The organism is Burkholderia sp. B21-005, from assembly GCF_020843965.1.
GTDB lineage: Bacteria > Pseudomonadota > Gammaproteobacteria > Burkholderiales > Burkholderiaceae > Burkholderia > Burkholderia ambifaria.
Map to the genome: position 1 here is coordinate 1,080,317 of NZ_CP086301.1, position 113,992 is coordinate 1,194,308.

Consider the following 113,992-nt stretch of genomic DNA (forward strand, 5'->3'; position numbering starts at 1 on the left):
CGACACCTATGCATCGGCCGGGCTGCTGCCGGAGACGCACATCGCGATCGTGCCGGCGTCGCGGATCGTCGCGGGCCATGAAGACGCCTTCGCGCTGATTCGCGCGGAGCGCGGCGAATTGCCGCGCGCGGTCAATTTCGTATCGGGCCCGTCGCGCACGGGCGATATCGAGCAGACCATCGTGCTGGGCGCACACGGCCCGTACCGCGTTCACGCGATCGTCGTGCGCGGCGCATGACGCGCGCGCCGGCTTCATCCTCACTCGACTCACTCGCACAAGGAAGTTCTGCATGAAACGACATGCCGCCTGGGCGGGCATGGCGTCGGGAGCCGCGCTTGGCGCCGTTCCCGCGCTCGCATCGGCCGCCACGCTCGACGGTGCCACGCTGTCCGCACTCTGGGGTATCCCGTTCGCCGGGATCCTGCTGTCCATCGCGGTGTTCCCGCTCGTCGCCCCGGTGTTCTGGCATCACCATTTCGGCAAGATCGCCGCGGCGTGGGCGATCGCGTTCCTGGCGCCGTTCGCGGTCGCATTCGGCGCGGGCACGGCGTTCGGTACGCTCGTGCACGCGCTGCTCGAGGAATACATCCCGTTCATCGTGCTGCTGACCGCGCTCTATACGGTCGCCGGCGGCATTTGCGTCAACGGCAACCTGCACGGCACGCCGAAACTGAACACCGCGATCCTCGCGCTCGGCACGCTGCTCGCGAGCGTGATGGGCACGACCGGCGCAGCGATGCTGCTGATCCGCCCGCTGCTGCGCGCGAACGACAACCGCAAGCATGTCGTGCACGTCGTGATCTTCTTCATCTTTCTCGTCGCGAACGCGGGCGGCTCGCTGTCGCCGCTCGGCGATCCGCCGCTGTTCCTCGGCTTCCTGAACGGCGTGAGCTTCTTCTGGACGACCACGCATCTTGCGCTGCCGATGCTGTTCGTCTGCGCGGTGCTGCTGACGCTGTTCTTCGTGCTCGATACGTACTTCTACCGGAAGGGCGGGGAGGAGCGGCCGGCCGCGCTCGACCCGACGCCCGACGGCGCCGCGCTGTCGATCGACGGCAAGGTCAACTTCGTGCTGCTCGCGGCCGTGATCGGCCTCGTGCTGATGAGCGGCATCTGGAAGCCGGGCATCACGTTCGACGTGTGGGGCACGCACGTCGCGCTGCAGAATCTCGTGCGCGACGTCGCGCTCGTCGTCGTGGCGCTCGCGTCGCTTGCGCTGACGCCGCGCTCGGCGCGTGAAGGCAACGCATTCAACTGGGCGCCGATCGAGGAGGTCGCGAAGCTGTTCGCCGGGATTTTCGTGACGATCGCACCGGTGATCGTGATCCTGCGCGCGGGTGCGCAGGGCGCGTTCGCGCAGATCGTCCATCTCGTCACGGGCCCCGACGGCAAGCCGATCGACGCGATGTACTTCTGGGCGACCGGCCTGCTGTCGTCGTTCCTCGACAACGCGCCGACCTATCTCGTGTTCTTCAACCTCGCGGGCGGCGACGCGCAAGCGCTGATGACGACGGGCGCGACGACGCTCGCCGCGATTTCCGCGGGGGCGGTGTTCATGGGCGCGAACAGCTACATCGGCAATGCGCCGAACTTCATGGTGAAGGCGATCGCGGAGTCGCGCGGCGTGAGGATGCCGAGCTTCTTCGCGTATCTCGGCTGGGCGCTCGTGATACTGGTACCGGTATTCCTGCTGACGTCGTGGCTCTTCTTCCCGGCGTAGGCTGACGATTTTCAACCAAGCGCGGACGGTTCCGACGGCGCACGATGCGCCGCGTTCCGGCCGCCGCATGCGGAGATGGCGATGCAGAAGATCCTGGTCGCACGTCCGATCTTTCCGGACGTGATCGAACGGCTCGAGCAGTATTTCGAAGTCGACTGGAACAACGGCGACGCGCTCGCCCCCGATGCGCTTGCCGCGCGTCTCGCCGACAAGGATGGCGCGCTGACGGCGGGCGACCCGGTCGGCGCGGCCGCGCTTGCGGCGGCGCCGCGCCTGCGCGTCGTGTCGAACATGGCGGTCGGCTACAACAACTTCGACATGGCCGCGTTCAACGCGGCGAACGTGCTCGGCACCAACACGCCGGACGTGCTGAACGAGTCCACCGCGGATTTCGGCTGGGCGTTGATGATGGCGGCCGCGCGCCGGATCGCCGAATCCGAGCACTGGCTGCGCGCCGGGCACTGGCAGAAGTGGGCGTACGACGGTTTCCTCGGCAGCGACATTTACGGCTCGACGCTCGGCGTCATCGGCATGGGGCGCATCGGCCAGGCACTCGCACGCCGCGCGCGCGGCTTCGGGATGCAGGTGATCTATCACAACCGGTCGCGGGTCGCACCCGAGATCGAGGCCGAACTGAACGCCGAATACGTGGCGAAGGACGCGCTGCTGGCGCGCGCCGATCACGTCGTGCTCGTGCTGCCGTACACGAAGGAGAACCATCATACGATCGGCGCGGCCGAGCTCGCGAAGATGAAGCCGACCGCGACGCTGACCAACATCGCGCGCGGTGGCATCGTCGACGACGCGGCACTGGCTGCCGCGCTGCGTGACAGGACGATCGCCGCGGCCGGCCTCGACGTGTACGAAGGCGAGCCGAGCGTCCATCCGGCGCTGCTCGAGGTGCCGAACGTCGTGCTGACGCCGCACATCGCGAGCGCGACCGAGAAGACGCGCCGCGCGATGGCGAACCTCGCGGCCGACAACCTGATCGCCGCACTGGGCGTTGGGCCGCGTGCGGGGCAGCCGCCGAATCCGATCAACCCTGACGTGATCGGGAAGCCGCGCGCATGACGACGATGTTGTTGCTGGCGGCGGTCGTCGTGCTGGCCGTCGCGCTCGCGGTGGCGATCGTCGCGCTCGTGCGCGGTGGCGGCCGCCACGACGATGCGGCCGTGCTCGGCGACCAGATCGAGGACGCCGCGCACGCGCAGGCGCTCGCGGTCGAACGGCTCGAACGCGAGCTGCGCGGCGAGATCGTCGAGAACGCGCGCGGTTCGCGCACCGAGCTGGCCGGCAGTTTCTCGCAGCTTCAGCAGACGCTCGCGACCCAGCTGACGAGCATCGCGACCGTGCAGAACAATCAGATCGATGGGTTCGCGCAACAGCTCGGCAAGCTCGTCGCCGGTAACGCGCAGCAGTTCGACGCGATGCGCGAAAGCGTGCAGCGCCAGGCGCAGCAGGCGCGCGAAGAGCAGACGGTCGCGCTGCGGCTGTTCGGCGACACGCTGAACCGGCAGCTCACGCAACTGACCGAGGCCAACGATCGCCGGATCGGCGAAGTGCGCGCGACGCTCGAGCAGCGGCTGAAGGAAATCGAGACCAACAACGCGGCGAAGCTCGAGGAGATGCGCCGCACCGTCGACGAGAAGCTGCATGCGACGCTCGAACAGCGGCTCGGCGAATCGTTCAAGCTCGTGTCGGACCGGCTCGAGCAGGTGCACCGCGGGCTCGGCGAGATGCAGACGCTCGCGGCCGGCGTTGGCGACCTGAAGAAGGTGCTGACCAACGTGAAGACACGCGGCACCTGGGGCGAGGTGCAGCTCGAGGCATTGCTCGAGCAGATGCTCACGCCCGACCAGTACGCGAAGAACGTCGCGACGGTGCCGAAGAGCAGCGAACGCGTCGAGTTCGCGATCCGGCTGCCGGGCCGCGCCGCCGGTACGGGCGACGCGCCGCCGGTGTGGCTGCCGATCGACGCGAAGTTTCCGCGCGAGGACTACGAGCGGCTGATCGATGCGCAGGAACGTGCCGATTCGGTGGCGGTCGAGGAAGCGGCCCGTGCGCTCGAGGCGCGCGTGCGGATGGAGGCGAGGACGATCGCCGAGAAGTACGTCGCACCGCCGCATACGACCGATTTCGCGCTGCTGTTCCTGCCGACCGAGGGGCTCTTTGCGGAGATCCTGCGCCGCCCGGGGCTGACCGACCTGCTGCAGCGCGACTATCGCGTGACGGTGGCCGGGCCGACCACGCTGACCGCATTGCTGAACAGCTTGCAGATGGGCTTTCGCACGCTCGCGATCGAGCAGCGCTCGAGCGAAGTGTGGCAGGTGCTCGGCGCGGTGAAGACCGAGTTCGGCAAGTTTGGCGATGTGCTTGCGCGCACGAAGGCGCAGCTCGAAACGGTCACGCGCTCGATCGAGGCGGCCGAGCAGCGCACGCGCGTGATGAACCGCAAGCTGAAGCAGGTCGAGGCGTTACCGGGCGATACGGCGGCCGGGCTGCTGGGCGCGGAAGTCGCGGACGGCGCAGATGGCGCCGATGCGGACGAGGCATGACGCATGACGTGTGCGGCCGCAACCGGCTGAAACGGAAAACGGGCGCCGCGGCGCCCGTTTTTTTGCAGCGGCGACCGGCATGGCCGACCCGCGTTCAGCGTGCGGCGAGCGCGCCCAGTGCGTCGCCGGTTACGCGCACGATGCGCCACTCCGGCAGCACGCTCGCACCCATCTTCTCGTAGAAATCGATCGCCGGCTGGTTCCAGTCGAGCACCGACCATTCGAAGCGCGCGCAGCGGCGTTCGACGGCGAGTGCCGCGAGGTGCTGCAGCATCGCGGTGCCGAGACCCGTGCCGCGCTGCGACGGCTGCACGTACAGATCCTCGAGATACAGCCCGCGACGGCCGAGGAACGTCGAATAGTTGTGGAAGAACAGTGCATACGCGACGATCGCGCCGTCGCGCTCGGCTACGAGCGCTTCGGCGGCGGGGCGCGCACCGAACAGTGCGTCGGCCAGATCGGCGTCGCTCGCGACGAACAGGTGCGTGAGTTTCTCGAACTCGGCCAGCTCGCGCATCAGCGCGAGGATCGCGCCGACGTCGCGCGTTTCGGCCGCGCGAATCAGCGGCGTGCCGCTCACGCTTCCTCCGGCGGATCGGACAGCACGATCTCGATGCCGCCGAAGCGCGAGGCGACCCAGTTGTAGGCGTGGCAGGCGATCCACAGCAGCACGAAACCGAGGATCGCGTTCAGCAGCAGCGCGCTCAGGATCGTGCTCAGCTCCACCATCCCGTAGCGGATGTACGCGACCAGGATGCCGAGCAGCACGATCGGCACGCTGAACGTCAGGTAGACGAGGATCAGCGCCTTTGCGGTCTGCCCCGCGGCGATCGACGAGATTTGTTTCTTCATGTGCGGATTGCCCCCGTAGAGATATATCGATTGGAATTCAGATCAGGCCGTCGAGCGGCAGGATGTCGACCGGGGCGCCCGCGTCGACTGCCGCGGAATCGTGGCCCAGGACGATGAAACAGTTGGCGGCCGCGAGACCGCTCAACGATGCGGAACTCTGCGAACCGGCCGGCGCGACGTGCCACTGGCCGTCGGCGGCACGCGTCGCCACGGCGCGCAGGTATTCGGTGCGGCCCGGACGCTTTTTTAACGCCAGTGTGCTGAGCGCCGTGTACGTCGCCGGCGGCGGCGTGTGCGCGCCGGCCAGCGTCAGCAGCGCGGGGCGCACGATCGCGTAGAACGTCACGGCGGATGCGACCGGGTTGCCGGGCAGCCCGAAGAACAGCACGTGGCCGGCGCCGTCGCCATCGCGCGCGAGCGTGCCGCACGCGAGCGGCCGGCCGGGCCGCAGCGCGAGGCTGGCGAAGGTCACGTCGCCGAGCCGCGCCATCACGTCGCGCGTGAAATCGGCTTCGCCGGCCGATACGCCGCCCGACGTGATCACCGCGTCGGCCCGTGCGTCGGCGGCATCGCGCAGCGCGCGTTCGAGTGCGACCGGATCGTCGCGGACGATGCCGAGATCGAGCGCGTCGATGTGCAGCCTTTCGAGCATCGCGACCAGCATCGCGCGATTGCTGTCGTACAGCGAGCCGCTGCCGAGCAGCTCGCCCGGTTCGCGCAGTTCGTCGCCGGTCGAGAACACGGCGACGCGCACGCGGCGGCGCACCGTGACTTCGCGCAACCCGAACGAGGCGAGCAGGCCGAGATCGGACGGGCGCAGGATGCGGCCGGCGGCGAGCGCGCAGGCGCCGCGTGCGAGATCCTCGCCGGCCCGGCGGCAGTTTGCGCCGCATGCGACGTCGTGTGCGGCGAAGCGGATCACATCGCCGTCGACGCGCACGCGTTCCTGCGGAATGACCGTGTCGCACCCGGCCGGCATCGGTGCGCCGGTCATGATGCGAACGCACGCGCCGGCCGTCACGGATCCGTCGAAGGGATGGCCGGCGAACGCCGTACCGGCGACCGTCAGCGTGATATCGGCGGCCGATGCCAGCGCGCCTGCGCTGCCGTCGAACGCGTAGCCGTCCATCGCCGAGTTGTCGTATGCGGGAATGTCGAACGGCGCGTTCACGTCGACCGCGAGCACGCGGTCGAGTGCGTCATGCAGCGACACCGTGTCGCACGCGTCGACCGGCACCGCGAACCGGCACGCGAGCGCCTGCGCGTCGGCGAGCGACAGCGGGGCAGCGGAATCGGGTGCGGTTCGGGAGGCGGGCGAGGATTGCGTGATCATCAGTCGGACGGCGCCGCAAGGCGTATCGGGTTCGTGGCCGGTGGCGCGCGGAGGGCGCCTGAGCGCGAAGGCGCATGCGGCGGGCGGGAACGGATGCCGGTGCCGTCAGCGGTGGGCAAGCGCGGCGAGTTCATGCCAGGAGTTGGCATTGTAAAACGCACGCTCGTCGCGAAACTCGACTTCGACCGTCTTGTGGCGTGCGTACCACGCACGGACCTTCCGCTCGCCGGCCGCGAGTCCGGCGGCGAGATCGTCCGCAAGCGACGTGCGCAGCAGCGCGAGGGTCGGCTGCGGCGAACGCGCGTGCTGCGCGTCGACGGTCACGGCCATCGCGATGTCGGCCTGCTGCGCGTCGAGCGCCGCGTGCAGCCGCGCGACGAGGTCGGCCGGCAAATAGGGCGTATCGCACGGCGCGCACGCGACGAGCGGTGCGCGCGCCGCCCGCATGCCGGCGAGCAGGCCCGCGAGCGGGCCGGGGAAATCGGGTGTTTCGTCCGCCACGATGCGCGCGTCGAAAGGCCCACCGAGCTCGGCGTAGCGATCGGCGTTGCGATTCGCGCTGATCAGCGTCTCGTCGACCTGCGGCGAGAGCCGGCGCAGCACGTGCAGTGCGAGCGGCGTACCGTCGAGCAGCTGCAAGCCCTTGTCCGCACCGTCCATGCGCGTGGCACGGCCGCCTGCGAGCAGCAGGCCGGCGATGGAGGGCGAGGTGGAAGCGGACATCGCGGGAAGTCGGCTGGGGCGGCGCGCGTCAGCCGCCGATGTACGACATTTCGACGCGCTTGCCGGCGCCGTCGGGCGCGGCGTCGGCGGCCGCGCTGCCGCGCAGCTGCGAATAGCGGTCGGTGCGGGCCTGCCAGATCCGGGCGATCGCGGTCGCGATCTCGGCGTCGCTGGCGCCGCCGCGCACCAGTGCGCGCAGGTCATGGCCCGTCGATGCGAACAGGCACAGGTACAGCTTGCCTTCGGTCGACAACCGGGCGCGCGTGCAGTCGCCGCAGAATGCCTGCGTGACGCTCGAGATCACGCCGATCTCGCCGCCGCCGTCCGCATAGCCCCAGCGCTGCGCGGTTTCCGCCGCCGTGTGCGCGTCGAGCGGCACGAGCGGGAACCGCTCGGCGATCCGCGCGACGACGTCCGCGGACGGCAGCACCTCGGTCATGTTCCAGCCGTTCGACGTGCCGACGTCCATGTATTCGATGAAGCGCAGGATCACGCCGGTGCCGCGGAAGCGCTCGGCCATCGGCAGGATCTCGCTGTCGTTGGTGCCGCGCTTCACGACCATGTTGACCTTGACGGGCGCGAGGCCCGCGGCCTGCGCGGCGAAGATGCCGTCGAGCACGTCGGCGCTCGCGAAGTCGGCGTCGTTCATGCGCTTGAACAGCGTGTCGTCGAGCGCGTCGAGACTGACCGTCACGCGCGTGAGCCCGGCGTCCTTCAGCGCGCGCGCCTTGCGCGCGAGCAGCGAGCCGTTGGTGGTCAGCGTCAGGTCGAGCGGGCGGCCTTCATGAGTCGTCAGGCGCGCGAGACGCTCGATCAGGAATTCGAGGTTCTTGCGCAGCAGCGGCTCCCCGCCTGTGATCCGGATCTTTTCGACCCCGTGGGCGACGAACAGCCGCGCCACACGCTCGATCTCTTCGTGCGTGAGCAGGGCGCTGTGGGGCAGGAACGGGTAGTCCTTGTCGAACACGTCTCGCGGCATGCAGTACACGCAGCGGAAGTTGCAGCGGTCCGTCACCGAGATGCGCAAGTCGCGCAGCGGCCTGGCGAACGTGTCGGCCAGGGCGCCGTCGGGGGTATGCGCGACGCCGGAAATATCTGGCATCCCGCTGACGTCGGCGAGGGGAATGATGCGTCGGGACATGTTGAAAGAAGTGCGAGTCAGGTCTCTATTTTAGCTGCAAGCGGCCGGCCGGGCCGGTGGGCGGAAACCCGCAGCGCGGAAATGAAAAAGCCCGCCGGAGGCGGGCTTTTTCTGGTCGGGCGATACGTCGCTTAACGGTGCGACGTTTCGACCTGCTGCATCGGGGTCGAGTCGACCGGCGGCTGCGCCTTGCGCTCGCGCGGCACGCGGGCCGGACGCGGCAGGCGCGACGCGGCTTCCTGGGCAGCGCGGAACTTGTCGGCGTCCGTGCTCACCCACACGAGACCGGCCTGTTCCAGCACGACATCGAGGCTCGCCGAAGCAGGCGCGGCGGCCGGCTGGACGGGCACCGGAGCCGGTGCGGCAACGGGTTCGGCCGGTGCGGCTTCGACGTAACCCGGTTCGACGTATCCCGGTTCGACGTAAGCCGGTTCGACGGCTGCCGGAGCGACTTCAGCTGCGACGACCGGTGCCGGTGCGGCTTGCTCGACGGGCGCGGACTGCGGCGCTTCGACGGCAGCCGGTGCGGCCGGCACTTCGAACGCATCGGTCGGCGAAACCGCGACCGGAGCCGGGCCGGCTTCCGATTCAGCGGCCGGCGCGACCGGTGCCGGTTCGGCTGCCAGTGCGACCGGGGCGGGCTCGATCGGTGCGACCGGCGTCGCTTCGACACGAACCGGTGCCGTTTGCGACTCGACCGCGGCCGGTGCGACCGCTTCGGCACGCTGCTCGACTTCGACTTCGGCTTCGGCAACCACGGCGCCTGCTGCCGAAACGGCTGCCACGGCCGCCACGGCGACCGGTGCGGCCGCACGGGCCGGCTCGACCGCGTCCGGGGCTTCCGTCGTCACGGCGTGCACGGCTTCGCCGTCCGCGCCTTGCTCGGCGTGCTCGACCACCGAGCCATCGTCCTCGCGCTCACGACGACCACCACGGCGGCCGCGGCGGCGACGGCGACGTTCCTCGCCGTCACGTGCACCGGCTTCCGCGTCGGCAGCGACATCGGCGCCCGGCAGGGCTGCGACGGCCTGGTCGGCTTCCGCTTCCGGATGGTTCTCGCCACGGTTGACGGTCTCGAGCGTTGCCGCGTGCTGCGTCGGCTTGCGGCGCTCACCGCGCTCGCGACGTTCGCCGCGTTCCTGGCGCTCGCCGCGGCCGGCTGCCTCGACGGCTTCCAGCTGCTCGGCGCGCTCGCGCGGTTCGCGGTTCTCGCGCGGCTCACGGCTCTCACGGCTTTCACGCGGCTCGCGCGGTTCGCGGCCTTCGCGCGGGCCACGGCCCTCGCGACCTTCGCGACCCTCACGGCTTTCGCGCGGCTCGCGGCTTTCACGCGGTTCACGACCCTCGCGCGGTTCACGCGGTTCACGCGGCTCGCGAATTTCCTTGCCTTCGCGTTCCTGGCGTTGCGACTGGCCACGGCCCGTCGCTGCCTGGTCGCGGCCACCCTGGGCCTGCTGGGCACCGCCGCGGCGGTTGCGGTTGCGATCGCCGCCGCGCTGCTCGGTCTTCTCGGTCCGCTCGCGGGCCGGGCGGGCAGCCTGTTCCTTCGCCGGTGCCGGTGCAACCGGCGCGGGCGCCGGAGCCTGCGACATGCCGAACAGACCCTTCAGCCAGCCGATGAAGCCGCCGCTTGCCACGGCGACCGGGGCGGGCGCCGGCGCAACCGGCTCGGCCGGGCGCTGCGGTGCCGCGCTCGGAGCCGGACGCTCGGGCGTGATGCCCTTGACCGCCGCTTCCTGCTTCGGCTTCACGTCGGCCGTGCGCTTGCTGTAGCCGGTTTCCGACTCCAGTTCGCGGGCGGCTTCCTCGGCCATCTTCCAGGACGCACGCGGATCGTCGAGGCGCGCGTCGTCGTGGCGCAGGCGCTCGAGCTTGTAGTGCGGCGTATCGAGGTGCTTGTTCGGGATCAGCACGATGCCGACCTTGAAGCGCGACTCGATCTTGTTGATTTCCTGACGCTTTTCGTTGAGCAGGAAGGCGGTCACCTCGACCGGCACCTGGCAGTGGATCGCCGCGGTGTTTTCCTTCATCGCTTCTTCCTGAATGATCCGCAGGACCTGCAGCGCGGACGATTCGGTATCGCGGATGTGGCCGGTGCCGTTACAGCGCGGGCACGTCACGTGGCTGCCTTCCGACAGCGCCGGACGCAGGCGCTGGCGCGACAGCTCCATCAGGCCGAAGCGGGAGATCTTGCCCATCTGCACGCGCGCACGGTCGTGCTTGAGCGCGTCCTTCAGGCGCTGCTCCACTTCGCGCTGGCTCTTGGCCGACTCCATGTCGATGAAGTCGATCACGATCAGGCCGCCGAGGTCGCGCAGGCGCAGCTGGCGGGCCACTTCGTCCGCCGCTTCGAGGTTCGTGCGGGTCGCCGTTTCCTCGATGTCCGCGCCCTTGGTCGCACGCGCCGAGTTCACGTCGATCGCGACAAGTGCTTCGGTGTGGTCGATCACGATCGCGCCGCCGGACGGCAGCGGCACCGTGCGCGAGTACGCGGTCTCGATCTGGTGCTCGATCTGGAAGCGGGAGAAGAGCGGCACGTCGTCGTGGTAGCGCTTCACCTTCGACACGTTGTCCGGCATCACGATGTCCATGAACGCACGGGCCTGATCGTGGATCTCGGTCGTGTCGATCAGGATTTCGCCGATATCGGGCTGGAAATAGTCCCGGATCGCGCGGATCACGAGGCTCGATTCCAGATAGATCAGCATCGGCTGGCCGGCATTGCCGCTTTGCGACGCCGCTTCGATCGCGCGCCACAGCTGCAGCAGGTAGTTCAGGTCCCACTGCAGTTCCTCGGCGCTGCGGCCGATGCCCGCGGTGCGGGCGATCATGCTCATGCCGTCCGGAATCTGCAGCTGCGCCATCGTTTCGCGCAGTTCCTGGCGCTCGTCGCCCTCGATCCGGCGCGACACGCCGCCGCCGCGCGGATTGTTCGGCATCAGCACGAGGTAGCGGCCGGCGAGCGAGATGAAGGTCGTGAGGGCGGCGCCCTTGTTGCCGCGCTCTTCCTTCTCGACCTGAACGATCAGTTCCTGGCCTTCGCGCAGGGCATCCTGGATGCGCGCGGAGCGCATGTCGATGCCGTCCTTGAAGTACTGTCGGGCGACTTCCTTGAACGGCAGGAAGCCATGGCGGTCTTCGCCGTAGTTGACGAAGCACGCTTCGAGCGACGGCTCGATACGGGTGATGACACCTTTGTAGATATTGCCTTTGCGCTGTTCGCGCCCGGCTGTCTCGATGTCGATGTCGATGAGCTTTTGCCCATCAACGATGGCGACGCGCAGCTCCTCCTGCTGCGTCGCATTGAACAGCATGCGTTTCATGAACGACTCCAGGCGGCTCCGCTGCCGGCGCCTCGCGGTTGTCAGTCGCGAAGGCGGGAACGACGGCAGGCCGCACCTTGTTGTGTTGTCACAAGCACGCTGGAGCGGGAAGGATGGCGGGGAGAATTGCCTGAAGAGGCGCTTGGGCCCGAAAAACGGGGCCGGCGGCCGTTGGGCACCTGCGAATACGGTTTCAAAGCACGGCGTTCACACACCGCACGCTGCACAAGCGCGCTAAGCCTGAGTCCGGGCATCGCCACGGGCGCGCGCAATGGGTCGCGCGCGCCGACGGGCGGCAGATGCTGCGGCTTGGGCCGCAGCGGGGAGTATCGAATCCAACCCGACTTTCCCGCTTGGGGTGTACTTCCCTGGTTTGACGTCGCCAAGCCCCGCACCTTCGCGGGGCCAAATCAGGCGCAACGCCGTAATTTTCGCAACCGGCAGCCTGCGGACGCACTTCGCGCCGTCGGGCTACCGATCAAATTCTTTTCAACCAACTTTCCGTTACCGCGGCGCCTTGCCGACCGAATCCGCCTGTGGGCGCGATCCTTGCCGACGGGCGGCGCCGTGCGTGCAACTTGCTGCATCTCTTTGATTAGGGGCGAGCAGCAGACCCCCGGCGCAAGTAAAATAGCGGTTTGCGCTTGCGCCTTGCCCGATTCAGCCGGGGCCGGCCTGTCAGGCCACCCTCAACGTCAGGCTGGGCAAAATTATATTCAGTATGAATGAGTTAGGCAAAATATCCCAGAATTCAGTCGCAAGCGGCCAGGTATCGATGATCGAGATCGACGAAAACTCGGCCGGTCAGCGGATCGACAACTTCCTGTTGCGCGTCTGTAAAGGCGTGCCCAAAAGCCATATTTACCGGATCCTGCGCAGCGGCGAAGTGCGCGTAAACAAGGGTCGGGTCGACGCCCAGTACCGCCTCGCGTTCGGCGACATCGTCCGCGTGCCGCCCGTGCGGGTGGCGGCGGCCGATCTCGCGCGCGCCGACACGCCAATCGTGCCGCCCGCGCATTTCGAGGTGCTGTACGAAGACGATGCGATGCTCGTCATCAACAAGCCGGCCGGCGTCGCGGTGCACGGCGGCAGCGGCGTCGCGTTCGGCGTGATCGAGCAGATGCGCCAGGCGCGTCCGCGCGCGAAATTCCTCGAACTCGTGCACCGGCTCGACCGCGAGACGTCCGGGATCCTGATGCTCGCGAAGAAGCGCACGGCGCTCGTCGGCCTGCACGAGCAGATCCGCGAAAACCGGATGGACAAGCGTTACTTCGCGTGCGGACACGGTGAGTGGCAGTCCGACTGGGGCCGCCGCCGCGCGGTGAAGGCGCCGCTGTTCAAGTATTCGACCGCGGAAGGGGAGCGGCGCGTGCGCGTGCAGGACGACGGCCTGCCGTCGCACACGGTGTTCAACCTGCTCGAGCGCTGGCCGGATTACGCGCTGGTCGAAGCGGAACTCAAAACGGGCCGGACCCATCAGATCCGTGTGCACCTCGCGCATCTCGGCCTGCCGATCGCCGGCGACGCTAAGTATGGCGATTTCGCACTGAACAAGGCGCTGGCGCGCGCGAACGCGCAGCCGTCGCTGAAACGGATGTTCCTGCATGCGCACCGGCTGAAGCTCGCACACCCGCTGACCGGCGAGCCGCTGCAGTTCGACGCGCCGCTGCCGGACGAATGCCGGCGCTTCCTCGATCAACTCAGCGCTTTGCGCGATAACGCATGACTCGCATGGCCCGACAGCAATTTGACCTGATCGTCTTCGACTGGGACGGCACGCTGATGGATTCGACTGCGCACATCGCGCACAGCATCCAGGCCGCTTGCCGCGATCTCGGCCTGCCCACGCCGTCGGACGAGGCGTCCCGCTACGTGATCGGCCTCGGCCTGCGCGATGCGCTGCGCATTACTGCTCCGACCCTCGATCCGTCCGACTATCCGCGGCTGGCCGAGCGTTACCGCTATCACTACCTGCTGGACGACCAGCGCATCGAGCTGTTCGCCGGCGTGCGCGAACTGCTCGCGGAGTTGCGCGATACGGGTTACCTGCTCGCGGTCGCGACTGGCAAGGGCCGGGTCGGGCTGAATCGCGTGCTCGACCAGTCGAAGCTGACGAGCCTGTTCGATGCGACGCGCTGCGCGGACGAAACGTTCTCGAAGCCGCACCCGGCGATGCTGCATGAACTGTCCCGCGAACTGGGGCAGGATCTGGCGCGTACCGTGATGATCGGCGACACCACGCACGACCTGCAGATGGCGGCGAGCGCGGGGGCGGCCGGCGTCGGCGTCTCGTACGGCGCGCATACGGCCGATGCGCTGGCCGCGCTGACGCCGCGCTTCGTCGCGCCGGACGTCGTCGCGCTGGCGGCGTGGCTGCGGGAGAACGCATGAGCGCGGCGCCGGAAGCCGTGCGCGTGTGCGCATCGGACGCCTTGACCGACGGCGGCGCCGGCGTGCGCGTCGACGCGACGCTGCGCGGCGAGCAGGCGGTCGTGTTCTTCGTGCGCTACGACGGCCGTGCGTACGGCTACCTGAACCGCTGCGCGCACGTGCCGATGGAGCTCGACTGGGCCGAAGGGCAGTTCTTCGAGTCGTCGGGCCTCTACCTGATGTGCGCGACGCACGGTGCGATCTACGCGCCGGATACCGGCAAGTGCGTCGGCGGCCCATGCCGCGGCGGCCGCCTGCGGCCGGTGGAGGTCGACGAGCGCGACATGCCGGACGGCCGTGCGGTATTCTGGGTGCCCGATGCCGACCTGCGTCCCGCCGCTTCGACCCCTCCCGCCACGACCGACTGACGACACCACTGCATGGCCGACCAACCGAATATCCCTGATTCCTCGTCCCGTCCCGACAGCCGCGAGCCGAACTGGGAGCGCGCGGCGCTCGAGCGGATCGCGCTCGCGGCCGTCAAGGAACAGCGCGCGGCGCGGCGCTGGAAGATCTTCTTCCGCTTTGCGTTCCTCGGCGTGTTCCTGCTGCTCGCATTCGCGCTGATCGATTTCTCGAGCGACGCGAAGTTCTCGGCGGGCGGGCATCACACGGCGCTCGTGACGATCGACGGCGAGATCGCGGCGGGCACCAACGCGAACGCCGAGGACATCAATACGGCGCTCGATTCCGCGTTCGACGACGACGGCGCGGCCGGCGTCGTGCTGCGGATCAACAGCCCGGGCGGCAGCCCGGTGCAGGCCGGGATGGTCTACGACGAGATCCGTCGGCTGCGCACGAAATATCCGCACAAGCCGCTGTACGTCGTCGTGACCGACATGTGCGCATCGGGCGGTTATTACATTGCGTCCGCCGCTGACAAGATCTTCGTCGACAAGGCGAGCATCGTCGGCTCGATCGGCGTGCTGATGGACGGGTTCGGCTTCACGGGCCTGATGGGCAAGCTCGGCGTCGATCGCCGCCTGCACACGTCGGGCGAAAACAAGGGCTTCTACGACCCGTTCTCGCCCGAGACGTCGAAGATGGACGCCCATGCGCAGGAGTTGCTCGACCAGGTCCATGCGCAGTTCATCAAGGCCGTGAAGGAGGGGCGCGGCAAGCGGCTGCACGAAACGCCCGACATGTTCTCGGGTCTGTTCTGGACGGGCGAGAAGAGCGTCGAGCTCGGGCTTGCCGACGGCTACGGCACGACCGACACGGTCGCGCGCGACGTGCTGAAGGCGCCGGATCTCGTCGACTACACGGTGAAGGAAAGCCTGACGAACCGCGTCGCGCGCAAGTTCGGCGCGGCGGTCGGCGGTGCCGCGATGAAGGCGCTCGCCGCGGGCGGCACGTCGTTCAGCCTGCGCTGAGCGACGGCTGGCGCAGCGGCGAACGGAGCCGGGCGCCCCGTGCCGCGAAGCGGCTGCGGGTGCCGGCGCGTCAGTTCGCGAGCAGCAGGAAGATGGCGGGGCGCTTGTGCAGATTCGGCGCAGGCGCCTTTTTCCAGTCCGCCACCGAACGGCTGGCGATCGTCTCGGTTTCGAGGGTGAGGTCGGCCGCGACGCAGATCTGCGTCGACGGCGCGCAGGTCGCGACGAGCGTATCGAGCATCGCTTGGTTCCGGTACGGCGTCTCGATGAAGATCTGCGTCTGGCGGCCCTTGCGCGACAGTTGCTCGAGCTCGCGCAGGCGTTTCGCGCGCGCGGCTGCATCGACCGGCAGGTAGCCGTTGAACGCGAAACTCTGGCCGTTCAGGCCCGACGCCATCAGCGCGAGCAGGATCGAACTCGGCCCGACGAGCGGCACGACCTTCACGCCGCGTTCGTGCGCACGGCGGACCAGCAGCGCGCCGGGGTCGGCAACGGCGGGGCAGCCGGCCTCGGACACGAGCCCGGCGTCCGTGCCCGCGAGCACCGGTGCGAGCAGCTTGTCGATCTCGCCGGCCGGTGTGTTGACGTTCAGTTCGCGGATCCCGATTTCCTGGATCGGCCGCGTCGTGCCGATCTTCTTCAGGAACGCGCGGGTCGTTTTCGCGTTTTCGCCGATGTAATAGCCGAGCGTGCCGGCGCGTGCCTGCACGGCCGCGGGCAGCACGGCGGCGAGCATCGATTCGTCGCCTTCGCCGAGCGTGTTCGGGACGAGATAAAGCGTGCCGGCCGTCATGCGCGGTCTCCGTGGGTAGTGAACAGCGGATAGCCCGCGGTGCGCAGCATCCGCGTGAGCGCGATCAGCGGCAGGCCGACGAGCGCCGTCGGGTCGTCGGAGTCGATCGCGTCGAGCAGCGCGATGCCCAGCCCTTCGGACTTCGCGCTGCCGGCGACGTCGTACGGCGTTTCCGCGCGCAGGTACGCATCGAGTTCGGCTTCGGGCAGCGACCGGAAGCGCACGTGCGTGACGACGTCCTCGCTCTGCGTTTCGCCCGTGCGGCTGTCGTACAGGCTGAGCGCACTGTGGAACTCGACGTCGCGGCCCTGCATCGACAGCAACTGCGCAAGCGCGCGCTCGTGCGTGCCGGGCTTGCCGATCTGGAGGCCGTCGAACGTCGCGACCTGGTCCGACCCGATCACGAGCACGCCGTCCGGCGCGTCGATGGTCGCGGCGACCGCGCGCGCCTTCGCGCCGGCGAGACGCAGCGCGGTCGCGGCCGGCGTTTCACCCGCGAGCGGGGTTTCGTCGAGGTCGGGCGATACGACGTCGAACGGCAGACCGAGGCGCTCGAGAAGCGTGCGGCGGTAGCGGGAACTGGAGGCGAGAATCAGCCGCGGCGGGCGGCAAACGGTATACGGCATGGTCGATTGGGTCGGTGAGTCGTCAGGTGTGGCGCGGCGTTGCGAGGGCGCAAGCATAAGTGATTGACCGCAAAAGGTAAAACAGGTATGCTTTCCCGCTTTTCGTCGGCAGGCTTTCGCAGTGGTGGCGCCTGCCGGGTCTTCGGAAGTAAAGTTACGTAATCGTACGTGGCGTAGATCACGTCCGTGAGCGGCGCCAAATGAGCGGCGCAGCTAGCCGGATCCCGCAAGTCAGCCTGTAGGCAGGAGCGCAACATGAACACTTCTTCTGGCAAGCCGGCGGCATCGCTTGATCCGCACGCAGTCGACCTGTTCGAATTCGCCCGCAGCGGGCGGCAGGCAGCGGGTGCGGTGCGCCTGTCGCAACTGCCGCGCATGTTAAACGAGGTGGCGGCCGACGCGCCAGATCGCGACACGGTCTTCACGTGGCAGGCCGAAGGGTTCACCCAGAAGGAGTTGCAGGACGACGGCGCCGATGGGCAGCAGCCGTATCTGCGACTCGCGGTGCACGGCCATGCGTGGCTCACGTGCCAGCGCTGCATGACCCCGTACGACGAGACGTTCGACGTCGACATGACGTACCGGGTCGTTGCGACCGAAGAAGAAGCTGAAGAATTTCCGCTCGACGACGATGAAGCCGATGTGATCGTGGGCACACGCCAGTTCGATCTCGTCGACTTGATCGAAGAGGAATTGCTGCTTTCGTTGCCGCTCGTGCCCAAGCACGAGGTTTGCCCGGCAGTTCACGAAAGCCTCGTGTCGGGTGTGAGCGGTCCTTCGGAAGACGCGGACGATGAGTCCGTCGAAGACGAGGACGAAGGCAAACGGCCGAATCCGTTCGCGGCGCTGCAAGCGTTGAAGAAGGACGGGGACGGCAGCAAGAAACACTAAGCAGTTGTGGCGCGGGAAGGCGTAAAGGCTTTGGGCCAGGGTAGTTAAGCGCCGGATCGGGCTGTGTTAGAATCCGGAAAATCAATTAGGAGTTAGTCATGGCAGTCCAGCAAAACAAGAAGTCGCCGTCGAAGCGCGGCATGCATCGTTCGCACGATTTCCTGACGGCAGCGCCGCTGGCAGTCGAGCCGAGCACGGGTGAAGTGCACCTGCGTCACCACGTCAGCCCGAACGGCTACTATCGCGGCAAGAAAGTCGTCAAGACGAAGAACGACTAAGCGTCAAGTCACGCGTTGCGCGCTACGCTCGCCGTTCGCGTGACAACTGGTTCGCTTGACACTTTCCTGGCTCAACAAAAAGGCGGCATTCAACTGCCGCTTTTTTGTGCCTGAAATTCGTCGCATTCCATGACCGTAAAGCTCACAATCGATTGCATGGGAGGCGACCACGGCCCGTCCGTGACCGTTCCCGCGGCAGTCAAGTTCGTCCGCGCGCATCCTGATGCGCACCTGATGCTCGTCGGCATCGAAAGCGCGATCCGCGCTCAGCTGAAAAAGCTGAAAGCCCTCGACGATCCCGCGCTGACCATCGTGCCCGCCACCGAAGTCGTGGCGATGGACGACCCTGTCGAAGTGGCGCTGCGCAAGAAGAAGGATTCTTCGATGCGTGTCGCGCTCAACCAGGTCAAGGAAGGCGCGGCCCAGGCCTGTATCTCCGCCGGCAACACCGGCGCGCTGATGGCCGTGTCCCGTTATGTGCTCAAGACGCTGCCCGGCATCGAGCGGCCTGCGATCGCGTTCGCGCTGCCGAACCCGACCGGCTACACGATGATGCTGGACCTCGGTGCGAACGTCGACTGCGAGCCGCAGCATCTGCTGCAGTTCGCGGAGATGGGGCACGCGCTCGTCGCCGCGCTCGAGGGCAAGGAGCGTCCGACGATCGGCCTGCTGAACATCGGCGAAGAGGTCATCAAGGGCAACGAGACGATCAAGCGCGCGGGTGAACTGCTGCGCGCCAGCACGCTGAATTTCCGCGGCAACGTCGAAGGCAACGACATCTACAAGGGTACGGTCGACGTGATCGTCTGCGACGGCTTCGTCGGCAACGTCGCGCTCAAGACGTCCGAGGGGCTCGCGCAGATGCTGTCCGACATCATCCGCGAGGAGTTCGGCCGCTCGCTGATGTCGAAGCTGATGGCGCTGCTCGCGCTGCCGGTGCTGATGCGCTTCAAGAAGCGCGTCGACCATCGCCAGTACAACGGCGCGGCGCTGCTGGGGCTGAAGGGCCTCGTGATCAAAAGCCATGGTTCCGCCGATGCCTACGCGTTTGAGTGGGCGATCAAACGGGGTTATGATGCCGTCAAAAACGGCGTGCTGGAGCGCCTCGCGCGCGCGATGGCGGACAATTCGGTGTCGCTCGGCGACGGCGGACACGACGCGGGCGGCGCGGGCCCGACGAGCCCGGCCGCAGGCCATCACGCTGAACCTTCCGCTGCGCAATCCTCTAAAGCATAAATGGCCCAATCGACTCTCTATTCCCGCGTGCTCGGCACGGGCAGCTACCTGCCGCCCGACCGCGTCACGAACCAGCAGCTCGCCGACCGTCTCGCGAAAGAAGGCATCGAGACGAGCGATGAGTGGATCGTTGCGCGCACGGGCATCCATGCGCGCCATTTCGCCGCACAGGACGTCACGACGAGCGATCTCGCGCTCGAAGCGGCGCGTCGTGCGATCGAGGCGGCTGACATCGATCCGCAGTCGATCGACCTGATCATCGTCGCGACTTCGACCCCGGATTTCGTGTTCCCCAGCACGGCCTGCCTGCTGCAGAACAAGCTCGGCATCAAGAACGGCGGCGCAGCATTCGACGTGCAGGCCGTGTGCTCCGGCTTCGCCTATGCGATGGCGACGGCCGACAGCTTCATCCGCAGCGGCCAGCACCGTACGGCGCTCGTGATCGGCGCGGAGACGTTCTCGCGCATTCTCGATTTCAAGGACCGCACCACCTGCGTGCTGTTCGGCGACGGCGCGGGCGCGGTGATCCTGTCCGCATCGGAAGAGCCGGGCGTGCTCGGCAGCGCGTTGCACGCGGACGGCAGCTATTCGCACATCCTCTGCACGCCGGGCAACGTCAATCGCGGCGTGATCGACGGCAGCGCGTTCCTGTACATGGACGGGCAGGCCGTGTTCAAGCTCGCGGTCAACGTGCTCGAAAAGGTCGCGATCGAGGCCCTCGCCAAGGCGAATCTCGCACCCGAGCAGGTTGACTGGCTGATTCCTCACCAGGCCAACATCCGCATCATGACCAGCACCTGCCGCAAGCTCGGCCTGCCGCAGGAGCGCATGGTCGTGACGGTCGACCAGCACGGCAACACATCGGCTGCATCGATCCCGCTGGCGCTCGACACCGCGGTGCGCGACGGTCGCATTAAGCGCGGCCAGCACGTGCTGATCGAAGGCGTCGGCGGCGGCTTCACCTGGGGCGCGTCGGTCTTCCGCTTCTGATCCGGGGCGCGCGACTGCTGCGCGCGGCTCCCAAACCGGCGCGCCGTTCGCGCGCGCCGTCCGAATCGATTCAATTGGGGACGATATGAAATTTGCATTCGTTTTTCCGGGGCAGGGCTCGCAGTCGGTCGGCATGCTCAACGCATTCGCCGATCTGGCCGTCGTGCGCGAGACGCTCCAGGAAGCATCCGATGCACTCAATCAGGATCTCGGCAAGCTGATCGCCGAAGGTCCGGCCGAAGAGCTGAATCTGACCACCAATACGCAGCCGGTGATGCTGACGGCCGCCTACGCGTGCTATCGCGCGTGGCAGCAGGCCGGCGGCCCGGCGCCGTCGATCGTCGCGGGCCACAGCCTCGGCGAATACACGGCGCTCGTCGCGGCGGGCGCGATCGCGTTCAAGGACGCGGTGCCGCTCGTGCGCTTCCGTGCGCAGGCGATGCAGACGGCCGTGCCGGTCGGTCAGGGCGGCATGGCCGCGATCCTGGGCCTCGATGACGACACGGTGCGCGCGGTGTGCGCCGAAGCCGCGGAAGCGGGCGTCGTCGAAGCCGTGAACTTCAACGCGCCGGCGCAGGTCGTGATCGCGGGCGCGAAGGCGGCCGTCGAGAAGGCGTGCGAAATCGCGAAGGCGAAGGGCGCGAAGCGCGCGCTGCCGCTGCCGGTATCGGCGCCGTTCCATTCGTCGCTGCTCAAGCCGGCGTCGGACCAGTTGCGCGACTATCTCGCGAACGTCGACGTGAAGGCGCCGCAGATTCCGGTCGTCAACAACATCGACGTCGCGGTGGTCAGCGATCCGGCCGCGATCAAGGACGCGCTGGTGCGCCAGGCCGCGGGCCCGGTGCGCTGGGTCGAATGCGTGCAGCACATCGCGGGCACGGGCGTCACGCACGTGATCGAATGCGGTCCGGGCAAGGTGCTGGCAGGCCTGACGAAGCGCATCGACGGCAACCTGGTCGGCGCATCGGTGTTCGATCCGGCTTCGCTCGACGAAGCACTGAAGCTGGCGACCGCCTGACGCGGCGCCTTTCCTCAAGAGACGGATATTCGATTCATGGAAAAGACTCTCGATAAACAGGTCGCGATCGTGACCGGCGCATCGCGCGGCATCGGCCGGGCGATCGCGCTCGAACTCGCGCGCCTGGGCGCGACGGTGATCGGCACCGCGACGAGCGAGTCGGGCGCTGCCGCGATTACCGCCGGGTTCGCGGAAGCGGGCGTGACGGGCCGCGGCGCGGTGCTGAACGTCAACGACGCGGCGGCTGCCGAAGCGCTGATCGACGCGACCGTGAAGGAATTCGGCGCGCTCCACGTGCTCGTGAACAACGCCGGGATCACGCAGGACCAGCTCGCGATGCGGATGAAGGACGAGGACTGGGACGCGGTGATCGACACCAACCTGAAGTCGGTGTTCCGCCTGTCGCGCGCGGTGCTGCGGCCGATGATGAAGGCCCGCGGCGGCCGCATCATCAACATCACGTCGGTGGTCGGTTCGGCCGGCAACCCGGGCCAGGCCAACTACGCGGCCGCGAAGGCCGGCGTCGCGGGCATGACCCGTGCGCTCGCGCGTGAAATCGGCAGCCGTGGCATCACGGTGAACTGCGTCGCGCCGGGCTTCATCGACACCGACATGACGAAGACGCTGCCGGAAGAACAGCAGGCCGCGCTCAAGACTCAGATTCCGCTCGGCCGACTCGGCAGCCCGGAAGATATCGCCCATGCCGTCGCGTTCCTCGCATCGCCGCAGGCCGGTTATATCACCGGCACGACGCTGCACGTGAACGGCGGCATGTACATGTCGTAACGATTTTCGTTTACCATCCGCGCCGTATCCCGTTTTTCAGGCGGATCGGTGCTTGATCGACCATCAAGCCAACGCGCGTTTTGGCGTCAGCAAACCTGATAAAATGCGCGCACTTGTAAATCTGAACTTTCCCTCGGAGGGGTAATGGATAACATCGAACAACGTGTCAAGAAGATCGTCGCTGAGCAACTGGGCGTCGCAGAAGCCGAGATCAAGAACGAAGCATCGTTCGTGAACGACCTGGGCGCTGACTCGCTCGACACGGTTGAACTCGTGATGGCGCTCGAAGACGAGTTCGGCATGGAAATCCCGGACGAAGAAGCAGAGAAGATCACGACGGTTCAGCAAGCGATCGACTACGCTCGCGCAAACGTCAAGGCGTAAGCGCCTTTCGCGCTTATCCGCAACGTCGCCGCGATCTTCGCGATTGACGCGCCATCCTGCCGGCATTCGCGCCGGACGGACTAACAGCCACAGGGCTCGCAGGGCTGGTTCCCGGGGCCACTGTGGCTTTTGTTTTTGTCATCCAATGGAAAAGAGGTTACCGTGAGCCGCCGTCGTGTTGTCGTTACAGGCCTGGGGCTGATTTCGCCCGTTGGCAATAATGTTGCCGACGGCTGGGCCAATCTCGTCGCCGGCAAGTCCGGCATCGCCACCGTCACGAAGTTCGATCCGTCGAACCTCGCCGTGCATTTCGCGGGCGAGGTGAAGGGTTTCAGCGCCGAGGAATACATCCCGGCGAAGGAAGCCCGCAACATGGATACGTTCATCCATTACGGCATCGCAGCCGGCGTCCAGGCAATCCGGGACAGCGGCATCGAGGTGAACGAAGCCAATGCGGAACGCATCGGCGTGCTGGTCGGCTCCGGCATCGGCGGCCTGCCGATGATCGAAGACACGCACCAGACCTACGTCGATCGCGGCGCACGCCGGATTTCGCCGTTCTTCGTGCCGGGTTCGATCATCAACATGATCTCGGGTCACCTGAGCATCATGTTCGGCCTGAAGGGCCCGAACCTCGCGGCCGTGACGGCCTGCACGACCGGTCTGCACAGCATCGGCCTCGCGGCACGTCTGATCCAGGCCGGCGACGCCGACGTGATGGTCGCAGGCGGCGCCGAATCGACGGTGTCGCCGCTGGGCATCGGCGGCTTCGCGGCCGCGCGCGCGCTGTCGACCCGCAACGACGATCCGGCCAGCGCGTCCCGTCCGTGGGACAAGGACCGCGACGGCTTCGTGCTGGGCGAGGGTTCAGGCGTAATGGTGCTCGAAGAGTACGAGGCGGCGAAGGCACGCGGCGCGAAGATCTATGCGGAAGTCTCGGGCTTCGGCATGACGGGCGATGCGTACCACATGACCGCGCCGAACATGGACGGTCCGCGCCGCTGCATGGTTGCGGCCCTGCGCGACGCCGGCGTGAACCCGGACGAGGTCCAGTACCTGAACGCGCACGGCACGTCGACGCCGCTCGGTGACAAGAACGAGTCCGACGCGGTGAAGGCGGCATTCGGCGAGCACGCGTACAAGCTCGTCGTGAACTCGACGAAGTCGATGACGGGTCACCTGCTGGGTGGCGCGGGTGGCCTCGAGTCGGTGTTCACGGTGCTGGCGCTGCACAACAACGTGTCGCCGCCGACCATCAACATCTTCAACCAGGACCCCGAGTGCGATCTCGATTACTGCGCGAACACCGCGCGGGACATGAAGATCGACGTGGCCGTGAAGAACAACTTCGGCTTCGGCGGTACCAACGGCACGCTGGTGTTCAAGCGCGTCTGACGTCGAAATCGCTTGACGAGTCCATTCGATGCTCCGGCCGGGCGTCCGCAGCGCTTTGCGTTGCGGGCCTCGGCCGTGTCGTATGTCGTGCTGGCCGCGTTCGTCGCGGCGGCTGCCGCGTCCGCGTACCTGTTCTGGGCGCCGCGGGCCGGTGCCGCTGCCGGCGCGTGTGTGTCCGCGGCGACGGCCGCGCTGCTTGCCGTGTGTGCCGCGCGGGCCTGTGCCCGTCGGCTGCCGGCCGAATTGCGGATCGATGCATTCGGGGAGGTTGCGGCGTTTGGCCGCACCGGGCGCTTGCTGGCCCGGGGCCGCGTCACCGGCCATGCGCACTGGAGCAGCCTGCTGCTCGTGCTGTCGGTCGGGCAGGGCGCCCGGCGCGCCCGGCCGCTGCTGATTCCGGCCGATGCGCTCGACGCCGCGTCGTTCAGCGCGCTGTCCGTGCTGGCGCGTACCGCGGGCACGGCGGGGCGGGCATGACGGCGGCTCGGTTACCGACCGTAACCAGCGGCCGGCGCCGGAACGTTACAATAACGCTCCGCGTTGCATCCCTAGTTAACGGATTTGTCAGGTGAGTGAAAAAGAAATCGATCAGGCTCTGGTCGAGCGCGTACAGAAAGGCGACAAGGCGGCGTTCGAACTCCTGGTCTCCAAATACCACCGCAAGATCATTCGGCTGATCTCGCGCCTCGTGCGGGATCCCGCCGAGGTCGAGGATGTGGCCCAGGATGCGTTCATCAAGGCGTATCGTGCGCTGCCGCAATTCCGCGGCGAGTCGGCGTTCTACACGTGGTTGTACCGGATTGCCGTCAATACGGCGAAGAACTACCTTGCGACGCAAGGCCGCCGGGCACCGACCTCCACGGAGGCCGATGCCGAGGAAGCGGAAACTTTCTCCGACGCAGACCAACTAAGGGATATCAACACGCCTGAGTCGATGTTGATGAGCAAGCAGATTGCCGAGACGGTCAACGCTGCAATGGCCGTCCTGCCCGAAGAGTTGCGCCAGGCGATTACGCTGCGCGAGATCGAGGGCCTGAGCTACGAAGAGATCGCGGAAATGATGGATTGTCCGATCGGGACGGTCCGGTCGCGGATCTTCCGGGCGCGCGAGGCAATCGCTGCTAAATTGCGTCCGCTGCTCGATACACCCGAAGGCAAGCGCTGGTAAGCGCGACGGGTGCAACGACGCGGTCAGGGTCTAGTTACGGATAGAGTCGTGAAATCACGACGGGGTGTGTGCAAGATGGGGAGCATCATGGGGTCGGTCAATAAGCAGTCGCAAGCGTACTCGCGCGGCGAGCGTCTTTCCGCTCTGGTCGACGGTGAGTTGTTCGACGGCCCGGATCACGGGCAGTTTCTGGCTGAGCTCGATCGTGCGGATCGCGCGACGTGGGCCCATTACCACCTGATCGGCGATGCGCTGCGCTCGGACGAGCTCGCGCTGTCGCCCGCGCTGAGCGTCGCGTTCACCGCGCGCATGTCCGCCGCGCTCGAAAGCGAGCCGCACCTGCTCGCACCGGCCGCCGCGCCGGTCGCGCGCAAGCTGCTGTCGCTGCGCCGCCGTGTCGTGCCCGCTTTCGCGGTGGCCGCCGCGGCCGCCACGCTCACCTGGATCGTCGTTCCGCAAATGCAGACGGCCGGTGCGCCCGGCGCCGTCCAGGTCGCCTCGGCAGGCGCGCCGCAGAGCGGCAACCTGCAGCGCGTGACGGTCGCACAGGCATCGGCGCAGCCGGGCCTGCAGGACGTCAACATCATCCGCGACGCAAGTCTCGACCAATACCTTGAAGCGCACCAGCAATTCGCGCAGCAGCCCGTCGTCACAGGCTCGATGCCGCTGATCCGCGCTGCCGTGACCACCACGCCAGGCCAATAAACTCGATGCGGACATTGCAGTTGAATCACGCCATCTCCGGATGGAAGCGGCTGCCGGCCCTCCTGCTTTGCGCAGCCGCCCTGTTGTCCGTTCAATCCCTCCCTGCCAGCGCCCAGCAACCGGACGATCCCGTCGCGACCCGCAAGGGCGCGGCGGAGTGGCTCGATCGCATCCAGCAGGCGGCGCAGCAGCAGAACTACGAGGGCACGTTCGTCTACCAGCGCGGCGGGTATGTCCAGTCGTCGCGCATCGCGCACGTGGCGTCCCGCGACGGCGAGTTCGAGCGGATCGAGACGCTCGACGGCAAGCCGCGCAAGGTGCTGCGGCATAACGACGAGCTGTACACGTTCGTGCCGGAGCGCAAGCTGTGCGTGGTCGAGCGCCGCCAGACGCGCGACTCGTTTCCTTCGCTGCTCGGCGCGGGCGGCGAGCACGTGATGTCCGTCTACGACGCGAAGCTGCTCGGCAAGGACCGTGTGGCGGGGCTCGACGCGCAAGTCGTCGAACTCGTGCCGAAGGATGCGTACCGCTTCACGTACAAGCTGTGGGCCGACGCCCGGACCGGGCTGCTGCTGCGTTCGCAGACGCTCGACGCGAGCGATCACGTGCTCGAGCAGATCGCGTTCTCGCAAGTCCAGACGGGCGGCACGACCGGCGACAAGTCCGCGATCGCGGCCGGCATCCGCAACCTGAGCGGCTGGACGGTGGTCCGGCCGCCGGTCGCGACGGTCGACATGGAAGCGCAGGGCTGGCAGATCGCGCCGACCGTCGCCGGCTTCCGGAAGATTCGCGAGGTGCGCCGCCCGATGGCCGCGCGCGACGCCGGCGATCCGCCGATTGCGGTCGACCAGGCCGTCTTCACCGACGGACTCGCGACGATCTCCGTCTTCATCGAGCCGGCCGAAAAGAACACGCGCAAGGAAGGCGCGGGCAGCACCGGGGCGACCCACGTTCTCGTGAAGCGTCGCGGCGACTACTGGATCACCGTGCTCGGCGAAGTGCCGCCGGCCACGTTGCAGCAGTTCGCGGCTGCCATAGAATACAAGGCTTCCAAGTAACGCTACGGCTTCCGACATGACGAAACTCACGCTGCGCAAAGTGTTCGCGGTGGCGGTGCTGTGTGCCTGCCTGCCCCTCGTCCCGCATACCGCGGCGGCGGCCACGCCGCCAGCCGCCAGCCTTCCCGACTTCGCCGATCTGGTCGAAAAGGTCGGGCCGGCCGTCGTGAACATCCGGACCACCGCGAACGTGCCGATGCCCGGCCCGCGCGGTGTGCTCCCGCCGGGCTTCGACAATGGCGACATGTCGGAATTCTTCCGGCGCTTCTTCGGCATTCCGCTGCCGCAGGCGCCCGGCAACGGTAGCGGCAACGGCAATCCGAAGAACGCGCCGACGCCGGACAATCCGCCCGACACCGAGCAGAACCGCGGCGTCGGTTCGGGCTTCATCGTGTCGGCGGACGGTTACGTGATGACGAACGCGCACGTCGTCGACGATGCGGACACCATCTACGTGACGCTGACCGACAAGCGCGAATTCAAGGCGAAGCTGATCGGCGTCGACGACCGCACGGACGTGGCGGTGGTCAAGATCCAGGCGTCGAACCTGCCGGTCGTCGCGATCGGCGATTCGAACAAGGTGCGCGTCGGCGAGTGGGTCGTCGCGATCGGTTCGCCGTTCGGCCTCGACAACACCGTGACGGCCGGCATCGTGAGCTCGAAGAGCCGCAACACGGGCGACTACCTGCCGTTCATCCAGACCGACGTCGCGGTGAACCCCGGCAACTCGGGCGGCCCGCTGATCAACATGCAGGGCGAGGTGATCGGCATCAACTCGCAGATCTACAGCCGCACCGGCGGTTTCATGGGCATTTCGTTCGCGATCCCGATCGACGAGGCGATGCGCGTGGCCGACCAGCTGAAGGCGACCGGCAAGGTCACGCGCGGCCGCATCGCGGTGGCGATCGGCGAGGTGACGAAGGACGTGGCCGACTCGATCGGGCTGCCGAAGGCGGAGGGCGCGCTCGTCAGCAGCGTCGAGCCGGGTGGTCCGGCCGACAAGGCGGGCATCCAGCCGGGCGACATCATCCTGAAGTTCAACGGTCGGCCGGTCGAGACGGCGTCGGATCTGCCGCGCATGGTCGGCGACACGAAGCCGGGCACGAAGGCGACCGTCAGCGTATGGCGCAAGGGTCAGGCACGCGATCTGCCGATCACGATCGCCGAGACGCCGGCGGAGACGACGGCGAAGGCCGAGCAGCGCAAGAACGCGCCGCAGAAGCCGCGCCAGGCAAATTCGCTCGGCTTGACGGTCACCGACATTCCGGCGGATCAGATGAAGTCGCTGAAGCTGAAGAACGGCGTGCAGATCGACGGCGTCGACGGCCCGGCTGCCCGTGCGGGCCTGCAGCGCGGCGACATCGTGCTGCGCGTCGGCGACACCGACATCACGAGCGCGAAGCAGTTCGCGGAAGTGACCGCGCAGCTGGATTCGCAGAAGGCGGTCGCGGTGCTCGTGCGGCGCGGCGACAACACGCAGTTCGTGCCGGTGCGTCCGCGCCCGACCCAGAAGTAACGCGTCGATGTTCACGCTCTACGGCCGCGGCTGGTGCCACCTGTGCGACGACATGCGCGACGCGCTGGCGCCGGTAGCGGCGGAATCCGGCATCGAAATCCATTACGTGGACATCGATGCCGATCCGGCGCTCGTTGCCCGCTACGACGAGGACGTGCCCGTGCTGCTGCTGGATGGCACGGAAGTGTGTCGCCACCGGTTCGACGAGGCGAGGGTGCGCGGCGCGCTCGCGGCCCGGCGCTGAACCGACCCCGGGCGTCGGCCGGCCGCCCCGCGCGCGGGGCTTCCGTCGCCGGGCCCTTACACCAAAGGCTCCAGCGGGGTGCCCCGGGCCGGGCGTCCCAAATTACCGCCCGGCAAAGGCCTTTTCGGCTAAAATAAGCCGTTTTTTCACCGACTTACACAAGGCGTGCTCCGCAGTCGTCGAGCGCGCCTTTTTCGCTTGATCGGCACTGAATGGATCATATTCGCAATTTCTCGATCATCGCGCACATCGACCATGGCAAGTCGACACTCGCGGATCGCATCATCCAGGTATGCGGCGGCCTCGCAGACCGTGAAATGGAAGCGCAAGTGCTCGACTCGATGGATATCGAGCGCGAGCGCGGCATCACGATCAAGGCGCAGACGGCGGCACTGTCCTATCGCGCCCGCGACGGCAAGGTCTACAACCTCAACCTGATCGATACGCCGGGGCACGTCGACTTCTCGTACGAGGTCAGCCGTTCGCTGTCCGCGTGCGAAGGCGCGCTGCTCGTGGTCGACGCGAGCCAGGGTGTCGAGGCGCAGACGGTCGCGAACTGCTACACGGCGATCGAGCTCGGCGTCGAGGTCGTGCCGGTGCTGAACAAGATCGACCTGCCGGCCGCGAACCCCGAGAACGCGATCGAGGAGATCGAGGACGTGATCGGCATCGATGCGACCGACGCGACGCGCTGCAGCGCGAAGACGGGCTTGGGCGTCGAGGACGTGCTCGAGTCGCTGATTGCAAAGGTGCCGCCGCCGAAGGGCGATCCGGCCGCGCCGCTGCAGGCGCTCATCATCGATTCCTGGTTCGACAACTACGTCGGCGTCGTGATGCTCGTGCGCATCGTCAACGGCACGCTGCGCCCGAAGGAAAAGATCAAGATGATGGCGACCGGCGCGCAGTATCCGGTCGAGCACGTCGGCGTGTTCACGCCGAAGTCGCGCAATCTCGAATCGCTGTCGGCAGGGCAGGTGGGCTTCATCATCGCCGGCATCAAGGAACTGACGGCCGCGAAGGTCGGCGATACGGTCACGCATGTGGCCAAGGCCGCCAGCGAGCCGCTGCCAGGTTTCAAGGAAGTGAAGCCGCAGGTGTTCGCGGGGCTGTATCCGGTCGAGGCGAACCAGTACGATGCGCTGCGCGAATCGCTCGAGAAGCTGAAGCTCAACGACGCATCGCTGCAGTACGAGCCGGAAGTGTCGCAGGCGCTCGGCTTCGGTTTCCGCTGCGGCTTCCTCGGGCTGCTGCACATGGAAATCGTGCAGGAGCGGCTCGAGCGCGAGTTCGACATGGATCTCATCACGACCGCGCCGACGGTCGTCTACGAGGTCGTGCAGAGCGATGGCTCGACGATCATGGTCGAGAACCCGGCGAAGATGCCGGAACCCGGCCGCATCGCCGAAGTTCGCGAGCCGATCGTCACCGTGAACCTGTACATGCCGCAGGATTACGTCGGTTCCGTGATCACGCTGTGCGAGCAGAAGCGCGGCTCGCAGATCAACATGCAATATCACGGCCGCCAGGTGCAGCTCACGTACGAGATCCCGATGGCCGAGATCGTGCTCGACTTCTTCGATCGCCTGAAGTCGGTGTCGCGCGGCTATGCGTCGATGGACTACGAGTTCAAGGAATACCGTTCGTCGGACGTCGTGAAGGTCGACATGCTGATCAACGGCGACAAGGTCGATGCACTGTCGATCATCGTGCACCGGTCGCAGTCGCAGTATCGCGGCCGCGAAGTCGCCGCGAAGATGCGCGAGATCATTCCTCGCCAGATGTACGACGTGGCGATCCAGGCCGCGATCGGCGCGCACATCGTCGCCCGCGAGAACATCAAGGCACTCCGAAAGAACGTGCTCGCGAAGTGCTACGGCGGCGACATCACGCGAAAGAAGAAACTGCTCGAGAAGCAGAAAGAAGGCAAGAAGCGCATGAAGCAGGTGGGTTCGGTCGAGATCCCGCAGGAAGCGTTCCTCGCGATCTTGCGCGTCGAAGACAAATAACAGGACTGATCCTTTTATGAATTTTGCGCTGATTCTTTTTGTGCTCGTCGTCTTGACGGGCGTAGCGTGGGTGCTGGACAAACTGGTGTTCCTGCCGCGGCGACGCAAGGCGGCCGACGTGGCGATCGAAGAGTTCGATCGCCAGCAGTCGCGCGTCGACAAGCGTTTCGCGGACGAAAACGCGGTGCAGACGCGTTCGAAGCTGCGCGACGAAAAGCTGCGCCAGCCGTGGTGGCTCGAGTACACCGCGAGCTTCTTCCCGGTGATCCTGGCCGTGTTCGTCGTGCGTTCGTTCGTCGTCGAGCCGTTCAAGATCCCGTCGGGCTCGATGGTGCCGACGCTGCTGGTCGGCGACTTCATCCTCGTCAACAAGTTCGAATACGGTCTGCGCCTGCCGATCACGAACACGAAGATCACGCAAGGCAGCCCGCTGTCGCGTGGCGACGTCGTCGTGTTCCGCTATCCGAAGGACGAGTCGGTCGATTACATCAAGCGCGTGATCGGCCTGCCGGGCGACACGGTCGCCTACCAGGACAAGCAGCTGACGATCAACGGCCAGCCGGTGCCCGAAGCGCCGCTGCCGGATTTCTTCGACGACGAGCGCCAGAACTACGCGAAGCAGTTCGAGGAAACGATCGGCACGAAGAAGAATGCGATCCTCAACAATCCCGCCGTGCCGCCGTTCGTGATGGGCGCCTACGACTATCCGTATCGCGACAATTGCACGTACAACAGCCGCGGCGTGATCTGCAAGGTGCCGCCGGGTCACTACTTCATGATGGGCGACAACCGCGACAACAGCGCGGACAGCCGCTACTGGGGTTTCGTGCCGGACAACAACATCGTCGGCCGCGCGTTCTTCATCTGGATGAACTTCGGCGACCTGAAGCGGATCGGTTCCTTCAACTGATCGCGTACGACTCGCATGCAACATGCAATACGTGACGCACGGGCCGCGTCGCGTATTGCCGAACGACTTTAAGAACCGGCGGTAACACCGCTCCGTCACGCCTTTTCGCGTCCGGCCGTGCCGTTTCGGCCCGACCGGCGCCCGCGTTATACTCCTGCACATGCCCCCATCCCAGTTGGAAAGCCGGCTGCGCTACGAATTTCGCAATGCGGAATTGTTGCGCCAGGCTTTGACCCATCGCAGTCACAGTGCCACGCATAACGAACGGCTCGAGTTTCTCGGCGATTCCGTTCTGAATTGCGCGGTGGCCGCCCTTTTGTTCCAGCGTTTCAGCAAGCTGGACGAAGGCGACCTGTCACGCGTGCGCGCCAATCTCGTCAAACAGCAGTCGCTGTATGAAATCGCTCAGGCCCTGAATATCTCCGAAGGGTTGCGGCTGGGCGAGGGCGAGCTGCGCAGCGGCGGCTTCCGCCGCCCGTCGATCCTCGCGGACGCGTTCGAAGCCATCATCGGGGCCGTATTCCTCGATGGCGGCTTCGAAGCCGCCCAAGGGGTCATCAAGCGCCTCTATATCCCGATTCTCGACCACATCGATCCGCGCACGCTCGGCAAGGACGCGAAGACGCTGCTGCAGGAGTACCTGCAGGGGCACAAGATCGCGCTGCCGACCTACACGGTCGTCGCGACGCATGGTGCGGCGCACAATCAGCAGTTCGAGGTCGAATGCACGGTGCCGAAGCTCGACGTGAAGGTGTCGGGCTCCGGCGCGAGCCGGCGGGCGGCGGAGCAGGCTGCCGCGAAGAAGGCGCTCGACGAGGTGCTGGCGGCCGCGCCGATGCTGGCCGCGAAGCCGAAGCGTTCGAAGAACGCACGCGGATCGAAGCACGTCGAGCCCGAAATCGTGCCGGGCGTGAAGGGTGTGCAGGAAGCGCTCGACCTGCGTTCTCCGGAACGCAAGGAGCGTGCGGCGGCGCGCGACGCGAAGGCGGCCGCGGCGGCGCTTGCAGCGACCGACGCCGACGCGCCGACGAGCGAGCGACCGACGCCGGCGCCGATGGCCGCGATTCGCGCGGCGCACGTGGAAACGGCCGCGGACAAGGCTGACCGTTCCGCGAAGCCGACGCCCGACAAACCTGCCGAGAAGGCGTCCGACAAGCCGTCGGATCGCGGCGAAACCGGCTCGCGCGCGGCGGACAAGCCGGCCGAGCGTGCCGACAAGCCCGCGGAAGGCGCACCCCGTGCGGCCGACAAGCCGGCGGGCCAGGCGGCCGATCCGGCCGTGTCGTCCGCGGACAAGCCGGCTGCCGGTTCCGATGCCGCTTCGCGCGCGACGCCGCGCGCCCGCGACGCCGCGGCGCCCGATACCGAGACGCCGCCGGGCGGCGCCACGCTCGCTGCCGCGCAGGCGCGCGCGGCCGATGCCGACCACTGAATTGCCCACCGATCGGGCCGCGCGCCGCGCGGCCGGTTCAGAACCTGTCTCCCAAACGATATGAACACTCCCGCTCCTACCGGTTTCCGTTGCGGCATGATCGCGATCGTGGGCCGTCCGAACGTCGGCAAGTCGACGTTGATGAACGCACTCGTCGGCCAGAAGATCAGCATCACGTCGCGCAAGGCGCAAACGACCCGCCATCGCATCACCGGCATCAACACGTTCGACGACGCGCAATTCGTGTTCGTCGACACGCCGGGCTTCCAGACCCGTCACAGCACCGCGCTGAACCGCTCGCTGAACCGCGCGGTCACGTCGACGCTCACGTCGGTCGACGTGATCCTGTTCGTGATCGAGGCCGGCCGCTTCGGGCCCGACGACCAGAAGGTGCTCGACCTGATTCCGCCCGGCATGCCGACGCTGCTGATCGCGAACAAGATCGACCGCGTGACCGACAAGGCGACGCTGTTCCCGTTCATGCAGCAGATGAGCGGGCTGCGCGAATTCACCGAACTCGTGCCGCTGTCGGCGCAGCGGCCTGAAGACATCAAGCGTCTGCTGGAAACGATCAAGCCGTACCTGCCGGAAGGCGAGCCGATCTACGGCGAGGACGAGCTGACCGACCGCAGCTCGCGCTTCCTCGCGGCCGAAATCCTGCGCGAGAAGGTGTTCCGCTGGACCGGCGACGAACTGCCGTACACGAGCACCGTGCTGATCGACAAGTTCGAGGAGGAAGGGCGCCTGAAGCGCATCTTCGCGACGATCCTCGTCGAACGCGATTCGCACAAGGCGATGGTGATCGGCAAGAAGGGCGAGAAGCTCAAGCAGATCAGCACCGAGGCGCGGATGGACATGGAGAGGCTGTTCGACGGCCCCGTGTATCTCGAGACCTTCGTGAAGGTGAAGAGCGGCTGGGCCGACAACGAGGCGGGGCTGCGCGCCTATGGGTACGAATGACGCGCTGACGTCGACCGAAGACGCGGTGACCGCCGGCGCGAACGACGCGCCGCTGCCGGCACCGCCCGAACCGCCGCGTCGCAAGGCGCGGCGCGCGACGTCTCGCACGTCCGATTTCCGCGTCGCCGAGCAGCCGGCGTTCGTGCTGCACAGCTATCCGTACCGGGAAACGAGCCTGATCATCGACGTGCTCACGCGTGATCACGGCCGCCTCGCGCTCGTCGCGAAGGGCGCGAAGCGCCCGCACTCCGCGCTGCGCGGCGTGCTGCAGACGTTCCAGCCGCTGCTGCTGTCCTGGTCGGGCAAATCCGAAGTGCGCACGCTGACGGGCGCCGAGTGGGTGGGCGGGATGCTGCCGCTCGGCGGCGACGGGCTGTTGTGCGGCTTCTACGCGAACGAGCTGCTCGTGAAATTCTGCGCGCGCGAGGATCCCCAGCCGCCGCTCTTCAATCATTACGTGCTGACGCTCACGCGCCTCGCGCACGGCGAACCCGCGGTGCAGGTGTTGCGCTCGTTCGAACGCGTGCTGCTGCGCGAGACCGGCTATGCGATGGCGCTGAACCGCACGGTCGCGCGCCGCGCGGTCGAACCCGAACGCCGCTATGTGTTCGATCCCGAGCGCGGCGTGCGCAATGCCGATGACGACGTGCCGTCACACTGGCCGGTGATTACCGGACAGACGTTGCTCGACATGGAGCAGGACGATTACCATCGAGCCCAGACGGTTGCGCAAAGCAAGACGCTGATGCGCTTCCTGCTGAACACCTATCTCGGCGGTACGCCGCTTGCCACGCGTCAGATCCTGATCGACCTGCAAAACCTATGAGCTTCTTCCTGACAACGCCCACCGCCATCGATCTCGGCGTGAACATCGACCACGTCGCGACGCTGCGCAACGCGCGCGGCACGGCCTATCCCGATCCGGTCCGCGCGGCGCTCGCCGCCGAAGAGGCCGGGGCGGACGTGATCACGCTGCACCTGCGCGAGGACCGCCGCCACATCGTCGACGCCGACGTGCGCAAGCTGCGCCCGCTGCTGAAGACGCGCATGAACCTCGAATGCGCGGTGACGGCCGAGATGCTCGACATCACGTGCGAAGTGCGTCCGCACGACGCGTGCCTCGTGCCCGAGAAGCGCGAGGAGCTGACGACCGAAGGCGGCCTCGACGTCGCCGGCCGCTTCGAGGCCGTGCGTGCGGCCTGCAAGCAGCTCGCCGACGCCGGCGTGCGCGTGTCGCTGTTCATCGATCCGGACGAAACGCAGATCCGCGCCGCGCACGAAGCCGGCGCGCCGGTGGTCGAGCTGCATACGGGCCGCTACGCCGATGCGCACGACGAAGCCGAGCAGCAGCGCGAATACGAGCGCATCGTCGCGGGCGTGCAGGCCGGCGCGCAACTGGGCCTGAAGGTCAACGCGGGCCACGGTCTGCATTACACGAACGTGCAGCAGATCGCCGCGATCGACGGCATCGTCGAACTGAACATCGGCCACGCGATCGTCGCGCACGCGATCTTCGCGGGCTGGGACAACGCGGTGCGTGAGATGAAGGCGATCATGGTCGCCGCGCGTGTCGCCGCGCTGCACGGCGGCGCGCGCTGACGATGCATTCCCTCCGCGCGCGCTTCGCTCGCCACCCGGCATCGTTCGCGCATCACGGCGGGCGCTGACATGGCGATCTACGGTATCGGCACCGACATCGTCCAGGTGAGCCGCATCGCGGCCGTGCTCGAGCGCACGGGCGGCCGGTTTGCCGAGAAGGTGCTGGGCCCCGACGAGCTGCGCGTGTTCCACGCGCGCCGCGCGCGCTCCGAGGCGCGCGGCATCGCGTTCCTCGCGACGCGCTTTTCCGCGAAGGAAGCGTTCTCGAAGGCGATCGGCCTCGGCATGCACTGGCCGATGACCTGGCGCGCGCTGCAGACCCTCAACCAGCGCAGCGGCGAACCGTACGTCGTCGCGTCGGGCGAGCTGGCCGACTGGCTCGCCGCGCGCGGCATCACGGCCCGCGTGACGGTCAGCGACGAACGCGACTACGCGGTGTCGTTCGTGGTCGCCGAGACCGACGTGGCACCGCCGCCCGCACCCGCACCTGTTTCCCGAACCACTCCCTGACGGACTTCCCGATTCGATGAAAACGACTCCCGGCCCGGTCATGCTCGACGTCGTCGGCACGGCCCTGTCGCGCGATGATGCGCGGCGCCTTGCCCATCCGAACACCGGCGGCGTGATCCTGTTCGCGCGGCATTTCCAGAACCGCGCACAGCTGACCGCGCTGACCGATTCGATCCGCGCTGTGCGCGAGGACATCCTGATCGCCGTCGATCATGAGGGCGGCCGCGTGCAGCGGTTCCGCACCGACGGCTTCACGGTGCTGCCCGCGATGCGCCGCCTCGGCGAACTGTGGGACCGCGACGTGCTGCTCGCGACGAAGGTCGCCACCGCGGTCGGCTACATCCTGGCCGCCGAGCTGCGCGCGTGCGGGATCGACATGAGCTTCACGCCGGTGCTCGACCTCGACTACGGGCACTCGAAGGTAATCGGCGATCGCGCGTTCCATCGCGACCCGCGCGTCGTCACGCTGCTCGCGAAGAGCCTGAACCACGGGCTGTCGCTCGCAGGCATGGCGAACTGCGGCAAGCATTTCCCGGGGCACGGCTTCGCGGAAGCCGATTCGCACGTCGCGCTGCCGACCGACGACCGGCCGCTCGACGCGATCCTCAAGCAGGACGTCGCGCCGTACGACTGGCTCGGGCTGTCGCTGTCCGCCGTGATTCCCGCGCACGTGATCTACACGCAGGTCGACAAGCGGCCGGCCGGCTTCTCGCGCGTGTGGCTGCAGGACATCCTGCGCGGGCAGTTGGGCTTCACGGGCGCGATCTTCAGCGACGACCTGTCGATGGAGGCGGCACGCGAAGGCGGCACGCTCACGCAGGCGGCCGACGCGGCGCTCGCCGCCGGCTGCGACATGGTGCTCGTCTGCAACCAGCCGGAGGCGGCCGAGGTCGTGCTGAACGGGCTGAAGGCGCAGGCGTCGGCCGAGTCGGTGCGACGCCTCAAGCGGATGCGGGCGCGCGGCAAGTCGCTCAAGTGGGACAAGCTGATCGCGCAGCCCGAGTATCTGCAGGCGCAGGCGCTGTTGAGCAGCGCACTGGCGTAAGCGGGGAAGGGCGGCGCGATGCCGCTCTCCCGTTGCCGAAAGCGAAAAGCCGCGCATTGGCGCGGCTTTTTTCATTGGGGCGTGAAGCGCAGGGCGATACGTTTTAACGCAACTAACCGTCAGCTCCCGCCAGCGCCCTCAACAACGGCGGCCCGGTCAGTTGACCTTCATCCGCTGGAGCTTGTTGTACAGCGTCTTGGGACTGATGCCGAGCAGCGTGGCGGCGCGATGGCGCGTGCCGCCGACCGCGTCGAGCGTCGCGCGGATCAGCAGATCCTCGACGTCGGACAGCGGGGTGCCGACCTTGATCTGCACGCTGCTGCCGTTCAGTGCAGCGCCGGCCGCGAAGCTCGCTTCGCCCGCGCGCAGCGTCTCGATGAAGTCGCCGGACGCATCATAGGCGAAGCGCACGCGCTCCTGCAGTTCGCGCACGTTGCCGGGCCATTCGTAGGACAGGCATTCGCGCACGAAGCCCTGCGCCGCGCGCTTGTCGGTCGTGCTGCGGCCGGTGGCGCCCGCGTCGCGGTTCAGTTCGTCGATCAGGGAGTCCGCGATGGCGAGCGCATCGCCGTCGCGCTCGCGCAGCGGCGGCATCGTGATCGAGGCCGCATCGAGACGCAGCCACAGATCCTCGCGCAGCATGCCGTTCGCGACCGCCTCGCGGGCCGGGCGGCGCGTGGTCGCGATCAGCCGGAAGTCGCTCGCGATCGAGCTCGTGCCGCCGATCCGCATGAAGTTCTGCGAGTCGAGCGCATGCAGCAGCGCCTCCTGCAGCACGAGCGGCAGTGCGGTGATCTCGTCGAGGCACAGCGTGCCGCCGCCGGCCTGTTCGAACAGGCCCGATTCGCGCCGCTCGGCGCCGTCGAACGCGCCGCGCTCATGACCGAACAGGATGCTGTCGAGCGACGCGCCGTGACGGCCGGCTTGCGCGATCGTGCGGCAGTCGAACGACACGAACGGCCCTTTGCGGCGCCGGCTCAGGTCGTGCAGCGTGCGCGCGGCCAGCTTCTTGCCGGTGCCGGCTTCGCCTGCGAACAGCACGGCCGTTTCGGTGCCCGCGTTGTGCTCGATCATGTCGTACACGTGCTGCATCGCCTCGCTGCGGCCGACCAGTGCGCCGAAGCGGCCGAGGTGGCGCAGCGACGCGCGCAGCGTCCGCACTTCGTCGATCAGTTCGTAGGGCCGCGGAATCCGGGCCAGCAGGCTGCGCAGGCGCGGAATGTTGATCGGCTTCAGCAGGTAGTCCCAGATGCCGTGACGCAGGCCTTCGATCGCGCTCTCCACCGTCGCGTTGCCCGTCAGCACGATCACCGGCAGCGACCCGTTCGGCTGCTGCTGCGGCAGGTGCTGGAGCAGGTCGAACCCGCTGCCGTCCGGCAGGTTCAGGTCGACGAGGACGACATCGGGAATCGAGCGGCCGAGCGCCGTGCGTGCCTCGGCGAGCGACGTGGCCGTGTCGACCGAGAAGCCGTCTGCGGCAAGCAGCGCGGTCAGGCCGGACAGACTGTTGGGATCGTCTTCGACAATCAGGGCGTGTGGCATGGTGGACGCGAGTCGAGTCAAGAGAGGCGGGCTGTCGGCCGTCGAGCCAGCCGCAGCCGCATGTCAGATTAAAGACTGATTTTATGCCCCGCTGCACGCCTGACGTGCATTATTTCTCTGTCGCTATAAAACAGTTACCGATGATACAAATTGAATACCTTTAGTGCTGGATTTTGTGTGACCTATGGTGCCGACGCCCTCAGGGCTGTTGACGGCAGGCAAACAAAAAGCGCCCCGAAGGGCGCTTTGTTCGATACGGAAATCGCAGGCGATTACGCGCGGCTGCGGTATTCGTTCGTACGCGTATCGATTTCGATCTTGTCGCCGGTGCTGCAGAAGAGCGGCACTTGCAGTTCGAAGCCCGTTGCGAGCTTGGCGTTCTTCAGCACCTTGCCCGACGACGTGTCGCCCTTGACGGCCGGTTCCGTGTAGGTGATCTCGCGAACCAGGATCGTCGGCAGTTCGACCGAGATCGCCTTCTCGTTGTAGAACACGACTTCGCAAGCCATGCCGTCTTCGAGGTAGTTCAGCGCTTCGCCCATCATTTCCGCTTCGACTTCGTACTGGTTGTAGTCGGCGTCCATGAACACGTACATCGGGTCGGCGAAGTACGAGTACGTCACTTCCTTGCGGTCGAGCATGACGACGTCGAACTTGTCGTCGGCCTTGTAGACCGATTCCTGACCTGCGTTCGTCAGCAGGTTCTTCATCTTCATCTTGACGACGGCGGCGTTACGGCCCGACTTGTTGTATTCCGTCTTTGCGATGACCCATGCGTCGCTGCCGATCTGCACGACGTTGCCTACGCGGAGTTCCTGTGCGGTCTTCATAAAAAACTGTCCTGATCCAATCAAATAAATAGATGCCTGAGCGTTGCGCAACGGCTGACGGCGCAAGCGGGGAGAGTTCCGATGGGCGCCAAGCGCCTCGAACGCGAGCGCTTGCGTAGTCAGCCGTCGGATAACCGCTTATTTTAACTGAGATTTTGCGAATTCCGCCAGCTTTCCGGCGAGATCGCCGACACTCGCCAGTGCGTCGGCCCAGCGGGCCGCGTTGGCGTCGAGTGCGGCACGATGCTGGAGCAAATCGCCCCAATCGGGCGTGCCGACGCCATTCCAAGCATGCCAGAAGCGCTCGAGCGCCGTGCGCGGCGCGTCGGCGAGGCCGGCCGACAGGTGCGCGAGCGCGGCGTCGAGCTTCGGCAGGTGCGCATCGTCGGCCTGCGGGTAGATGTGCCACACGAACGGCTTGCGCGCCCATTGCGCGCGGACGAACGAATCTTCGCCGCGCACGAAATTGACGTCGGCCACCCACAGCAGCAGGTCATAGTCGGCCTGCGGGACGAACGCGAGCCCGTATGCGGTCAGGTTGCCGCTCGTCGCCCGTGCGCCGGCACCGAACGATTCGACCCCGAAAAAGCGGGCGACGGCCGGAGACACGCGGCCGGCCGGCACGAGCGCGACGACGGGCGATGGGCTGTCGCGCCACTGCGCGAGCAGTGCGTCGACGGCCGGATTTTCATACGCGAACAGGCTGACGACCGTCGTGCCGGGCGCCGGCGGCGCGTCGCCGGTCGCATGCCGCCACCACGCGGCACGCGCCGCCGCGTCGGCTTCGAAGGCCGTGCGGCGCGCGTCGAGGTCGCGTTCTTTCAGCACGCCGCCCGTGCCGGCCGACAGCCCCGGGAAGAAGAACGTCTTCAGCAACGGGTAGCGCGGATGCGGCGACGGCCGCAAATGGAAATCGGCGACCCAGTCCTCGGCGCTCAGGTATTCGAGATTGATCCACACGGGGCGGCGCGTGCGGCGCGCCATCGCCGCGAGATACGCGCCGGGCAGCTCGCACGCGAACGCCTCGATCACGACATCGGCGATCTCGAGCGCGTCGCCGACTTCCGCATGCCAGTGTTCGACCACGATGCCGTCGAGCGTCTGTCGGGCCGCCTCGGGATCGACGCCCGCCCGCAGCCGCGCGAACGTGTGGAGGTCGTCGATGAAGAGGCGCACCTGCCAGCCGTGTTCGTGCGCGAGCTGGCGCGCGAGGCGCCAGCACACGCCGATGTCGCCGAAGTTGTCGATCACGGTGCAGAAGAGGTCGCATGCGATCGGTTCGTCGGGCGCGAGCGGTGAAGCGGAAGCGGGGGCGGGGGCGGTGCGGGGCATCGAAGGGGGCGGTGAATGCTCTAAACTGGCGATTCTAATGGACCCGTTCCGCGCCACAAGGCCCCCGGATCACGCATGACATCCCCAGAAGCCGCCGACATCCCGTTCGAACCGAAGAAGATCCTCGCCCAGTTGCCGCACATGCCGGGCGTCTACCGCTACTACGACACGGTGGGCGCCGTGCTTTACGTCGGCAAGGCGCGCGACCTGAAGAAGCGCGTGTCGAGCTATTTCACGAAGACGCAGCTGTCGCCGCGCATCGCGATGATGGTCACGCGCATCGCGCGCATCGAGACGACCGTCACGCGCTCGGAGGCCGAGGCGCTGCTGCTCGAGAACAACCTGATCAAGGCGCTCGCGCCGCGCTACAACATCCTGTTTCGCGACGACAAGTCGTACCCGTACCTGAAGCTCACCGCGCACCGCTTTCCGCGCATGGCCTACTACCGCGGCTCGGTCGACAAGCAGAACCAGTATTTCGGACCGTTTCCGAGCGCGTGGGCCGTGCGCGAGAGCATCCAGATCCTGCAGCGCGTATTCCAGTTGCGCACCTGCGAGGATTCGGTCTTCAACAACCGCACGCGGCCGTGCCTGCTGCATCAGATCGGGCGCTGCACGGCGCCGTGCGTCGGCGCGATTTCCGCGGACGACTACGCGATCGACGTGTCGAACGCCGCGCGCTTCCTGCTCGGCCGGCAGTCGGAAGTGATGAAGGAGCTCGAGCAGAAGATGCACGCGTTCGCGGCCGAGCTGAAGTTCGAGCAGGCGGCGGCCGTGCGCAACCAGATGAGTTCGCTCGCGACGGTGCTGCACCAGCAGGCGATCGAGGTCGGCAGCGACAGCGACGTCGACATCCTGGCGGTGGTCGCGCAGGGCGGACGCGTGTGCGTGAACCTGGCGATGGTGCGCGGCGGCCGGCATCTTGGCGACAAGGCCTATTTCCCAGCGCATGTCGAAAGTGCGCTCACGCTTGCGGAAGGCGGGCTCGGCGACGAAGCCGACGGGGCGGACGGTGCCGACGAAGCCGCCGCGGCGTTGCCCGGCGAGCCCGCGGACGAAACTGGCGCCGCACGTGGCGGGGCTGTGCCGGCGGCATCGGTCGAGGCCGAGGTGCTCGATGCGTTCATCGCGCAGCACTATCTCGGCAATCGCGTGCCGCCCGTGCTGGTCGTGAGCCATGCGCCCGCGAGCCGCGACCTGCTCGAGCTGCTGTCCGAGCAGGCCGGCCACAAGGTATCGCTGGTGCGGCAGCCGCAGGGGCAGCGGCGCGCATGGCTGTCGATGGCTGAACAGAATGCCCGGCTCGCGCTTGCGCGGCTGCTGTCCGAGCAGGGCTCGCAGCAGGCGCGCACGCGCGCGCTCGCGGAGACGCTCAGCTTCGAATGCGACGATCTCGCGATGCTGCGGATCGAGTGTTTCGATATCAGTCACACGATGGGCGAGGCGACGCAGGCGTCATGCGTGGTCTACCACCATCACAAGATGCAATCGGGCGAGTACCGTCGCTACAACATCACCGGCATCACGCCGGGCGACGATTACGCGGCCATGCGGCAGGTGCTGACGCGCCGCTACGAGAAGATGGTCGAGCAGGCCGCGCAGGCGGCGGCCGCCGATGACGCCGCCGGCATCGACGGCGAATCGACGCGCCAGGCCGAGGCCTCGAGTTTGCTGCCGAACATCGTGCTGATCGACGGCGGCAAGGGACAGGTCGAGATCGCGCGACAGGTGTTCACCGAGCTCGGGCTCGACACGTCGATGCTGGTCGGCGTCGCGAAGGGCGAGGGGCGCAAGGTCGGCCTCGAGACGCTCGTGTTCGCGGACGGCCGCACGCCGCTTGAACTCGGCAAGGAGAGCGCCGCGCTGATGCTGGTTGCGCAGATCCGCGACGAGGCGCACCGCTTTGCGATCACCGGGATGCGCGCGAAGCGGGCGAAGGCCCGCCAGACGTCGCGGCTCGAGGAGCTCGAAGGGATCGGCGCGAAACGCCGTCAGCGGCTGCTCGCGCGGTTTGGCGGGCTGCGCGGCGTGGTCGCCGCGAGCGTCGAGGAACTGGCGAGCGTCGAGGGCATCTCGCACGCGCTCGCCGAGCAGATCTACAAGCAGCTTCACTGATCCGGGCCGTGCGACCGGCCGCGCCTGCCCGCGCTCTCGCGTTCTTGCGTCCTTGTGGCAGGCCGGTCGACACGGCACAATTGCGAATCCCTTACTGACCCGCATGCCATGCCGTTCAATTTCCCGATTTTCCTGACGTGGGTCCGGATCGTGCTGATTCCGCTCGTCGTCGGCGTGTTCTATCTGCCGGACACGGTGATGGGCGGCGCGCACCGCAACCTCGCGGCAGCGGCGATCTTCATCCTCGCCGCGCTGACCGACTGGTTCGACGGGTTTCTCGCCCGCAAGTGGAACCAGACGTCGTCGTTCGGCGCCTTCCTCGATCCGGTAGCGGACAAGCTGATGGTGACGGCCGCGCTGCTGATCCTCGTGCAGATTTCGCGGGTCGATGCGGCGATCGCGCTGGTGATCGTCGGTCGCGAGATCGCGATCTCGGCGCTGCGCGAATGGATGGCACAGATCGGCGCGTCGAAGAGCGTCGCGGTGAACCAGCTCGGCAAGTTCAAGACCGCGTGCCAGATGGTCGCGATCCCGATGCTGCTGTACTACGGCCCGCTGCCGCTCGGCATCGCGACGATCGACACGCGCGTGTGGGGCGAGTGGCTGATGTATCTCGCGGCGGTGCTGACGATCTGGTCGATGCTTTACTACATGAAGCTCGCATGGCCGCAGATTCGCGAGCGCGGCGGCGCGTGACAGAATCCGACCATTCGATCGCGACGGTTTTTGGAAAAAGGGCTGGAAAAGCCCTTGACACACGAATGTGCCTTCGCCATAATCTCGCTTCTCCGCTGCACGACGAAGTAAGTGTGTGACGGAAGCAGTAAGCAGCAATACGCGGGAGTAGCTCAGTTGGTAGAGCGCAACCTTGCCAAGGTTGAGGTCGCGAGTTCGAGACTCGTCTCCCGCTCCAGATTTTTCTGGCAGCGTGTTGTACGGCAAAGCGCTGCAGATGCAGGACATATGCGGGAGTAGCTCAGTTGGTAGAGCGCAACCTTGCCAAGGTTGAGGTCGCGAGTTCGAGACTCGTCTCCCGCTCCAGATTTTCTGGCAGCGTGTTGTACGGCAAAGCGCTGCAGGTGCAGGACAATGCGGGAGTAGCTCAGTTGGTAGAGCGCAACCTTGCCAAGGTTGAGGTCGCGAGTTCGAGACTCGTCTCCCGCTCCAGGTAATGGGGAAGCCTCGCTTCCCTTTTTATTTGATGGACTGATGGTCCTCGAATAAAAATCTGTCGCTTGCCTTCACGGCATCCGGACAGTCCGCTTTTGGCGCGATAGCAAAGCGGTTATGCAGCGGCCTGCAAAGCCGTTTAGGCCGGTTCGACTCCGGCTCGCGCCTCCAAGTAAGAAAAGAAAAAGCCCTGAGAAATCAGGGCTTTTTCTTTTTCCGGCGCCGTTTTCATTCTTGTAGGAAAGTCGCCTGGAGTAGTGGAGCGCTGCTTGATCACACGGCTAAATGTCCGCGTCTTCTGGAATAGCGTCCATTGCCAGTTGTGCCGGACGACGATTGTGCCGGTCCGAGTCTCGCAGGCCTCCGGGGCAGGGATAATCTCACGTGCTTCCGGAACCTGTTGCTGGGTGATCGTGGTTGGCAAGTCGATCATCCAGCCTACGCCCGGTTTGTCCGGCAGAATGGTCGGTCGCAGCGGACGGAGCGATCCGTCAAATTGCGTCGATCGAGGACACGGCCGGATTGTCATCGGTCGGACACAAAGTTGCTTTTTGCTGTTCGAGTTCTGGTCGGGTGCGCGCCGAGTGTTCAAATGCACCCGTCCGATTTAGTATGCGGAAACCACGCCCCGCACGACGGGCGCGGCTCATTTTGCGCCGAGGAGACCATGCATCGTCGTACGGCGGCCCCCTACGTCATCGTGGCGGTTGGCATTGTGATCGCATGCGCACTGATGGGCCTGTGCGTGCTGCAGCTATTTCAGAGCCGGAACGACGCACTGGAGCGTGCAAGCGAAACCTCGCGTAATCTCGGCCTGATGGCTGAGCGCGACATCGAGCGCAACTTCGAACTCTACGACCTGTCTTTGCAGGCGGTGATCCAGGGTCTGCAACGGCCTGATGTGATGTCGGCGGCGCCGGCGTTGCGGCGCGGCGTGCTGTTCGATCATGCTATGAGTGCCCCCTTCATCGGTTCGCAACTGGTACTCGACGCGAACGGCGATATCGTTCTGGATTCGGCCAACGACGTGCCCCGAAAGGGCAATTTCGCCGATCGCAAATACTTCACTGTGCATCGCGATAACCCCGACGTAGGACTTTATGTGAGCGATCCGTTCGTGTCGCGCTTGCGTCGTGGCATGCTCACTATTGCGCTGTCTCGGCGCGTCTCGAACCCGGACGGATCGTTCGGCGGCGTCGCGCTGATTGCGATCAATCTCGAGTACTTCCACCACCTGTTTGCGGGCCTGTCGCTGGGGCAGCACGGTTCGATGTCGCTGATTGGCAAGGACGGCATCATGGTGATGCGTCAACCGTACAACGTCAGCATCGTCGGTCGCGATATCAGCAAGGCTGCGACCTTTCGACGATTTCAGCGTGCGCCGGAGGGCGTATTCTCGGAAACGGCTTCAATCGACGGCGTACGTCGCCTCTACTATTTCAAGCACCTGCCGAAGTTGCCGCTGATCATCATGGTCGCAGAAGGCGAGCTGGACGTTTATGCCGCGTGGCGGCACCGCGCAGTGACGATCGGCGCACTGGTGGTAACGTTCGGCGCCGCGTTCATCGCGCTGTCTTTCATGCTCAGTGGGCAACTGCGCCGCCGGATGCGGGCCGAGTCCGAGCTGGTGCTGCTGGCACGGACCGACGGGCTCACCGGCCTGAACAATCGCCGCAGTTTCGGGGAGGTTCTGGATCGGGAGTGGCGTCGCGCCAGGCGGACGCATTCCGTCTTCTCGCTGCTGTTCGTCGACGTCGATCGCTTCAAGGCTTACAACGATACCTACGGGCATCAGGCGGGAGACGACGCGCTGGCGGCGGTCGCCCGCTGCATCGGCGAAAACATCCGTCGGCCGGTCGATACCGCGGCTCGCTATGGCGGGGAGGAATTCGTCGTGCTGCTTCCCGATACGCCGCCGGCCGGCGCTGCGCAGATCGCCGAGCGGATTCGCGCGGCAATCGACGAACTGGCACTCGAACATGCTGGCAGCGAGTATGGGCGTGTCACGGCCAGTATTGGCCTCGCCAGCTGGACGCCGGAGCAGGACGGTGATGCCGGCGCGGTGATCAAGGCGGCCGATGAGGCGCTGTACTATGCGAAGACCATCGGCCGGAACAGGGTTGCCGCCTTGCAGCCCTTGGACTGACGGGGATTGTCGGTTTGCCGCTCCGAAAACGCGAAAGCCCGCTGAAGGCGGGCTTTTTTGCGTGCTGCAGATCTGCTACAGCACAGGAGCGGGAGCCTTGCTGGATAAGCCTCGCGCTTATCACGCCTTCAACCGACCAAAAACCGACGCTCGCCACCCGTGGATCGGCTAGTTGGCAATCGAGGCGAGTTGACCAAGCATGGCCCTTGTGTCTACCTGGACACATCATGCCGAATTTTTCTACTTCCAGACCGGACTATTTCTCGGGCCAGGGGCAGTGGCAGCGCAGGGTTTTGTATCGGCGCGTCATCCGATAAGGCCACAGGTGCTGCCCCATCATCGGAGTGACGTTGGCAGGTTATCGTCGGGGGCCTTTCATGCCTTCCGACTCCATGGCCGCATTCCACTCCTCATTCGCCTCGATGGGGTCCATCGCTTCGTCAATCGATGCCGTTGCACGTTCGGCGGCGGCTCGAGTTTCGTCTGCCTCGGAGGCGACATCACCGTCCCCGTCACCCGGGGGATGCAGCATGTCGTTGAGCATCGCGCTCAACTCCGGCGTGTCCCAGGGCAGTCCGCGCCGAGTTCGGTCGGTTATGTAGTGCTTCACTTCCGCGTCCTGCTCCACCGTAAGCGGCAGGCCTCGGAAAGTGCTTTGAGGGCCAGCGTCACTCATCACATTCTCCTGCTGCGATTGAATTTTCAGTGTACTCGCCATTGCGGACACGCGAACCGCGATCGCCACGCTTTTGCGTCGGATCAAACGGGTGGTCTCGACAGGCAACAGGCGGGCAAGGACCGCCGTCTGGAACAGCGGAAGCCCCTCCATTGGATTGCATCCGGAGCCTGACAGGCGAGCTATACCGTGCGAAGCATCAAGGTCGCGATCGGGTTGTTGCCGCGTAGTCGATCGTCGCGTCAGGGCTGTCCGGCTCGCGCCTCCCAACAAGAAAGAAAAAGCCCCGCTTCGGCGGGGCTTTTCCTTTTTCAGCACTTCATTCACGCATCTATTCCGCCGGATACGTCAACGTCACCAGCTCGCACTTCGACGTACTTTTGCCGTCGTAGTCGTAAATCACCAGCAGATGCTGGCCCTTGCTATTCAAGATCGGCAGCGTGATCGCCCGGCGATTCGGGTTGTTGCCACCGGCCGGCTCGTCGGAACTCTGCTTGCGGATTTCGGACTCGAGATCCGACGGCGTGTTGATGCCGTTCTCCGGACCGCGGCTGCGCACCCGGCTGTAGAAGTGAAAACCGTTGTCGGTCCAGCCGCGCGGCAGCATGTTGCGCCACTGGTTGTTGGTGACTTCCTTCCACAGAAGATCGGTGTTGCCGCTCAACGCAAACGGCGTCGGACACGCGCCGGCCGCGAACGCTTGTCCGCAGAAAAGCGGGAGGGCGGCAAGCGAGCACGCAACGCATCGGACCGCGCGGCGCGCGAGGCCGGCGTCGTGTCGCGATCCGGGATGGTACGGCAGGGCATGGGGCGTTTTCATACGGCATCCTCCGAGTGATGGATCGGTATGCGACCGTGCTGCGGCCGCTGGGGAATACCGTATCGCTGCCGTTCTCGCGCAAGAATGCGGCGAACGTCACACTCGTCGTCACGGGGCGAAGGTGCGGGGCCGGGGCCCGGGACGCGTATGGAAAGCCTGGAGGCATAGGGACAACGCGGGCTTGATCGCGTTGTCGCTGCGAGGGCGGTGGTCGTCGTCGCGCGGGCCGTCTGCATCGCCCGCGTCAGCGGGAGACCGCCGAACGCTCAACGATGCCGATCAGCCATCCACCGGCTGCGCGGGGGTGTCGAGCCTCAACTGATAGAACGCCGCATCGAGCCAGCGGCCGAACTTGAAGCCCGCTTCGGTGATCGTGCCCGAGTGCACGAAACCGAGGCGCGTATGCAGCGCGACGCTGCCGCCGTTGGTTGCGTCGACGCAACCGACCAGCACGTGCACGTCGGCTTCGCGTGCACGCCGGATCAATTCGCGCAGCAGCAGTTCCCCGAGCCCGCGGCCGCGATGGTCGCGGTGCACGTAGACGCTGTGTTCGACCGTGTACTTGAACGCCGGAAACGCGCGGAACGTGCCCCAGCTCGCGAAGCCGACCAGCGTGCCCGATTCGTCGACCGCGCCGACGACCGGAAAACCGCTGGCGCGCTTCGTCGCGAACCACGTGACCATCGCTTCGGGCGGGCGCGGCCGGTAGTCGTACAGCGCGGTCGAGTTCACGATCGCATCGTTCAGGATCTCGAGGATGGCCGCGGCATGCTCGGCCTCGCTGCAATCGATCAGGCACACGTCGTCACGCTGTTTCGGGGAATTCATACGGGCTCCTGCGCCTGGCGGCTTTGAACGGACGACACACTCCGCGCGCCGGCGGCGGCGGGAACATCGCAGATCGCGACGACATAGCGCGCGGCCTGCGATGACGGGTTGCTGAAAATCAGCGGCTGATCGAGGCGCATGGCCAGACAGTCGCCGGCGTGAAGTTCGTGAAGCTGGTCGCCCAACGTGACGTCGACGCGTCCGTGGACGACCCACACCTGTTGATGCAGTGCGCTTTCGCGCCCGCCGGAGTCGTACGCGACGCGCGCGCCGGGCGGGAAATCGACCTCGACGAGCTGGATCGGCGACGGCCAGCCGGGCGGCGACAGATTGCGCCGCACGTAACCGGACGCCGGATCGCGCCATTCCGCCTGCTGCGCGCGCCGCACCAGCGGGTGCGCGGGCGCGTCGTCGCGATCGCCGCCGAACAGTCCCGCCAGCGACACGCCGAGACCCGCCGCGAGCTTGTCGAGCACGACGGCCGTCGGGCTCGCCGACGCACGCTCGATGAGCGAGATCATCGAGCGGCTGACACCGGAACGCGCGGCGAGTGCATCGAGCGTGTAGCCTCGTAGCGTGCGCAAGTCGCGCACGCGCCGGGCGATGCGTTCGTTGATGCCGGTGTCGTCGACGGGCGGGCGCGTGGATTCCTTCATGATGGATTTATTGTCCAGCAAGCTGGAATTCGATGTCAACGGGGTTTCGATGGAATTCCGGCGTTCCCGGCTAGGCGATGCTCCGGAGACCGAACGCTTGCTCGTCGGCCGGTGCGAGCGTAATATACGAAACGACTACATTTCGTTTAATTAGAGACATATGGGAATCATCAAGATATCCGAGCACATGCACGAACGGCTGCGCTCGACCAGTACCGCGCTGAGCCGTTCGATCAATGCGCAGGCGGAACACTGGCTGCGCGTCGGGATGCTGTCGGAACTCAATCCGTCGCTGTCCTACGGCGATATCTGCCGAATGCTGATCGAGATCGAAGCGCGCGGCGGCGATGCGGGCCCGACCGAGTCGGTGGCGCGCGACATCGAGCAGGTGGCGTAATGGCGAAGCGAGAAATCCCGATCCGCGGCGCCGCGGAAATCGACAAGTCGCGCGAGGCCGCGAAGCTCGCGTCCCGGGTGCTGACGATGATCACCGAGCACGTGAAGCCGGGCGTCACCACGGACGAACTGGACGCGCGCTGCCGCGAATACATCGTCGACGAACTCGGCGCGATCCCGGCGAACATCGGCTATCACGGTTATCCGAAAACCCTGTGCACGTCGGTCAACCACGTGGTCTGTCACGGTATTCCGTCGTCGCGGCCGATGCGCGACGGTGACATCGTGAATCTCGACATCGCGGTGATCAAGGACGGCTGGTTCGGCGACACGAGCCGCATGTACTTCGTCGGCGAGCCGGGTGAACTGGCGCGGCGTCTCGTCGCGACGACCTACGAGGCGATGCATGCGGGCATCCGCGCGGTGCGTCCGGGCGCGACGCTCGGCGACGTCGGCTATGCGATCCAGCAGGTCGCGCATCGCGAGGGGTTCAGCGTGGTTCGCGAGTACTGCGGGCACGGGATCGGCGACGTGTACCACGACGAGCCGCAGGTGCTGCACTATGGCCGCCCGGGCACCGGCGTGCCGCTGCGGCCGGGGATGATCTTCACGATCGAGCCGATGCTGAATGCGGGCAAGCGCGACACGCACGTGCTGGCGGACGGCTGGACAGTCGTCACGAAGGACCATTCGCTGTCCGCGCAGTGGGAGCACATGGTCGTGGTGACGGAGCAGGGCTTCGAGATCCTGTCGGACGACGTGAAGCCGCCGGCGTTCGTGGCGCTCTCCGGCACGCACGCGGCCTGACGCGGGGCAACCCGCACGTTGGGTGCAATGGAAACGGGCCCCGTCGTGGGGCCCGTGTCATCGGTAGTCGCGCGGGACGGTCGAGAAGGCTACCGCTTCCACCGCGGCGACCGGCTGCGTCACGCTGTGAACGCCGCTTAACCGCGCGCCTTCTGCCACGCGTGTTCGACGAACACGCGGCACAGCGCTTCCATCCCGTTGCGGTCCTCGTCGTCAAAACGTGCGGCAACGGGGCTGTCTACGTCCCACACGCCGATCAGCGTGCCATCGGCGGCCACCAGCGGCACGACGATTTCCGATTCCGACGCGGCATCGCAGGCGATATGGCCCGGGAATTCGTGCACGTCGCGCACGACCTGCGTCTCGCGGGTCTGCGCGGCCGTGCCGCACACGCCCTTGCCGAGCGCGATCCGCACGCACGCGGGCTTGCCCTGGAACGGGCCGACCACGAGTTCCGATCCGTCGAAGAAATAGAAGCCGGCCCAGTTCAGGCGGTCGAGCGAGTGATAGACGAGCGCGGAGAAGTTCGCGGCGTTCGCGGTCAGGTCGCGTTCCGATTCGACGAGCGCGCGTGCCTGCTCGACGAGCGTCGCATAGAGTTCGGCCTTGGAGGCGTGAGGGTCGTTGGACAGCGTGAACATGGCTGAAATGCGATAAGGGTGGTGAACGGCGGGATTGTGAAAAGCGCGATGCGCGTCCCGCAGTCTACGGCACGCGCGGCCCGTCTGCAGCGTCCGGTTCACGCAGCGCGATGCCGAACGCGCCGCGCAGTACGCGACGCCGCTCAATCCGGTGCGAGTTCGGCGAACCGTTCGGTCAGGAAGTCGAGCAATGCGCGCACCGCGGGCAACAGCCCGCGCCGCGACGCGAACACCGCGTGCACGATCTCGCGCCGCGGCGCCCAGTTCGGCAGCACGGTCACCAGTTCGCCGCGGGCGACTTCGTCGCGCACCATCATCGTTGGCAGCTGCACGACGCCGACACCCGCGACGGCCGCCGCGCGCAGCGCGAGCATGCCGCCCGTCACGAGGCGCGGCTGGTGGTGGATTTCCGCCTGCGCGCCGTCGGGGCCGCGCAGCCGCCATACGTGCGTGGCCTGCGGCACGCCGTGATCGAGGCTCGGCAGGCGGGTCAGGTCGGCGGGGACGGCCGGCGTGCCAAGCTCGCGCAGCAACGCGGGGCTCGCGACGAGGCACTGGCCGCGCTCGGCCAGCACGCGCAGCGCGAGATCGCTGTCCTCGAGCGGCGGCGGGCGCACGCGGATCGCGACGTCGATCCCTTCGCCGACCACGTCGACGCGCCGGTTGGTCGCCTCCAGGTGAATCTCGACGCGCGGGCACGCGGCCATGAACGCGGCGATCATCGTGCCGACCAGCGAATCGAGCAGCACGACCGGGCAACTCACGCGCACGATGCCGCGTGGCTCCTCGTGCAACAGCGCGATCGCTTCGTCGGCGGCGTCCGCTTCGACGAGCATCGCGCGACAGTGCGCGTAGTAGGTCTGACCGACGTCGGTGACGGTGAAACGGCGCGTCGAGCGCTGGATCAGCCGCATCCCGAGCCGCGCCTCGAGCAGCGCGATGCGGCGGCTCAGCTTCGATTTCGGCAGGTTGAGCGCGCGCCCGGCCGGCGCGAAGCCGCCGTGCTCGACCACCTGCACGAAGTAATAGAGATCGTTCAGATCCCGTTCTTGATCGTTCATCAAATAGAACACTGAGTGCGATTTTCGCAGTCTACCGGACCGATCGTTCCATCTCTATATTCGTACCCAGGATGCGAAGCACGTGTTTCGCCGCAATTCGGAGAAGGCAAATGAAGAAGATCCAGGGTGTTTACAGTGCGCCGCGTGGCCATTGGGTCGGCGACGGTTTCCCGGTGCGTTCGATGTTCAGCTATCAGTCTCACGCGGCGCACCTGAGCCCGTTTCTGCTGCTCGACTACGCGGGTCCCGCGAACTTCGAGCCGGCTTCGGCGCCGCGCGGGGTGGGTCAGCATCCGCACCGCGGGTTCGAAACCGTGACGATCGTCTATGACGGCGAAGTCGCTCACCGCGACTCGACCGGCGCGGGCGGCGTGATCGGCCCGGGCGACGTGCAGTGGATGACGGCCGGGAGCGGGATCCTCCATGAGGAATTCCACTCGGAGGCCTTCACGAAGCGCGGCGGTCCGCTCGAGATGGTCCAGCTGTGGGTGAACCTTCCCGCCGCCGACAAGATGGGCGCGCCCGGCTACCAGACGCTGCTGAACGCGGACATCCCGGTGGTCGAGCTGCCGGACGGTGCGGGGCGTGCGCGGATCATCGCGGGCGAACTCGACGGACGGCGCGGCCCGGCCCGCACGCACACGCCGATCGACGTGTGGGACGTGCGGCTCGCCGCCGGCGGCCGCGCACGGTTCCCGGTCGCCGAGGGGCGGACGCTCGCGGTGGTCGTGCTCCACGGTACGCTGCTGGTGAACGGCGAGACGGTTGCCCGCGAAGCGCAGTTCGTGCAGCTGAGCCGCGACGGCCGCGACGTCGAGATCGAAGCGAACGGCGACGCCAAGCTGTTGATTTTGAGCGGCGAGCCGATCGATGAGCCGGTCGTCGGCTACGGGCCGTTCGTGATGAACTCGCAAGAGGAAATCCGGACCGCGATCGACGATTTCAACAACGGCCGCTTCGGACAAATGCCGGCATGACGGACAGGCCCCGCGCACATTGCGGGGCCTTTTTTCATGCGCGGCAGGGCGCTCGCGTGCCGTGTGCGCTTCGAGGCATAATCGACGGTTGCCGCGCGCCGGCCGGCGCGCCCGAATCAGGACCGACCATGACCGCTTCCGCACCTGCCGCATCCCCGCGCGCCGACGATCTCGACTGGCGCTGGAAATCCTTCGACGCGCTCACGGCGCGTGAAGTCTATGCGATCCTCGACGCGCGCAGCGCCGTGTTCGTCGTCGAGCAGAACTGCGTGTATCGCGACATCGACGATGCGGACCAGGCCGCGTGGCATCTGGCCGCGTACGATCCGGCAGGCCGCCTCGCGGGCTACCTCCGCGTGCTGCTGCCGGATGCGCAGAACACCGACGTGCGCATCGGCCGCGTGCTCACGACCGCGCCGTTTCGCGGCGCGGGCCTCGGCAACGCGCTGATCTCGCGCGCGCTCGAGCACATCCGCGCGCAGTGGCCGGATACGCCGGTGAGCCTGCATGCGCAGGCCCACCTGCAGCACTTCTACGGGGCATTCGGCTTCACGCCGAACTCGGACGTGCACGACGAGGACGGCATCCCGCACGTGTGGATGACCAGCGCGCGCGCCTGAAGCGCGGCGCGCCGTGCCGTGCCGTGCCGTCAGTGGGCGGCGCGCGTCACCGACGGGCGCTCCGCGTGCCGGGCGCCAGCGCGCTCGTCGATCAGACGGCCGCGCGCGGACAGCCGCAGCCAGTGCCGCAGCGCGATCAGCGCGCCGATCACGCTCATCATCGAACCCGGAATCCACAGCAGCAAGCCGCCGATCTGCTGGTCACGCAGCGGGCTGAGCCACGTGAAGGCGCGTCCGCAGATCGAGTAGATCGGGTACAGCTCGTGCGGCGTGAAGAAGATCAGCGCGCCGAGCGCGATCTGCGGCGGGATCGCCGCGACGACGATCAGGATCCGGCGGCCCGGCGACAGCCGCGCGGGCGGGGCGGGACGCGGATCGACGACGAGCCACCAGAACAGCAGCCCGTCGATCACCATGCTCCAGTTCATCACGCGATACAGACGCCAGTCGAGCATCGCGACGAAGTGGATCGGCGACAGCAGCCAGAAATAGATCAGCCCGACGAACAGCACGACCGCGACGACCGGATGGAACACCACGTCGAGCGTCACGCGCACGGGCGCCCACGCGAGCGCGGGGCGCACGAAGCGCTGCCGCCAGCGAAACGGAATGCCCGCGCGGATCGCCGCGCCCGGGTACGCCAGTGCGATGAAGAACGGCCCGAGGTGATGCAGCACGAGGTGCTGCGCGCGGTGCAGGAAGAATTCGTGCTCGAAGAAGTAGTCGAGCCGCGTATGCAGCGCGATGTAGAGCGCCGTCAGCCCGAACCAGAACGAGAACTGCCGCAGCGGCGACACCTTCGCCTTCTTCACGCCGCGCGCGAACAGCACGGCGGCCGTCAGCACCGCGATGACCCCGGTCGGCGACGGTTCCCACGGATCGAGCCAGTACAGGACGTTCATCGCGCGCGCATCACTTCGCCTGGGCCGGCGACTTCACGGCGAACGGCGTGTCGACCGTTTCGCCGTCGGAGAACTTCAGGCGCAGGCGCACGGTGTCGCCGGGCTTGATCGCGTGCTTCGGTTCCTCGAGCATGAAGTGATAGCCGCCCGGCGCGATGTCGACCTTGCCGCGCGCGGGGATCGTCAGCTTGTCGACCATTTCCATCTTCTGCGTCGAGCCGTTCGACACGGTCTGGTGCAGCATCGCCATCCCGTAGTCGGGGCTGTCGACGTCGACGAGATCGACCGGCTTGTCGCCCGTGTTGACGAGCGTCACGTAGCCGCCCGCAGGCAGCTGGTTCGGCAGCCAGCGCACCCACGCGTTCTGCGCGATGATCGCGCCGGCGGCGTAGGCGTGCGCGCCGGTGCACAGTGCGGCGAGGAGGGCGAACGTCTTGAGGGTCGTCTTCATGTCGGAGTTCGGGAGGGGGAGGCAGTGTCGATGATCCGGCGCACATCGGCGGCGATGGCGTCGGGCGAATCGCGGTCGGTCGCGAGCAAACGCGCGCGACCGTTCGCGTCGAAGATGTAGACGGCCGAGCTGTGCGTGACTTCGTAGCCGCCGGACGGATCGCGTTTTTCCATCTGATACGCGACGCGATAGCGTTTCGCGAGCGATTCGATCTGGCCGTCGGTGCCGGTCAGCCCACGGGCGTGCGCGGCATCGAACGCGGCAACGTACGACTGCATCGCCTGCGGCGTGTCGCGCGCGGGATCGACCGAGACGAACAGGATGCGCACGTCGTTCGCCTGCGGGCCGAGCTTCGCGAGCACTTCCATCAGCCGCGCCATCGTTTCAGGGCAGACGTCCGGACAGTGCGTATAGCCGAAGTAGACGAGCGCGATGCGGCCGCGGAATGCGTTCGCGTCGATTGGATGGCCGTCGCCGCCGGTCAGCGTGAAGGACAGGTCGGGCAAGTGGCCCGTGACGTTGGTCAGGTGCCAGTTCGGCTCGTCGTGCGTGCAGGCGGCGAGCGCGACGGCGGCGGTCAGCGCCGCGGCCGTGCGGACGAAGCGGGTGAAACTGAGGCGGCGCCGGTGCGGCGCGGGACGGGCTGACGACATCCTGGGGCTCGATCGGACGGAACGGTCGTCGGCCGGCGCGGCGCCATGCGTCGCGCGGCCGGCGGTTGCCGACTGTAGCGCAATTCCCGCGCCCGCGTCCTTTCGAAACCCGTACGGCACGGGCGAGCGGGGCAATATGTCGCAGTTGGCGCGGACGGTGGCGCGAGGTCCGCCATGCGCCGGTTTCGCCCATCTCGGTACGCAGGCGCGGTAAGATGCGCACAATTCCATTCTCGCAGCGGCGGCCGCGCGTTTGCAGGCCGCTCCTCAGACCATCGAATCGATGCAATCCGTTCCGGCTTCCCTGTCCCTGACCGATACCGCGTTCTTTTTCGACTTCGACGGCACGCTCGTCGAGCTGGCGCCGACGCCCGACAGTATTCACGTGCCGCCGTCGCTGCTGACGCTGCTCGATGAACTGCGGCGCCGCTCGCATGGCGCGCTCGCCGTCGTGTCGGGTCGCGGCATCGACAACCTCGACGCGTTCCTGAACATGCCGGACCTGCCGATCGCCGGCCTGCACGGCGCCGAGCGTCGCGACGCGAACGGCGACACGCAGCGCATCGGCTTCAACGACGACCGCCTGCTGCGCATCGAGCGCGAACTCGCGTCCGTCGTCGAGCGTCATCCGGGCATGCTGCTCGAAATCAAGGGGGCGGCCGTCGCGCTGCACTACCGCAATGCGCCCGAGCGCGAGCCGGCCGCGCGCGAAGCGGCCGAGCGCCTCGTCGCCGAATATGCGGATGCGTATGTGCTGCAGCCGGGCAAGATGGTGTTCGAGATCAAGCCGAAGGGTGTCGACAAGGGGCGCGCGCTGGCCGCGTTCCTCGACGAGCCGCCGTTCGCGGGCCGCGTGCCGCTGTTCGCGGGCGACGACCTGACCGACGAGAAGGGCTTCGCGGTGGTCAACGCGCGGGGCGGTCTGTCGATCAAGGTCGGCGCGGGCGAAACGTCGGCCCGCATGCGGCTCGACTCGGTCGACGCGCTGCACGCGCAGATCGCCCGCTGGCTTGGCGCGGAGCAGCCGGGCGCATGAGCCGACTGATCATCGTTTCAAACCGCGTCGCCCCGATTTCGGAAGGCGAACCGGCGGCGGGCGGCCTCGCGATCGGTGTCTACGATGCGCTGAAGGAGACGGGCGGCATGTGGTTCGGCTGGAGCGGCGAAGTGGTCGCATCCGGTGCGCCGCAGATCCGCATCGAGGAGCGCGGCCCCGTGACGTTCGCGACCGTCGGGCTGTCGCGTCGCGATTACGACCAGTACTACCGCGGTTTCTCGAACGCGACGCTGTGGCCCGCATTCCATTACCGCGCTGACCTGATCCAGTACGACCGCCACGAGTTCGACGGCTACCGCCGCGTGAACGTCTGGCTCGCTCAGCAGCTCGTGCCGTTGTTGCAGGACGACGACGTGATCTGGGTGCACGACTATCACCTGATCCCGTTCGCGCGTGCGCTGCGTGAGGCCGGCGTGAAGAACCGCATCGGCTTTTTCCTGCACATCCCGTTTCCGGCCGCGCAGGTGCTCGTCAACGTGCCGCCGCATCGCGAGCTCGTCGAGTCGCTGTGCGCGTTCGATTTGCTCGGCTTCCAGACCGAGCCCGACCTGCGCGCGTTCTGCGACTACATCGAGTTCGAGGCGGGCGGCGAAGTCGCGCGCGAAGGGCATACGGTGCGCGTGAGCGCGTTCGGCAACACGCTGCGCGCGGCCGCCTATCCGATCGGCGTGTATCCGGACGAGATCGCGTCGCTCGCGCAGGCGGCCGAGAACGGCAAGGCCGTGCGCACGCTGGCGACGTCGCTGCGCGGGCGCCAGTTGATCATGAGCGTCGACCGGCTCGATTATTCGAAGGGGCTCGTCGAGCGGTTCCGCGCGTTCGAGAAACTGCTGGAGCACCAGACGTCGATTCGCAACCGCGTGTCGTTCCTGCAGATCGCGCCGTCGACGCGCGCCGACCTGCGCGCGTACCAGGACATCCGCCTGCAGCTCGAAGCGGAGTCGGGGCGCATCAACGGCCGCTACGCGGAACTCGACTGGGCGCCGATCCTCTACATTCACCGCCAGTACGACCGGCAGGTGCTGGCCGCGCTGTACCGGCTGGCGCGCGTGGGTTTCGTCACGCCGTTGCGCGACGGCATGAACCTCGTCGCGAAGGAGTACGTGTCCGCGCAGAATCCGGACGATCCGGGCGTGCTGGTGCTGTCGCGCTTCGCAGGCGCCGCGCGCGAGCTGACGGGCGCGCTGATCGTCAATCCGATCGACATCGACGGGATGGCCGATGCGCTGTCGCAGGCGCTGACGATGCCGCTCGCCGAGCGGCGCGCGCGTTATGCGGACATGATCGCGCAACTGCGCGAGAACAACGTGTCGGTGTGGCGCGACAACTTCCTGCGCGACCTGCAGCGCGTGTAGCCGGCGCCGCGCGATGCCATTAAAAAAAGCCGCCGTGCTTCGCACAGGCGGCTTTTTATCGGTTGCGTGCCGCGGCGTCAGGCCACGCGTTCGCCGGTCGGCGCGGTGCCGTCGGGCGCGTGATGGCGGCCGTGCTGCTTCGCGAGCAGGTCGCGGTACAGACCCGGACGGTTGCGCAGCACGTCGGGGCTGCCGTCGTCGATCACCTTGCCGTTGCTCATCACGATGATCCGATCGAAGTTGCGCAGCGTCGACAGCCGGTGCGCGATCGCGATCACCGTGCGGCCGACCATCAGGCGGTCGAGTGCGCTCTGGATCGCTTCCTCGGACGAGCTGTCGAGTGCGGACGTCGCTTCGTCGAGCAGCAGGATCGGCGCGTCCTTCAGGATCGCGCGCGCGATCGCGATGCGCTGGCGCTGGCCGCCCGACAGCTTGACGCCGCGGTCGCCGACGATCGTGTCATAGCCTTCCGGCATCGCTTCGATGAACTCCGCGCAGCGCGCGTCGCGCGCGGCGGCGAGCACTTCGTCGCGGGTCGCGTCGGGGCGGCCATAGGCGATGTTGTCGTAGATCGTCCGGTGCAGCAGCGAGATGTCCTGCGGCACGAGCGCGATCGCGTGGCGCAGGCTGTCCTGCGTGATCACCTTCACGTCCTGGCCGTCGACCTTCACGACGCCGTCCTGCGTGTCGTAGAAGCGCTGCAGCAGCGCGAGCACGGTCGACTTGCCGGCGCCCGACTTGCCGATCAGGCCGACGCGCTGGCCCGGCTCGATATGGAGGTCGAAGTGGTCGAGGATCGCGCGGCGGTGCGGATACGCGAACGTCACGCGCTCGAAGTCGACGCGCCCGCCGGTGGCCGCCAGCGGCTGCGCGTCGGAGCGGTCCGGCATCCCGTGCGGTTCGAGCAGCGTCTTCACGGCTTCGGACAGGCGCGCGACGTGCTGCGTGACGTCGACGAGCGCGACTGCGAGGTCGCGCGTGCCGTGCAGGATCGTGAAGCCGAGCGAGCTGACGAGCACGATGTCGCCCGACGTCGCGCGGCCCTGGTCCCACAGCCACAGCGCCCAGCCGAGCAGGCCGGCCGACAGCATCGCGGTGATCACCGCATGCAGCAGCCGCAGCTTCTCGAGATAGAACAGGCTCTGCTGGCGCGCGTCCATCTCCGCCTTGATCGTCGCGCTGAAGCGCTTCTGTTCGCGCAGCGTCATCCCGAACGCACGCACGAGCCCCATGTTGCCGATCACGTCGACGAGCTCGCCGTCGACCGCCGCGGCCTTGGCCGCGAATGCGTGGTGGCGCGCCGAGCCGCGCCCGGCCAGCTTGAACAGGATGATGGACAGCACGGCCGAGCAGCCGAGCAGGCCGGCGGCCATCAGCGGATTGACGACGATGATCATCAGGATCGCGCCCATCACCGCGATACACGGCGGCAGCACGTTCCACGCCATCGTGTTCTCCGACGTATAGACCGCGTTCGACGTGGCCGTGATGCGGCTTGCGAGCGTGCCCGGCTGCTTTTCCGAGTAGTAGGTCGGCGAATGGCCGATCAGGTACTGGAACAGGTCGCGTCGCAGGTCGCCGGTGACCGTGACGAACGTGTGCGCGGCGGCCCAGCCGCCGACCCGCCACAGCAGGTTGTCGGCCGCGATCAGCCCGACGAGCAGCGCGAACGCGCTCCACAGCGGGCCCGGATGATGGCGCCCGGTCGCCAGCACGTCGATCAGGTGCTTGATCGCATATTGCGAGCCGAGCGCGCAGCCGACGGCGGCCAGCACGCTGCAGAGCACGACGAGGTGGGCAACGGGATGCAGGCGGATGTAGCGGAACAGGAACGCGATCGGCCGGTGCGCGTAGCTCGAGAGCTTCGCGTTGTGGGCGTTGCGCTGGGCGGGGGTAAGAGATTCCAAAATATGCGTGCGGTGATTCGGTGATTGAGCGTTGCGGCTGGATCGCATGCCGGCGTGCGCCCGGACTGAATAATCCGGCATTGTAAACAAGGCCTGCGTCGCGCTGCGCGAATCTTGCCTTGGCCAGAGGCTCGCGATCGATTTTGAGATAAAATCCGACATCCCGTCTTGCTTTATGTGCCGGAATCACGCTGCCGGCACTCACGGGTGACAAGGATCGCCAAAAGGGCCTTCCACTCTAGAACGGACACCCGAGTCCGCGGGTTGCAAAGTGTTGCGCCTTTGTAACAAAGTAAAGTGTTTGAAATGTTGTGCGTCGTCTCGGGATTAACCCTAGATAATCGGCTCCGGGGTCGATTCCAGGTTTTTTGCGAACCCCTGTCAACGGGTCCTCGTTTCAAACGTTCTATGCCTGTCGCGTCGCCGACGCTCCTTGAGCAGCGCGGGTTCGACGCCCCGGCAGGCTGATTCGTCCGACCGTCGGACGAAATGCATCCAGCCCGGACCGCCGGCAGGTTGCCGACCCATACCTGGTTTTTAGCCGATTTTTTAGGAGTTACGCATGCGAATCGCCCAAATCGCTCCGTTGCACGAAGCAGTCCCCCCGAAGCTTTACGGTGGTACCGAGCGAGTGGTGTCCTATCTGACCGAAGCACTTGTCGAGATGGGGCATGACGTCACGCTCTTCGCGAGCGGCGATTCGCAAACCTCCGCCAAGCTCGAAGCGTGCTGGCCGCAGGCGCTGCGCCTCGACCCGACGATCCGCGACGTGATGGCCCCGCACATGCTGCTCCTCGAGCAGGTGCGCCGCCGCGCGGAAGAGTTCGACGTCCTGCACTGCCACATCGACTACTACCCGTTCTCGCTGTTCTCGCGCCAGCCGGTCCCGCATCTGACGACGATGCACGGCCGTCTCGACCTGCCGGAACTGCAGCCGATCTTCAACGCGTTCAGCGACGTGCCGGTCGTGTCGATCTCCGACAACCAGCGCATCCCGCTGCCGCAGGCAAACTGGCTGTCGACCGTGTACCACGGCCTGCCGGAAAACCTGCTGACGCCGATCCCGAACGTGAAGCCGAGCTATCTCGCGTTCCTCGGCCGCATCTCGCCGGAAAAGCGCGTCGACACCGCGATCCGCATCGCCGAGCAGGCCGGCCTGCCGATCAAGATCGCCGCGAAGCTCGACAAGGCTGACCGCGCGTACTACGAAGAGAAGATCAAGCCGCTGTTCGCGCTGCCGCACGTCGAGTATATCGGCGAAATCAGCGAGTCGGAAAAGACCGAATTCCTGGGCAACGCGCACGCGCTGCTGTTCCCGATCGACTGGCCGGAGCCGTTCGGCCTGGTGATGATCGAGGCGATGGCATGCGGCACGCCGGTGATCGCGTTCAAGCGCGGCTCGGTGCCGGAAGTGATCGACAACGGCGTGTCGGGCTTCGTCGTCGAAGACGAACTGTCGGCCGTCGCGGCGCTCAAGCGCCTCGATACGCTGCCGCGCGAGAAGGTGCGGGCCGCGTTCGAAGCGCGCTTCTCGTCGAAGGTAATGGCGCAGAATTACGTGAAGGGCTACGAGGAACTGCTGCGCCAGAAGCGCCGCACGGTGCTGCGCGAAGTCAACGCAAGCTGATGCCGGGCCGCCGGCCGCACTGCGGTTGAGGCCCTCATCGACGCCCCGCCCGGGACCCCGGCGGGGCGTTGTCACATCTGCGGCGCGGATCTGTTGTATTCTCGCCGCGCCCGACGCCGCGAACGGCCCCGGAAGGTGGCCGGCACGCCATCCGGCGATCTGTCCAGACGGTAATGTCCCTATAATGGCCGTGCCGTGAAATCCGGCCCCGCACGAACATCGAGAGGAGAGCAGTCTTGGCGAGAACGAAAACGACGCGCGCAGCGCCGGCCCCCGGCGCCGGCGTGATCTTCGCATTGCGCGCGATCGGTCTCGTGCTGTTCGCGCGCTGGCTGTTCTCGATGTCCCAGATGGGCTATCGCGCGTCGCTGTCGGCGATGGTGTCGTCGCCCTGGGCGTTCGTCTATCTCGTGCTGATCTTCCTGCTGCTCGCGCTGCCGGGCGCCGCCGCGCGTGCCGAGCGGCCGTTCCATCCGCTGCCGCAGTGGCTGCGCCAGGCGCTGCGGGTGTTCGCGCTGATCGGTTTCCTGTTTGCCGTCTGGTCGATCGGCGCGTTCGCGTGGGCGGCCGGCTGGCGTCCTGCGCTGCACGCGGTGACGGCAACCAACGGCTGGCTCGTCGCCGCGCCGGCGCTGTATGCGGCGATCGTGTGGATGTGCCGGCCGCGGCCGCTGTGGCGGACCAACGTGGCCGCGCGCCGTTTCGCGGTCGGCCGCTACGCGATCTCGCTCGATACGCTCACACGTACCGCGATCGTCTGGATGGAGAGCCGCAAGGTCGGCCAGTACGACGCGCGCGAACTGTCGGTGCGCTGGCCCGGCCAGGGTACGCCGGTAGCGGGCGAGCAGGGTGCGCAGCCGGCCGCCGTGCCGCCGCGTCGCGGCAGCCTGTTCCGGCGGCCGAAGGTCGAGCTGCTGTGGGATTCGCCGGCGGCCGTCGGCCATAACCGGCAGATCGTGATGCGCGCGCCGCTCGTGACCGAGGGCGACCGCGTCGCGGTGCTCGCGCTCGACGCGGCGCTCAAGCAGATCGTCTGACAAGGCCTGCGCGGCGCGCGGGCGACAAGGAGGCGCAATGATCGTCCGCTGGTTGCTGGCAGCCGTTCACCTGATGGCGTTCGGCGTCGCGTTCGCCGCGATCGCGGGGCGCAACCGCGCGCTGCGCCGGGTCATCGCGTCGGCGCAGGCCGCCGACCTGCCCGGCGTGTTCAAGGCCGATGCGGCCTGGGGATTGTCCGCGCTGGTGCTGATCGCGACGGGGCTCACGCGCGCATTCGGCGGCTTCGAGAAAGGCGCCGCATATTACCTTCACGAGCCACTCTTTCACCTCAAGATGACCGCGCTCGTGCTGATCCTGCTGCTCGAGGTCGTGCCGATGCTCGGGCTGATCCGCTGGCGCACCGCCGCGCGGCGGCAGCAGATGCCGGATTTCGGCCGCGCACGGACCTATGTGCGGATCGGCCACTGGCAGGCCGCGCTCGTGATGGTGATCGTGTTTGCCGCGTCGGGGATGGCGCGGGGAATCTGGGCAGCCGGGCAGCTTTGACCGGCTGATAGCGCTGGTTGCCGTTGCCGGGCCCGGTTCTATCGCGACCGGCGGGCCGTGGCCGCCCGAATTCCGATTCCGTTTCATGCCGGCAGGCTTTTCCCGCCCGGCGCCCGCCGATGCGCGGGCGAACTGACGCATTTCCTTCTGACCGGGCGGACCCGCCGCCCGGTTCGTCCCGCGCTCAGCGCACGAGGCAGGGGCGCTTGTTGTTGAACGTCCACCCCGAAATCAGATACTGCATCGCCGCCGCATCGTCGCGCGCGCCGAGCCCGTGCTGTTTGTACAGCTCGTGCGCGACCGCGACCGCATCCATGTCGATGTCGATGCCGAGGCCCGGCCGCTTCGGCACTTCCACGAGCCCGTTCTCGATCTTCAGCGGTTCGCGCGTCAGCCGTTCGCCGTCCTGCCAGATCCAGTGCGTGTCGATCGCGGTGACTTGCCCGGGCGCCGCGGCCGCGACGTGCGTGAACATCGCGAGCGACACGTCGAAGTGGTTGTTCGAATGCGAACCCCACGTGAGGCCCCAGTCGCGGCACATCTGCGCGACGCGCACCGAGCCCTGCATCGTCCAGAAGTGCGGGTCGGCGAGCGGGATGTCGACGGCCTGCAACTGCACCGCGTGGCCCATCTGGCGCCAGTCGGTCGCGATCATGTTGGTGGCCGTCGGCAGCCCGGTCGAGCGGCGGAATTCGGCCATCACCTCGCGGCCCGAGTAGCCGTTCTCCGCGCCGCACGGATCTTCCGCATAGGCGAGCACGTGGTGCAGGTCGCGGCACAGCCGCACCGCCTCGTCGAGCGACCACGCGCCGTTCGGATCGAGCGTCACGCGCGCTTCGGGGAAACGCTCGGCCAGCGCCGTCACCGCTTCGATCTCGCGCGCGCCTTCGAACACGCCGCCCTTCAGCTTGAAGTCGTTGAAACCGTAGCGCGCGTGCGCGGCTTCGGCGAGGCGCACGACCGCCTCGGGCGTCAGCGCGGCCTCGTCGCGCACGCGGGTCCAGTCGTCGGTCGCGCCGCGGCCGTCGCGATAGGGCAGCGCGGTCTTGCTGCGGTCGCCGACGTAGAACAGGTAGCCGAGCATCTCGACGCGCTCGCGCTGCTGCCCTTCGCCGAGCAGCGCGGCCACGGGCACGCCGAGATGCTGGCCGAGCAGGTCGAGCAGCGCGGCTTCGAGCGCGGTGACCGCGTGGATCGTGGTGCGCAGGTCGAACGTCTGCAGGCCGCGGCCGCTCACGTCGCGATCGGCAAAGGTGCGCCGCACGTCGTTGAGCACCGCGTGGTAGTTGCCGACCGGCTGGCCGACGACGAGCGCACGCGCATCTTCGAGCGTGCGGCGGATGCTTTCGCCGCCCGGCACTTCGCCGACGCCGGTCCGGCCCGCGCTGTCCTTCAGGATCACGAGGTTGCGGGTGAAGAACGGACCGTGCGCGCCGCTCAGGTTGAGCAGCATGCTGTCGTGGCCGGCGACCGGAATGGCTTGCAGCTCGACGATGCGCGGCGTGTCGTGGGAAGGCGAGGCAGTGACGGCGTTCATGGCGGCGATGGCAAAAGAGTGGGCGATGCCGTGCGGCAAAATCTTTGCCGCGCGCGGCGGGAGGTGCGATCATTCGACAACCGACGTGCGCGGCGCGCAAGCCCCCGCACGTCGACAGCAACCCGAACGGGCGGGAGCGACCAGCTCGATGCCGATATCGCGCAGAAGCGCGAAGGTCGGCCGATCGCGAACCACGGGACCGGGCAGGCGCCGATGTGCGTGCCTTGGTCAACAGGAGATCCGTGTCGTGATCATCAGTCGTCGGATGACTTGTGACGCAGTATAATGAATCATCGGCGTTCGCTCAAACCCCGCGTAAACCCTCGGCCCACATTACGATCATTCAAAAAGGAACCGGCCTCATGTCCGTGCCCACGCTTCCCGCAGCGCCGCGCCGTCGCGCACGCAGCCTCGCACAAGATGTCGTCGACGCGCTGACCGCGCAGATCGAAAACGGCACGCTGCGTCCCGGCGACAAGCTGCCGACCGAAACCGAAGTCATGGCGGCGCAGGGCGTCAGCCGCACGGTCGTGCGCGAAGCGATCTCGCGGATGCAGGCGAGCCACCTCATCGAGACGCGCCACGGCATCGGCAGCTTCGTGCTCGAACCGTCGCGCCGCCAGGCGCTCGGCATCGATCCCGCGACCATCATGACGCTGCGCGACGTGCTCGCGGTGCTCGAGCTGCGCATCAGCCTTGAAAGCGAATGCGCGAGCCTCGCCGCGCAGCGCGCGAACGACACCGACCTCGCCGCGCTGCGGCGTGCGCTCGACGCGATCGCGTCGGGGGCGGGTGGCGGGCGCGACACGGCGCAGCTCGACTTCAACTTCCACCTGCAGATTGCGCAGTCCACCGGCAACCGCTACTTCGTCGACATCATGACGCAGCTCGGCGCGTCGATCATCCCGCGCACGCGCGTGAATTCGGCGCGCTTCGCCGGCGACGACCTCGAGCGCTATGTCGGCCGGCTCAATCACGAGCACGAGGACATCTACGAGGCGATTGCGCGTCACGATCCGGAAGCCGCGCGCGCCGCGATGCGCACGCACCTGACCAACAGCCGCGAGCGGCTGCGCCGCGCGCACGAGGCGGCCGAGGCGGAACGCGACACGCAGGCCAGCTGACGCGACGCCGCCTGCACGGCCCGCGCGTCGCGACGGGCCGTGGCGGCTCGCCTTAATATCAGACATCGTATGAGGTCGGCGCAATTACGCCGATCGTTTCGCGGCCGCAGCACCTTCGCCTGTTCCCGCATCGTTTGAAGGGTGGCCGGGCGGCGTTCCCACCGCCCGTCACGCCCGGGCGGCCTGGCTACCCAGGTCGCCCGTCCGGTCCGATCAGCCCCCCTTCGTCACGATCGTCTTCCACGCGCCGTTCTTCACCTGGTACAGCGTCGACATCCCGCTCTTCAGCGAGCCGTCGTTCGCGAACGAGATCCGGCCGGTGATGCCCTCGAAGTCGATCTTCTTCAGCGCCGGACGGTAGACCTTCGGATCGGTCGAGTTGGCGGCCTGCATCGCCTTGATCGCGGCCCAGGTCGCGTCGTAGCCGAACTGCGCGTACGACAGCACGTCGACGCCGAAGCGCTTCTTGAACCGCTGCTCGAAATCCTTGCCCTGCGGCAGTTCGTCCAGCGGACGCCCGTACTCCCACGCCATCGCGCCTTCCGCGGCCGGGCCGGCGATCTTGATGAACTCGTTGTCCTTCACGCCGCCGCCGCCGACGAACTTCGCGTTCAGCCCGAGCTGGCGCATCTGCTTGACGAAGTTCGCGGCGAGCGAATCGAGGCCGCCGAAGAAGATCAGGTCGGGGTTCTTGCCTTTCAGGCTCGTGATTTGCGCACGGAAATCGACCGCCTGGTTGCTGGTGAACTCGCGGCCGATGATGTTGCCGCCGGCCGCCTTCACGGCCTTCTCGAACTCGTCCGCCTCGCCCTGGCCGAACGCGGTGCGGTCGTCGATGATCGCGATGCGCTTCGCCTTGGTCACGTCGACCGCGTACTTGCCCGCGTTGCCGGCGTTCTGGCCGTCGGTCGCGATCACCATGAACATGTTCGCGAGCCCGCGCGACGTGAGCGTCGGGTTGGTCGCGGCCGGATCGATCACCGGGATGCCGGCCTTGTCGTAGACCACCGACGCCGGAATCGTCGTCCCGGAGTTGAAGTGGCCGACCACCACCGACACGTTCTGGTCGATGAGCGCCTGCGCGGCCTGCACGCCGATGCGCGGGTCGGCCTGGTCGTCCTGCACGATGAGGTTGAAGTGCGCGGGCTTGCCGGCGATCTGTATCTTCTGCGCGGCGGCATCGTCGAGCGCGAGCTGCACGCCGTTCTGAAGATCCTTGCCGTAGCCGGCGTTCACGCCTGTGAGCGGCGCGGCGAAGCCGACCTTCACGTCGGTCGCGTCGGCGGCCCGGGCGGCCTGTTGCGAGAGGAGGGCAAAGGCGGAGATGACCGATACCGACAACAGGGAATGACGGAATTTCATGTTCGTTCCTCTTGTTCTACACCAGCGGGTGGATACCGCACGCAGCCGGCGGGCCGGACGCGTGCGACGGGTGGGCGGTTCGACCGCTTCTCGGAATCGGGCGGGGAGGTCGGCATGCTGATGATTCCCGGAAGAATCTCCCGTCAGGCTCGGCGAGGAGCCCCGATCGTATCGATATATAGGTCGCCGATATGCACGGGTCTTGGCAATTTGCCGCGCATTCGATGCGGATTTGCGCATAGCTTCCGCGCGTGCGCGGGCGGCCGGTATCGGGAGTTTCCCGCCACGAACGGACGGGAGGCAGGATGGGCGGCGCAGCCCCGGTGGGGCCGCGCCGCGTTCGACGTCGTCAGTCGGACAGGGCGTCCGATGCGGCTTCGGCGTCGTCGTGCGACGCGTTCGTGCGGATGGCCGGGTCGCTCGTGCTCGGGCGGCCGGTTTCGACGTGGCCCGCGAAGCGGCGCAGGAAGCCGAGCGGACGGCCGTCGCTGACGGTCAGGTCGTACCAGCCGTGACTGCCGCGCAGATCCCAGTAGTCGTCGACGTGCGCGCCCGGTGCGAGGTCGAACGTGCGCGCGCGGCCGTGGCCGTACGCGTTCGTCACCTTGAGCTGCACGGCCTTGTGGCCGCGGTTCATCAGGCGCAGCGTGATGTTGCCGTTCGCGACGTCGTAGCCGTAGATCACCTCGGGGTTCACGTTCGCGCTGCCGACGCCGGTCGCGAACGGGCCGCGGAAATGGCAGTAGAAGCCATTCGGGCCGTACACGTCGAGGTCGTACAGGCCGAGCGACGCCGCGGCGCTCCACGTATCGGCGACTCGCTTGCCGGCTTCGACCGTGTACGCCCACGGGCCGTCGAGGCGGTTGCGCGACTGCACCTGGAATGCCGCGCCCGCGCGGCCGGTGTTCGCGAAGGTCAGCCGGAACAGGCCGTTCGCGGCTTCGACGCGGCCGTGCACGAACAGCTCGTACGGCAGTGCGCGTGCCGGACGCAGCCCGGCCTCCTGTTTCGGCAGCTTCTGCAGCACCGGCGGCACCGGGATGTAGTCGGGGTGGCGCACGCGGTCGGGCGGCGCATAGCCGCTCGTGTCGGGCAGCGTCGGCCATGCGGCGTCGGCGGTCGCGAATTCGAACGCCGACGTCAGGTCGCCGCACACCGCGCGGCGCCACGGCGACACGTTGGCGGCCGTCACCGGATACTGCGCGCCGAAGCGCGCTTCGATGAATTGCAGCAGCGACGTGTGATCGAAGGTCTGCGAGCAGACCCAGCCGCCCTTGGTCCACGGCGACACGACCAGCATCGGCACGCGCGGCCCGAGCCCGTACGGGCCGGCCATGTGCGACGCGTCGCCGGCGAACACCTCGTTGGTCGTTGCGACCGTCGACAGCCCGTTGTCGCGTGACTGCGGCGCGAACGGCGGCGGCACGTGGTCGAAGAAGCCGTCATTCTCGTCGTAGGTGATGAAGAGTGCGGTCTTGCTCCACACGTCCGGATTCGACACGAGCACCTTCAGCACCTGCTCGATGTACCACGCGCCGTAGTTGGCCGGCCAGTTCGGGTGTTCCGAGTACGCTTCCGGCGCGCAGATCCACGATACCTGCGGCAATGTGCCGTTCTTCACGTCCTGCTGCAGCACGTCGAACAGCGTACCGCCGGCGCTGATGTTGGTGCCGGTGCGCGCCTTGTCGTACAGCGGCGTGCCGGGCAGCGCGCTGCGGTACTGGTTGAAGTAGAGCAGCGCGTTGTCGCCGTAGTTGCCGATGTACGGGTTCTGCGTCCAGCCCCACGAGCCGTTTGCGTCGAGCCCGGTGCCGACGTCCTGGTAGATCTTCCACGACACGCCGGCCTGCTCGAGCACTTCCGGATAGGTCTTCCAGCCGTAGCCCGTTTCCTCGTTGCCGAGCACCGGGCCGCCGCCCGTGCCGTCGTTGCCGACGTAGCCGGTCCACATGTAGTAGCGGTTCGGGTCGGTCGAACTCGGGATCGCGCAGTGGTACGCGTCGCAGATCGTGAATGCGTCGGCGAGCTGGTAGTGGAACGGGATGTCGTCGCGCTTCAGGTACGCCATCGTCGTGGTGCCCTTGTTCGGCACCCACTGGTCGTAGCGGCCCTTGTTCCACGCGGCGTGCATGTCCTGCCAGCCGTGCGGCAGGTCCTGCAGGAACTGCAGGCCGAGCTTGTCCGCGCCCGGGTGAAACGGCAGCAGCTCGGCCGGGCCGACCGGCTGATGGAACACCGACTTGCCGTTCGCGAGGCGCAGCGGGCGAGGATCGCCGAAGCCGCGCACGCCGCGCATCGTGCCGAAGTAGTGGTCGAACGAGCGGTTCTCCTGCATCAGGATCACGATGTGTTCGATATCGCGGATGGTACCGGTACGGCGGTTCGCCGGAATCGCAAGCGCATCGCGGATCACGGGCGGGAACAGGTTCAGCGCGGCGGCGCCGGCAGTGCCGGCGGCGACGCGCAGGAAGTCACGACGGTTCGATCGGGTCATGGTCGTTATCGTGCGTAAAGGAGGGGAGCCGATTGGCGGGACATGCGGGAAAAGTCGGCGCGTCCGGGCGCAGGATGCGGCTGCGCTGGTCGTGCCCTCGCGAGCATAGCGAAAAATCGGTGTCATTCATGTGAAGTCCGAAAACGTTTGCACGCGCGGACCGGACAGGACCTGGACGGCATTGCGCCGGTGATCGAACTGTGGGGGAGAGGCGAGGGCGGCAGCGCGCGCGGCACGCCGGAGAAGCGGGAGATACCGGGGGATTCGGGGGGATTCGGAGGATTCAGGGCCGATGCGGGCGCATCACGCGTCAGTCACCCACGCGCCGAACCATTCACTCGGGCGCGCGATTTCGTCCTGCGCGGCGACGAGTTCGAGCTCGTAGCGGCGCGCGTCGTAGGTCGCCTTCACGACCGCGTGCACGGCCGCGAGCGTGTGCTCGAACGCGGCGCGCACCGAGTCGCCACGCAGCCGGCGCGCGACGAAAATGGCGCTGGTGAGATCGCCGACGCCGACCGGATGGCGCGGAAACGCATACAGCGGGCGCTGGCCGATCCACGCTTCGGTTTCGGTGACGGCGAGCATGTTGAAGCGGTCGGCCGGGCTGTTGCGGTCGTGCAGGTGCTTGACGAGGACGATCTTCGGCCCGCGGCGGATCAGCGCGCGGCAGGCGTCGACGGCTTCGGCGACGGTCTCGATGCGTCGCCCGGCGAGCTTCTGCAGCTCGGTGTGGTTCGGCGACATGCCGTCCGCGAGCGCCGGCATCTCCTGGACGATGAATTCCTCGACGCCGGGTTCGGGCCGCACGCCGCCCGTCTGGCCCATCGCCGGATCGCAGAAGTACCACGCGTTCGGGTTCATCGCCTTCACCGTGCGCACGATCTCGACCGTCGCGCGCGCCTGCGGCGGCGAGCCGACGAAGCCGGACAGCACCGCGTCGCAGCGCTTGAGCGCGCCGATCGCGGCGACACCGTCGACGAGTTGCTCCATCTTCGCCGCGTCGATCGCGCTGCCGGCCCAGTGGCCGTACTGCATGTGATTCGACAGCTGGACGGTGTTGAGCGGCCAGACGTTGACGCCGAGGCGCTGCATCGGGAACACGGCCGCGCTGTTGCCGGCGTGTCCGTAGATCACGTGCGACTGAATGCTGAGGACGTTTTTCATGAGTGTTCGCCTGCAGGCGTTTCAGGGTCACGACACACGATACCCGAGTTCGTCGCGCGCGCGGAAGTCGCACGGCCATCGAGTGTTGCGCGCCGTCGTCAGCACGACCGCGTAGAATCGCGGGGCGCGAAGCCGCCCGGTTGCGCGCGTGCATTTCCCCTTACCGTGATCGCCATGCTCTCGATTTGCAAGATGTTGTCCCTCGCGCGCGCCGCCGTGCTCGGCGCCGGCGTCGCCGCGGCATGCGCGACCTCGGCCGTTGCCGCCGCTCCGGCGCCGGCCGGCAACGACGGGCCCGCGTACGGCCCCCGCCTGGAAGGTTTCGCCTATCCGGAGCCGGTGCACCGCTACGCGTTCGTGTCGCAGCGCGAAACCCTCGAGATGATGTACATGGACGTGCAGCCGGCGCACCCGAACGGCCGCACAGTCGTGCTGCTGCATGGGAAGAACTTCTGCGCGGCGACCTGGGAGGACACGATCGGCGTGCTGAGCCGCGCCGGCTACCGCGTGATCGCGCCGGACCAGATCGGCTTCTGCAAGTCGTCGAAGCCCGAACGCTACCAATACAGCTTCCAGCAGCTCGCGCGCAATACGCATGCGCTGCTCGAGTCGATCGGCGTGAAATCGGCGACGATCGTCGGCCATTCGACGGGTGGAATGCTCGCGATGCGCTATGCGTTGATGTATCCGAAGGCGACCGACCAGCTCGTGCTGGTGAACCCGATCGGCCTCGAGGACTGGAAGGCGCTCGGCGTGCCGCCGCTGCCGGTCGACTACTGGTATGCGCGCGAACAGAAGACGAACGCCGACGGGATCCGCCGCTACGAGCAGGCGACCTACTACGCGGGCAAGTGGTCGCCGTCGTACGAGCGCTGGGTGCAGATGCTCGCCGGCATGTATCGCGGCCCGGGCCGCGACGCGGTCGCGTGGAACTCGGCGCTGATCTACGACATGATCCTCACCCAGCCGGTGGTCTACGAACTCGGCGCGATCCGCGTGCCGACGCTGCTGCTAATCGGCGACAAGGACACGACCGCGATCGGCAAGGAGGTGGCACCGCCCGACGTGCACGCGAAGCTCGGCCATTACCCGGAACTCGCGAAGCGTACGCAGGCGGCGATCCCCGGCGCGCAGCTCGTCGAATTCCCGGCGCTCGGCCACGCGCCGCAGATCCAGGATCCGGACGCGTTCCACAAGGCGCTGCTCGACGGGCTGGAGGCGGTGCACCCGTCGTGACGTGACGGCGGGCGCACGCGCCGGCGGCCGCGCCCGTCCGGTCAGCGGGTTTCGTTCGCGAGTTCGTCGCGGATCTGCGCCGCCAGCTCGAACGAGCGCACCCGCGCGGCGTGATCGTAGATCTGCGCGGTGATGATCACCTCGTCCGCACCCGTCTGGGCAATCCGGTCGCGCAGCTTGTCACGCACCGTGTCGCGCGAGCCGACGGCCGCGAACGACAGCGCGTGCGCGACGTTCGCGAGTTCGAATTCACTCGCCTCGAGCGCGTCGACGGGCGGCGGCAGCTTGCCCGGCGTGCCGCGGCGCAGGTTGATGAACTGCTGCTGCAGCGACGTGAAGAGGCGCCGCGCCTCGTCGTCGGTATCGGCCGCGAACACGTTGATGCCGACCATCGCATGCGGCTTCGGCCACGCGGCCGACGGCCGGTACTGCGCGCGATAGAGTTCGAGCGCGCGCATCAGGTAGTCCGGCGCGAAGTGCGACGCGAACGCGAACGGCAGCCCGAGCATCGCGGCGAGCTGCGCGCTGAACAGACTCGAACCCAGCAGCCACACGGGCACGTCCAGCCCCGCGCCGGGCACCGCGCGCACGCGCTGGCCGGGCACCGGTTCCGCGAAGTAGCGCTGCAGCTCGGCGACGTCGTCCGGAAACGAGTCGGCGCTGCCGATCAGGTCGCGGCGCAGCGCGCGCGACGTGGTCTGGTCGGTGCCGGGCGCACGGCCGAGGCCGAGGTCGATGCGCCCCGGATACAGCGACGCGAGCGTGCCGAACTGTTCGGCGATCACGAGCGGCGCATGGTTCGGCAGCATGATCCCGCCCGAGCCGACGCGGATCGTCTTCGTCGCGCCCGCGACATGACCGATCACGACAGCGGTCGCCGCGCTCGCGATGCCGGGCATGTTGTGATGTTCGGCGAGCCAGTAGCGCCGGTAACCGAGGCGCTCCGCGTGCTGCGCGAGATCGACGGTATTGCGGAAGGCCTGCGCGGCGTCCGCGCCGGCAGGAATGGGGGCGAGATCAAGTACGGAAAACGGAATCATCGGTGGCCTTCTAAAGGGAGGGGCGCGGTGATGCGCATGCGCAACAGATGTCGACGATTTTGCCAAAGGGTTCCGGAACGCGCTGGCGACGCACGGATACCCATGCGCCTTTCAGGGGTGCAAGCTTGTGTCGGGTGGTATGTCGTGATCGTTGCAAAAATCAATCTAATCCCCAAATAATTACTAATCTTTACGGGGATTGGACATGTCTTCGCACCGACATACAAATTTCCACGAAACGTTTGATTTTGAAGACTGCAATACGCCTGCAAAGTGCTTACGCTAGCGTGAACGTAGTGGCACCAGAATGGTTTCCCGGCCGTACAGCTTTGCCGAAATCGCACTAGTCCGTTTCGCGTGCCGTCCGAGCGCGGGCTGGCTTGGACTGCTAAAATCCGGCGCCTGTCCATGTTGTGCCGATGATCGCCATTCGAATCTTCCCGCATCCCGTCCGGGCATCGCGCGGAGATGTGCCACGCGAAGCCGGGGCCGGTCGCTTTCGGGGAATGGGCCGAGCCTCCCCATTACACAGACGCTGCTGGAACAAGGAGTCGGGTCGTGCCCGCGTTCGTTGCTGTCGGAATACCCAATCACGTTCAACCAGGTTCGATCGATCGGCAGGGCGCCCGCGTCGCCGGGGGGCGTCGCGCATGACGCCGACCGTCACGCTGCTCGACTGGCTCCTGCTCGTGTTCACGCTGGCCGCGTGCGGCTACGCGCTCGCCGCGGCCTTCGCGCCGCGCCCGCGCACGCCGCGCACCGCCGCGCGCGATGGCTTCGAGCCCGTCAGCGTGCTCAAGCCGCTGTGCGGCGCCGAGCCGCACCTGTACGAGAACCTCGCGACGTTCTGCGAGCAGCGCCACCCGCGCCATGAAGTGCTGTTCGGGGTCGCGTCGGCGGCCGATCCGGCCGTCGCCGTCGTCGAGCGGTTGCGCGCCGACTATCCGGAGTGCGATATCACGCTCGTGATCGATGCGCGCGTGCACGGCAAGAACCTGAAGGTCAGCAACCTGATCAATCTGGCCGAACGCGCGAAGTACGGCCGCATCGTGATCGCGGACAGCGACATCGCGGTGCAGCCGGACTATCTGGAGCGCGTGACGGCGCCGCTCGCCGACGCGTCGGTCGGTGTCGTCACGTGTCTGTATCATGCGCGCAGCGTCGGCGGGTTCTGGACGCGGATCGGCGCGCAGTTCGTCGATGCCTGGTTCGCGCCGTCGGTGCGGATCGCGCACCTCGGCCGCTCGAGCCGCTTCGGCTTCGGCGCGACGCTCGCGCTGACGCGCGACACGCTCGACCGGATCGGCGGTTTGCTCGCGCTGAAGGACGAGCTGGCCGACGATTTCTGGCTCGCCGAACTGCCGCGCCGCCTCGGGCGACGCACCGTGCTGTCCGAGGTCGAGGTCGCGACCGACGTGATCGAGCCGTCGTTCGGGCCGCTCTGGCACCGCGAGACGCGCTGGCTGCGCACGATCCGTTCGCTGAACCCGACCGGCTTCACGTTCCTGTTCATCACGTTTACCGCGCCGTGGCTCGCGATCGCCGCGGCGCTCGCGCTGCGTCTCGACGGCACCTTCGCCGGCACGCTGGCGGGTGGCGCGGCCATCGTGGGCACGTTCGGGCGGCTGGTGCTGCACGCGCGCGGCGAGGACGGCTGGCGCGCGTTCTGGCGCGATCTGCCGCTCGTCGCGGTGCGCGACACGCTGCTCGCGCTCGAATGGCTCGCGGCCGCGTTCGGCACGCACGTCGTGTGGCGCGGCGCGCGGATGGCGGTCGTCGGCGGCGAGCGCGCGACGGCGGCGGTGGAAGGCGCGGACGGCCGCTAAGGTGCGTTGCCCGAGGGAGCGGCCGTGCGCGCGTTCCCGATCGAATCCGGCCGGAGGGCCGGGACGCGCCGCGCGGCCAGGCCGCGCGACGCGACATGACAGAGAGGCGGGCGCCGGCAGGGCGGCTCGCGGGTTATTGACTGAATCGTTGAAACGAATCGAACTATGCAGGCTACCGGAGCATTCATGAAAACGCTGTTCTTGCAGGCCCCTTCGTATGACGGCTTCGACGGCGGAGCCGGCTCGCGCTATCAGGCGAAGCGCGAAATCCGTTCCTTCTGGTACCCGACGTGGCTCGCGCAGCCGGCCGCGCTCGTGCCGGGCAGCCGCGTGGTCGATGCGCCGGCCGACGGCCTGTCGGTCGAGGAAACGCTGAAGATCGCCAACGACTACGACCTCGTGATCATCCACACGAGCACGCCGTCGTTCCCGACCGACGCGATGTTCGCGCAGGACCTGAAGAAGATGAAGCCGTCGATGCTGGTCGGCATGGTGGGCGCGAAGGTGATGGTCGATCCGCACAACTCGCTCACGGCGAGCGAGGCAATCGACTTCGTGTGCCGCGAGGAATTCGACTTCACCTGCAAGGAAATCGCCGAAGGCAAGCCGTTCCCGCAGATCAAGGGCTTGAGCTGGCGCGCGAAGGACGGCTCGATCGAGCACAACGAAGCGCGTCCGATCCTCGAGAACATGGACGAACTGCCGTTCGTCGCGCCCGTCTACAAGCGCGACCTGAAGATCGACAACTACTTCATCGGCTACCTCAACTATCCGTACGTATCGATCTACACGGGCCGCGGCTGCAAGTCGCGCTGCACGTTCTGCCTGTGGCCGCAGACGGTCAGCGGCCATCGCTACCGCACGCGCTCGGTCGAGAACGTGCTCGCGGAAGCAAAGTGGATCCGCGACAACATGCCGGAAGTGAAGGAACTGATGTTCGACGACGACACCTTCACCGACGACCTGCCGCGCGCGGAAGCCATCGCCATCGGCCTGGGCAAGCTCGGCATGACGTGGTCGTGCAACGCGAAGGCGAACGTGCCGTACAAGACGCTGAAGGTCATGAAGGAGAACGGCCTGCGCCTGCTGCTGGTCGGCTTCGAATCCGGCGACGACCAGATCCTCGTGAACATCAAGAAGGGCGTTCGCACCGATTTCGCGCGCCGCTTCAGCGCGGACTGCAAGAAGCTCGGCATCAAGATCCACGGCACCTTCATCCTCGGCCTGCCGGGCGAGACGCAGGAAACCATCAAGAAGACAATCGAGTACGCGAAGGAAATCAATCCGCACACGATCCAGGTGTCGCTCGCCGCGCCGTATCCGGGCACGACGCTGTACAAGCAGGCCGTCGAAAACGGCTGGATGGAAGAGAACAAGACCATCAACCTGGTCAGCAAGGAAGGCGTGCAGCTCGCGGCGATCGGCTATGCGCACCTGTCGCGCGACGAGATCTATCACCACCTCGAGCAGTTCTATCGCCAGTTCTACTTCCGTCCGTCGAAGATCTGGGAGATCGTCCGCGAGATGCTGACGAGCTGGGACATGATGAAGCGCCGTCTGCGCGAAGGCGTCGAGTTCTTCCGCTTCCTGCGCGCGCACGAGGCCTGATTCGTGACGACGCAGCGGGCGGCGCGGGCGCTGATCTTCACCGCGGACGACTTCGGGCTGCACCCGCGCGTCAACGCGGCGGTCGAGCGCGCGCATCGCGACGGCGTGCTGAACGCCGCGAGCCTGATGGTCGGTGCGCCCGCGGCGCAGGATGCGATCGAACGCGCGCGGCGGCTGCCGTCGCTCGCGGTCGGCCTGCATCTCGTCCTCGCGGACGGGCCGGCCATGCTGCCCGCGCATGAGATTCCCGCGCTCGTCGGCCCCGACGGGCGGTTCGGCGACGCGATGGCGAAGGACGGCTGCCGCTTCTTTTTCCTGCCGCACGTGCGTGCGCAACTGCGCCGCGAGATCCGCGCGCAGTTCGACGCGTTCGCGGCGAGCGGCCTGCCGCTCGATCACGTGAACGCGCACAAGCATTTCCACCTGCATCCGACCGTGCTGTCGCTGATCATCGAGATCGGCCGCGACTACGGGCTGCGCGCGGTGCGGCTGCCGTATGAAACGAGCGCGCCCGTGCTGCTCAAGCCGTGGATCGCGCTCGTGCGCGCCCGGCTCGATCGCGCGGGGCTCGCGCACAACGACTACGTGGTCGGGATCGAGCATACGGGCGCGATGGACGAGGGCGTGCTGCTCGACGCGCTCGCGGCGCTGCCGCCCGGTGTCGGCGAGATCTACTGTCATCCGGCCGAGGCCGGCGACGGCCCGATCACGCCGACGATGGCCGATTACCGCCCGGTCGACGAACTGGACGCGCTGCTGTCGCCGCGGGTCGCGGCCGCGCTGAAGGCGGCCGGCGTCGCGACCGGCGGGTTTGCGGACGTGTTCGGCCAGCCCGCGATGCGCCGCGGCACGCGCGCGTCGCGCGAAGCGGGGGCGCGGCCGTCATGACCCGGTGGATCAAATGGCTCGGCTGGCCGATCGGCATCGGGATCCTGCTCGCGCTGGGGCTGCACGAAGGTATCGGCGACGTGTCGCGGATGCTCGAGCGCGCCGGCTTCACGCTGCTGTGGCTCGTGCCGTTTCACGCGCTGCCGCTGCTGCTCGACGCGTATGCGTGGCACCAGCTGCTCGACCGGCGCGCGTCGCTGTCGTTTCTGTGGTGGGTCGCGACCGTGCGCGAAGCCGTGAACCGGCTGCTGCCCGTGGTCGGGATCGGCGGCGAGCTGGTCGGGATCCGGATGGCGCGCTGGCAGGTGCCCGACGCGAGCCGCGTGACCGCGTCGGTGATCGTCGAGGTGCTGGTGACGATCGTCGTCCAGTATGCGTTCGCGGCGCTCGGCCTCGTGCTGCTGCTCGCGACCACGCACGACATGGGCGGCGGCACGATCGGCCTTGCGCTGCTGCTGACGCTGCCGTTGCCGGTGCTCGGCGTCGTGCTCATGCGGCGCGGCGGCGTCTTCCACGCGATCGAGCGGTTCGCGGGGCGTCTGCTCGGCGATTCGCACCGGTTGCTGCAGGGCGTCGACGGCCGCCGGCTCGATGGCGACATCGACGCGCTGATGTCGCGCACGGCGCTGCTGTTCAGTGCGTTCTTCTGGCAACTGTCCGGCTACGTGCTCGGTGCGCTCGAAATTTACTGGGCGCTCGCGCTGCTCGGGCATCCGGTATCGATCGGCGGCGCGATCGCGATCGAGGCGATGACGCAGGCCGTGCGGCATGCGGCGTTCATGGTGCCGGGCGGCCTCGGCGTGCAGGAGGCGACCGTCGTGCTGCTCGCGCAGATGTTCGGCGTCGATCGCGAGACGGCGCTGTCGCTCGCGCTGGTCAAGCGCGGCCGCGAGGTGCTGTTCGGCTGCCTGGCGCTCGGTTCGTGGCAGCTTGCCGAACTCGTGCGCACGCGCCGCCGCATCCGTGCGGTGCCGGCCGTGTCGGATGATGCACCGCCCGCGCGCCGCGCGGCCGAGGCTCAAACCGAAACGACGCATTGAACACGAGACGGGCCGCGTGCCCGTCTCGCGCTTTTGGCGTTGCGCGGGTATCCTTGGCGCGTGTTTTCTCGACGCGCATTTCCTCAGATGATTTTTCGTTTCCGGCTGCTCCCCGTCACGATGCTGGCCGCCGCGCTGGCATTGACCGGCTGCGACGACAAGCAAGGCAATCTCGACGTGCAACGCATCAGGGACTTTTTCAACGCGATCAAGCCGGCCCCGCTGCTGCTCAAGGGGCTGAAGGTCGGTGTATCGACCGAGGCCGACGTGCGCGGCACGATGGGCAAGCCCGAGACCGAGCGCACCTTCACCGACGGCTCCAAGCGTCTCGAATATCCGCGCGGCCCGATGGGCAACCAGACCTGGTTCGTCGACCTCGACGCGAGCGGGCACTACGCGGGCGCGACGCAGGTGCTGACCGCCGAGCACTTCGCGAAGGTGCGCCCCGGGATGGACGAGGACGAGGTGCGGCGCCTGCTCGGCAAGCCGGGCGACATCGCGCAGTATCCGCTGAAGCCCGAGACGGTCTGGAGCTGGCGCTGGCTCGAGGATGGCGTCAACACCGACGCGTTCTTCAACGTCCATTTCGGCCCGGACGGGCTTGTCTATACGACTTCGCGCTCCGACATCCTGAAGGGGCGGTGAACCTGCCTCCCGGCGCTATATCGAAAAAGCGACCGGAAAATTGCAAAAAGCCCGCTTCCCTGCGTGTCATCCGACTGTCAGGAAGCGGGTTTTTCCCTTTTGAAACAGGGATGTAGACCGGGCCTGCAAATGATCGAGCGAATTGTTGCAATGCAACAGTCGCGCGCACGGTGGTTTGAGGCAATCATTTTCGCTTGCGACTATCCGCGTCAGCCCGGCGCGAGAGAGGTTTGCGTGCCGGTGTTCATTCAACACTGGAGACGCGCGTGTTCCTTTACGGCTTTGGTCCCGTCCTCTGGGCCGGCACCGTGCAGACCATCGAGCTGTCGGTGCTGTCGCTTGCCGCCGCGGTGGCGCTGGGACTGATCGGCGCGGTGGCGAAGCTGTCGCACAACCGGGTGCTGCGAGCGATCGCGACCGGTTATACGACGCTGATCCGCTCGGTGCCCGATCTCGTCCTGATGCTGCTGTTGTTCTACAGCATCCAGATCTGGCTGAACCAGTTCACCGACCTCGTCGGCTGGGAGCAGATCGACATCGATCCGTTCGTCGCCGGCGTGCTGACGCTCGGCTTCATCTACGGCGCGTATTTCACCGAGACGTTTCGCGGCGCGTTCCTGTCGGTGCCGCGCGGCCAGCTCGAGGCCGGCGCGGCGTACGGGATGAGCGGGATGCGCGTGTTCGTGCGGATCATGTTTCCGCAGATGATGCGCTTCGCGCTGCCGGGCATCGGCAACAACTGGCAGGTGCTCGTGAAGGCGACCGCGCTGGTGTCGATCATCGGCCTCGCGGACGTCGTGAAGGCCGCGCAGGACGCCGGCAAGAGCACGTTCAACATGTTCTTCTTCATCCTCATTGCGGCGCTGATCTACCTCGCGATCACGACCGTCTCCAACCTCGTGCTGATCCAGCTCGAGAAGCGTTATTCCATGGGCGTGCGCCACGCAGAACTATGATCGAGATCCTCCAGGAATTCGGCCGGGCGTTCCTTTACTGGGACGGCCAGCGCCTCTCCGGCCTTGCGGTGACGCTGTGGCTGCTCGTCGCGTCGATTTCGCTCGGCTTCGTGTGCGCGGTGCCGCTTGCGGTCGCGCGCGTGTCGAAGAAGAAGTGGCTGTCGATGCCGGTGCGGTTCTACACGTACGTGTTCCGCGGCACGCCGCTCTACGTGCAGCTGCTGCTGATGTATACGGGCATGTACAGCCTCGAGTTCGTGCGTTCGCACTCGCTGCTCGACGCGTTCTTCAGGAGCGGCTTCAACTGCGCGATCCTCGCGTTCGCGCTGAACACCTGCGCGTACACGACCGAGATTTTCGCGGGCGCGATTCGGGCGATTCCGCACGGCGAGGTCGAGGCGGCGCGTGCGTACGGGATGTCGCCGTTCACGATGTACCGCCGGGTGATCCTGCCGTCGGCGCTGCGCCGCGCGCTGCCGCTGTACAGCAACGAGGTGATCCTGATGCTGCACGCGACCACCGTGGCGTTCACGGCGACCGTGCCCGACATCCTGAAGGTCGCGCGCGACGCCAATTCCGCGACCTACATGGCGTTCCAGTCGTTCGGGATCGCCGCGCTGATCTATCTTGCGGTATCGTTCGCACTCGTCGCGGCATTTCGCCGGGCGGAGCGCCACTGGCTCGCGTATCTCGCGGCCGGCCGTCATTGATTTCACTTCGAGGAGAGCCAGTTGGCCGAGATCACTCAAACGAGCGCGTCCGCTTCCACCAAGCTTGCCGCGGTCGACATTCACAAGCGCTATGGCGATAACGAGGTGCTCAAGGGCGTGTCGCTGAACGCGAAGGCCGGCGACGTCATCAGCATCATCGGCGCGAGCGGTTCGGGCAAGAGCACGTTCCTGCGCTGCATCAATTTTCTCGAGCGGCCGAATGCGGGGCAGATCGTCGTCGACGGCGAGACCGTGCGCACGAAGCCCGACCGCGCCGGCGCGCTCGAGGTCGCCGATCACAAGCAGTTGCAGCGCATTCGCACGAAGCTCGCGATGGTGTTCCAGCACTTCAATCTGTGGGCGCACATGAACGTGCTCGAGAACGTGATGGAAGCGCCGGTTCACGTGCTTGGCATTTCGAAGCGGGAAGCCGAGGAGCGCGCACGCGCATACCTGGAGAAGGTCGGGCTTGCGCCGCGTGTCGAGAAGCAGTATCCGTCGCATCTGTCGGGCGGCCAGCAGCAGCGTGTCGCGATTGCGCGTGCGCTCGCGATGCATCCGGACGTGATGCTGTTCGACGAGCCGACGTCGGCGCTCGATCCGGAGCTGGTCGGTGAAGTGCTGAAGGTGATGCAGAAGCTGGCCGAGGAAGGTCGCACGATGATCGTCGTCACGCACGAGATGGGTTTTGCGCGCAACGTGTCGAACCACGTGATGTTCCTGCATCAGGGGCGGACCGAGGAAGAGGGCGATCCGAAGGAGGTGCTGGTGCGTCCGCAGAGCGAGCGTCTGAAGCAGTTCCTGTCGGGTAGTCTCAAGTAACGCGAAGGGCGGGTTTTCATACGTGGTACCGGTGACTCGTCCCGCAGGCGCCACCCGCACGACGCAGGTGGCGATCGTTGCATTGCCGCCCGTGTCGATGTCGGGTGTGGGGCCGATCGTCGATGCGTTGAATCTCGCGAACGAGATCGACGGGCGCTTGCTGTATCGCTGGCAGGTGTGTTCGTGGGATGGGCGGCCCGTGCCGCTCGCCGGCGGCGCGCAGTGGCATGCCGATGCGGCGTTCAACGATGCGATCGCGTGCGACTGGCTGATTGTCGTGTCGGAGCGGTTTCAGCAGTTTGCCGACTACCGGCTGTTTCTCGCGAGTCTCGCGCGGGTCGGGCAGCGCACGCCGGTTGTCACGGGTATTCACCACGGCGTGTGGTGGCTCGCGATGGCCGGGCAGCTTTCCGGGTATCGGGTGAGCGTGAACTGGGAGACGTATCAGCAGTTCGCCGAGCAGTTCGAGCGGTCGATCGTCACGCAGCAGATCTTCGAGATCGATCGCGATCGGGCGACCTGTGCCGGTGGGCAGGCGACCGTCGATTTCATGCTGGCGATGATCGGCCGCGAACATGGGGCGGATCTCGCGGAGCGGATTGCCGATGCGCTCGGCGCCGGGACGCTGCGCAGCGGCGAGGAGCGGCAGCGGATTCCTTTCGTCACCGCGCCTGGCGAGCGGCATCCTCGGCTTAACGACGCGTTGCTGCTCATGGAAGCCAATATCGAGGATCCTTTGACTACTGATGAGATCGCTGGGCTTGTCGGCGTGTCGCGGCGGCAACTCGAGCGGCTCTTTCGACAGTATCTCGGGGCTATGCCCTCCAAGTATTACCTCAATCTTCGGTTGCTCAAGGCGCGCACTCAATTGCAGCGGACCAGCAAGTCGGTGGTTCAAGTCAGTCTCGCCTGTGGGTTCTCTTCTGCTGCGCATTTTTCTAATGCCTATCGGGAGCGGTTTGGGGTTACGCCTCGCGAAGATCGGCGGGCATGGCTCGAGAAACAGACCGGTGGGGGGAGTGAACCCCGCGGGGGGGCGCTCGTTGAGCGGGGGAAGGATTGAGGTTGGGTTTGGTTGTTTGTGGTTTTGGTGGTGCGCTTAGGTTTTCGTGAAGCACCCGCAATCGTGTCGGTCTATTAGCGTCGCCCCTGCGCGGGGCGGCGGTTACTTTTCTTTGTCTTGCCAAAGAAAAGTAACCAAAAGAAAGGCGCTCGGATAACGCATGACCTCCCGGTGCCATAGCCACCAGAGTGGCCCTCGCCTAAGTGTCGGCGCAAGTTGGGAACCCGGAGTGGTTCGAGCAATCGGTCTGACACCTCTCACCACCCCGCAGAGCGGTATACCGCCCGCTAGCTCCGTCCTCGCTTCGCTCGGCCGATAGGTCCACATCCTCCTTCTCAGCGCGATCGTCGATTGGCTTACGCAATCGTCGCGAAGAGCACATGCATGCAATTAATGAACGTTGGGCTAGGGCGGACAGGGTACTGATTGGGGAGCTGATTAGTGGGGCGGGTGCGGAATGCGCAGGCGTGTGAATTGCGCCGAAGCACCTTGCAGCCGAGCGAAGCGAGGATGGAGCTAGCGGGCGGTATACCGGTCTGTTGGGTGGTGTGGCGGGTCAGAACTATTGCTCGCACCACTCCGGGTTCTTTACTGGCGCGGACACTTAGGCGAGTGCCACTCCGGTGGCCATGGCACCGGGAGGTCATGCGTTATCCGAGCGCCTTTCTTTTGGTTACTTTTCTTTGGCAAGACAAAGAAAAGTAACCGCCGCCCCGCGCAGGGGCGACGCTAATAGACCGACACGATCGCGGGTGCTTCACGAAAACCTAAGCGCACCACCAACCACACACACACCGAACGAAGAAACCCCCACCGCAGAAGAGCAAAATAAAGCGACGAAGCCGCTTCCGATAGAACCCGTCGCAAATCCGCAAGACGCTTGCGTCACCCTTACCTAAACTTGATCCTGTTGAACCCTCTTACGAAACCGAAAGGAACGACCATGACGACCTCGACCGTGACCCGCCAGACATTCGACGAAGTGATGGTGCCGGTATTCTCCCCCGCGCCGTTCGTGCCGGACCGTGCAGAGGGCTCCCGCGTCTGGGACACGGCCGGCCGCGAATACGTGGATTTCGCCTGCGGCATCGCGGTGACGTCGCTGGGTCACGGCCACCCGGAACTGCTGAAAGTCCTGGACGAACAAGGCCGCAAGCTCTGGCACATCGGCAACGGCTACACGAACGAACCGGTGCTGCGCCTCGCGAAGCGCCTCGAATCGCTGACCTTCGCCGACCGCGCATTCTTCGCGAACTCGGGCGCGGAAGCGAACGAAGCCGCGCTGAAGCTCGCGCGCCGCGTCGCCTTCGACCGCCACGGCGCCGACAAGTACGAAATCGTGTCGTTCGTCCAGTCGTTCCACGGCCGCACGTTCTTCACGGTCAGCGTCGGCGGCCAGCCGAAATACTCGGAAGGCTTCGGCCCGGTGCCGGCCGGCATCAAGCACCTGCCGTTCAACGACATCGAAGCCGCCAAGGCCGCGATCGGCCCGCAAACCTGCGCGGTGATCGTCGAGCCGGTGCAGGGCGAAGGCGGCGTGATCCCGGCCGATCCGGCCTTCCTGAAGGCACTGCGCGAAGCGTGCGACGCGAACGGCGCACTGCTGATCTTCGACGAAGTGCAAACGGGCGTCGGCCGCACGGGCCAGTTCTACGCATACATGGACACGGGCGTCACGCCGGACATCCTCACGACCGCGAAGGCGCTCGGTAACGGCTTCCCGATCGGCGCGATGCTGACGACGAACGAACTGGCCGCGTACTTCAAGGTCGGCGTGCACGGCACGACGTACGGCGGCAACCCGCTCGCGTCGGCAATCGCGGACAAGGTCGTCGAACTGATCGGCGACCCGGCACTCCTCGAAGGCGTGCGCGAACGCAGCGTGCGACTGAAGGGCGCGCTCGAACGCATCAACGCACGCTTCGGCATCTTCAAGGACATCCGCGGCAAGGGCCTGCTGGTCGGCGCGGAACTGACCGCCGCCTTCGACGGCCGCGCGAAGGACTTCGTCACGGCCGCCGCCGAGAACGGCCTGATCATGCTGATCGCAGGCCCGAACGTGCTGCGTTTCGTGCCGTCGCTCGTGATTCCGTTCGACCTGCTCGACGAAGGCATGAAGCGCTTCGAGAAGGCAGTCGAACAGGTGCTCGCAGCCCAGGAAGCCACCGCGCGCTGATCGGCGCACCCATCGCAGACAGGAACGACGATGCTATTTGTTCGCCCCGGCAAACTCACGGATCTGGATGCGCTCGCGCACATGGCGCGCACCGCGCAGCCGGTCCTGCACTCGCTGCCGCATGACCGCGCGGCGCTCGAAGCGCGCGTGGCGCTCTCCGAAGATTCGTTTCGCGCGGACGTCGACTTCGCCGGCGAGGAGTTCTACCTCTTCGTGCTGGAAGACTCGTCGACGGGCAAGCTGCTCGGCACGGCGAGCATCGTGGCCGCGGCCGGCTACTCGGAACCGTTCTACGCGTTCCGCAACGACGCACTGATCCACGCGTCGCGCGAGCTGCACGTGAACCGCAAGATCCACGCGCTCACGATGTCGCACGAGCTGACCGGCAAGAGCCGGCTGGCGGGCTTCTACGTCGATCCGTCGCTGCGCGGCGACGCGGCCGCGCACCTGATCTCGCGTGCGCGGATGATGTACATCGCCGCGAACCGCCGCCGCTTCACGCCGGAAGTGTTCACGCTGCTGCTCGGCGTGAGCGACAACACGGGCGCATCGCCGTTCTGGGAAGCGGTGGGCCGCAAGTTCTTCGGCCGCGATTTCACCGACGTCGACATCGCGTCGGGCGGCCGCAGCCGCACGTTCATCGCGGAAGTGATGCCGGCCTATCCGCTCTACGTGCCGCTGCTGCCGGAAGCCGCGCAGCGCGTGCTCGGCGAGCCGAACGAAACGGCGCTGCTCGCGTACGACATCCATCTCGAGGAAGGCTTCGAGCCGGACCGCTTCGTCGACATCTTCGACGCAGGCCCCGTGCTGACCGCGCAGGTCGACCGCATCGCATGCGTGAAGCACGCGGCGGAGCGCACCGTGCGCGAAGCCGCGCGGCAGCAGGGCGATGCCGCGTACATGGTGTCGACGGGCAGCGGCGAATCGTTCCGCTGCGTGCTGGCCGACCTGCCGGACGACGATACGCACCGCGACTTGGCGCCGCTGTCCGGCGACGTGCGCGCGGCGCTCGATGTGAAGGATGGCGATGTCGTACGCTGCGTGCCGCTGCACCGCCGCGACGATGAAGAAATGAAGGGAGGCGCAGCATGATCGTCGTTCGGGTCGTACAAACGGGCGACGTCGACGCGCTCGTGTCGCTCGCGAAGGAAACCGGGCCGGGCCTGACCACGTTCAAGCCCGACCGCGACGCGCTCGCCGCGCGAATCGAACGCTCGCGCCGCACGCTCGAGGGCAACGCCGCGCCGGGCGAAGCCGGCTACTTCTTCGTGATGGAAGAATCGAAGACGGGCGACATCGCGGGCGTGTGCGGGATCGAGACGCAGGTCGGCCTCGAACAGCCGTTCTACAACTATCGCGTGAGCACGGTCGTGCACGCGAGCCAGGAGCTCGGCGTGTGGACGCGGATGTCCGCGCTCAACATCTCGCACGACCTGACGGGCTACGCGGAAGTGTGCTCGCTGTTCCTGAGCCCGCGCTATCGCACGGGCGGGGTCGGCGGCTTGCTGTCGCGCTCGCGCTTCATGTTCATCGCGCAGTTCCGCGACCGTTTCCCGGAACGCATCTGCGCGGAACTGCGCGGCCACTTCGACGAAGACGGCACGTCGCCGTTCTGGCGCGCGGTCGGTTCGCACTTCTACCAGATCGATTTCAATGCGGCGGACTACCTGAGCTCGCACGGCCGCAAGTCGTTCCTCGCGGAACTGATGCCGCGCTATCCGGTGTACGTCGACCTGCTGCCGCAGGACGCGCAGGACGCGGTCGGCCTCACGCACCGCGACACGCTGCCGGCGCGCAAGATGCTCGAAGCGGAAGGGCTGCGCTACCAGAACCACGTCGACATCTTCGACGCGGGCCCGGTGCTCGAATGCCACGTCAACGACCTGCGCACGGTGCGCGAGAGCGTCGTCGTGCCGGTTGCGATCGGCGAGCCGGACACCGGTGACGACGCGCGGGGCGACCGTTCGCCGAAGTCGCTCGTGTCGAACACGTCGCTGAACGATTTCCGCGTCGGCGTCGCGCCCGGCGTGGTCGCGAACGGCTCGTTCGTGCTGTCGGCCGACGATGCCGTCGCGCTCGACGTGAAGGCCGGCGATCCGGTGCGCGTGCTGCCGCTCAAAGTCAAACAGGGATAAACGAATCATGACGGAACTCTTCATCGACGGCGCCTGGATCGCAGGCTCGGGCCCCGCCTTCGCTTCGCGCAACCCGGGCACCGACGCGATCGCGTGGCAGGGCGACAGCGCGTCGGCAGCCGACGTCGACCGCGCGGTCGCGAGCGCGCGCCGCGCATTCGCCGGCTGGTCGGCGCTCGACTTCGACGCGCGCTGCGCGATCGTCAAGCGCTTCGCGGCGCTGCTCACCGAGCGCAAGGAAGCGATCGCGACGGCGATCGGCCGCGAGACGGGCAAGCCGCTGTGGGAAGCCCGCACCGAAGTCGCGGCGATGGCCGCGAAGGTCGGCATCTCGATCCAGGCGTACCAGGAACGCACCGGCGAGAAGCGCCAGGACATGGCCGACGGCGTCGCGGTGCTGCGCCATCGTCCGCACGGTGTCGTCGCGGTGTTCGGCCCGTACAACTTCCCCGGCCACTTGCCGAACGGCCATATCGTGCCGGCGCTGATCGCGGGCAACACGGTCGTGTTCAAGCCGTCGGAGCTCGCACCGGGCGTCGCGCGCGCGACGGTCGAGGTGTGGCAGGAAGCCGGGTTGCCGGCCGGCGTGCTGAACCTCGTGCAGGGCGAGAAGGACACGGGCATCGCGCTCGCGAATCACCGGCAGATCGACGGCCTGTTCTTCACCGGCAGCTCGGATACCGGCACGCTGCTGCACAAGCAGTTCGGCGGTCGTCCGGAGATCGTGCTCGCGCTCGAGATGGGCGGCAACAACCCGCTCGTGATCGGCGAAGTCGAGGACCTCGATGCGGCCGTGCACCACACGATCCAGTCGGCGTTCCTGTCGGCCGGCCAGCGCTGCACGTGCGCCCGCCGCATCTTCGTGCCGCAGGGCGCGTTCGGCGAGCGCTTCCTCGCACGCTTGGCCGACGTCACGTCGAAGATCACGGCCGACGTGTTCGACGCCGATCCGCAACCGTTCATGGGCGCGGTGATCTCGGCGCGCGCGGCCGCGAAGCTCGTCGATGCGCAGTCGCGCCTGGTCGAGCAGGGCGCGAAGCCGATCATCGAGATGACGCAGCGCGATCCGCGCCTGGGTTTCGTGAACGCGTCGATCATCGACGTGACCGGCGTGGCGAACCTGCCCGACGAAGAGCACTTCGGCCCGCTCGCGCAGATCGTCCGCTACGCGACGTTCGACGAAGCGATCGAGCGCGCGAATGACACGGCGTTCGGCCTGTCCGCCGGCCTGCTGGCCGACGACGCGAATGCATGGGATCACTTCCGCCGCACGATCCGTGCGGGGATCGTCAACTGGAACCGCCCGACCAACGGCGCATCGTCCGCCGCGCCGTTCGGCGGCACCGGTCGCTCGGGCAACCATCGTCCGAGCGCGTACTACGCGGCCGACTATTGCGCGTATCCGATGGCGTCGGTGGAAAGCACGCAACTGACCTTGCCCGCGAGCCTGTCGCCGGGCCTGCACTTCTGATCGAGGGAACGACGATGAACGCACAAGAAGCCAATTTCGACGGACTCGTCGGCCCGACCCACAACTACGCCGGCCTGTCGTTCGGCAACGTGGCGTCGCTCAACAACGAGAAGTCGGCCGCGAACCCGAAGGCGGCCGCGAAGCAGGGGCTGCGCAAGATGAAGCAGCTCGCGGATCTCGGTTTCGCGCAAGGCGTGCTGCCGCCGCAGGAGCGGCCGTCGCTGCGCCTGTTGCGCGAGCTCGGCTTCTCCGGCAAGGACGCGGACGTGATCGCGAAGGCCGCGAAGCAGGCGCCCGAACTGCTCGCCGCGGCGAGCTCGGCTTCGGCGATGTGGACCGCGAACGCGGCGACCGTCAGCCCGTCGGCCGACACCGGCGACGGCCGTGTGCACTTCACGCCGGCCAACCTGTGCAGCAAGCTGCATCGCGCGATCGAGCACGAAGCGACGCGCCGCACGCTGTCGACGCTGTTCGCCGATCCCGCGCACTTCGCGGTGCACGAGGCGCTGACGGGCACGCCGGCGCTCGGCGACGAGGGGGCCGCGAACCATACGCGCTTTTGCGCCGAATACGGCAAGCCGGGCGTCGAATTCTTCGTGTACGGCCGTGCGGAATACCGCCGCGGCCCGGAGCCGAAGCGCTTCCCGGCGCGCCAGACCTTCGAGGCGAGCCGTGCGGTCGCGCATCGCCATGGCCTGGATGAAACGGCGACGGTCTATGCGCAGCAGGATCCGGACGTGATCGATGCGGGCGTGTTCCACAACGACGTGATCTCGGTCGGCAACCGCGACACGCTGTTCACGCACGAGCGCGCATTCGTCAACAAGCAGGCAATCTACGACACGCTGACGGCCACGCTCGACGCGCGCGGCGCGCGGCTGAACGTGATCGAGGTGCCCGAGGCGGCCGTGAGCGTGAACGACGCGGTCACGTCGTACCTGTTCAACAGCCAGCTGCTGTCGCGCGCCGACGGCTCGCAGGTGCTCGTCGTGCCGCAGGAGTGTCGCGAGAACGCGAACGTCGCGGCCTATCTCGACGAGCTCGCGGCCGGCAACGGCCCGATCCGCGACGTGCTCGTGTTCGACCTGCGCGAAAGCATGAAGAACGGCGGCGGTCCTGCCTGCCTGCGCCTGCGCGTCGTGCTGAACGACGCCGAGCGTGCGGCCGTCACGTCGAACGTGTGGATGAACGACACGCTGTTCGCGTCGCTCGACGCGTGGATCGAAAAGCACTACCGCGACCGTCTCGCACCGGACGACCTCGCCGATCCGACGCTGCTCGACGAATCGCGCACGGCGCTCGACGAGCTCACGCAGATCCTGCGTGTCGGGTCGCTGTATGACTTCCAGCGCTGAGTCCCGCATGCCGGCCGCCGCGCTGCTTGACGACTTCCTCGCGTTCACGCTCGCGAGCGACACGCCGGCGGTGAAAGACGGCACGTGCGCGGACGGTGCGGTGCGCTGGCGATGGCTCGGCGACGGGCTGCTCGCGCTCGAGCCGGCCGCACGCGACGAGGCCGGCGAGGCCGATGCGGCGGCGCGCGCGAGCGTGCTCGTGTCGGCCGGCGTGCATGGCGACGAGACGGCGCCGATCGAGCTGTTGTCGATGCTCGTGCATGATCTCGCGGCGGGCACGCTGCCGCTCGCGTGCCGGCTGCTCGTCGTGCTCGGCAACGTGCCGGCGATGCGCGCGGGCGAGCGCTATCTCGACGACGACCTGAACCGCCTGTTCAGCGGCCGGCACGCGCAGGTGCCGACGAGCCGCGAAGCGCCGCGCGCGGTGCAGCTCGAAGCGGCGGCCGCCGCGTTCTTCGCGGCCGCGCCGGCGGGCGGTGCGCGCTGGCACGTCGACATGCACACGGCGATTCGCGCATCGGTGTTCGAGCAGTTCGCGCTGCTGCCGCACACGGGCACGCCGCCGACCCGCGCGATGGTCGAATGGCTGGGCGAAGCGCGCATCGCGGCCGTGCTGCTGCATACCGCGAAGGGCAACACGTATTCGCACTTCACGGCCGAGCAGTGCGGCGCGCTCGCCTGCACGCTGGAACTCGGCAAGGTGCGGCCGTTCGGCCAGAACGACCTGTCGCGCTTCGCGCCGGCCGACCGCGCAGTGCGCAAGCTCGTGTCGGGCGCGCCCCGTGATGTCGATGCGCGGGGCGGCCATCCGCGGGGCGGCCATCCGCCGTTGCCGCGCGTGTTCACCGTGATCGACCAGATCACGAAGCAGAGCGATGCGCTCGAGCTGTTCGTCGCGGCCGACGTCGCGAACTTCACCGCGTTCGCGCGTGGCACCGTGCTCGCGCAGGACGGCGACTACCGCTACACGGTGAAGCACGACGAGGAGCGCATCGTGTTCCCGAATCCGTCGGTGAAGCCGGGCTTGCGCGCGGGCCTGCTCGTCGTCGACACGACGCGCGACACGCTCGCCGCGCTCGTCTGAGCGACGCCCGGATGCGCGCGGCTGCGGTGATTGGCAGCCCGCGCATCGTCGCGCCGCATTCGCATTTGGGGTTGACGTACGTCCGCCTGCCGCGCAGAGGGCCGGGCATCGGGCCTTGCGTATTTGCGACATCGTCTTGCAAGTTCGATGGACGGCCCGGCTGACGCCGGCGCACGCAGCGCAGCATCGCGTTTCGTCGGTCGCTTTGCCGTATCGGGCCGTGCGGATTGGTACAATCGCGGCCTTGCGGCTGTTGCGCCGCATCAAGGCGCGGCATCGGGATTGTCGTTGTCATCCGACCCTGCAATGATGCAAGCGCCCGTAGTTCCGGAACATTCGAGTATCGAGGAGAACACCTGATGAAGTTGGATTGGCGTAAAGTGGCCGCGCACGCGGTAGTGGCGGCAACGGCCGTGGCGGCAGGCAGCGCGATGGCGGCGGATCTGAAGGAGATCCGGTTCGGCGTGGAGGCCTCGTACGCGCCGTTCGAATACAAGACGCCCGACGGCAAGCTGACCGGCTTCGACATCGACATCGGCAACGCGGTGTGCGCGAAGCTGAAGGCGAAGTGCGTGTGGGTCGAGAACGACTTCGACGGCCTGATCCCCGCACTGCAGGCGCGCAAGTTCGATGCGATCAACTCGGACATGACGATCACCGACCAGCGCAAGCACGCGATCGCGTTCACCGATCCGATCTACACGATCCCGAACCAGCTGATCGCGAAGCAGGGCAGCGGCCTCCAGCCGACCCCGCAAGCGCTGAAGGGCAAGCGGGTCGGCGTGCTGCAGGGCACGATCCAGGAAGCGTACGCGAAGAAGAAGTGGGCGCCGGCCGGTGTCGAAGTCGTGCCGTACCAGACGCAGGACCTGGCCTACGCCGACCTGAAGTCGGGCCGTCTGGACGCGACGTTCCAGGATTCGGAGGCGGGCTCGAAGGGCTTCCTGTCGAAGCCGCAAGGCCAGGGTTTCGGCTTTGCCGGCGGCACGGTCACCGATGCCGAGATCCTCGGCTCGGGCGTCGGCTTCGGCCTGCGCAAGAACGACGCGGCGCTGAAGACCGCGCTCGATCAGGCGTTGAAGGGGCTGAAGGCCGACGGCACGATCGACACCCTCGCGAAGAAGTACTTCAGCGTGCCGGTTACGCTCAAGTAAGCGTTTCGATTCGTCGCACGATGCAGCCGGCCGCTTTCGCGGCCGGTTTGCTTTTCGGGCGCCGCTTCTCGCACCCGTGCCGGTGGGGCGGCCACCGGCATGCCGCGTGCGTCACGCGGGGAAGAACCGCCCCAGTTCGCGCGCGAGCTCGTTGAGCACGCTCATCTCCTGTTGCGTGATCTTGCGCGCGGGCTGCGCACCGGCCCAGTCGCCGTACAGCAGGCCGACGGTCGTCGTGCCGACGCGCACCGGCAGCAGCACGAACGCGCGCGTGTCGGGGAGCGCATCGAGGTACCACGCGGGCAGGCGCTTGACCATCTTCGGCTCCTGCGCTTGCTCGATGAAGATGCCGACCGAGTTCGTGATCGCGAGATGGAACACGTCCGGCTCGAAGCGCTCGTCGAAGCACAGCCGGTCGAGCGCCGCATCGACGTCCGGGCCGAAGCCGAGGCGCGCGGCGAACGTGCCGTCGTCGCGGCGCACGAACATTACGGTGCGCGTGAACGCGAGCCCCGCGAGCAGGCTTTCCGACGCAAGCGCGAGCACCGGCGTCAGCACGTGCTCGGACGGCAGCGCGCGCAGGTCCGCGAGGCCGGCCTCGAGGCATGCCTCGGGTTCGGGCTGCGCCCGCGCGATCGCGTCGGCGTTCGCACGCAGCTCGACGATCTCGCGCATCACGGTGTCGCTCGCTTCCTCGCGTGCGAGCCGGTCGGCGATCTCCACCAGCGCGTCGGAATCGATCTCCAGCTCCTGCCCGTAGCGCTGCGCGAGCACCGCGATGTGCGCATCGCGCTGCGGGCCCGCGGGCATCGCGAGCGCGCCGGCGACGTCGGTCGAGCAGCGGCTCACCGAACGCAGCCAGCGCACGCGGTCGGCGCCTTCGTCGGCACAGGCCTCGGGCCGCCGGCGGACGTCGCGATCGTCGTCTTCGTCGCCTTCGTCGCGGCGGGCGGCGTGCGCGGCGCGACCGTCACCGTCGGCCATCCCGGCGCGGATCACGTCGGGCAAGCGCCAGCTCGCGGCGGCCTCCAGACCGATTTCGTCGAAGCCGACGCCCAGCACGTCGACGCACGCGGCCGCGTCGTCGCCGTTCAGCTCGGCGGCGCGGCGGCGGATCCGGTCCCATTCGCTGTCGAGATAGCAGACCACGAGCAGCTTGCCGACCTGGCGCATCAGCGTGCAGACGACGGCTTCCTCGCCGCCGCGCAGTTCCGCATGCTCGGTCAGCTTGCGGGCGACGCAGCCGGACAGCAGCGCGCGGTTCAGCTCGAGCTTCGCGTCGATGCGGCGCGGCGTGCTGTGGTGGAAATGATCGACGAGTTTCAGCCCGACGACGAGATGGCCGACCGTGTCCATGCCGAGCACCATCAGTGCTCGCGTGACGGTCGTGATGTTGCCGCCGAACGCCATGTACATCGCGGAATTGGCGAGCCGCAGGACTTTCTGCGTGAGCGCGAAATCCGACAGTACGACGCGTACGAGCGCGGTGAAGTCGAGGTCGTCGTTCTTCATCGCGGCCATCGTCGCGCGCAGCGATTCCGACAGCAGCGGGAAGTCGCCCCGTTCGTTCATCCGGGCCCACAGCTTGTCGAGCAGCGCCGTGCGGGGCAGGTGTGCGGTGATTGACATACGGATCAGTCCGGTTCGCTGCGCGCGTCAGGCGGCGTGCAGGCGCAGTTGCTGCGCCTCGAAGCGCCGCGCGAGCTCCTCGGACGGCAGCGCCTGGCACACGAGCCAGCCCTGGATGTGGTTGCAGCCCATTTCGGTCAGCAGTTCGCGCTGGGCCTCGGTCTCCACGCCTTCTGCGACGAGCTCGAGATCGAGCGTCTGCGCGAGGCCGACCACCGCCGACACGATCGCGCGATCGTTGCGCGACGTCAGCAGGTTCTCGACGAAGCTGCGGTCGATCTTCAGCTTCGCGAGCGGGAAGCGCTGCAGGTACGCGAGGCTCGAATAGCCGGTCCCGAAATCGTCGATCGCGAAGCGGATGCCGAGCTCGGTCAGCTCCTCGAGCAGCACCTTCGCCTGCGCGGGATCGTGCATCAGCAGGCTTTCGGTGATTTCCAGCACGATGCGGCGCGGGTCGATGCCCGTCAGCGCGATCGCCTCGCGCACGCTCTGCGTGAAGCGCGGGTCGCGGAACTGCTGCGGCGACACGTTGACCGCCACATATTGCAGCGCGAGCCCCTGGCGGTCCCAGGCGACGAGCTGCATGCACGCGGCCTTGAGCACCCAGTTGCCGAGATAGTTGATCAGGCCGATCGACTCGGCGAGCGGAATGAAGGTGGCCGGCGGCACGAGGCCGTGCACCGGATGTCGCCAGCGGATCAGCGCCTCGACGCCGTCCACCGCGCCCGACTGGCTGCGCGTGATCGGCTGGAAGTGGAGCGAGAACTCGCCGTTGCGCACGCCGTCGTACAGGTCGGCCTCGAGCTTGAGCCGCTCCGCGTCGGCCGGGTCGTCGACCGGCTCATGAAACGCGAGCGCATTGCCGCCCGACGCCTTCGCCTGCGCGAGCGCATGGTCGGCGCGGCGCAGCAGCGGGCTGTGGTGCTGCGCGCGATGGGGCGCCGCGCGTTCGTCCGGGTACAGCGCGATGCCGATGCTCGCCGACAAGTGCACGGTCTGCCCCTGGAATACGTAAGGTTCGCGCACCGCGGCCTGCAGCCGGCGCGCGAGCGCGTCCGCGGCGTCGCTCGCGCGCGCGCGGCTCGATGCGGTCAACACCACCGCGAACTTGTCGCTCGCGACGCGCGCGAGCTGCTCATTGGGCGCGACGAGCGCCTGCAACCGCTGCGCGGTGTCGCGCAGCAGCGTGTCGCCGGCGTCGTAGCCGAGTGCGCGGTTGATGCGCTGGTAGTCGTCGAGGTCGAGCAGCAGCAGCGCCGCGCACGTGCCGCTCTCGTCGGCCGCCTGCTGCGCGCGCATCAGCGCGGGCACGAGCGCGGACAGGTTGTCGAGCCCCGTCATCGGATCATGGTGCATCTCGTACGTCAGACGGGCTTCGAGCGCACGCCACGCCGACACGTCGAACGCCGCGATCGCGAAGCCGTCGACGCCGTGGTGACGGCTCTTGAACGCGCGGATCTCCACGTCGAGCGGGTAGGTGAGCGACTTGACGATGCAGATCGTCGCCTTCTCGACCTGGCCGGAACGCGCGGCGCGCGCAAGCAGGCCTTCGAGCGTCGCGGTATCCTGTTCCGCGATCAGGTCCCGCAGCGTCAGCGTGTGCAGGTAGTCGCGGTGATAACCGATGAAGCGCAGGCTCGCGTCGGATACGTACAGAAAGCGCAGCTCGCGGTCGACATGGGCGAGGAAATCCACCGTGCCGACCGTCTGTTCCAGCCAGTTGCGCACGGTGTCGTCGCGGCGCGGCGCGCCGGCGCGCGCAGGCATCAGCGCGCCGCCCGACCAGGCGAAGCGGCGCAGCGTATGCAAGGCATTGCGCCAGGAGCCCTTGCGTGGCGTCTGTTTCCTGTTGGCTTCCATGTTTCTCGCTGACGTGAAGGGCTGGAACCGGTTGTCCGGAAGGAATAACGGCAGGCTGCGCGGAATCTTTAACCGGCCGGCCGGCAGCGGCTGGCGCTGCCGCCGGACCGGGTCGTGCATGCGGCGTTCGACGGTCGACCGCCGCATGGCCTATGTCGAGGCTGACTTTATAAGAAATGAGGACGCAGATGAAGCGAAAACTATTGGTGGGCGCCGCGGCGGCGCTGCTGCTGGCCGGTCATGCGCTGGTCGCGCAGGCGCAACTGAAGCCGGGCGCCACGGCGCCCGACTTCACGACGCAGGCGTCGCTGGGCGGCAAGACTTACACGTACTCGCTCGCCGATGCGCTGAAGCACGGGCCGGTCGTGCTGTACTTCTACCCGGCCGCGTTCACGAAGGGTTGCACCATCGAGGCGCATGCGTTCGCGGATGCGGTCGATCGTTACAAAGCTTACGGCGCAACGGTGATCGGCGTGTCCGCCGACAACATCGACACGCTGACCAAATTCTCGGTGAGCGAGTGCCGCAGCAAGTTCCCGGTCGCGGCCGATCCGGACGCGAAGATCATCCGCGAATATGATGCGAAGCTGCCGGCGCTCGATCGCGCGAACCGCGTGTCCTATGTGATTTCGCCGGAAGGGAAGGTGCTGTACGAGTACACGAGCCTGTCACCCGACAAGCACGTCGAGAACACGCTCGGCGCGGTGAAGGCGTGGGCCGACGCGCATCCGAAGCAGTAAGCCGCAGGCCGTGAGCCCGCGGCAAAGCGGCCCGCCGCGCGGGCCGCAAGCACGACGAAACGCGCCGCCGCGTGGCGGCGCGGGCATGCCGGACGTACCGGACGTACGTTAAGCGCGCAATGCCTGTTCGATCGGCACGCCGCCGCCGACGAAGCCGATGACCTTGCGCGAAATGCCCAGCTTGATCGCCTCGATCGCGGCCCATGCGACATCCTGGCGCGACACCGGCGGCGCCGCGTTGAGCGGCTCCTCGGTCAGTGCGATCTTGCCGACGCCCGGGCCGTCCGCGAGCGGGCCGGGGCGCAGGATCACGTAGTCGATGCCCGACGCGATCACGCGCTCGTCGCCTTCGCGCTTCATCTGCGAGTAGTGGCGCAGTGCGTCGCCGCTGCGCTCCGGCCAGTACGCGGTCAGCGAACTGATCACGACCAGCTTTTGCACGTTGTAAGCGAGCGCATACTCGGCCGCGCGCGCGACCGCGTCGCGGTCGATCTGCTCCTCTTCGGCGGCGCCTTCCGATTCGGCCGAGCCGGCCGCATAGATCACATGCGTGATGCCCTGGAAGGCGTGCGAGAAATCGCCCGTCAGATCGGCTTCGACGACCTTCGCGCCCGGCAGCGCATAGCCGTGCCGGCGCACCAGCGCAGTCACCTCGAATTCCGACTGTTTGAGCAGCAGATCCGCGCAGGCCTGACCCGTGCGGCCGGTCGCGCCAATCAGCAGTACCTTCGTCGTCATGAAACCGCTCCTTGCACGATGCGTCATCCTCCCAGATAGGGACGGACGACTGATACTCAAGTGTATGTCGATTTGGGCCGGCGGCGTGCAGGGAATGAGGGACGCACCGCTCGAGGCCCGCCGGCGCGGCCTGTGGAAGCCCCGTCGCCATGCCGTCGTGCGCATCGATTGCGGAATCGACCCGCTGACCGGCTATCATGTGCGCGATGCATTTTTCGCCGCGACGCAATGCAACGCGGCGACCAACCGGTTGGAGTACACATGGCATTACCCCTGGACAACATCAGCATGGCCGTGTTCTGCGACTTCGAGAACGTCGCGCTCGGCGTGCGCGACGCGAAGTACGAGAAATTCGACATCAAGCCCGTGCTGGAGCGGCTGCTGCTGAAGGGCAGCATCGTCGTGAAGAAGGCGTATTGCGACTGGGAGCGCTACAAGGGCTTCAAGGCGTCGATGCACGAGGCGAGCTTCGAGCTGATCGAGATTCCGCACGTGCGCCAGTCGGGCAAGAACTCGGCCGACATCCGGCTCGTCGTGGACGCGCTCGACCTCTGCTACACGAAGTCGCACGTCGACACGTTCGTGATCATCAGCGGCGACTCGGATTTTTCGCCGCTCGTGTCGAAGCTGCGCGAGAACGCGAAGAAGGTGATCGGGGTCGGCGTGAAGAAGTCGACGTCGGACCTGCTGGTCGCGAACTGCGACGAATTCATTTTCTACGACGACCTGGTGCGCGAGCAGCAGCGCGCGCAGGCGAAGCGCGAACAGCAGCACGCGGGTAACGGCGGCGCGAAGCGGCCGGACGAACCGTCGCGCAAGCCGGAGCTGGAAGCGCGCCGCAGCGAGGCGATCGCGCTCGCGGTCGAGACGTTCGATGCGCTGGCATCGGAGCGCGACGACGTCGGCAAGATCTGGGCGTCGGTGCTCAAGAGCGCGATCAAGCGCCGCAAGCCGGACTTCAACGAGTCGTATTACGGCTTCCGCGCGTTCGGCAACCTGCTCGACGAAGCGCAGGCGCGCGGCCTGCTCGAAGTGGGGCGCGACGACAAGTCGGGCGCGTTCGTGTCGCGGCCGCGCCAGTCGTCCGCGGCGGAGCAGGCGGCGGCACGTGATACGGGCGGCGCGCACCATGGTCACGGCACGCACCACGGTCACGGCGCGCGCCACGCGGAAGCGGCACCGGCCGAGCGCCAGCCGCGGCGTCGCGGGCAGCGGGCGCAAGCAGCCGTGCAGGAAAGCGTGCAGGCCGACGCGCAAGAGGCGGCCGTCGTCGATGTCATGGACGAAGCGGCGCTCGTGCCGGCAGCGACGGCCGAAGCGACTGCAGTGACTGAAGCGACTGAAGTGGCCGAGGTGCACGGCGACGCGAAGGACGGCCGCAAGCGCGCGCGCAAGAGCGCGGCGAAGAAGACCGGCGCCAAGAAGGGCGGCGAGGCAAAGGGCGGCGAGGCGAAGGGTGCCGGCCGTCAAGCGGCGGCGAAGCCGGACGAGGCCGCGCACGGCGGTGCGAAGCACGGTGGCGACAAGCACGCGCAAGGCAAGCCTGCCGAAGCGACGCATCGCGACGCGGAGCATCGTGAGGAACGGCACGTCGCGTCGCCGACGGCCGGCGAGTACGGGGCTTCGGCGGCTGCCGCGCAGCCAGCGCACGAAGCGGCACCGGCTGCCGAATCGACCGGTGAAGCGGCTGGCGAAGCCGCCGCCGCAAAGCCGAAAAAACCGGCCCGCAAGACGGCTCCCCGCGCGCGTCGTCCGCGCAAGACGGCCGCCGCAGCCGAGTAACGCTGGCCGCGCGGGGCAGCGTCCGACCGAGGGCGCCGCCTGTCTCACCCTGTCGGCCGGTGCAACGCCGGCCGACGCGTCCCGTTATCCGTTCAGCACGTACGGCTGCGTCATCACTTCGAGGAAGTGACCATCCGGATCGTCGAAATACACGCCGCGCCCGCCGTAATGGCGGTAGATCTCACCGGGCTGCCGCTTCGCCGGATCGGCCCAGTGCGGCAGTCCGCGCTCGCGAATGCGCGCGTACACGCGATCGAAGCCGGCCTCGTCGGTCAGGAATGCGTAGTGCTGGGCCGCGATCTCTCCCTCCTTTTCATAAAAATCGAGCGACACGCCGTTTTCGAGCGGGACGACCAGCATCGGGCCGAACGGCGTCGGCGCCGGCAGTTCCAGAAGCTCGGTGAGGAAGCGGCTCGACGCGTGCTTGTCGCGACACCAGACGATCGTATGGTTCAGCTGGACGTTCATGGCAGGTCCCCGGGAACGGGCGCGAGGGTGGGCATGGACACACGATAGTCGATCGCCGCCCGCGTGCAAGCCGGATCCCGGGCGAACGCGGCCCGCCTCGCCGGCGGCAGCCGCGGCGGCCGGGCCTGAATCGTCGGCTGAAACGATCTGGACGATCGGCTACTTTTTCGGGAGCAAAGGTCATTGGCGCGGCTTTTTGCGCCGCCAAGAATCTCTGTCAACCATCGCCGTCATCCGCCGGATGACGAACCGGCGATGCGCGACAGGGAGACAGACGATGCGCTTCACGCTGAACGGCCAGCCGTTCGATTTCGACGGCGATCCCGATACGCCGCTGTTATGGGTCATTCGCGACTCGGCCCGCCTCACCGGCACCAAATACGGGTGCGGCATCGGCGCATGCGGCGCCTGCACCGTCCATCTCGACGGCGAAGCCGCGCGTTCCTGCGTGCTGCCGGCCGCGAGCGTCGCGGGCCGCTCGGTCACGACGATCGAAGGGCTGTCGCACGATCGCTCGCACCCGGTGCAGCGCGCGTGGATCGAGAAGGACGTGCCGCAGTGCGGCTACTGCCAGTCGGGGATGGTGATGGCCACCGCCGCGCTGCTCGCGCAGCATCGCAAGCCGACCGACGCGCAGATCGACCAGGCCGTCACGAACCTGTGCCGCTGCGCGACCTATCAACGCATTCGCGAGGCGATCCATGTCGCGGCCGGCTGACGCGGGGCGGGCGCGGCATGCGCCGAATGCGTCGCGGCGCGTGTTCCTGCAAGGCGGCGTCGCGCTGGCGGGCAGCCTGCTGCTGCCGCTCGCGATCGGCGACGTCGTGCAGGCGGCCGGCGACGGCGCGCGCTTTCGCGAGATCAACGACTGGGTGCGCATCGACGCCGACGGCCGGACGATCATCGGCCTGTCGCAGGCGGAAGTCGGGCAGGGCGTCTACACGGGGCTGCCGCAGGTGCTTGCCGACGAGATGGATGCCGACTGGCGCAGCGTGACGGTCGAGTTCGTCACGGGGCGCGATGCGTACCGGATCGACGCCGCGAACGAGGCGCCGCAGCAGTTCGTCGGCGCGTCGATGTCGGCGACGATGTTCTACACCCGGCTGCGCATCGCGGGCGCGCAGGCGCGCTCGGCGTTCCTGCGGGCCGGTGCCGCGCGGCTCGGCGTGCGCGACACGCAGTGCGTGACGCGCGACGGCCGCGTGATCCATGCGCCGAGCGGCCGGTCGCTGTCGTATGGCGCGCTCGTCGACGCTGCCGCAAAGCTGCCGCCCGATCCGCAGCCGCGCCTGAAGCCGCCATCCGCGCACACGTTGATCGGGCGTGCGTTGCACAAGCTCGACGTGCCCGCGAAGGTCGACGGCAGCGCGATCTTCGGCATCGACGTGCAGGTGCCCGGCATGCTGGTCGGCGCGCTGACGATGGCGCCGACGCTGAACGGCCGGCCGACGGCCGTGAAGAACCGCGACGCGCTGCGCGCGATGCCGGGCGTCGTGGACGTCGTGCTCGCGAAGGACGCAGTGATCGTCGTCGCGCACACCTACTGGCAGGCGAAGAAGGCGTGCGACGCGGCGGACATCGTGTGGGACGTCGGCACGACACCGGCGTTCGACAGCGCGACGATCCTCGCGCAGCGCAAGGGTGCGCTGCAGGCCGGGCACGCGGTGGTCGCCACGACGATCGGCGAGCCCGCGCGCCGGCTCGCCGAGGCCGGCACGATCGTCGAAGCCGACTACCACACGCCGTACATCGTTCACGCGACGATGGAACCCGTGAACGCGACCGTGCACGTGCGGGCGGGCGAGATCGAGGTGTGGGGGCCGATCCAGGGGCAGGACAAGGTGCGCTGGACGCTGTCGGCGCTGTTCAACGTGCCGGCCGAGCGCGTGATCGTCAACACGACGTTTCTCGGCGGCAGCTTCGGCCGCAAGTACGTGCCCGATTTCGTCGTGCACGCGGCCGTCGCGTCGAAGGCGGTCGGGCGGCCCGTGAAGGTGATCCGCTCGCGCGAGGACGACATCCGTCACGGCTTCTATCGGCCGTGCGCGTCGGCGCGGTTGCGCGCGGCGCTCGGCACCGACGGGCTGCCGGTCGCGCTGCATGCGCGCGTCGCCGGCCACTCGCTGTATGCGGCGATCAAGCGCGACCGCTACGAGAAGGCGGGCGGCTGGGACGAGACGATGCTCGACGGCCTGTACGACCTTTGCTACGACGTGCCGAACCTGCTGGTCGATTCGGTCACGGTGATGCAGCCGATTCCGGTCAGCTTCATGCGCAGCGTCGGCAGCACGTCGACGGTGTTTTTCCTCGAGAGTTTCGTGAACGAGCTCGCGCACACGGTCCGTGCCGACCCCGTGCGATACCGGCGCGCTCTGCTGAAGCACGACCCGCTCGCGCTGCGCGTGCTCGACGCGACGGCCGCGCGCGCGAACTGGTTCGGCCGCGCGCCGGCCGGCGTGTCGCGCGGCGTCGCGTATTCGCTGTACACGGGGCGCGGTGGCGCGTTCAACACCTACGTCGCGGCGATCGCCGACGTGCGGGTGACGGGCGGCCACGTGAAGCTCGAGCGGATCGTGTGCGGGATCGACTGCGGCCGCGCGATCAATCCGCTGCTGATCCGCGAGATGGTCGAAGGCGGTGTCGGTTTCGCGCTGACCAATACGTTCAGGAGCGAGATCACGTTCGAGCACGGCGCGGTCGTGCAGCGCAATTTCGCCGACTATCCGCTGCTCGGTCTGGCCGCGATGCCGAAGATCGACGTCGTGATCGTCGACAGCGATCGTGATCCGCAAGGCTGCGGCGAAGTCGCGCTGCCGCCCGTCGCGCCGGCCGTCGCCGATGCGATCTGGCGCGCGACCGGCGAGCGGCCACGCTCGATGCCGTTCGCCACGCCGCTCGCGACCTGAGCGATTCCAGCATTCCCCCAAGACCGGCGGCGCCCGGTGCGCCGCCGATAAATATCAAGCATAACTACACAACTGGTCTGGAGACTTCCATGAAAACCTTCCGCACGGCCGCGACGGCCGTTTCGTTCGCGGCCGCCGCCGCGTCGCCGGGCGCGCATGCGCAGAGCAGCGTGACGCTGTACGGCATCGTCGACACCGGCGTCCAGTACTACAACAATGCGGCGGGTGGCGGCTCGGTCGCCGGCATGCCGTCGCTGACCGGTGAAGTGCCGTCGCGCTTCGGGTTGCGCGGCGTCGAGGATCTCGGCGGCGGCTATCGCACGTTCTTCGTGCTCGAGAACGGCTTCGCGCCGAACTCGGGGGCGCTGAACTACGGCGGCCGCCTGTTCGGCCGGCAGGCGAACGTCGGCATCGAGTCGCCGTACGGCGCGCTCACGCTCGGGCGGCAGATGAACATGTCGATGCGGGTGCTGCTCAATGCCGACGTGATCGGCCCGTCGATCCATTCGATGGCGAGCTTCGACAGCTACTTGCCGAACGCGCGCAGCGACAACGCGCTCGGGTATCTCGGCCGCTTCGGCGGCGTGACGCTCGGCGGCACCTACAGCACCGGGCGCGACGACGCGGGCCCGGCCGGCCCGTCCGCGACCCATTGCGCGGGCAACGTGGCGGGCGACCCGGTCGCCTGCCGCCAGTACACGATGATGGTGGCGTACGACGCGCCGCAGTTCGGCGCGGCCGCTTCGTATGATGTGATGCATGGCGGCGCGGGCGCGTCGGCGCCGCTGTCGAGCCCCGGCTATACGGACACGCGCACGATCGTCGACGCGTATGTGAAATTCGGCATCGCGAAACTCGGCGCGGGCTGGATCCGCCGCAACACAGCGGCCGCGGCGCACAGCCAGTCGGACATCTTCTTCGCGGGCGGCACGGTCCAGGCAACGCCGGCGCTATCATTCGACGCACAGGCCGTGCGCTACCTGCTGCGCAGCCGCTTCGACTCGAACCTGTTCGTCGCGCGGGCGAACTACAGCCTGTCGAAGCGTACGATGGTCTATACGTCCGTCGGCTACATGACGAACAGCGCACTCGGCACGTCGGCGGTGGCGGCCGGCGGCACCGTCGGCGCCGGCCAGAACCAGGTCGGCGTGATGGCGGGCATCCAGCAGCGCTTCTGAGCCGGCGGCGCGCACCACGGAGACTCCGACGATGATGACCGATCTTCTCAGCGACGTGCTGACCGACCTGCGGGCCGATGCAGTCGTCACTGGGCGCTTCACGCTGAGCGCGCCGTGGGCGATTCGCAAGCCGGCCGTCGCGGGCGCGCCGTTTCGCACCTGTGCGGGCAGCCCGTTCTTCCTGGCGGTCGCGGGGGCCGCGCCCGTGCACGTCGAGCCGGGCGACTTCGTGCTGCTGCCGCACGGCGACGAGCATGTGATGGCATCGTCGCTCGACGAGCCGCCGGTGCCGTTCGATACGCTGATGGCGGACAAGGGCATCCGGCCGCGCTTCGACACGCCGCTCGAATTCGTCGCGGGCGGCGGCGGCGCGACGAGCGACCTCTATACCGGGATCGTCATTTATCGCGACATCGTGCGCAGCCCGCTGTTCTCCGTGCTGCCGCCGCTGATTCACGTCCGCGCGAACGACGCGGCCGTCGCGCCGTGGCTCGCGAGCACGCTGCAGAGCTTCATCGAGGAATCGATGGCGTGCCAGCCCGGCTGGGCCGTCGCCGCGACGCGTCTGGCCGACGTGCTGTTCGTGCAGCTGTTGCGCGCGCACCTGCAGTCGTCGGCGAATCACACGGGCTGGCTGCGCGGCCTGACCGATGCGCAGATCGGCCGCGCGATGGCGCTGATGCACCGCGACCCGCGCCGCGACTGGCAGCTCGCGAGTCTCGCGGCCGAGGCCGGCATGTCGCGCTCGCGCTTTTGCGCGCGTTTCGCCGAACTGGTCGGCGAGACGCCGATCGGTCACCTGACCGCCTACCGGATGTACCTGGCGAGCGGCGAGCTCGCGCACGGCAAGCTGCGGCTGATCGAGATCGCCGAGCGGGTCGGCTACACGTCGGAAAAGGCGTTCGCGCGCGCGTTCCATCGCTGGTCGGGGATGGCGCCGCGCCGCTATGCGCGCAACGCGCGGGATCTGTACGACCTCGCACGACATGGATGACGGCGCGTCGCGCTATCGGGTGCTCGCGCTTGCCCGCGGGCTCGCGCTTCCCGAAGCGGTCGCGCGCGGGTAGCCGTACGCCACCGCCGCGGAGCGGGGCGGCGCCGCAGGCTCCGTCGCTCCGTGTACGGCCGTGTGCCGTTACGCGTTACTCGCCGGCCACCGCCGGTTCGCCCGAATTGCCGCTGCGGTTGCGGCGCTTCTCGAACCGCACACGCAGCCGGTCCATGTATAAATAGACGACCGGCGTCGTATAGAGCGTCAGCACCTGCGACATGATCAGGCCGCCGGCGATCGCGATCCCGAGCGGCGCGCGCAGCTCGGCGCCGTCGCCATGGCCGAACGCGAGCGGCAACGCGCCGAGGAGCGCTGCCATCGTCGTCATCATGATCGGCCGGAAGCGCAGCAGGCACGCCTCGTGGATCGCATCGTACGACGACTTGTTGCCGTTGCGCGTCTGGTCGATCGCGAAGTCGACCATCATGATCGCGTTCTTCTTCACGATGCCGATCAGCAGGATCACGCCGATCAGCGCGATGATGCTGAACTCGGTCTTGAACAGCAGCAGCGCGAGCAGTGCGCCCACGCCGGCCGACGGCAGCGTCGACAGGATCGTGATCGGGTGGATGTAGCTCTCGTACAGGATCCCGAGCACGATGTAGACGGCCAGCAGCGCCGCGAGGATCAGGATCGGCTGATTGTTCAGCGATTGCTGGAACGCCTGCGCGGTGCCCTGGAAGCTGCCGACGATCGTCGGCGGCACGCCGATCTGCGCCATCGTCTGGTAGATCACCTGGGTCGCCTGCGACAGCGACACGCCCGGGGGCAGGTTGAACGAGATCGTCGTCGCGACGAAGAGGCCCTGATGGTTGACCGACAGCGGCGTCGTGCTCGGGCCGAAGGTCGCGATCGCGGACAGCGGGATCATCGTCGACTTCGACGTCGACACCGCCGCGCCCGACGACGCGCTCGACTTGCCGCTCGACGCGATCGAGTTCAACGCCTGGTTGCGCGCGGAATCGGACGCGATCGCCGCGGCGCTGGTGGCGGCCGTGCCGGCGCTTGACGTGCCGGCCGAGGTCGCGACGAAGGTGCCGGCCGCCGCGTTGGTCGACTGCGAGCCGTTCGCGCTGCCGCCCGACTTGCTGATCCACACTTCGTTCAGCATTTGCGGGCTCTGCCAGTATTTCGGCGCGACTTCCATCACGACGTGGTACTGGTTCAGCGGGTTGTAGATCGTCGAGACCTGGCGCTGGCCGAACGCGTCGTACAGCGTGTTGTCGATCTGCGCGGGCTTGATGCCGAGCCGCGCGGCGGTCGCGCGGTCGATCGTCACCATCGCCTCCAGGCCGCCTTGCTGCTGGTCCGAGTTGACGTCGGTCAGCTCGGAGCGCTTCTGCAGCGCCTCGGTCAGCAGCGGCCCCCACTTGTACAGGTCGGCGCTCGAATCGCCGAGCAGCGTGAACTGGTATTGCGCGTTGCTCTGCCGGCCGCCGACGCGGATGTCCTGAGCGGCCTGCAGGAACGTGCTCGCACCGGCGACATCCGCCAGCGGCTTGCGCAGTTGCTGGATCACCTGGTCGGCCGACAGCTTGCGCTCGGTGCGGTCCTTCAGCGTGACGAACATGAAGCCCGAATTGGTCTGCGTGCCGCCGGTAAAGCCCGCGGCGCTCTGCACGTTCGGGTTGCTCTGCACGATCCGCATCATCTCGGTGAACTTCTGCTTCATCGCCTGGAACGACGTGGACTGGTCGGCCCGAATGCCGCCGATCATCAGCCCGGTGTCCTGCTGCGGAAAGAAGCCCTTCGGCACGATGATGTACAGATAGACATTCAGCCCGATCGTCGCGAACAGGATCAGCAGGACCAGCAGCGGGCGGCGCAGCGCCCACGACAGCGAGCGCTCGTAGCCGCGCTGCATCCGCGTGAAGAAGCGCTCCAGGAACCGGCCGAGGTGGCCTTCCTCGTGCGCGTCGTGCGGCTCGCGCAGCAGCCGCGCGCACATCATCGGCGTGACCGTCAGCGATACCGCGAGCGATACGGCGATCGCGAGCGACAGCGTCAGCGCGAATTCGCGGAACAGGCGCCCGACGATGCCGCCCATCAGCAGGATCGGCAGGAACACCGCGACGAGCGAGATGCTCATCGACAGGACCGTGAAGCCGACCTCGCGCGCGCCGTCGAACGCGGCCTGCAGCCGCGGCTTGCCGTTCTCGATGTGGCGCGTGATGTTCTCGAGCACGACGATCGCATCGTCGACGACGAAGCCGGTCGCGACGATCAGCGCCATCAGCGACAGATTGTCGATCGAGAAGCCGAGCAGGTACATCGCGCCGAACGTGCCGATGATCGAGATCGGCACCGCCACGCTCGGAATCAGCGTCGCGCGCCAGTTGCGCAGGAACAGGAACACGACCATCACGACCAGGCTGATCGCGATCAGCAGCGTGTGCTCGGTGTCCTTCAGCGACGCCCGGATCGTCGTCGAACGGTCGAGCACCGGCGTCACCGTGATGTCGGCCGGCAGCGACGCGGTGAGCTGCGGCAGCGCCGTGCGCACGCGGTCGATCGTCTCGATGATGTTCGCGCCGGGCGAGCGGTAGAGGATCACGAGCACCGCGCGCTTGCCGTTCGACAGGCCGAGGTTGCGCAGGTCCTCGACCGAGTCGACGACCTCGGACAGGTCGGACAGCCGCACGGCCGCGCCGTTGCGGTACGCGACGACCAGGTCGCTGTACTGCGACGCATGCGAGGCCTGGTCGTTCGTATAGAGCTGGTAGTGCTTCGGGCCGGATTCGATCGCGCCTTTCGGGCTGTTCGCGTTCGCGGACGCGAGCGCGGCCCGCACGTCCTCGAGGCCGATCCCGTAGTGGAACAGCGCATGCGGTTCGAGCTCGACGCGCACGGCCGGGTTCGCGGAACCGCTCACCGACACCTGGCCGATCCCGTCGATCTGCGACAGCGACTGCTGCAGCACCGTCGACGCGGCGTCGTACAGCTTCGCGGGCGACGACGTTTCCGACGTGAGCGACACGATCATGATCGGCGAGTCGGCCGGGTTGACCTTGCGGTACGTCGGGTTGCTCTTCAGCGAGGCGGGCAGGTCGGCGCGGGCCGCGTTGATCGCGGCCTGCACGTCACGCGCGGCGCCGTCGATGTCGCGGTTCAGCCCGAACTGCAGGATGATCCGCGCGTTGCCGACCGTGCTGGTCGACGTCATTTCGCTGACGTCGGCGATCGAGCCCAGGTGCCGCTCGAGCGGGCTCGTCACGCTGGTGGCGACGGTCTCGGGGCTCGCGCCGGGCAGCGACGCCTGCACCGAGATGGTCGGGAAGTCGACCTGCGGCAGCGGCGACACCGGCAGCTTGATGAACGCGAACAGGCCGGCGAGCGCGACGCCGAGCGCGAGCAGCGTCGTCGCGACGGGGCGGGTGATGAAGGGGCGCGACAGGTTCATCGCTTATGCGCCCGTGTGCTTGCCGGCGTCGGCGCCGGGGCCGTGCCGCTCGAACCAGCCGCGCACGCGGCGCGCGAGGCTGTCGAAGCCGAGATAGATCACCGGCGTCGTGAACAGCGTCAGCACCTGCGACACGATCAGGCCGCCGGCGATCGCGATCCCGAGCGGCTGGCGCAGCTCGGAGCCCGCGCCGGCGCCGACGATCAGCGGCACCGCGCCGAGCAACGCGGCGAGCGTCGTCATCAGGATCGGCCGGAAGCGCAGCAGGCACGCCTGGTAGATCGCCTCGCGCGGCGGCTTGCCTTCGACCCGTTCGGCCTCGAGCGCGAAGTCGATCATCATGATCGCGTTCTTCTTCACGATGCCGATCAGCAGCACGATCCCGATGATCCCGATGATGTCGAGGTCGTGCCCGGTGATCATCAGCGCGAGCAGCGCGCCGACGCCGGCCGACGGCAGCGTCGACAGGATCGTGATCGGGTGGATGTAGCTCTCGTACAGCACGCCGAGCACGATGTACATCGTGACGACCGCCGCGAGGATCAGGAACAGCTGGTTCGACAGCGACGCCTGGAACGCGAGCGCCGCGCCCTGGAAGCGGGTCTGGAACGAGCCGGGCAGGCCGATGTCCTTCTCGGCGGCGCCGATCGCCTTCACGGCCTCGCCGAGCGACGCGCCCGGGGCGAGGTTGAACGAGATCGTCGTCGACGGGAACTGCGACAGGTGCGCGACGAGCAGCGGCGACGGCCGTTCGTGGAACGACGCGATCGACGACAGCGGCACCTGGCCGCCGCCGGCGGACGGCAGGTAGATGTCGTTCAGCGATTCGGCGTAATGCTGCTCCTTCGGCTCCGACTCGAGAATCACGCGGTACTGGTTCGACTGCGTGAAGATCGTCGACACGATGCGCTGGCCGAACGCGTCGTACAGCGCGTTGTCGACGGTCGCCGGCGTGATGCCGAAGCGCGCGGCGCTGGCGCGGTCGATCTCGATGTACACCGACTGGCCGTTGCTCTGCAGGTCGGTCGCGACGTCGGCGAGCGACGGCTCCTTCTGCAGCCGCGTGACGAGCTTCGGCACCCAGGTCGCGAACTCGTCGGGGTTCGGGCTCGTCAGCATGAACTGGTACTGCGTCGGGCTCACGGTCGAGTCGATCGTCAGATCCTGCACCGACTGCATGAACAGCGTGATGCCGGTCACGTTCGCGACGCGCTGCTGCAGGTCGCGGATGATCTGCGCGGCCGACTCGGAGCGCTTGTCGCGCGCCTTCAGGTTGATCAGCATCCGGCCGCTGTTCAGCGTGATGTTGCTGCCGTCGACGCCGATGAACGACGTGAGGCTTTCGACGTTCGGGTCCTTCAGGATCTCGGCCGCGAGCGCCTGCTGGCGTTCGGCCATCGCGCCGTACGAGATCGACTGCGGCGCCTGCGTGATCCCCTGGATCACGCCGGTATCCTGCGCGGGGAAGAAGCCCTTCGGTATGTATACGTAGAGCAGGGCGGTCAGCGCGAGCGTCAGCAGCGCGACGACGAGCGTCGAGCCCTGGCGGTTCAGCACCCATTCGAGCGCGACCCCGTAGCGCGCGATCACCCAGTCGATCGCACGGTGCACGCGCGCCTCGAAGCGGTGGCTTTCCGGCGGCGGCGAATGGCGCAGGAGCTTCGCGCACATCATCGGCACGAGCGTGAGCGACACGATCGCCGAGATCACGATCGTCACCGCGAGCGTGATCGCGAATTCGTGGAACAGGCGGCCGACCACGTCGCCCATGAACAGCAGCGGGATCAGCACCGCGATCAGCGATACCGTCAGCGAGATGATCGTGAAGCCGATCTGCCTCGACCCCTTCAGCGCGGCCTCGAGGCTCGTGTGGCCTTCCTCGACGTAGCGTGCGATGTTCTCGATCATCACGATCGCGTCGTCGACGACGAAGCCGGTCGCGATGGTGAGCGCCATCAGCGACAGGTTGTTCAGCGAGAAGCCGGCCATGTACATCACCGCGAGCGTGCCGATCAGCGACAGCGGCACCGACAGGCTCGGGATGATCGTCGCGTAGACGTTCGCGAGGAACAGGTACATCACCAGCACGACCAGCGCGACCGCGAGCAGCAGCTCGAACTGCACGTCGCGCACGGCGGCGCGGATCATCGTCGTACGGTCGGTGACGACCTGCACGTCGAGCGCCGCGGGAAGCGTCTCCTGCAGCTTCGGCAACTGCGCCTTGATCGCGTCGACGGTCGCGATCACGTTCGCGCCCGGCTGGCGCTGCACGTTCAGGATGATCGCGGGCTCCGCGTTCACCCACGCGCCGAGCTTGGTGTTCTCCGAGCCGGCGACCACCTTCGCGACGTCGGTCAGCATCACCGGGCGGCCGCTCTTGTACGCGACGACCGCGGAGTTGTACTGGTCGGCGCTGGTGAGCTGGTCGTTGGCGTTGATCGTGTACGCGCGCGTCGGGCCGTCGAAGTTGCCCTTCGGCGTGTTCACGTTCAGGTTCGAGATCGTCGTGCGCAGGTCGTCGAGGTTCATCCCGTACTGCGCGAGCGCGGTCGGGTTCGCCTGGATCCGCACGGCCGGCCGGTTGCCGCCCGACAGGCTGACGAGACCGACGCCGGCGATCTGCGAGATCTTCATCGCGAGGCGCGTATCGGTCAGGTCCTGCACCTGCGTGAGCGGCAAGGTCTTCGACGTGATGGCGAGCGTCAGCACCGGCGCGTCGGCCGGGTTGACCTTCGCGTAGATCGGCGGGGCCGGGAGGTCGGACGGCAGCAGGTTGCCGGCCGCGTTGATCGCGGCCTGGACTTCCTGCTCGGCGATGTCGAGCGGCAGGTCGAGCGAGAACTGCAGCGTGATCACCGACGCGCCGGCCGAGCTTTGCGACGACATCTGGTTCAGCGACGGCATCTGCCCGAATTGCCGCTCGAGCGGCGCGGTGACCGACGACGTCATCACCTCGGGGCTCGCACCCGGATAGAAGGTCTGGACCTGGATAGTCGGGTAGTCGACCTCGGGCAGCGCGGCGAGCGGCAGGAAGCGCAGCGCGACGAGACCGGCCAGCATGATCGCCGCCATCAGGAGGGCGGTGCCGACCGGTCGGAGAATGAAGAGGCGGGATGGATTCATCGAGCGGCCCGCGCGTTACTGGGCCGCGGGGGCCGCGGCCTGCGACGCGCCGTGCTTGTGTCCGCCGCGGTGGCCGGCCGCACCCGATGCGCCCGAAGCACCCGCAGCACCCGCAGCACCCGCAGCACCCGCAGCACCCGAAGCACCCGCAGCACCGGACGCCGCGCCGGCGCCGTGCGCGCCCGACGCGCCTTTCGGCTTGTCGGCCGGGATCGTGATCTTCGCGCCTTCGCGCAGCCGGTCGGAGCCGTCGGTGACCACGCGCTCGCCGAGCGCGACGCCGCTCACGATGCTGGTGCGTTCGCCGTCGACCGGGCCGATCGTCACCTTGCGCACCGTCACCGTATTGTCGGGTTTCACGATGTACACGAACTGGCCGATCGAGCCCGTCAGCACGGCGGCCGTCGGCACGATCGTCGCATTGCGCAGCACGTCGACGAGCAGGCGCGTGTTCACGAACTGATTCGGGAACAGCAGGCCTTCCTTGTTATCGAACTTCGCGCGCAGCTTGACCGTGCCGGTGCTCGTGTCGATCTGGTTGTCGAGCGTTTCGAGCGAACCCGTCTCGAGCGGCACCGTGTTGTTGCGGTTGTACGCGGTGACCGACAGTTTCTTGCCCGCGTTCACCTGCTTGAGGATCGGCGTCAGGTTGTCTTCCGACGTCGTGAAGATCACGCTCATCGGCTGCAGCTGCGTGATCACGACGATCCCGTTCGTGTCGCCCGCCGTCACGTAGTTGCCGGGGTCGACCTGGCGCAGGCCGACGCGGCCCGACACCGGCGCCGTGATGCGTGCGTACGTGAGGTTCAGCTTCGCGGAATCGATCGCCGCCTGGTCGGTCTTCACCGTTCCTTCGTATTGCTTGACGAGCGACGCCTGCGTGTCGACCGTCTGCGACGCGATCGAGTCCTGCGACAGCAGTGTCTGGTAGCGCTTCAGGTCGAGGCGGGCCGTCGCGAGCAAGGCTGCGTCGCGGGCGTGGGTGCCTTCGGCGTTTTCGAGCGCGACCTGGTACGGACGCGGGTCGATCTGCGCGAGCAGGTCGCCTTTCTTGACGATCTGGCCTTCCTGGAATGCGACGGACTGCAGATAGCCCGACAGCTGCGTCTTGACCGTCACGTTCGCGAGCGGCGTCACGGTGCCGAGCGCGGACAGCACGATCGGCATCTCGCCTTGCGTCGCGGTCGCGACCGACACGGGCTGCGGAATGTTCGCCATGGCGGCCGGGCCGCCGCGGCCGCGATGGCCGCCGCCGGCGCTCGCGCCGGAGGCCGCGCTGCCTGCTGCCTGCGTGCCGGCCGGCGTACGGCTCCACGGGTGCCACCACAGCAGGCCGCCGATGACGACGACTGCGAGCGTCCCGATCACCAGCCTGCGGCGCGGGCGACGGGCGGCAGGGGAGGCGGGATCCTTCGAAGGGGGCGTGGGCTTTTGTTGGTTGTCCATCGTGTTCTGTCTGGAAGACGGTGCGGCGTGCCGGAAAACAGGCGTGGAGCGGCGCGTGGGCATGCGATGCCGCGAGGGCCGGCTCGGTCCGGCCCTCGCGGTCCGCGCGGGAAAGAGCGGTGCGCACCGCGAATGCGGCGCGACGATGGGCATGATCCTACGTCCCGTCCCCGTTACAGTCCAGTGCTCTATCTTTCAACGGGTTACGGTCGTTACATAACGCGACGGGACGGTGACGGATCGATTACACGGCGCTGCGCCGGGCCGGCGCGCCGCCGATCTCGCGGGTGATTTTCGCGATGCATTCGTGCAGCGCGGGCACCACGTGTTCCTGCAGCCATTCGGGCGAACACTGGCTCGAGGCGCCGCCGCAGTTCACCGAGTAGCGCTGGCCCGACGGGCCGACGAAACCGGCCGCGACCGCGTTCAGCCCTTCGCGCCATTCGCCGATCGCGATCGCGTGGCCTGCACGCATCGCGTCCTCGAGACCGGGGTTCAGGCGCGCCGACACGTGCGGCCAGTCGTCACCGGCCGTCGCGCGCAGCGCGTCGAGCAGCGTGCGCCGCTCGTCGTCCTCCAGCGCCGCGAGATACGCGCGGCCGACCGCGGTGCGCGCGATGTCCATCCGCGAGCCGATCTCGAGGCGCGTGACGAGCACGGCCGAGCGTGGCCGGATCACGTCGATCGCGACCATGTCGAGCCGGTCGCGCACCGCGAGGTGCACCGACAGCGACGTGCGCTCGGCCAGCTCGATCATGAACGGCCGCGAGCGCGCGCGGATGTCGAAGTTGCGCAGGAAGCCGTGGCTCAGCTCCAGCACCGACGCGGTCAGCACGAAGCGTTCGCTGTCGGGCAGCTGGAACAGGAAGCCGGCGCTGACGAGCGTCGCCGTGATGCGCGACACGGTCGGCTTCGGGATGCCCGTCAATTCGGTCAGCTCGCGGTTGCTGACGGGGGCGTCGGCGGCCGCGATGCGGCGCAGCACGGCGAGGCCGCGCGCGAGCGCGGTGATCTCGTCCGGCGACGATTCGCGGTCCCGGGGCGCGGGAGGCGTTACAGATGTCGACACGAGGAATTCTCTCTATTTCCGAAACTCGATTTCAATTTTGTTGGTATCGTAAGATGATTGTCAAAAGATGCATGTTCCGTGGGTGAATCGTTCATCGTATGAGATTTTACGGGTTCACCCTTGGTTTATTAGGAAAGTACTCAAATGACCATTGCTGGAAAGTGCGGGAGCCGGTGCAAATACCGCTTGACTTGTCGGGCGGAAACGGAAAGAATGTCTCACGTTTTCGAAACATCGTTTCAGGAGTTTAACCGGCAACGGTGTTTCGCGCAGTCTCTCAGGTTCTAGCACGGCCCTCGGAATGGCTAGAACTTTTTTAGCGCCACGGTCTCCGTGGCGCTTTTTTTTGCCCGTCAAATCGGTGCGCAACAAAGTTCGCAGCAGCTGGGAAGAGCGGTTTCAGAAACATCGAAGTATGCCGCATCGCGGAAAGTTGTTGTTCGGCGCGCCATCTGGAGCGCTATTTCCTCATCAATGTGATGTCCGGCGTTCGACTGCCGCGGGGCCATCTGAAACGAATGATGGCGCGAGGCTGGGGGCGCAGCGCGCCGTGTGCAAGGCATTGCCCAGGTGGTCACGTAGATCCCATGATGCGCG

The 113,992-nt window shown here is 67.3% G+C and carries 102 protein-coding genes and 4 tRNA genes (2 of these 106 cut by a window edge); 70 read left to right on the forward strand and 36 right to left on the reverse strand.

The annotated features are described in order from the left end of the window. The 4 genes from LMA02_RS05075 to rmuC all read left to right on the forward strand — a co-directional run. Positions 1–238, forward strand: the end of a protein-coding gene (locus LMA02_RS05075) for a LutC/YkgG family protein (protein ID WP_059523763.1). The gene continues 425 nt to the left of window position 1, outside the view; 238 of the gene's 663 nt are visible here — the last part of the coding sequence; the start codon falls outside the window, past its left edge; its stop codon occupies positions 236–238. Between the two features lie 52 nt (positions 239–290). Then, positions 291–1,721 carry a sodium:proton antiporter gene (locus LMA02_RS05080; protein ID WP_228907148.1) on the forward strand — a complete coding sequence of 477 codons (1,431 nt, stop codon included), beginning with the start codon at positions 291–293 and terminating at the stop codon, positions 1,719–1,721. A gap of 81 nt (positions 1,722–1,802) precedes the next feature. Beyond that, positions 1,803–2,792 carry a 2-hydroxyacid dehydrogenase gene (locus LMA02_RS05085; RefSeq protein WP_228907149.1) on the forward strand — a complete coding sequence of 330 codons (990 nt, stop codon included), beginning with the start codon at positions 1,803–1,805 and terminating at the stop codon, positions 2,790–2,792. Beyond that, entirely contained in the window at positions 2,789–4,276 is a 1,488-nt protein-coding gene (rmuC, locus tag LMA02_RS05090; protein ID WP_166725220.1) for a DNA recombination protein RmuC, read from the forward strand. The genes LMA02_RS05085 and rmuC overlap by 4 nt, the downstream gene beginning before the upstream one ends. Before the next feature lie 94 nt (positions 4,277–4,370). Here rmuC and LMA02_RS05095 read toward each other — a convergent pair whose 3' ends face one another. The 6 genes from LMA02_RS05095 to LMA02_RS05120 all read right to left on the reverse strand — a co-directional run bounded on the left by LMA02_RS05095 (position 4,371) and on the right by LMA02_RS05120 (position 11,648). Then, positions 4,371–4,856 carry a GNAT family N-acetyltransferase gene (locus tag LMA02_RS05095; RefSeq protein WP_228907150.1) on the reverse strand — a complete coding sequence of 162 codons (486 nt, stop codon included), beginning with the start codon at positions 4,854–4,856 and terminating at the stop codon, positions 4,371–4,373. Continuing rightward, a complete protein-coding gene (locus tag LMA02_RS05100) occupies positions 4,853–5,128 on the reverse strand; it encodes a hypothetical protein (protein WP_006476519.1) in 276 nt (91 codons plus the stop codon). Before LMA02_RS05100 ends, LMA02_RS05095 begins: the two co-directional genes overlap by 4 nt. A gap of 37 nt (positions 5,129–5,165) precedes the next feature. Continuing rightward, positions 5,166–6,461, reverse strand: coding sequence for a gephyrin-like molybdotransferase Glp (gene glp / locus LMA02_RS05105; protein WP_228907151.1), 1,296 nt, complete (start codon positions 6,459–6,461; stop codon positions 5,166–5,168). A 105-nt stretch (positions 6,462–6,566) separates the two neighbouring features. Next, complete coding sequence (mobA, locus tag LMA02_RS05110) at positions 6,567–7,184, reverse strand: molybdenum cofactor guanylyltransferase MobA (RefSeq protein ID WP_228907152.1); 618 nt, start codon at positions 7,182–7,184, stop codon at positions 6,567–6,569. Positions 7,185–7,212: 28 nt separating this feature from the next. Beyond that, entirely contained in the window at positions 7,213–8,325 is a 1,113-nt protein-coding gene (gene moaA / locus LMA02_RS05115; protein ID WP_228907153.1) for a GTP 3',8-cyclase MoaA, read from the reverse strand. 131 nt (positions 8,326–8,456) lie between these two features. Further along, on the reverse strand, positions 8,457–11,648 hold the full coding sequence (locus LMA02_RS05120; protein WP_228907154.1) for an Rne/Rng family ribonuclease: 3,192 nt from the start codon (positions 11,646–11,648) through the stop codon (positions 8,457–8,459). 721 nt (positions 11,649–12,369) lie between these two features. Between LMA02_RS05120 and LMA02_RS05125 the strand changes: the two genes are divergently transcribed. Genes LMA02_RS05125 through LMA02_RS05140 form a run of 4 tightly spaced genes read left to right on the forward strand, consistent with a single transcriptional unit; the run spans position 12,370 to position 15,451 of the window. After that, a complete protein-coding gene (locus tag LMA02_RS05125; protein WP_105785591.1) occupies positions 12,370–13,374 on the forward strand; it encodes an RluA family pseudouridine synthase in 1,005 nt (334 codons plus the stop codon). A gap of 5 nt (positions 13,375–13,379) precedes the next feature. After that, the gene (locus LMA02_RS05130) at positions 13,380–14,039 is read left to right on the forward strand and encodes an HAD-IA family hydrolase (RefSeq protein ID WP_105785592.1); all 660 of its coding nucleotides are present in this window, start codon (positions 13,380–13,382) and stop codon (positions 14,037–14,039) included. After that, a complete protein-coding gene (locus LMA02_RS05135; protein ID WP_126227395.1) occupies positions 14,036–14,446 on the forward strand; it encodes a Rieske (2Fe-2S) protein in 411 nt (136 codons plus the stop codon). The genes LMA02_RS05130 and LMA02_RS05135 overlap by 4 nt, the downstream gene beginning before the upstream one ends. A 12-nt stretch (positions 14,447–14,458) precedes the next feature. Then, positions 14,459–15,451, forward strand: coding sequence for a S49 family peptidase (locus LMA02_RS05140; protein ID WP_228907155.1), 993 nt, complete (start codon positions 14,459–14,461; stop codon positions 15,449–15,451). Between the two features lie 70 nt (positions 15,452–15,521). Here the strand turns inward: LMA02_RS05140 and LMA02_RS05145 are convergent, their stop codons facing one another. Further along, positions 15,522–16,244 carry an SAM-dependent methyltransferase gene (locus LMA02_RS05145; RefSeq protein ID WP_012363400.1) on the reverse strand — a complete coding sequence of 241 codons (723 nt, stop codon included), beginning with the start codon at positions 16,242–16,244 and terminating at the stop codon, positions 15,522–15,524. After that, positions 16,241–16,870: a Maf-like protein gene (locus LMA02_RS05150; RefSeq protein ID WP_105833444.1), complete on the reverse strand. Its 630-nt coding sequence runs from the start codon at positions 16,868–16,870 to the stop codon at positions 16,241–16,243. The genes LMA02_RS05145 and LMA02_RS05150 overlap by 4 nt, the downstream gene beginning before the upstream one ends. A 255-nt stretch (positions 16,871–17,125) precedes the next feature. Between LMA02_RS05150 and LMA02_RS05155 the strand changes: the two genes are divergently transcribed. The 22 genes from LMA02_RS05155 (at position 17,126) to nagZ (ending at position 37,001) form a co-directional block, all read left to right on the forward strand. Beyond that, complete coding sequence (locus LMA02_RS05155) at positions 17,126–17,761, forward strand: YceD family protein (RefSeq protein ID WP_228907156.1); 636 nt, start codon at positions 17,126–17,128, stop codon at positions 17,759–17,761. A gap of 98 nt (positions 17,762–17,859) precedes the next feature. Then, the gene (gene rpmF, locus LMA02_RS05160) at positions 17,860–18,039 is read left to right on the forward strand and encodes a 50S ribosomal protein L32 (RefSeq protein WP_006051932.1); all 180 of its coding nucleotides are present in this window, start codon (positions 17,860–17,862) and stop codon (positions 18,037–18,039) included. 129 nt (positions 18,040–18,168) lie between these two features. Further along, positions 18,169–19,275 carry a phosphate acyltransferase PlsX gene (gene plsX, locus LMA02_RS05165; protein WP_166725108.1) on the forward strand — a complete coding sequence of 369 codons (1,107 nt, stop codon included), beginning with the start codon at positions 18,169–18,171 and terminating at the stop codon, positions 19,273–19,275. Then, complete coding sequence (locus LMA02_RS05170) at positions 19,276–20,265, forward strand: beta-ketoacyl-ACP synthase III (RefSeq protein ID WP_166725107.1); 990 nt, start codon at positions 19,276–19,278, stop codon at positions 20,263–20,265. Positions 20,266–20,350: 85 nt separating this feature from the next. Then, entirely contained in the window at positions 20,351–21,283 is a 933-nt protein-coding gene (gene fabD, locus LMA02_RS05175) for an ACP S-malonyltransferase (RefSeq protein ID WP_166725106.1), read from the forward strand. Positions 21,284–21,319: 36 nt separating this feature from the next. After that, a complete protein-coding gene (fabG, locus tag LMA02_RS05180) occupies positions 21,320–22,069 on the forward strand; it encodes a 3-oxoacyl-ACP reductase FabG (RefSeq protein WP_006752487.1) in 750 nt (249 codons plus the stop codon). A gap of 144 nt (positions 22,070–22,213) precedes the next feature. Then, positions 22,214–22,453 carry an acyl carrier protein gene (gene acpP / locus LMA02_RS05185; RefSeq protein ID WP_004197638.1) on the forward strand — a complete coding sequence of 80 codons (240 nt, stop codon included), beginning with the start codon at positions 22,214–22,216 and terminating at the stop codon, positions 22,451–22,453. Positions 22,454–22,615: 162 nt separating this feature from the next. Next, positions 22,616–23,848 (forward strand): beta-ketoacyl-ACP synthase II, encoded by a 1,233-nt coding sequence (fabF, locus tag LMA02_RS05190; RefSeq protein WP_228907157.1) that lies wholly within the window; start codon positions 22,616–22,618, stop codon positions 23,846–23,848. Between the two features lie 12 nt (positions 23,849–23,860). Continuing rightward, positions 23,861–24,325: a hypothetical protein gene (locus tag LMA02_RS05195; RefSeq protein WP_228907158.1), complete on the forward strand. Its 465-nt coding sequence runs from the start codon at positions 23,861–23,863 to the stop codon at positions 24,323–24,325. Positions 24,326–24,416: 91 nt separating this feature from the next. Beyond that, on the forward strand, positions 24,417–25,016 hold the full coding sequence (rpoE, locus tag LMA02_RS05200) for an RNA polymerase sigma factor RpoE (protein ID WP_006752490.1): 600 nt from the start codon (positions 24,417–24,419) through the stop codon (positions 25,014–25,016). 87 nt (positions 25,017–25,103) lie between these two features. Beyond that, entirely contained in the window at positions 25,104–25,721 is a 618-nt protein-coding gene (locus LMA02_RS05205) for a sigma-E factor negative regulatory protein (protein WP_006759771.1), read from the forward strand. Positions 25,722–25,726: 5 nt separating this feature from the next. Next, positions 25,727–26,779, forward strand: a complete 1,053-nt coding sequence (locus LMA02_RS05210; RefSeq protein WP_228907159.1) for a MucB/RseB C-terminal domain-containing protein — start codon at positions 25,727–25,729, stop codon at positions 26,777–26,779. Between the two features lie 16 nt (positions 26,780–26,795). Continuing rightward, positions 26,796–28,295: a DegQ family serine endoprotease gene (locus LMA02_RS05215; RefSeq protein ID WP_228907160.1), complete on the forward strand. Its 1,500-nt coding sequence runs from the start codon at positions 26,796–26,798 to the stop codon at positions 28,293–28,295. 7 nt (positions 28,296–28,302) lie between these two features. Further along, positions 28,303–28,539 carry a glutaredoxin family protein gene (locus LMA02_RS05220; RefSeq protein ID WP_228907161.1) on the forward strand — a complete coding sequence of 79 codons (237 nt, stop codon included), beginning with the start codon at positions 28,303–28,305 and terminating at the stop codon, positions 28,537–28,539. Between the two features lie 212 nt (positions 28,540–28,751). After that, entirely contained in the window at positions 28,752–30,545 is a 1,794-nt protein-coding gene (lepA, locus tag LMA02_RS05225; protein WP_006759775.1) for a translation elongation factor 4, read from the forward strand. A gap of 16 nt (positions 30,546–30,561) precedes the next feature. Further along, entirely contained in the window at positions 30,562–31,455 is an 894-nt protein-coding gene (lepB, locus tag LMA02_RS05230; RefSeq protein WP_166725100.1) for a signal peptidase I, read from the forward strand. A gap of 160 nt (positions 31,456–31,615) precedes the next feature. After that, positions 31,616–32,887: a ribonuclease III gene (gene rnc / locus LMA02_RS05235; protein WP_228907162.1), complete on the forward strand. Its 1,272-nt coding sequence runs from the start codon at positions 31,616–31,618 to the stop codon at positions 32,885–32,887. 60 nt (positions 32,888–32,947) lie between these two features. Then, positions 32,948–33,847: a GTPase Era gene (era, locus tag LMA02_RS05240; RefSeq protein WP_166726083.1), complete on the forward strand. Its 900-nt coding sequence runs from the start codon at positions 32,948–32,950 to the stop codon at positions 33,845–33,847. Then, entirely contained in the window at positions 33,834–34,673 is an 840-nt protein-coding gene (recO, locus tag LMA02_RS05245) for a DNA repair protein RecO (protein ID WP_228907163.1), read from the forward strand. The genes era and recO overlap by 14 nt, the downstream gene beginning before the upstream one ends. After that, the gene (gene pdxJ, locus LMA02_RS05250) at positions 34,670–35,446 is read left to right on the forward strand and encodes a pyridoxine 5'-phosphate synthase (RefSeq protein ID WP_228907164.1); all 777 of its coding nucleotides are present in this window, start codon (positions 34,670–34,672) and stop codon (positions 35,444–35,446) included. Before recO ends, pdxJ begins: the two co-directional genes overlap by 4 nt. 69 nt (positions 35,447–35,515) lie before the next feature. After that, positions 35,516–35,956 (forward strand): holo-ACP synthase, encoded by a 441-nt coding sequence (gene acpS, locus LMA02_RS05255; protein ID WP_228907165.1) that lies wholly within the window; start codon positions 35,516–35,518, stop codon positions 35,954–35,956. Positions 35,957–35,972: 16 nt separating this feature from the next. Beyond that, entirely contained in the window at positions 35,973–37,001 is a 1,029-nt protein-coding gene (gene nagZ / locus LMA02_RS05260) for a beta-N-acetylhexosaminidase (RefSeq protein ID WP_228907166.1), read from the forward strand. A gap of 156 nt (positions 37,002–37,157) precedes the next feature. On the opposite strand, the gene LMA02_RS05265 is transcribed toward nagZ, so the two are convergent. The 3 genes from LMA02_RS05265 to earP all read right to left on the reverse strand — a co-directional run bounded on the left by LMA02_RS05265 (position 37,158) and on the right by earP (position 40,705). Beyond that, positions 37,158–38,543 (reverse strand): sigma-54-dependent transcriptional regulator, encoded by a 1,386-nt coding sequence (locus tag LMA02_RS05265; protein WP_166726087.1) that lies wholly within the window; start codon positions 38,541–38,543, stop codon positions 37,158–37,160. A gap of 272 nt (positions 38,544–38,815) precedes the next feature. Continuing rightward, a complete protein-coding gene (gene efp / locus LMA02_RS05270) occupies positions 38,816–39,373 on the reverse strand; it encodes an elongation factor P (RefSeq protein WP_006751871.1) in 558 nt (185 codons plus the stop codon). Positions 39,374–39,511: 138 nt separating this feature from the next. Then, positions 39,512–40,705 carry an elongation factor P maturation arginine rhamnosyltransferase EarP gene (gene earP, locus LMA02_RS05275; RefSeq protein ID WP_228907167.1) on the reverse strand — a complete coding sequence of 398 codons (1,194 nt, stop codon included), beginning with the start codon at positions 40,703–40,705 and terminating at the stop codon, positions 39,512–39,514. A 75-nt stretch (positions 40,706–40,780) separates the two neighbouring features. On the opposite strand from earP, the gene uvrC reads away from it, so the two are divergent. The 6 genes from uvrC to LMA02_RS05305 all read left to right on the forward strand — a co-directional run bounded on the left by uvrC (position 40,781) and on the right by LMA02_RS05305 (position 44,161). Then, complete coding sequence (uvrC, locus tag LMA02_RS05280) at positions 40,781–42,820, forward strand: excinuclease ABC subunit UvrC (RefSeq protein ID WP_228907168.1); 2,040 nt, start codon at positions 40,781–40,783, stop codon at positions 42,818–42,820. Positions 42,821–42,928: 108 nt separating this feature from the next. Then, entirely contained in the window at positions 42,929–43,516 is a 588-nt protein-coding gene (gene pgsA, locus LMA02_RS05285; RefSeq protein ID WP_006757520.1) for a CDP-diacylglycerol--glycerol-3-phosphate 3-phosphatidyltransferase, read from the forward strand. A 141-nt stretch (positions 43,517–43,657) separates the two neighbouring features. Then, positions 43,658–43,733, forward strand: a tRNA-Gly gene (locus LMA02_RS05290). Positions 43,734–43,785: 52 nt separating this feature from the next. After that, positions 43,786–43,861: transfer RNA gene (locus LMA02_RS05295), tRNA-Gly, on the forward strand. Positions 43,862–43,911: 50 nt separating this feature from the next. Continuing rightward, positions 43,912–43,987: transfer RNA gene (locus LMA02_RS05300), tRNA-Gly, on the forward strand. A gap of 100 nt (positions 43,988–44,087) precedes the next feature. Then, positions 44,088–44,161: transfer RNA gene (locus tag LMA02_RS05305), tRNA-Cys, on the forward strand. On the opposite strand, the gene LMA02_RS35505 is transcribed toward LMA02_RS05305, so the two are convergent. Further along, on the reverse strand, positions 44,130–44,414 hold the full coding sequence (locus LMA02_RS35505; protein ID WP_416378658.1) for a hypothetical protein: 285 nt from the start codon (positions 44,412–44,414) through the stop codon (positions 44,130–44,132). The two genes, LMA02_RS05305 and LMA02_RS35505, sit on opposite strands and share 32 nt — an antisense overlap. A gap of 243 nt (positions 44,415–44,657) precedes the next feature. Here LMA02_RS35505 and LMA02_RS05315 point away from each other — a divergent pair, with 243 nt between their 5' ends. Further along, positions 44,658–46,136 (forward strand): sensor domain-containing diguanylate cyclase, encoded by a 1,479-nt coding sequence (locus LMA02_RS05315; protein WP_228907169.1) that lies wholly within the window; start codon positions 44,658–44,660, stop codon positions 46,134–46,136. Between the two features lie 358 nt (positions 46,137–46,494). Here the strand turns inward: LMA02_RS05315 and LMA02_RS05320 are convergent, their stop codons facing one another. From LMA02_RS05320 to LMA02_RS05335, 4 genes are all read right to left on the reverse strand, one after another. Next, positions 46,495–46,812 carry a hypothetical protein gene (locus LMA02_RS05320; protein WP_228907610.1) on the reverse strand — a complete coding sequence of 106 codons (318 nt, stop codon included), beginning with the start codon at positions 46,810–46,812 and terminating at the stop codon, positions 46,495–46,497. Positions 46,813–47,143: 331 nt separating this feature from the next. Beyond that, a complete protein-coding gene (locus LMA02_RS05325) occupies positions 47,144–47,476 on the reverse strand; it encodes a hypothetical protein (RefSeq protein ID WP_228907170.1) in 333 nt (110 codons plus the stop codon). A gap of 435 nt (positions 47,477–47,911) precedes the next feature. Then, on the reverse strand, positions 47,912–48,460 hold the full coding sequence (locus LMA02_RS05330) for a GNAT family N-acetyltransferase (RefSeq protein ID WP_228907171.1): 549 nt from the start codon (positions 48,458–48,460) through the stop codon (positions 47,912–47,914). Next, on the reverse strand, positions 48,457–49,116 hold the full coding sequence (locus tag LMA02_RS05335; protein WP_228907172.1) for a helix-turn-helix domain-containing protein: 660 nt from the start codon (positions 49,114–49,116) through the stop codon (positions 48,457–48,459). The genes LMA02_RS05330 and LMA02_RS05335 overlap by 4 nt, the downstream gene beginning before the upstream one ends. Positions 49,117–49,276: 160 nt before the next feature. On the opposite strand from LMA02_RS05335, the gene LMA02_RS05340 reads away from it, so the two are divergent. Both LMA02_RS05340 and map read left to right on the forward strand, forming a co-directional pair. Further along, entirely contained in the window at positions 49,277–49,513 is a 237-nt protein-coding gene (locus tag LMA02_RS05340; RefSeq protein WP_006751861.1) for a ParD-like family protein, read from the forward strand. After that, the gene (gene map, locus LMA02_RS05345) at positions 49,513–50,319 is read left to right on the forward strand and encodes a type I methionyl aminopeptidase (protein WP_228907173.1); all 807 of its coding nucleotides are present in this window, start codon (positions 49,513–49,515) and stop codon (positions 50,317–50,319) included. The genes LMA02_RS05340 and map overlap by 1 nt, the downstream gene beginning before the upstream one ends. 137 nt (positions 50,320–50,456) lie before the next feature. On the opposite strand, the gene LMA02_RS05350 is transcribed toward map, so the two are convergent. Beyond that, positions 50,457–50,960, reverse strand: coding sequence for a GAF domain-containing protein (locus tag LMA02_RS05350; RefSeq protein ID WP_012363421.1), 504 nt, complete (start codon positions 50,958–50,960; stop codon positions 50,457–50,459). Between the two features lie 143 nt (positions 50,961–51,103). Continuing rightward, positions 51,104–52,021, reverse strand: a complete 918-nt coding sequence (locus LMA02_RS05355) for a LysR family transcriptional regulator (RefSeq protein WP_228907174.1) — start codon at positions 52,019–52,021, stop codon at positions 51,104–51,106. Between the two features lie 110 nt (positions 52,022–52,131). Between LMA02_RS05355 and LMA02_RS05360 the strand changes: the two genes are divergently transcribed. Both LMA02_RS05360 and LMA02_RS05365 read left to right on the forward strand, forming a co-directional pair. Then, positions 52,132–52,998, forward strand: coding sequence for a pirin family protein (locus tag LMA02_RS05360; protein WP_228907175.1), 867 nt, complete (start codon positions 52,132–52,134; stop codon positions 52,996–52,998). Positions 52,999–53,126: 128 nt separating this feature from the next. After that, a complete protein-coding gene (locus LMA02_RS05365; RefSeq protein WP_228907176.1) occupies positions 53,127–53,618 on the forward strand; it encodes a GNAT family N-acetyltransferase in 492 nt (163 codons plus the stop codon). A gap of 29 nt (positions 53,619–53,647) precedes the next feature. Here the strand turns inward: LMA02_RS05365 and LMA02_RS05370 are convergent, their stop codons facing one another. The 3 genes from LMA02_RS05370 to LMA02_RS05380 are packed head-to-tail and all read right to left on the reverse strand — an operon-like array spanning position 53,648 to position 55,624. Then, positions 53,648–54,520: a cytochrome c oxidase assembly protein gene (locus tag LMA02_RS05370; protein ID WP_228907177.1), complete on the reverse strand. Its 873-nt coding sequence runs from the start codon at positions 54,518–54,520 to the stop codon at positions 53,648–53,650. Between the two features lie 10 nt (positions 54,521–54,530). Then, positions 54,531–54,971, reverse strand: coding sequence for a copper chaperone PCu(A)C (locus LMA02_RS05375; RefSeq protein WP_011656373.1), 441 nt, complete (start codon positions 54,969–54,971; stop codon positions 54,531–54,533). After that, positions 54,968–55,624 carry an SCO family protein gene (locus LMA02_RS05380; protein WP_228907178.1) on the reverse strand — a complete coding sequence of 219 codons (657 nt, stop codon included), beginning with the start codon at positions 55,622–55,624 and terminating at the stop codon, positions 54,968–54,970. The genes LMA02_RS05375 and LMA02_RS05380 overlap by 4 nt, the downstream gene beginning before the upstream one ends. Positions 55,625–55,907: 283 nt before the next feature. On the opposite strand from LMA02_RS05380, the gene otsB reads away from it, so the two are divergent. Together otsB and otsA are read left to right on the forward strand one after the other, a co-directional pair. After that, entirely contained in the window at positions 55,908–56,660 is a 753-nt protein-coding gene (gene otsB / locus LMA02_RS05385; protein WP_228907179.1) for a trehalose-phosphatase, read from the forward strand. Next, positions 56,657–58,036, forward strand: coding sequence for an alpha,alpha-trehalose-phosphate synthase (UDP-forming) (otsA, locus tag LMA02_RS05390; protein WP_006751851.1), 1,380 nt, complete (start codon positions 56,657–56,659; stop codon positions 58,034–58,036). Before otsB ends, otsA begins: the two co-directional genes overlap by 4 nt. A gap of 77 nt (positions 58,037–58,113) precedes the next feature. Here the strand turns inward: otsA and LMA02_RS05395 are convergent, their stop codons facing one another. Further along, positions 58,114–59,943: an ABC transporter ATP-binding protein gene (locus LMA02_RS05395; RefSeq protein WP_228907180.1), complete on the reverse strand. Its 1,830-nt coding sequence runs from the start codon at positions 59,941–59,943 to the stop codon at positions 58,114–58,116. A 562-nt stretch (positions 59,944–60,505) separates the two neighbouring features. Here LMA02_RS05395 and LMA02_RS05400 point away from each other — a divergent pair. The 3 genes from LMA02_RS05400 (at position 60,506) to LMA02_RS05410 (ending at position 63,115) form a co-directional block, all read left to right on the forward strand. Further along, positions 60,506–61,570, forward strand: a complete 1,065-nt coding sequence (locus tag LMA02_RS05400) for a glycosyltransferase family 4 protein (RefSeq protein ID WP_006476459.1) — start codon at positions 60,506–60,508, stop codon at positions 61,568–61,570. 236 nt (positions 61,571–61,806) lie between these two features. Continuing rightward, positions 61,807–62,607 (forward strand): hypothetical protein, encoded by an 801-nt coding sequence (locus LMA02_RS05405; protein WP_228907181.1) that lies wholly within the window; start codon positions 61,807–61,809, stop codon positions 62,605–62,607. A 37-nt stretch (positions 62,608–62,644) separates the two neighbouring features. Then, positions 62,645–63,115, forward strand: coding sequence for a DUF2214 family protein (locus LMA02_RS05410; RefSeq protein WP_228907182.1), 471 nt, complete (start codon positions 62,645–62,647; stop codon positions 63,113–63,115). Positions 63,116–63,299: 184 nt separating this feature from the next. Here the strand turns inward: LMA02_RS05410 and gudD are convergent, their stop codons facing one another. Beyond that, positions 63,300–64,652: a glucarate dehydratase gene (gene gudD / locus LMA02_RS05415; protein WP_228907183.1), complete on the reverse strand. Its 1,353-nt coding sequence runs from the start codon at positions 64,650–64,652 to the stop codon at positions 63,300–63,302. Between the two features lie 362 nt (positions 64,653–65,014). On the opposite strand from gudD, the gene LMA02_RS05420 reads away from it, so the two are divergent. Then, positions 65,015–65,776 (forward strand): FadR/GntR family transcriptional regulator, encoded by a 762-nt coding sequence (locus LMA02_RS05420; protein ID WP_006751845.1) that lies wholly within the window; start codon positions 65,015–65,017, stop codon positions 65,774–65,776. Positions 65,777–65,989: 213 nt separating this feature from the next. On the opposite strand, the gene LMA02_RS05425 is transcribed toward LMA02_RS05420, so the two are convergent. From LMA02_RS05425 to pdxY, 3 genes are all read right to left on the reverse strand, one after another. Continuing rightward, positions 65,990–67,138 (reverse strand): branched-chain amino acid ABC transporter substrate-binding protein, encoded by a 1,149-nt coding sequence (locus LMA02_RS05425; RefSeq protein WP_006755533.1) that lies wholly within the window; start codon positions 67,136–67,138, stop codon positions 65,990–65,992. 349 nt (positions 67,139–67,487) lie between these two features. Next, the gene (locus LMA02_RS05430) at positions 67,488–69,632 is read right to left on the reverse strand and encodes a phosphocholine-specific phospholipase C (protein ID WP_228907184.1); all 2,145 of its coding nucleotides are present in this window, start codon (positions 69,630–69,632) and stop codon (positions 67,488–67,490) included. A gap of 303 nt (positions 69,633–69,935) precedes the next feature. Then, on the reverse strand, positions 69,936–70,796 hold the full coding sequence (pdxY, locus tag LMA02_RS05435) for a pyridoxal kinase PdxY (protein WP_006755531.1): 861 nt from the start codon (positions 70,794–70,796) through the stop codon (positions 69,936–69,938). A 174-nt stretch (positions 70,797–70,970) separates the two neighbouring features. Here pdxY and LMA02_RS05440 point away from each other — a divergent pair, with 174 nt between their 5' ends. Further along, a complete protein-coding gene (locus LMA02_RS05440) occupies positions 70,971–72,032 on the forward strand; it encodes an alpha/beta fold hydrolase (protein ID WP_228907185.1) in 1,062 nt (353 codons plus the stop codon). Positions 72,033–72,073: 41 nt separating this feature from the next. On the opposite strand, the gene LMA02_RS05445 is transcribed toward LMA02_RS05440, so the two are convergent. After that, positions 72,074–73,072: an LLM class flavin-dependent oxidoreductase gene (locus LMA02_RS05445; protein WP_011656385.1), complete on the reverse strand. Its 999-nt coding sequence runs from the start codon at positions 73,070–73,072 to the stop codon at positions 72,074–72,076. A 650-nt stretch (positions 73,073–73,722) separates the two neighbouring features. Here LMA02_RS05445 and hpnI point away from each other — a divergent pair. The 16 genes from hpnI (at position 73,723) to LMA02_RS05525 (ending at position 92,005) form a co-directional block, all read left to right on the forward strand. Beyond that, positions 73,723–74,898, forward strand: a complete 1,176-nt coding sequence (gene hpnI / locus LMA02_RS05450; protein WP_228907186.1) for a bacteriohopanetetrol glucosamine biosynthesis glycosyltransferase HpnI — start codon at positions 73,723–73,725, stop codon at positions 74,896–74,898. Between the two features lie 165 nt (positions 74,899–75,063). After that, positions 75,064–76,506, forward strand: a complete 1,443-nt coding sequence (gene hpnJ / locus LMA02_RS05455) for a hopanoid biosynthesis associated radical SAM protein HpnJ (protein WP_324251284.1) — start codon at positions 75,064–75,066, stop codon at positions 76,504–76,506. A gap of 3 nt (positions 76,507–76,509) precedes the next feature. Beyond that, the gene (gene hpnK / locus LMA02_RS05460) at positions 76,510–77,394 is read left to right on the forward strand and encodes a hopanoid biosynthesis-associated protein HpnK (RefSeq protein ID WP_228907188.1); all 885 of its coding nucleotides are present in this window, start codon (positions 76,510–76,512) and stop codon (positions 77,392–77,394) included. Continuing rightward, complete coding sequence (locus LMA02_RS05465) at positions 77,391–78,434, forward strand: lysylphosphatidylglycerol synthase domain-containing protein (protein WP_228907189.1); 1,044 nt, start codon at positions 77,391–77,393, stop codon at positions 78,432–78,434. The genes hpnK and LMA02_RS05465 overlap by 4 nt, the downstream gene beginning before the upstream one ends. 87 nt (positions 78,435–78,521) lie before the next feature. Continuing rightward, entirely contained in the window at positions 78,522–79,079 is a 558-nt protein-coding gene (locus LMA02_RS05470) for a hypothetical protein (RefSeq protein ID WP_228907190.1), read from the forward strand. A gap of 266 nt (positions 79,080–79,345) precedes the next feature. Continuing rightward, on the forward strand, positions 79,346–80,035 hold the full coding sequence (locus LMA02_RS05475) for an ABC transporter permease (RefSeq protein WP_006755250.1): 690 nt from the start codon (positions 79,346–79,348) through the stop codon (positions 80,033–80,035). Next, positions 80,032–80,745, forward strand: a complete 714-nt coding sequence (locus tag LMA02_RS05480; protein ID WP_105786379.1) for an ABC transporter permease — start codon at positions 80,032–80,034, stop codon at positions 80,743–80,745. Before LMA02_RS05475 ends, LMA02_RS05480 begins: the two co-directional genes overlap by 4 nt. 21 nt (positions 80,746–80,766) lie before the next feature. Next, positions 80,767–81,567, forward strand: a complete 801-nt coding sequence (locus LMA02_RS05485) for an ABC transporter ATP-binding protein (protein ID WP_011656393.1) — start codon at positions 80,767–80,769, stop codon at positions 81,565–81,567. A gap of 22 nt (positions 81,568–81,589) precedes the next feature. Beyond that, positions 81,590–82,630, forward strand: a complete 1,041-nt coding sequence (locus tag LMA02_RS05490; RefSeq protein WP_175673183.1) for a GlxA family transcriptional regulator — start codon at positions 81,590–81,592, stop codon at positions 82,628–82,630. Between the two features lie 943 nt (positions 82,631–83,573). Then, complete coding sequence (locus LMA02_RS05495; protein ID WP_175693065.1) at positions 83,574–84,806, forward strand: aspartate aminotransferase family protein; 1,233 nt, start codon at positions 83,574–83,576, stop codon at positions 84,804–84,806. A 30-nt stretch (positions 84,807–84,836) separates the two neighbouring features. After that, positions 84,837–85,898, forward strand: coding sequence for an arginine/ornithine succinyltransferase subunit alpha (gene aruF, locus LMA02_RS05500; RefSeq protein WP_228907191.1), 1,062 nt, complete (start codon positions 84,837–84,839; stop codon positions 85,896–85,898). Beyond that, positions 85,895–86,941, forward strand: a complete 1,047-nt coding sequence (gene astA / locus LMA02_RS05505) for an arginine N-succinyltransferase (RefSeq protein WP_228907192.1) — start codon at positions 85,895–85,897, stop codon at positions 86,939–86,941. Before aruF ends, astA begins: the two co-directional genes overlap by 4 nt. A gap of 7 nt (positions 86,942–86,948) precedes the next feature. Beyond that, entirely contained in the window at positions 86,949–88,412 is a 1,464-nt protein-coding gene (gene astD / locus LMA02_RS05510; protein WP_228907193.1) for a succinylglutamate-semialdehyde dehydrogenase, read from the forward strand. 14 nt (positions 88,413–88,426) lie between these two features. Further along, entirely contained in the window at positions 88,427–89,767 is a 1,341-nt protein-coding gene (gene astB / locus LMA02_RS05515; RefSeq protein ID WP_006755015.1) for an N-succinylarginine dihydrolase, read from the forward strand. A 7-nt stretch (positions 89,768–89,774) separates the two neighbouring features. Continuing rightward, entirely contained in the window at positions 89,775–90,851 is a 1,077-nt protein-coding gene (astE, locus tag LMA02_RS05520; protein WP_228907611.1) for a succinylglutamate desuccinylase, read from the forward strand. 359 nt (positions 90,852–91,210) lie between these two features. Further along, a complete protein-coding gene (locus LMA02_RS05525; RefSeq protein WP_228907194.1) occupies positions 91,211–92,005 on the forward strand; it encodes an ABC transporter substrate-binding protein in 795 nt (264 codons plus the stop codon). 111 nt (positions 92,006–92,116) lie between these two features. On the opposite strand, the gene LMA02_RS05530 is transcribed toward LMA02_RS05525, so the two are convergent. Further along, complete coding sequence (locus tag LMA02_RS05530) at positions 92,117–93,634, reverse strand: HDOD domain-containing protein (protein WP_228907195.1); 1,518 nt, start codon at positions 93,632–93,634, stop codon at positions 92,117–92,119. Between the two features lie 27 nt (positions 93,635–93,661). Further along, positions 93,662–95,401, reverse strand: coding sequence for a cyclic di-GMP phosphodiesterase CdpA (gene cdpA, locus LMA02_RS05535; protein ID WP_228907612.1), 1,740 nt, complete (start codon positions 95,399–95,401; stop codon positions 93,662–93,664). 281 nt (positions 95,402–95,682) lie between these two features. Between cdpA and LMA02_RS05540 the strand changes: the two genes are divergently transcribed. Beyond that, on the forward strand, positions 95,683–96,234 hold the full coding sequence (locus tag LMA02_RS05540) for a peroxiredoxin (RefSeq protein ID WP_228907196.1): 552 nt from the start codon (positions 95,683–95,685) through the stop codon (positions 96,232–96,234). Between the two features lie 108 nt (positions 96,235–96,342). Here LMA02_RS05540 and LMA02_RS05545 read toward each other — a convergent pair whose 3' ends face one another. Beyond that, positions 96,343–96,972, reverse strand: a complete 630-nt coding sequence (locus tag LMA02_RS05545; RefSeq protein ID WP_166723084.1) for an SDR family oxidoreductase — start codon at positions 96,970–96,972, stop codon at positions 96,343–96,345. 261 nt (positions 96,973–97,233) lie between these two features. Between LMA02_RS05545 and LMA02_RS05550 the strand changes: the two genes are divergently transcribed. After that, on the forward strand, positions 97,234–98,754 hold the full coding sequence (locus LMA02_RS05550; RefSeq protein ID WP_228907197.1) for an NYN domain-containing protein: 1,521 nt from the start codon (positions 97,234–97,236) through the stop codon (positions 98,752–98,754). A gap of 84 nt (positions 98,755–98,838) precedes the next feature. Here LMA02_RS05550 and LMA02_RS05555 read toward each other — a convergent pair whose 3' ends face one another. Beyond that, positions 98,839–99,222, reverse strand: coding sequence for a VOC family protein (locus LMA02_RS05555; protein WP_228907198.1), 384 nt, complete (start codon positions 99,220–99,222; stop codon positions 98,839–98,841). A gap of 277 nt (positions 99,223–99,499) precedes the next feature. Here LMA02_RS05555 and LMA02_RS05560 point away from each other — a divergent pair, with 277 nt between their 5' ends. The 4 genes from LMA02_RS05560 (at position 99,500) to LMA02_RS05575 (ending at position 104,300) form a co-directional block, all read left to right on the forward strand. After that, the gene (locus LMA02_RS05560; protein WP_006758311.1) at positions 99,500–99,940 is read left to right on the forward strand and encodes a (2Fe-2S)-binding protein; all 441 of its coding nucleotides are present in this window, start codon (positions 99,500–99,502) and stop codon (positions 99,938–99,940) included. Beyond that, the gene (locus LMA02_RS05565; protein WP_228907199.1) at positions 99,924–102,128 is read left to right on the forward strand and encodes a xanthine dehydrogenase family protein molybdopterin-binding subunit; all 2,205 of its coding nucleotides are present in this window, start codon (positions 99,924–99,926) and stop codon (positions 102,126–102,128) included. Before LMA02_RS05560 ends, LMA02_RS05565 begins: the two co-directional genes overlap by 17 nt. 89 nt (positions 102,129–102,217) lie before the next feature. After that, a complete protein-coding gene (locus LMA02_RS05570; protein WP_228907200.1) occupies positions 102,218–103,306 on the forward strand; it encodes a porin in 1,089 nt (362 codons plus the stop codon). 31 nt (positions 103,307–103,337) lie between these two features. Continuing rightward, a complete protein-coding gene (locus LMA02_RS05575) occupies positions 103,338–104,300 on the forward strand; it encodes an AraC family transcriptional regulator (protein WP_228907201.1) in 963 nt (320 codons plus the stop codon). Between the two features lie 148 nt (positions 104,301–104,448). Here LMA02_RS05575 and LMA02_RS05580 read toward each other — a convergent pair whose 3' ends face one another. The 5 genes from LMA02_RS05580 to LMA02_RS05600 form a co-directional block, all read right to left on the reverse strand. Then, positions 104,449–107,757 carry an efflux RND transporter permease subunit gene (locus LMA02_RS05580; protein ID WP_228907202.1) on the reverse strand — a complete coding sequence of 1,103 codons (3,309 nt, stop codon included), beginning with the start codon at positions 107,755–107,757 and terminating at the stop codon, positions 104,449–104,451. 3 nt (positions 107,758–107,760) lie between these two features. Next, positions 107,761–110,880: an MdtB/MuxB family multidrug efflux RND transporter permease subunit gene (locus LMA02_RS05585; RefSeq protein WP_228907203.1), complete on the reverse strand. Its 3,120-nt coding sequence runs from the start codon at positions 110,878–110,880 to the stop codon at positions 107,761–107,763. 15 nt (positions 110,881–110,895) lie between these two features. Continuing rightward, the gene (locus LMA02_RS05590) at positions 110,896–112,326 is read right to left on the reverse strand and encodes an MdtA/MuxA family multidrug efflux RND transporter periplasmic adaptor subunit (RefSeq protein ID WP_228907204.1); all 1,431 of its coding nucleotides are present in this window, start codon (positions 112,324–112,326) and stop codon (positions 110,896–110,898) included. Between the two features lie 244 nt (positions 112,327–112,570). Further along, entirely contained in the window at positions 112,571–113,395 is an 825-nt protein-coding gene (locus LMA02_RS05595) for an IclR family transcriptional regulator (protein ID WP_228907205.1), read from the reverse strand. 574 nt (positions 113,396–113,969) lie between these two features. Further along, positions 113,970–113,992: the end of an FAD binding domain-containing protein gene (locus tag LMA02_RS05600; RefSeq protein ID WP_228907206.1), read on the reverse strand. The gene runs 1,120 nt beyond the window's last position; only the last 23 of its 1,143 coding nucleotides appear in the window; the start codon falls outside the window, past its right edge — the gene reads right to left on this strand; it ends in the stop codon at positions 113,970–113,972.

What these genes read in the sequence shown, in the direction of transcription:
- LMA02_RS05080 (WP_228907148.1), top strand. Translation starts at nt 291, where the DNA reads ATGAAACGACATGCCGCCTGGGCGGGCATGGCGTCGGGAGCCGCGCTT.
- LMA02_RS05085 (WP_228907149.1), top strand. Translation starts at nt 1,803, where the DNA reads ATGCAGAAGATCCTGGTCGCACGTCCGATCTTTCCGGACGTGATCGAA.
- rmuC (WP_166725220.1), top strand. Translation starts at nt 2,789, where the DNA reads ATGACGACGATGTTGTTGCTGGCGGCGGTCGTCGTGCTGGCCGTCGCG.
- LMA02_RS05100 (WP_006476519.1), bottom strand. Translation starts at nt 5,128, where the DNA reads ATGAAGAAACAAATCTCGTCGATCGCCGCGGGGCAGACCGCAAAGGCG.
- glp (WP_228907151.1), bottom strand. Translation starts at nt 6,461, where the DNA reads ATGATCACGCAATCCTCGCCCGCCTCCCGAACCGCACCCGATTCCGCT.
- mobA (WP_228907152.1), bottom strand. Translation starts at nt 7,184, where the DNA reads ATGTCCGCTTCCACCTCGCCCTCCATCGCCGGCCTGCTGCTCGCAGGC.
- moaA (WP_228907153.1), bottom strand. Translation starts at nt 8,325, where the DNA reads ATGTCCCGACGCATCATTCCCCTCGCCGACGTCAGCGGGATGCCAGAT.
- LMA02_RS05120 (WP_228907154.1), bottom strand. Translation starts at nt 11,648, where the DNA reads ATGAAACGCATGCTGTTCAATGCGACGCAGCAGGAGGAGCTGCGCGTC.
- LMA02_RS05125 (WP_105785591.1), top strand. Translation starts at nt 12,370, where the DNA reads ATGAATGAGTTAGGCAAAATATCCCAGAATTCAGTCGCAAGCGGCCAG.
- LMA02_RS05130 (WP_105785592.1), top strand. Translation starts at nt 13,380, where the DNA reads ATGGCCCGACAGCAATTTGACCTGATCGTCTTCGACTGGGACGGCACG.
- LMA02_RS05135 (WP_126227395.1), top strand. Translation starts at nt 14,036, where the DNA reads ATGAGCGCGGCGCCGGAAGCCGTGCGCGTGTGCGCATCGGACGCCTTG.
- LMA02_RS05140 (WP_228907155.1), top strand. Translation starts at nt 14,459, where the DNA reads ATGGCCGACCAACCGAATATCCCTGATTCCTCGTCCCGTCCCGACAGC.
- LMA02_RS05145 (WP_012363400.1), bottom strand. Translation starts at nt 16,244, where the DNA reads ATGACGGCCGGCACGCTTTATCTCGTCCCGAACACGCTCGGCGAAGGC.
- LMA02_RS05150 (WP_105833444.1), bottom strand. Translation starts at nt 16,870, where the DNA reads ATGCCGTATACCGTTTGCCGCCCGCCGCGGCTGATTCTCGCCTCCAGT.
- LMA02_RS05155 (WP_228907156.1), top strand. Translation starts at nt 17,126, where the DNA reads ATGAACACTTCTTCTGGCAAGCCGGCGGCATCGCTTGATCCGCACGCA.
- rpmF (WP_006051932.1), top strand. Translation starts at nt 17,860, where the DNA reads ATGGCAGTCCAGCAAAACAAGAAGTCGCCGTCGAAGCGCGGCATGCAT.
- plsX (WP_166725108.1), top strand. Translation starts at nt 18,169, where the DNA reads ATGACCGTAAAGCTCACAATCGATTGCATGGGAGGCGACCACGGCCCG.
- LMA02_RS05170 (WP_166725107.1), top strand. Translation starts at nt 19,276, where the DNA reads ATGGCCCAATCGACTCTCTATTCCCGCGTGCTCGGCACGGGCAGCTAC.
- fabD (WP_166725106.1), top strand. Translation starts at nt 20,351, where the DNA reads ATGAAATTTGCATTCGTTTTTCCGGGGCAGGGCTCGCAGTCGGTCGGC.
- fabG (WP_006752487.1), top strand. Translation starts at nt 21,320, where the DNA reads ATGGAAAAGACTCTCGATAAACAGGTCGCGATCGTGACCGGCGCATCG.
- acpP (WP_004197638.1), top strand. Translation starts at nt 22,214, where the DNA reads ATGGATAACATCGAACAACGTGTCAAGAAGATCGTCGCTGAGCAACTG.
- LMA02_RS05205 (WP_006759771.1), top strand. Translation starts at nt 25,104, where the DNA reads ATGGGGTCGGTCAATAAGCAGTCGCAAGCGTACTCGCGCGGCGAGCGT.
- LMA02_RS05210 (WP_228907159.1), top strand. Translation starts at nt 25,727, where the DNA reads ATGCGGACATTGCAGTTGAATCACGCCATCTCCGGATGGAAGCGGCTG.
- LMA02_RS05215 (WP_228907160.1), top strand. Translation starts at nt 26,796, where the DNA reads ATGACGAAACTCACGCTGCGCAAAGTGTTCGCGGTGGCGGTGCTGTGT.
- LMA02_RS05220 (WP_228907161.1), top strand. Translation starts at nt 28,303, where the DNA reads ATGTTCACGCTCTACGGCCGCGGCTGGTGCCACCTGTGCGACGACATG.
- lepA (WP_006759775.1), top strand. Translation starts at nt 28,752, where the DNA reads ATGGATCATATTCGCAATTTCTCGATCATCGCGCACATCGACCATGGC.
- lepB (WP_166725100.1), top strand. Translation starts at nt 30,562, where the DNA reads ATGAATTTTGCGCTGATTCTTTTTGTGCTCGTCGTCTTGACGGGCGTA.
- rnc (WP_228907162.1), top strand. Translation starts at nt 31,616, where the DNA reads ATGCCCCCATCCCAGTTGGAAAGCCGGCTGCGCTACGAATTTCGCAAT.
- era (WP_166726083.1), top strand. Translation starts at nt 32,948, where the DNA reads ATGAACACTCCCGCTCCTACCGGTTTCCGTTGCGGCATGATCGCGATC.
- recO (WP_228907163.1), top strand. Translation starts at nt 33,834, where the DNA reads ATGGGTACGAATGACGCGCTGACGTCGACCGAAGACGCGGTGACCGCC.
- pdxJ (WP_228907164.1), top strand. Translation starts at nt 34,670, where the DNA reads ATGAGCTTCTTCCTGACAACGCCCACCGCCATCGATCTCGGCGTGAAC.
- acpS (WP_228907165.1), top strand. Translation starts at nt 35,516, where the DNA reads ATGGCGATCTACGGTATCGGCACCGACATCGTCCAGGTGAGCCGCATC.
- nagZ (WP_228907166.1), top strand. Translation starts at nt 35,973, where the DNA reads ATGAAAACGACTCCCGGCCCGGTCATGCTCGACGTCGTCGGCACGGCC.
- LMA02_RS05265 (WP_166726087.1), bottom strand. Translation starts at nt 38,543, where the DNA reads ATGCCACACGCCCTGATTGTCGAAGACGATCCCAACAGTCTGTCCGGC.
- efp (WP_006751871.1), bottom strand. Translation starts at nt 39,373, where the DNA reads ATGAAGACCGCACAGGAACTCCGCGTAGGCAACGTCGTGCAGATCGGC.
- earP (WP_228907167.1), bottom strand. Translation starts at nt 40,705, where the DNA reads ATGCCCCGCACCGCCCCCGCCCCCGCTTCCGCTTCACCGCTCGCGCCC.
- uvrC (WP_228907168.1), top strand. Translation starts at nt 40,781, where the DNA reads ATGACATCCCCAGAAGCCGCCGACATCCCGTTCGAACCGAAGAAGATC.
- pgsA (WP_006757520.1), top strand. Translation starts at nt 42,929, where the DNA reads ATGCCGTTCAATTTCCCGATTTTCCTGACGTGGGTCCGGATCGTGCTG.
- LMA02_RS05315 (WP_228907169.1), top strand. Translation starts at nt 44,658, where the DNA reads ATGCATCGTCGTACGGCGGCCCCCTACGTCATCGTGGCGGTTGGCATT.
- LMA02_RS05320 (WP_228907610.1), bottom strand. Translation starts at nt 46,812, where the DNA reads ATGAGTGACGCTGGCCCTCAAAGCACTTTCCGAGGCCTGCCGCTTACG.
- LMA02_RS05330 (WP_228907171.1), bottom strand. Translation starts at nt 48,460, where the DNA reads ATGAATTCCCCGAAACAGCGTGACGACGTGTGCCTGATCGATTGCAGC.
- LMA02_RS05335 (WP_228907172.1), bottom strand. Translation starts at nt 49,116, where the DNA reads ATGAAGGAATCCACGCGCCCGCCCGTCGACGACACCGGCATCAACGAA.
- LMA02_RS05340 (WP_006751861.1), top strand. Translation starts at nt 49,277, where the DNA reads ATGGGAATCATCAAGATATCCGAGCACATGCACGAACGGCTGCGCTCG.
- map (WP_228907173.1), top strand. Translation starts at nt 49,513, where the DNA reads ATGGCGAAGCGAGAAATCCCGATCCGCGGCGCCGCGGAAATCGACAAG.
- LMA02_RS05350 (WP_012363421.1), bottom strand. Translation starts at nt 50,960, where the DNA reads ATGTTCACGCTGTCCAACGACCCTCACGCCTCCAAGGCCGAACTCTAT.
- LMA02_RS05355 (WP_228907174.1), bottom strand. Translation starts at nt 52,021, where the DNA reads ATGAACGATCAAGAACGGGATCTGAACGATCTCTATTACTTCGTGCAG.
- LMA02_RS05360 (WP_228907175.1), top strand. Translation starts at nt 52,132, where the DNA reads ATGAAGAAGATCCAGGGTGTTTACAGTGCGCCGCGTGGCCATTGGGTC.
- LMA02_RS05365 (WP_228907176.1), top strand. Translation starts at nt 53,127, where the DNA reads ATGACCGCTTCCGCACCTGCCGCATCCCCGCGCGCCGACGATCTCGAC.
- LMA02_RS05370 (WP_228907177.1), bottom strand. Translation starts at nt 54,520, where the DNA reads ATGAACGTCCTGTACTGGCTCGATCCGTGGGAACCGTCGCCGACCGGG.
- LMA02_RS05375 (WP_011656373.1), bottom strand. Translation starts at nt 54,971, where the DNA reads ATGAAGACGACCCTCAAGACGTTCGCCCTCCTCGCCGCACTGTGCACC.
- LMA02_RS05380 (WP_228907178.1), bottom strand. Translation starts at nt 55,624, where the DNA reads ATGTCGTCAGCCCGTCCCGCGCCGCACCGGCGCCGCCTCAGTTTCACC.
- otsB (WP_228907179.1), top strand. Translation starts at nt 55,908, where the DNA reads ATGCAATCCGTTCCGGCTTCCCTGTCCCTGACCGATACCGCGTTCTTT.
- otsA (WP_006751851.1), top strand. Translation starts at nt 56,657, where the DNA reads ATGAGCCGACTGATCATCGTTTCAAACCGCGTCGCCCCGATTTCGGAA.
- LMA02_RS05400 (WP_006476459.1), top strand. Translation starts at nt 60,506, where the DNA reads ATGCGAATCGCCCAAATCGCTCCGTTGCACGAAGCAGTCCCCCCGAAG.
- LMA02_RS05410 (WP_228907182.1), top strand. Translation starts at nt 62,645, where the DNA reads ATGATCGTCCGCTGGTTGCTGGCAGCCGTTCACCTGATGGCGTTCGGC.
- gudD (WP_228907183.1), bottom strand. Translation starts at nt 64,652, where the DNA reads ATGAACGCCGTCACTGCCTCGCCTTCCCACGACACGCCGCGCATCGTC.
- LMA02_RS05420 (WP_006751845.1), top strand. Translation starts at nt 65,015, where the DNA reads ATGTCCGTGCCCACGCTTCCCGCAGCGCCGCGCCGTCGCGCACGCAGC.
- LMA02_RS05425 (WP_006755533.1), bottom strand. Translation starts at nt 67,138, where the DNA reads ATGAAATTCCGTCATTCCCTGTTGTCGGTATCGGTCATCTCCGCCTTT.
- LMA02_RS05430 (WP_228907184.1), bottom strand. Translation starts at nt 69,632, where the DNA reads ATGACCCGATCGAACCGTCGTGACTTCCTGCGCGTCGCCGCCGGCACT.
- pdxY (WP_006755531.1), bottom strand. Translation starts at nt 70,796, where the DNA reads ATGAAAAACGTCCTCAGCATTCAGTCGCACGTGATCTACGGACACGCC.
- LMA02_RS05440 (WP_228907185.1), top strand. Translation starts at nt 70,971, where the DNA reads ATGCTCTCGATTTGCAAGATGTTGTCCCTCGCGCGCGCCGCCGTGCTC.
- LMA02_RS05445 (WP_011656385.1), bottom strand. Translation starts at nt 73,072, where the DNA reads ATGATTCCGTTTTCCGTACTTGATCTCGCCCCCATTCCTGCCGGCGCG.
- hpnI (WP_228907186.1), top strand. Translation starts at nt 73,723, where the DNA reads ATGACGCCGACCGTCACGCTGCTCGACTGGCTCCTGCTCGTGTTCACG.
- hpnJ (WP_324251284.1), top strand. Translation starts at nt 75,064, where the DNA reads ATGCAGGCTACCGGAGCATTCATGAAAACGCTGTTCTTGCAGGCCCCT.
- LMA02_RS05465 (WP_228907189.1), top strand. Translation starts at nt 77,391, where the DNA reads ATGACCCGGTGGATCAAATGGCTCGGCTGGCCGATCGGCATCGGGATC.
- LMA02_RS05470 (WP_228907190.1), top strand. Translation starts at nt 78,522, where the DNA reads ATGATTTTTCGTTTCCGGCTGCTCCCCGTCACGATGCTGGCCGCCGCG.
- LMA02_RS05480 (WP_105786379.1), top strand. Translation starts at nt 80,032, where the DNA reads ATGATCGAGATCCTCCAGGAATTCGGCCGGGCGTTCCTTTACTGGGAC.
- LMA02_RS05495 (WP_175693065.1), top strand. Translation starts at nt 83,574, where the DNA reads ATGACGACCTCGACCGTGACCCGCCAGACATTCGACGAAGTGATGGTG.
- aruF (WP_228907191.1), top strand. Translation starts at nt 84,837, where the DNA reads ATGCTATTTGTTCGCCCCGGCAAACTCACGGATCTGGATGCGCTCGCG.
- astA (WP_228907192.1), top strand. Translation starts at nt 85,895, where the DNA reads ATGATCGTCGTTCGGGTCGTACAAACGGGCGACGTCGACGCGCTCGTG.
- astD (WP_228907193.1), top strand. Translation starts at nt 86,949, where the DNA reads ATGACGGAACTCTTCATCGACGGCGCCTGGATCGCAGGCTCGGGCCCC.
- astB (WP_006755015.1), top strand. Translation starts at nt 88,427, where the DNA reads ATGAACGCACAAGAAGCCAATTTCGACGGACTCGTCGGCCCGACCCAC.
- astE (WP_228907611.1), top strand. Translation starts at nt 89,775, where the DNA reads ATGCCGGCCGCCGCGCTGCTTGACGACTTCCTCGCGTTCACGCTCGCG.
- LMA02_RS05525 (WP_228907194.1), top strand. Translation starts at nt 91,211, where the DNA reads ATGAAGTTGGATTGGCGTAAAGTGGCCGCGCACGCGGTAGTGGCGGCA.
- LMA02_RS05530 (WP_228907195.1), bottom strand. Translation starts at nt 93,634, where the DNA reads ATGTCAATCACCGCACACCTGCCCCGCACGGCGCTGCTCGACAAGCTG.
- cdpA (WP_228907612.1), bottom strand. Translation starts at nt 95,401, where the DNA reads ATGCCTGCGCGCGCCGGCGCGCCGCGCCGCGACGACACCGTGCGCAAC.
- LMA02_RS05540 (WP_228907196.1), top strand. Translation starts at nt 95,683, where the DNA reads ATGAAGCGAAAACTATTGGTGGGCGCCGCGGCGGCGCTGCTGCTGGCC.
- LMA02_RS05545 (WP_166723084.1), bottom strand. Translation starts at nt 96,972, where the DNA reads ATGACGACGAAGGTACTGCTGATTGGCGCGACCGGCCGCACGGGTCAG.
- LMA02_RS05550 (WP_228907197.1), top strand. Translation starts at nt 97,234, where the DNA reads ATGGCATTACCCCTGGACAACATCAGCATGGCCGTGTTCTGCGACTTC.
- LMA02_RS05555 (WP_228907198.1), bottom strand. Translation starts at nt 99,222, where the DNA reads ATGAACGTCCAGCTGAACCATACGATCGTCTGGTGTCGCGACAAGCAC.
- LMA02_RS05560 (WP_006758311.1), top strand. Translation starts at nt 99,500, where the DNA reads ATGCGCTTCACGCTGAACGGCCAGCCGTTCGATTTCGACGGCGATCCC.
- LMA02_RS05565 (WP_228907199.1), top strand. Translation starts at nt 99,924, where the DNA reads ATGTCGCGGCCGGCTGACGCGGGGCGGGCGCGGCATGCGCCGAATGCG.
- LMA02_RS05570 (WP_228907200.1), top strand. Translation starts at nt 102,218, where the DNA reads ATGAAAACCTTCCGCACGGCCGCGACGGCCGTTTCGTTCGCGGCCGCC.
- LMA02_RS05575 (WP_228907201.1), top strand. Translation starts at nt 103,338, where the DNA reads ATGATGACCGATCTTCTCAGCGACGTGCTGACCGACCTGCGGGCCGAT.
- LMA02_RS05580 (WP_228907202.1), bottom strand. Translation starts at nt 107,757, where the DNA reads ATGAACCTGTCGCGCCCCTTCATCACCCGCCCCGTCGCGACGACGCTG.
- LMA02_RS05585 (WP_228907203.1), bottom strand. Translation starts at nt 110,880, where the DNA reads ATGAATCCATCCCGCCTCTTCATTCTCCGACCGGTCGGCACCGCCCTC.
- LMA02_RS05590 (WP_228907204.1), bottom strand. Translation starts at nt 112,326, where the DNA reads ATGGACAACCAACAAAAGCCCACGCCCCCTTCGAAGGATCCCGCCTCC.